This is a genomic window from Micromonospora sp. NPDC000089, from assembly GCF_042899365.1.
GTDB lineage: Bacteria > Actinomycetota > Actinomycetes > Mycobacteriales > Micromonosporaceae > Micromonospora.
Map to the genome: position 1 here is coordinate 1 of NZ_JBIAZT010000013.1, position 115,343 is coordinate 115,343.

Below are 115,343 nucleotides of genomic sequence, written 5' to 3' on the forward strand. Positions count from 1 at the left end.
AACGCCTCGAAGAACCTCACCTTCAAGCCCTCAAAACCCACGATCCCCGCAACTCCCTGAAATACAGGGTGTTGCGGGGATCGCTAGAACCCGCGGTCGCCGGGGGCCTTCGTCATGCCAACTGCCCAACTGCCTAGCGGTACGACCCGAAGTCGAAGTCGTCCAGCGGCACGGCCTGCCCGCTGGCCGGCCCGAAGCCGTAGTCGCTCTCCGGGTAGCCGGTCATCGAGTAGACCTTGGCCTTCGCCTCCTCGGTCGGCTCCACCCGGACGTTGCGGTACTTGCTGATGCCCGTACCGGCCGGGATGAGCTTACCGATGATCACGTTCTCCTTGAGGCCGACGAGCGAGTCGCTGCGCGAGTTGATCGCCGCGTCGGTCAGCACCCGGGTGGTCTCCTGGAAGGAGGCCGCCGAGAGCCAGGAGTCGGTGGCGAGCGAGGCCTTGGTGATACCCATCAGCACCGGACGACCGGCGGCGGGCTCGCCACCCTCACCGACGAGCCGACGGTTCTCCGACTCGAACAGTGCCCGGTCGACCAGCACGCCCGGCAGGAACTCGGTCGAGCCGGAGTCGATGACCGTCACCCGCTTGAGCATCTGGCGGATGATGATCTCGATGTGCTTGTCGTGGATGAGCACACCCTGCGAGCGGTAGACCTCCTGGACCTCCTGGGTCAGGTGGACCTGGACCGCGCGCGGGCCGAGGATGCGCAGCAGCTCGTGCGGGTCGATGGGACCCTCGGTGAGCTTCTCGCCGACCTCGACGTGGCCGCCGTCGTGGGTCCGCAGCCGGACCCGCTTGGAGATCTTGTCGTAGACGATCTCCTCGCTGCCGTCGTCCGGCACCACGATGATCTTCCGGGACCGCTCGCCGTCCTCGATCCGGATCCGGCCCGGGGTGTCGGCGATGGGCGCCTTGCCCTTCGGGATCCGGGCCTCGAAAATCTCCTGGACCCGGGGCAGACCCTGGGTGATGTCCTCACCCGCAGCACCACCGGTGTGGAAGGTACGCATCGTCAGCTGCGTGCCCGGCTCACCGATCGACTGGGCGGCGATGATGCCGACCGCCTCGCCGACGTCCACGGTCTTGCCGGTCGGCAGCGAACGGCCGTAGCAGGCCGCGCAGACACCCAGCTTGGACTCGCAGGTGAGCACGCTGCGCACCCGCACCGTCTCCACCCCGGCCGCGACGATCTTGTCGACCCCGATGGAGTTGATGTCCTGACCCCGCTCGGCCACCACGGTGCCGTCCGGCCCCTTGATGTCGTCGGCCAGGGTCCGGGCGTGCACGCTGGTCTCGGCGTGCGTGTGCACGACCAGCTTGCCGTCGAGCCGCTCGCCGATCTGCATCGGGATCGCCCGATCGGTGCCGCAGTCCTCCTCGCGGATGATCACGTCCTGCGAGACGTCCACCAGACGACGGGTCAGGTAACCCGAGTCGGCGGTCCGCAGGGCGGTGTCCGCGAGACCCTTACGGGCACCGTGCGTGGAGATGAAGTACTCCAGCACGGACAGACCCTCCCGGTATGAGGCCTTGATCGGCCGCGGGATGATCTCGCCCTTCGGGTTGGCCACCAGACCACGGATCGCCGCGATCTGCCGGAGCTGGAGCAGGTTACCGCGGGCCCCCGAGTTGATCATCTTCCACAGCGGGTTCTCCTGCGGCAGCGCGGTGTCCATCTCCTTGGCGACCTCGTTGGTCGCCTTGGTCCAGATCTCGATGAGCTCGCCGCGACGCTCCTCGGCGGTCATCAGACCACGCTGGTACTGCTTGTCGATCCGGTCGGCTTCCTTCTCGTACCGCTCCAGGATCTCCCGCTTGCGCGGCGGAGCGATGACGTCCTCCATGCCGATGGTGACGCCGGACCAGGTGGCCCAGTGGAAGCCGGCCTCCTTGAGACCGTCCAGGGTGGCGGCCAGGGCCACCTTCGGGAAGCGCTCGGCGAGGTCGTTGACGATCGCGGAGAGCTGGCCCTTGCGGATCTCGTAGTTCACGAAGCGGTAGCCCTGCGGCAGCGTCTCGTTGAACAGGACCCGGCCCAGCGTGGTCTCCACGGTCACCGTGTCGCCCTCGGTCCAGCCCTCCGGCGCGACCCACGGCTCGGCGCCGGCGCCGTTGTCCACGCCGACGATGCCCTGCAGCCGGACCTTGACCGTCGCGCCCAGGCTCAGCTCACCGTTGTCGAAGGCCATCCGCGCCTCGGCGTCCGAGCTGAACGCCCGGCCCTCGCCCTTCTCACCGGGGGTGAGGTGGGTGAGGTGGTAGAGGCCGATGACCATGTCCTGGGTGGGCATGGTGACCGGCTTACCGTCGGCCGGCTTGAGGATGTTGTTCGACGAGAGCATCAGGATCCGCGCCTCGGCCTGGGCCTCGGCGGACAGCGGCACGTGCACCGCCATCTGGTCACCGTCGAAGTCCGCGTTGAACGCGGTGCAGACCAGCGGGTGGATCTGGATCGCCTTGCCCTCGACCAGCTGCGGCTCGAAGGCCTGGATGCCCAGGCGGTGCAGGGTCGGCGCCCGGTTGAGCAGCACCGGGTGCTCGCCGATGACCTCTTCCAGCACGTCCCACACGACCGGGCGCTGCCGCTCGACCATCCGCTTGGCGGACTTGATGTTCTGCGCGTGGTTGAGGTCGACCAGCCGCTTCATCACGAACGGCTTGAACAGCTCCAGCGCCATCTGCTTGGGCAGGCCGCACTGGTGCAGCTTCAGCTTCGGGCCGACCACGATGACCGAACGGCCGGAGTAGTCGACGCGCTTGCCGAGCAGGTTCTGGCGGAACCGACCCTGCTTGCCCTTGAGCATGTCCGACAGCGACTTCAGCGGGCGGTTACCCGGGCCGGTGACCGGCCGGCCGCGGCGGCCGTTGTCGAACAGCGCGTCGACGGCCTCCTGCAGCATCCGCTTCTCGTTGTTGACGATGATCTCGGGCGCGCCCAGGTCGATCAGCCGCTTGAGCCGGTTGTTCCGGTTGATCACGCGGCGGTACAGGTCGTTCAGGTCGGAGGTCGCGAAGCGGCCACCGTCGAGCTGCACCATCGGGCGCAGGTCCGGCGGGATGACCGGGACGCAGTCCAGCACCATGCCGAGCGGCGAGTTGCGGGTGTTGAGGAACGCCGCGACAACCTTCAGCCGCTTGAGCGCGCGGATCTTCCGCTGGCCCTTGCCGGAGCGGATGGTCTCGCGCAGGCTCTCGGCCTCGGCGTCGAGGTCCATGTTCTGGACCAGCGCCTTGATGGCCTCGGCGCCCATTCCGCCGGTGAAGTACTCACCGAAGCGGTCGCGCAGCTCGCGGTAGAGCAGCTCGTCGGTGACCAACTGCTTGGAGTCCAGCTTGCGGAAGGTGTCGAGCACCTCGTCCAGGCGGTCGATCTCGCGCTGGGCCCGGTCGCGGATCTGGCGCATCTCGCGCTCTCCGCCCTCCTTGACCTTGCGCCGGACGTCCGCCTTGGCACCCTCGGCCTCCAGCTCGGCCAGGTCGGCCTCGAGCTTGGCGGCCCGCTTCTCGATCTCCGAGTCGCGGCTGTTCTCGGACTGCCGCTTCTCGGCGAGGATCTCGTTCTCGATGGTCGAGAGGTCACGGTGGCGCGACTCGGCGTCCACGCTCGTCACGACGTACGAGGCGAAGTAGATGATCTTTTCGAGGTCCTTGGGAGCGAGGTCCAGCAGGTAGCCCAGCCGGCTCGGCACGCCCTTGAAGTACCAGATGTGGGTCACCGGAGCGGCGAGCTCGATGTGCCCCATCCGCTCACGACGAACCTTGGAACGGGTCACCTCGACGCCGCAGCGCTCGCAGATGATGCCCTTGAAGCGGACCCGCTTGTACTTACCGCAGTAGCACTCCCAGTCCCGCTGCGGACCGAAGATCTTCTCGCAGAAGAGCCCGTCCTTTTCCGGCTTCAGGGTGCGGTAGTTGATCGTTTCAGGCTTCTTGACCTCACCGTGGGACCACTGACGGATGTCGTCGGCGGTGGCGAGGCCAATGCGCAGCTCGTCGAAGAAGTTGACGTCGAGCACTATGTCCCCTATGTCGTCGTCTGTACTGCTAGCTAGTGGGTGCGGTCGGGAGCCGGTGAACCGGCTCCCGACCGATCACCTCAGACCTCTTCGACCGAGCTCGGCTCGCGCCGGGACAGGTCGATGCCCAGCTCTTCCGCCGCCCGGAACACCTCGTCGTCGGTCTCGCGCATCTCCAGGGCCACACCGTCGCTGGAGAGCACCTCGACGTTGAGGCACAGCGACTGCAGCTCCTTGAGCAGCACCTTGAACGACTCCGGGATGCCCGGCTCGGGGATGTTCTCGCCCTTGACGATTGCCTCGTAGACCTTGACCCGGCCCAGGACGTCGTCGGACTTGATCGTCAACAGCTCCTGCAGGGCGTAGGCGGCGCCGTACGCCTGCATGGCCCAGCACTCCATCTCACCGAAGCGCTGGCCACCGAACTGCGCCTTACCACCCAGCGGCTGCTGCGTGATCATCGAGTACGGGCCGGTCGAACGGGCGTGGATCTTGTCGTCGACCAGGTGGTTGAGCTTCAGGATGTAGATGTAGCCGACCGCGATCGGGTCCGGCAGCGGCTCACCGGAACGACCGTCGAACAGCTGTGCCTTGCCGGTGGAACCGATCAGCTGCTTGCCGTCCCGGTTGGGCAGGGTCGACGCGAGCAGACCGGAGATCTCCTCCTCGCGGGCACCGTCGAAGACCGGGGTGGCCACGTTCGTGTCGCCCTCGGACTCATGCGCCTCGATCGAGCGGAGCTGGCGCTTCCAGTCGGCGTCGTCGCCCTCGACCTTCCAGCCGGTCTTGGCCACCCAGCCGAGGTGGGTCTCCAGCACCTGCCCGATGTTCATCCGGGACGGCACACCCAGCGGGTTGAGCACGATGTCGACGGGCGTGCCGTCCTCCAGGAACGGCATGTCCTCGATCGGCAGGATCTTGGAGATGACGCCCTTGTTGCCGTGCCGGCCGGCGAGCTTGTCGCCGTCCTGGATCTTGCGCTTCTGGGCGACGTAGACCCGAACCAGCTCGTTGACGCCCGGCGGCAGCTCGTCGCCGTCCTCGCGGGAGAAGGTACGCACACCGATGACCGTGCCGGTCTCGCCGTGCGGCACCTTCAGCGAGGTGTCCCGGACCTCGCGCGCCTTCTCGCCGAAGATCGCGCGAAGCAGCCGCTCCTCCGGGGTCAGCTCGGTCTCGCCCTTCGGCGTGACCTTGCCGACCAGGATGTCGCCGGGGACGACCTCGGCGCCGATCCGGATGATGCCGCGCTCGTCGAGGTCGGCGAGCATCTCCTCGCTGACGTTCGGGATGTCGCGGGTGATCTCCTCCGGACCGAGCTTGGTGTCCCGGGCGTCGACCTCGTGCTCCTCGATGTGGATCGAGGTGAGCACGTCCTGCTGCACGAGGCGCTGCGACAGGATGATCGCGTCCTCGTAGTTGTGGCCCTCCCAGCACATGAACGCCACGAGCAGGTTACGCCCGAGCGCCATCTCGCCCTCGTCGGTGCACGGCCCGTCGGCGATGACCTGGCCGGCCTCGACGCGGTCACCCTCGAAGACCACCGGCTTCTGGTTGACACAGGAGCCGGAGTTGGAGCGGCGGAACTTGTGCAGCAGGTACGTCCGACGGTGGCCGTCGTCCTGGTGGATGGTGACGTAGTCGGCGCAGAGGTCCTCGACCACACCGCCGACCTCGGCGACGACCACGTCACCGGCGTCCACGGCCGCGCGGTACTCCATGCCCGTACCGACCAGCGGGGCCTCGGCCTTGACCAGCGGCACCGCCTGACGCTGCATGTTGGCGCCCATGAGCGCGCGGTTGGCGTCGTCGTGCTCGAGGAACGGAATCATCGCGGTACCGACGGAGACCGTCTGCCGCGGCGAGATGTCCATGTAGTCCACGGCAGCCGGCGGCACGTCCTCGGTCTCACCGCCCTTGCGGCGGCACAGCACCCGCTCCTCCGCGAACGAGCCGTCCGCGGTCAGTGGCGCATTGGCCTGCGCCTTGACGAACCGGTCCTCATCGTCCGCGGTCAGGTAGTCGACCTGGTCGGTGACCCGACCGTTGACGACCTTGCGGTATGGCGTCTCGATGAAGCCGAACGGGTTGACCCGGGCGAACGTCGACAGGTTGCCGATCAGACCGATGTTCGGGCCTTCGGGCGTCTCGATCGGGCACATCCGGCCGTAGTGGGACGGGTGTACGTCCCGGACCTCGAAGCCGGCTCGCTCCCGGGACAGACCACCCGGGCCGAGCGCGTTCAGCCGCCGCCGGTGGGTCAGGCCCGCCAGCGGGTTGGTCTGGTCCATGAACTGGGACAGCTGAGACGTGCCGAAGAACTCCTTGATCGCCGCCACCACCGGGCGGATGTTGATCAGGGTCTGCGGCGTGATCGCCTCGACGTCCTGCGTCGTCATCCGCTCCCGGACGACCCGCTCCATCCGGGACAGGCCCACCCGGACCTGGTTCTGGATGAGCTCGCCCACGGTACGGATCCGACGGTTGCCGAAGTGGTCGATGTCGTCGGCCTCGTAGCCCTCCTCACCGGCGTGCAGCCGGCAGAGGTACTCGACGGTGGAGACGATGTCGTCTTCGGTGAGCGTGCCGGTGGTGATCGGCACCTCCAGCCCGAGCTTCTTGTTGAACTTGTACCGACCGACCTTGGCGACGTCGTACCGCTTCGGGTTGAAGAAGAGGTTGTCGAGCAGGGTCTGGGCGTTCTCACGGGTCGGCGGCTCGCCAGGGCGGAGCTTCCGGTAGATGTCAAGCAGGGCCTCGTCCTGGCCCGCGATGTGGTCCTTCTCGAGCGTGGTCATCATCAGCTCGGACCAGCCGAACCTCTCGCGGATCCGCTCAGCCGACCAACCAATGGCCTTGAGCACGACCGTGACGGCCTGACGGCGCTTGCGGTCGATACGGACGCCGACGGTGTCACGCTTGTCGATGTCGAACTCCAGCCAGGCACCCCGACTCGGGATGACCTTGACGCTGGTGATGTCGCGGTCGGACGTCTTGTCCGGCTGCTTGTCGAAGTACACGCCCGACGAGCGGACGAGCTGGCTGGTCACGACGCGCTCGGTGCCGTTGATGACGAAGGTGCCCTTCGGCGTCATCATCGGGAAGTCACCCATGAACACCGTCTGGCTCTTGATCTCGCCGGTGGTGTTGTTGGTGAACTCCGCGGTCACGAACAGCGGCGCGCAGTAGGTCAGGTCCTTCTCCTTGCACTCCTCGATCGAGGCCTTGACCTCGTCGAAGCGCGGAGCGGAGAAGGAGAGCGACATGGTGCCGGAGAAGTCCTCAATGGGACTGATCTCGTCGAGGATTTCCGCGAGACCCGAGCGTGCATACGGGTCGTCCGCCGACCGGCCCTGCCAAGCCTCGTTGCCGACGAGCCAGTCGAAGGACTCGTTCTGGATGGCGAGGAGGTTGGGGACCTCGAGGTGTTCGGTGATCCTGCCGAAAGAAACTCGGCGGGGAGCGAAAGCGCTCGACGTACGACTGGTCTTCGCAGGGCGGGAAGCTGCCAAGATGCGTCCTTCCGAGGACCGGTGCTGCAGAACGGCTGGTACGCGTGCACTCCAATGACCCCACCAGAATTATCCACAATCGGACATTTCCGAGCAGGGGTCAAGTCGGAAGGCAGCGCAAACTAGCAGTGTAGCCGAGAGGCTAACCGCTGTCCAGCCCACCCCGCAGATCGTCGCGGAACGCGCCTCGAGACCCTGGAAAACGGGTCTCACCGGGCCGCTCGGAACGCGTCGTCCTGCCGGGCCGCTCGGGTGTCACGGCGACGGTGCTGCCGCTGCCATTACCCGAGAGGTGGCCGTCGCAAGCGCGGAAGGTCTTGCTGATGTCAGCGTGCCTGGGAGTCGGTGCCGCGTCAAGGGCTCGTCACTCCTCGCTCGGACTCTTTCCCCCGGGAACACCCCGTCGCCACGCCGGCCAGGGCGCAGCCCGCCCTGGTCACGCCGCTGTCACCAACGCACTGCGGGCGGTGACCCGTTGCCGGATCACCGCCCGCGGCGGTGCGGTGTGCCACGGCTCACGAGAGCCGGGCGCGCGCCTGGTCGTACCTCAATTACTTGAGGGTGACCTTGGCGCCCTCGCCCTCGAGCTTGGCCTTCGCCTTCTCGGCGGTCTCCTTGTTGACCTTCTCCAGGATGGCCTTCGGCGCGGACTCGACCGCGTCCTTGGCCTCCTTGAGGCCCAGGCCGGTCAGCTCACGCACGACCTTGATGACCTGGATCTTCTTGCCACCGTCGGCGTCGAGGATGACGTCGAACTCGTCCTTCTCCTCCTCGGCCGGAGCGGCGGCGCCGCCGGCGCCACCACCGGCCGCGGCGACCGCGACCGGAGCGGCGGCGGTGACCTCGAAGGTCTCCTCGAACTGCTTCACGAACTCGGAGAGCTCGATCAGCGTCATCTCCTTGAACGCGTCGAGCAGCTCGTCGGTGCTGAGCTTCGCCATGTTAGGCGTCCTTTCTGAAAAAGTTGACTAAGAACGTGGGTGCGCCGCGGGGCCTCAGGCCGCCTCGGCGCCCTCCTGCTCGCGCTTCTTGTCCGCCAGGGCGGCCGCCGCACGGGCGGCCTTGGAGAGCGGAGCCTGGAACAGGGCCGCGGCCTTGCTCAGGTTGCCCTTCATCGCGCCGGCCAGCTTGGCCAGCAGCACCTCGCGGGACTCAAGGTCGGCGAGCTTCGTGACCTCGGCCGCGGTGATGGCCCGGCCCTCGAAGACACCGCCCTTGATGACGAGCTTCGGGTTGGCCTTCGCGAAGTCGCGAAGACCCTTCGCCGCCTCGACGACGTCGCCCGAAACGAAAGTCAGCGCGGTAGGACCGGTGAACAGCTCGTCGAGGCCGGAGATGCCCGCCTCGGACGCGGCACGCTTGGCCAGCGTGTTCTTCGCGACCGTGTAGGTGGTTTCCTTGCCCAGCGAGCGTCGCAGCTGGGTGAGCTGGGAAACCGTCAGACCGCGGTACTCGGTCAGCACCGCGGCTCCCGCGGTGCGGAAGTTCTCGGTCAGCTCCGCGACGGCCGTGGCCTTGTCGGCCCGGATCGGCTTGTCCGCCATGTCCCTCCTCTCTCGTTGCTCGAGGCTGGCCACCGTCGGCGAGCGGGATGCTCCCGGCGGCGACGAAGGGCCTGCGACAACGAGAAAGCCCCGGCGCAGGGCGCGCGGGGCGAGGGCCGGCGAATCGACGTGGTCGGGAAGACCACGGGACGAGCCGAGTTACGCTTGCCGCCCTGCGCGGGTCGCCCGTCGTAGCGGAACCTTCGACCGTGCCCAGGCACGGTGACCAGCGGTCTCTGGGTGGAACTACCGCATCAGGTTACGGGACGTGACCCCGCATCGCCAAATCGCCCCGGCAGTGCTCCCGGTCACCCCTCTCAGGGGCGGGCCGCCCGCCGCCAGGCGTACCCGGCCAGCGCCACCACCGCCCAGGCCAGCGCCCAACCGGTGAACCGCAGACCGGCCGCCGGGTCCAGCGAGCCGGCGAGCGCCCGGGCGGTGGCCATCGCGGGCGGCGCGAGCCAGGGCGCTACCGAGCCGCTGAGCCCGAGCACCAGGGTGCCGACCGCGCCGACGGTCAGCACGGCCACGCCGTACCCGGCGGAGCGGGTGACCGCCCGGCTGGCCAGCGCGCCGAGCGCCACCGCTGGCGGCAGCACGAGCAGGTGGGCCCAGAGCCCCAGCAGGACCGCCGCCGGCACCGACCGCTGGCCGGCCGCCACGGTGGCGGTCACCCCGCCGACCAGCCAGGGGAAGACCAGCGCCACGGCGACCGTGGCCAGCCCGGCCAGCACCGCCGCGAGCAGCCCGGCCGCCCGCTCCCGGGCCGGGCCGACCAGCACCAGGGCCAACCGGCGCTGCACGTCCGGCTCCACGTCCAGCAGGATCTTGCTCTGCCAGGCCAGCACCGGGAGGAGCACCACCGCGGAGACGCCGTACGCCTCGGCCGGGCGGGCCTGGCCGCCGCCGTACAGCACGCCGAGGGCGAGCAGGCCGGCCAGGACCGGCGCCAGCGCCCGGCCGGTACGCAGGAACCCGGCCAGCCGCATCCGCACCAGCGCGCTCACGGGACCGACCTTTCGTTCGCGACTGCGGGGCTCGCAAGCTCACTCCTCGCGCTCACGGGACCGACCTTTCGTTCGCGACTGCGGGGCTCGCAAGCTCACTCCTCGCGCTCACCGGACCGGCCTTTCGTTCGCGACTGCGGGGCTCGCAAGCTCACTCCTCGCGCTCACGGGACCGACCTTTCGTTCGGGGAGGCCGGCAGGGCCGGGGCGGCCGATGAGTCCGCCACCGGGGGCGGGACGGGTGGACGCGGCGCAGCCGCCGCCGGGGGTGGGACGGGGTGTTCGCGTACCCCCAGGACGTGATGGCCCTCGGCGCGCAAGCGGGCGACGGTGCCGGCCACCCGCGCGGCCGGAACCGCGACCTCGACCACGGCGACGGGCTCCGGGTCGGCGGCGGCCTCCTCGGTGACCAATTCGTCGGCGACCGCCCAGCGCCGGGCGCCCGGCAGCCGGACCGTCTCGCCGCGGTGGTCACTGACCAGGACCGCTCCCCCGCCGGCCAGCACCTCGTCGACCAGCTCCGGGACCAGCTCGCGGGCGGCCGAGTCCAGCCCCTCCCACGGCTCGTCGAGCACCAGCAGCCCGGGGGTACGCAGCATCGCCTGGGCCAGGCCGACCTTCTGCGCGGTGCCCTTGGACAGCTCCGGCAGGCGGACCGAGTGGAACGGGGTCAGGCCGAGGCGGCCCGTCCAGCGGTGGACCGCCCGGTCGGCGTCCGCCCGGTCCAGCCCGGCGGCACGCCCCATCGCGGTCAGGTAGCGGGCGACCGTGAACGGCTGGTCGGCCGGGAAGCGCTCGGGCACCCAACCGACGTGCCGCGGCCGGTCGACCACCCGGCCGCGGACCGGCCGGAGCACCCCGGCGCACAGCTGCAGCAGGGTGGACTTGCCGGCGCCGTTGCGGCCGAGCACCACGGCCACCTCGCCCGGATCGAGCCGGACGCTCGCGCCGCGCAGCACCCACGGGTCGCCTCGGTGGTACCGGAACCAGGCGTCCTCCAGTCGCATGGGAGGAGCCTGCCACATCCGGACAGACGGCAGGGGCCCCGCCACGGTGCGTGGCGGGGCCCCTGCGCGGGAGTCGGGGCTCAGCCCTCGGCGCCGGACTCCTGGAGGTTCTTGACGATCTTCGGGTCGATCGGCACGCCCGGGCCCATCGTCGTGGTCAGGGTGACCTTCTTGACGTACGTGCCCTTGGCCGCGGACGGCTTGGCGCGCAGCACCTCGTCCAGCACGGCGGCGTAGTTGTCGATCAGCTGGGTCTCGGAGAACGAGGCCTTGCCGATGATCAGGTGCAGGTTGGAGTGCTTGTCCACCCGGAAGGTGATCTTGCCGCCCTTGATGTCCGAGACGGCCTTGGTGACGTCCATGGTGACCGTGCCCGTCTTCGGGTTCGGCATCAGGCCGCGCGGGCCCAGGATCCGCGCGATCCGGCCGATCTTGGCCATCTGGTCCGGCGTGGCGATCGCCGCGTCGAAGTCCAGCCAGCCGCCCTGGATCCGGGCGACGAGCTCGTCCGTGCCCACCTCGTCCGCACCCGCCGCGGCGGCCTCCTCGGCCTTCGCGCCGGCGGCGAAGACGATCACGCGGGCGGTCTTACCGGTGCCGTGCGGCAGGTTGACCGTGCCGCGGACCATCTGGTCCGCCTTGCGGGGGTCGACGCCGAGGCGCATCGCGACCTCGACCGTGGCGTCGAACTTGGTGCTGGTGGTGTCCTTGGCCAGCTTCACGGCCTCGGCGGGGGTGTAGAGCTTCGACCGGTCGATGACGTCGGCGGCCTTGCGGTACGTCTTGCTGCGCTGCATGTCTGACTACTCCTGTGGTTGCTGGCGGGCCGCGGTGCTCGCGTGCCCTCCCACGAACTGATCGGGTGGCTGACCGACGTCAGTCGTTGACGATGATGCCCATCGACCGGGCGGTGCCGGCGATGATCTTCGCGGCCTGGTCGATGTCGTTGGCGTTGAGGTCGGACATCTTCTTCTCGGCGATCTCGCGCACCTGGGCCTGGCTCACCGAGCCGACCTTCGTGCTCTGCGGCACGCCGGAGCCCTTCTCCACGCCGGCGGCCTTGAGCAGCAGCCGGGCGGCGGGCGGGGTCTTCAGCACGAAGGTGAAGGACCGGTCCTCGTACACGCTGATCTCGGCGGGGACGATGTCGCCCCGCTGGGACTCGGTCTGCGCGTTGTAGGACTTGCAGAACTCCATGATGTTCACGCCGTGCTGACCGAGCGCGGGGCCGACCGGCGGCGCCGGCGTGGCCTGGCCCGCCTTCAGCTGAAGCGTGAACGTCTTGACGAGCTTCTTCTTCGGAGGCATGTCACTTCCTGGGGCTTGGAACTGGGATATGCGCCGGCCGCGGGCGCGCACGGTCAGCGCGATGCGACGACGGCGACGTTCAAGAGTAGCGCAGCGTTCCGCGAACCCCACCGCCGAGGTCCGGCGGGCGGCGGAACGAGTACGCCGGCGGCGGGCCGAGGCCCACCGCCGGCGACCGGAAACCGGGTCAGATCTTGGCGACCTGGTTGAAGTTCAGCTCGACCGGAGTCTCCCGGCCGAAGATCGACACCAGCACCTTGAGCTTCTGCTGGTCGGCGTTGATCTCGCTGATCGTGGCCGGCAGCGAGGCGAACGCGCCGTCGGTGACCGTGACCGAGTCGCCGACCTCGAAGTCGAGGACCTTGATCTCGGGCTTGGCCTTCTTCTGCTCGGTCTCGACCGCCGGGGCCAGCCACTTCAGCACCTCGTCGAGGCTCAGCGGCGCCGGACGGTCGGCCCGGTCGGTCGCGCCGACGAAGCCGGTCACGCCCGGGGTGTTGCGGACGCAGGAGTAGGACTCGGCGGTCAGCTCCATCCGGACCAGGATGTAGCCCGGGAAGACCTTCGCCTGGACCTGCGACCGCTTGCCGTTCTTGACCTCGACCTCTTCCCGGGTCGGCACCTCGACCTGGTAGATGAAGTCCTCCATGTCGAGGGAGGTGATCCGGGTCTCGAGGTTGGTCTTGACCTTGTTCTCGTAGCCGGCGTACGAGTGCACCACGTACCAGTCGCCCGGGGCGTAGCGCAGCTTCTGGCGCAGCTCGGCGACCGGGTCGTAGTCCTCCTCCGGCGCCGGCTCGGTGGTCGGGAACTCCGGCTCGCTGGCGGCCTCGACCGACTCGTCACCAGCCGCCGTCGCCACCGTGGACTGGTCGTCCGTGGTCTCGGCGGTCTCGTCGTACTCAGGCACGCTCGCTCACTTCCGTCACTATCGGCTCAGTCGGCCGGTCAGCTGGGGTTGCCGAAGACCCACAGCACACCCTTCGCGAACGCGAAGTCGAGAAGGCCCACGATCGTCAGCATCACCGCGACGAAGGTGACCACCACGGCCGTGTAGGTCAGCAGTTCCTTGCGGGTCGGCCAGATGACCTTACGCAGTTCGGCGACCACCTCGCGGAAGAAACGCGCGATGCGGGCGAACAGCCCCACCCGGCCGGTCTCCGACCGGGTCTTCGGCCTGCTGTCGGCCGCGCCGGCGCGGGCCCGCGACCGGGTCGCCGTGCCGCCCCGGGAGACCGGCTCGTCCGCGTCGGCGGCGTCGTCGTCGGCGGTCACCTCGTCGTCGACGATCTCGTCGCGCAGATCGTCGTCGCCGGCGTCCTCGCCGCGCCGCTTACTCTCGGCCACTTCGCCCTCCGTCGCGGGATGTCGGGTCGTACGCCGGGTGGCGCACGCGGCGTTTGGTCACGCCGGCCGGACCAACCGTCCCGCGACGGGCCGCGGCCGGCGGACCGGACGGGAGCCCCGATGCCTCGGAACCACCCCGCCGGTGCCACCACCACGGGCCGGACGCCGCCGGTTCGGCGGCGCGACCCACGGGAACGGTCAGGCCTGAGGCGCAGGGGTGACAGGACTTGAACCTGCAGCCTGCGGTTTTGGAGACCGCTGCTCTGCCAATTGAGCTACACCCCTGTGCGGGAATGCTCGCCCCACTCGACCCACGAGGGTCGGGCAGGGTTCACTTACCCCACGGCGGACCAGTGTACGGGTAGCGCCCCGACTTTCCCAACCGGTCCCGCCCCCGGGGTCTCAGCCGGTCGTCCGCACCGTCGCGCGGGCCTGCGAGAGGACCTTCACCCCCTGGCAGGTCGCGGTCAGCTCGAGCCTGGTCAGGCCGTCCTCGGTGACCTCCTTGACCACTGCGGAGATCTCGAGCTCGGTGCCCTGCTCGTCGTCCGGGACGACCACCGGCCGGGTGAACCGGACCCCGAAGTCGACCACCGCGTCCGGCCCGCCGGCCCAGGTGGTGACCGCCCGGCCGACCAGCGCCATGGTGAACATGCCGTGCGCGATCACCCCCGGCAGCCCGACCCTGGTCGCCGTCCGGTCGTTCCAGTGGATCGGGTTGAAGTCGCCCGAGGCGCCCGCGTAGCGGACCAGGTCCGCCCGGGTGATCCGGTACGTCTGCGTCGGCAGTTCCACGGCTCAGGCCTCCCCGCGTACGACGATCTTGGACCAGACGGAGACCACCGGCTCGCCGGCCACCGTGCGCACGTCGGTGCGGGTGGTCAGGAAGCCGTGCCCGCCCCGGGTGGTGACGTCCTCGATGGTGTTCACGCAGACCAGCTCGTCGCCGGCCACCACCGGGCGGGTGTACGCGAAGCGCTGGTCGCCGTGCACCACCCGGCTGTAGTCGACGCCCAGCGCCGGGTCCTCGACGATCTGCCGGCTGGCGGCCATGGTGACCACCACGGGAAAGGTCGGCGGAGCGACCACGTCGGGGTGGCCCAGGGCGCGCGCCGCCTCCGGGTCGTGGTGCGCCGGGTCGGTCAGGCCGACGGCGGTGGCGAACTCGCGGATCTTTTCTCGGCCCACCTGGTAGGGGGCGGTCGGCGGGTAGCTCCGGCCGACGAAGGACGGGTCCAGGGACATGCCGCCGAACCTACACGGAAAGCACGAACGCCGATCCGTACGGGACGGGCGGCGGAAAGCCGCGCCATCCGTACGGATCGGCGTTCGGGTGTCGCTCGGGGACCGGGCCGGCGCTGCCGGCCGCAGGTCAGCGGGTCTCGCGGTGCGTGGTGTGCTTGCCGTCCCGGGGGCAGAACTTCTTCAGCTCGATGCGGTCCGGGTCGTTACGGCGGTTCTTGCGCGTGATGTAGTTGCGCTCCTTGCACTCCACACACGCCAAAGTGATCTTCGGCCGGACATCGGTCGCCTTCGCCACGGCGGAGTGCCTTCCTCGCTACGGATAACAACTACGACGCATCAGCCTACGCGGACGATGCGCGGACATGCAAAGTGGGCGCCTGTGGCGCCCGTCCCACCGACCCAACGGGACGAAGCCCGGAGGACGAGAGTAGCGGTGGCCGGACTTGAACCGGCGACACAGCGATTATGAGCCGCTTGCTCTGCCATCTGAGCTACACCGCCGCAGGCGGGTCCAGCCGGACCCTCTGAGCCCCCTTACGGAATCGAACCGTAGACCTTCTCCTTACCATGGAGACGCTCTGCCGACTGAGCTAAGGGGGCCTACCCGATCACCCCGGAGGGCGTCGCGCAGGGGATACATTACACGGCCCCACGCAGGGGACGAAATCGGATCCCCCTACCCGGCGTTCGACCTGATCACGGCACGACGCGCAGCCGGGGCGGCTCCCCCACCGAGATCATCTCCGGGTCGAGCCGGGCGCCGTACCAGGCCTCCAACCGCTCGTACGGCAGCGGCCGGCTGAACAGGAAGCCCTGGCCGATCTCGCAGCCGATGTCCTGCAGCAGCTCGAGGGTCAGCTCGCTCTCCACGCCCTCGGCCACCACCGCCAGGCCGAACTGCTGGGAGAGCGTCACCACCGCGTTCACGATGGCGAGGTCGCCCGGGTCGGTCGCCATGCCCTGCACGAACGAGCGGTCGACCTTGACCTCGTGCACCGGCAGCCGGCGCAGGTGGGCCAGCGACGAGTCGCCGGTGCCGAAGTCGTCCACCGAGAGCCGCACCCCGAGGTCGCGCAGCCGGCGCAGGGTCGGGATCGGCCGCTCGGTGCCGTCCAGCACCCCGGCCTCCTTGATCTCCAGCGTGAGCCGCTGCGGCGGCACGCCGTACTCCTCCAGCAGCTCTCGCACGTGCACCGGGAAGTGCTGGTCGGTGAGGCTGCGGGCGGAGACGTTGACCGCGATGGCCAGCTGCTGGTCGCCGTGGCTCCAGTCCCGGCTGCGACGCAGCCCCTCGCGGAGCACGAACTCGGTGAGCCGGGCGAGCTGACCGGTGTGCTCGGCGACCGCGACGAAGTCCTCCGGCGCCACCGTGCCGTGCGCCGGGTGCTCCCAGCGGGCCAGGCACTCCACCCCCACCAGGCTGCGGTCCCGCAGGGTCACCTTCGGCTGGAAGTAGACCTCCAGGCCGCCCTCGTCGAGCGCCCGCCGCAGGTCGCCGGCGAGACCGAGCCGGCGCAGCGACCGGGATTCCAACGCCGAGTTGAACAGCTGCACGCTGCCGGGCACCGCCTTGGCCGCGGTGGCGGCCAGGTCCACCCGTTGCAGCAGGGCCGCGGCGTCGCTGCCATGATCCGGGTGTACGGCCACCCCCACCGCGGTGTCGACGTCCAGGGTGAGCGCGTCGAAGACCATCTCGTCGCGGATCTGCTCGCGCAACTGCTCGGCCAGCCCCACCGCCGCCTCGGCGCTCTCCAGCCGCAGGGTCACCAGGAACTCGTCGCCACCGACCCGGCCGACCAGGGCCGAGGAGGGGGCGCAGGCACGCAGCCGGTCGGCCACCTCGCGCAGCACCTTGTCACCGGCGGCGTGGCCGAGCGACTCGTTGACCTGGCGCAGCCGGTCGACGTCGAACAGCAGCAGCGCGACGACCTCGCCCGGCGCGCGGATCTTGACCGCCTCGGTCAGCGCGTCGCTCACCCGGCGCCGGTTGGCCAGCCTGGTCAGCGTGTCGTGGTACGCGTCGTGCTGTAGCCGGTCGACCAGCCGCGAGTTCTCCAGGGCGACCGCGGCGTGCGCGGCGACCGTCTCCAGGACCGCGACGTCCGGCGGGCTGAACTGGAGGGAGCCGCCGAGCCGGTTCGTGATCTCCAGGGTGCCGATCACCACCGGGCCCGACCGCAGCGGGACCGCCACCGTGTCCTTGACTCCCCGCTGGTCCAGCAGGGGACGGAACTCGGCGTCGACGGCGAAGTTCCGGCCGACCGTCACCGGCCGACCGGCGTCGATCACCTTCTGCCGCACCTCGGACGGGGTGACCACGGTGTCGAGCAGGCCCGGGTCGTCCACCCGGGCGGTCAGCAGGATCTCCGGGTGCCGGCCCTGGGCGGGCAGCCAGAGGGTGGCGTACTCCGCCTGCATCAGCGACCGCAACCGGCCCAGCAGCGCGTCGGCGAGGGCGCCGTTCTGGCCGCTGGCGACGATCGCCCGGCTCAGCTCGTACATGCCGGTGAGGGTGCGGTGCTGCTGGAAGAACTCGGCGTAGGACCGGTAGACCACCACGAGGCCGGTCGCCAGGGCCGCCAACGGCACCAGCGACCACCAGGTCTCCTGGATGAGGATCAGCACGATCAGACCGGCGGAGAGGTTGATCCCCGCGGTCAGCAGCACGGAGGGCACCGCGCGGATCGTCTCCCGACCGGCCTTCCAGCCCTGCAGGAGAGTGTGCACCGCGGCGACCGAGGTGATGCTGACCAGGATCACCATGCCGACGGCGAGGCTGATGCCGAGCCACGCCACCGGCCCGAGGCCATGACGTGGCAGCACGATGGTCAGCACCAGGGTGCCCAGCGACGTGCCCGCCGCGGCGCGAGCGACGTTGAACCACAGCTTCGGCGCCACCATCCGATGGCGCAGATGGGTGATCAGCGAGGCCAACGTGTAGATGACCACGACCGTCAGCGGTGGCAGGAAGTGCAATGCCAACACCAACGGAACCTCGGTCAGCGTGATGCCGAGCGACTGCCGGCGAACCACCACGCCCACCAGGGGGGATCCGGCCACCACCATGACGACCAGCAGCAGGCCGGCCGGAAGCCACTCTCCCAGGGAGGGACGGGCAACGAGCCCGGTGAGGGTGGCGCACCCGATGGCGAGCAGCACCAGGGGAGCGGTGATGATCCAGGCGTCCTCAGAGGACCTACGCTTCATTCAGTCGCGCTCGCTCATTCCGCTCCTGCCCGGATGGTCACTTCCGGTGACCCGGGTGCATCGCGTCGCGAGCGGACGACTCACGACGCGGCGACCGGTCAGAACCAGACCACGTCCACAAGGTGGACATCGCCGGCGGTGGCGCCGACGAAGGCGCTGATGGCGACGGAGAGCATGAGGAATGAGCCAAACAGTCGGCCCAACCTACGACCAGACATGATTGCTCCTGTCAGATGAAAGCGCCGGGGGTGTGGAGACTCCACGATCGTGCCACATCGCCCCTGGCCCGGGAAGCAGCGAACGGCCGCTCGGAGCCGAGCGGTGGGGAGGTTCCGCCGTTCGGTCCACCGCCTCCGGCACCCCCGGCCAGATCAGCGCCGCTGGCCCCCACGAGCCGCTCCATCCACTGCGGATTCCGACCTTCGCGGCAAACCAGCCCGCCGTGGACAAGGGCGAGCGTCGACCACACCAACCATTGGCCACCATACATGTCACGTCTTCCCGCCCCCCAGGGGCGACGGCCGGCAGTTTTCCGACAGGCGCGTCCTGCCGCCGCGCGGGCCAGTCGCCACCTACCCCTCCGACGCCTCTCGGCGGTCCCAGTGGACCACGTGTCGGTCGATGACCTCTCGTACCTGACGACGAAGGTTCGGATGGTTCAGGTCGGCCACCCCTTCGGCCACAGAGACCGCTTCAAGGAAGTCGTCCCGACGGATCTCCTCCGGCGGCAGGCAGAAACCCAGCTTGGTGCACGGCTCGTACAGGGGTCGTCGAACCTCTGAGCTCTGGTCAGCGCGTCGGCTCACCAGGGCATCGGGCCGGCGTACGCCCGGAGTCGACAATCCCGACGCCACGTCACGCCACGCCACGCCGCTCCCGCCCCGCCCGTCATCCGTGATCAACAAGTCGGCGAAGAGCCCAGCGATCACGCCGAGGTTCTCAGCGAGACTCCGACCCCTTGAACAGGAGTAACTACTGTCTGCACCTGTGGATAACTCGGGTTATCCACAGATTTGCTCGCCGCCCACCGGATCCGCCTGATGCTCCCCCATGCTTCTTCAACACATGAGGCCGCAGGGGAGAGACAGAGCATGAACGATCAGCAGGAGACACAGGTTGCGAGTCAGGGCAGGATCCGCACCGTACGCGAGGTGGTCCATGACATGGCGGGGTTGATCACGGCCCTGGCGGGACTGGTCGCAGCCATCACGAGCATGATCGTCGCCTTGACTGCTCACCGATAGGGCACACCTACCAGCCATCCGGTTTGCCTGGCTTCCGCCGATCCACGCGACCGCATCGACAAGCACGCACCGCTTCTCACGGCTGGACCGACAGCCGCGGTCTCTTCGGCTCGGTCGTCCATGGTCCGGCGGTCCACTCGAGCAACGCGCGTCCACCACAGGAGGTGCCTGCAACCCGGCGCTGGCCGATCGGCCGGGCGGCGACGGGAAGCGGCGGCGACGGCAGCAGACATGACGAAGGCCCTTGACAGGCGTTTCCGCTTGTCAAGGGCCTTGTCGCTGCCTGGTGGCGGGTAGAGGATTCGAACCTCTGTAGCTTTCGCGACGGATTTACAGTCCGCTCCCATTGGCCGCTCGGGCAACCCGCCAGGGCGTTGCCATCGCGCTCTCACGCGGCGGCGGAAGCAAGAATAGCGGTTGCCCCCGGGCCGGCCGCAAGCGGGTACCGTCAGGAGGTCGTGCGCTGGTCAGCGCGCGACGGCACAGCTTTGACCGCCGGACAGCAGGAGCATGATCATGGCAGCGAACCCGTCGTTCGACATCGTGAGCAAGGTCGACCGTCAGGAGGTCGACAACGCCCTCCGCCAGGCGGAGAAGGAGCTCTCGCAGCGGTTCGACTTCCGCGGCACGGGCGCCGAGATCTCCTGGTCGGGCGAGGAGGCGATCAGCGTCCAGGCGGAGACCGAGGAGCGGGTCAGCGCCGCGCTGGACGTCTTCAAGGAGAAGCTGATCAAGCGGAACATCTCGCTGAAGTCCCTGGACGCCGGCGACCCGCGCTCGTCGGGCAAGGTCTTCAAGATCGACGCCAAGGTGATCCAGGGCATCGACCAGGAGAAGGCCAAGGCGATCAGCAAGAAGATCCGCGACGAGGGCCCGAAGGGCGTCCAGGCGCAGATCCAGGGCGACCAGCTGCGGGTCACCGGCAAGAAGAAGGACGACCTGCAGGCCGTCATCGCCCTGCTCAAGGGCGAGGACTTCGGCATCGCCCTGCAGTTCGACAACTACCGGTAGGGGCAGCCCGCCGCGTCCTCGCGGCCCGGGCATGCATCCGGTACCTGGGTACGGGCCTGCCGTCGGAGTATGAGTGACCGACATGCCACGACGGATGGCTCCTGGGTACCGGATGCGTGCACCCTGCCGACGGCCGAGCTGCCGCCGCGACTCGCCGGCCGTGAGTCGTCCTGCTGGTCGTTCCTCAGCGCGAAAAGATGAACAGCAGTACCACGGTCAGGATCGCGCTGATCAGCAGTGATCCGAGGCAGCCGGTCCGGTTGGAGAAGAAGAGAAACACCATCGGGTTGTACCCAGCCGTCGACGCCTGATACGCCGCGGATCGGAGCAACCCGGTCACCTCGTCGAGTGGTCGGGGTCGGCATCTCGATGTTTCCGGCCCGCGATGTAACCCCCCTGGGCCGCACGGGGTGTCCTGCTGTGGAGAGTCCCGCAGGAGGAGATGCCCATGGACGGGTCCGACGACTTCGACGCTTTCTACGCGGCTACGGCGCGCCGCACGGTGCTGCATGTCTACGCGCTCTGCGGCGATCTCGGTGAGGCACAGGACGCGGCGCAGGAGGCGTACGCCCGGGCCTGGCAGCGGTGGTCGAGGCTGCGCGGGTACGACGATCCCGCGGCCTGGGTGCGCACGGTGGCCTGGCGCCTGTCGGTGAACCGGTGGCGCGGCCTGCGCCGCTGGGCGGCGGCCCGGGTCCGGCTGGGGCCGGCTCCCCCGGTGCCCGGGCCCACCCCCGACCGGGTGGCTGTGCTGGACGCGTTGGCGGCGCTGCCCGAGGCGCAACGGCGGGTCGTGGTGCTGCATCACCTGCACGGCATGTCGGTGGCGGCGATTGCCGCCAGCACCGGCATGCCGGCCGGGACCGTCAAGGTCTACCTCTCCCGGGGGCGCGCCGCGCTCGCGGTGCTGCTGTGCGACGAAGATCTGGAGGACGCCGATGTCGTCACGAATCGTTGAGGAACTTGCCGGGCTGGAACAGGACGTGGCCGCGCTGCGCCTGGCCCCGGCGGCGGCGGTCCGGGCCCGTGGGCGAGCCCGGAGCCGGCGCCGGACCGCGACCCTGACCGGGGCGGCGGCCGCGATGGCCGTCGCCGGAACCGCCCTGCCGGGGATGATCGGCAATGGGATGCCGGCCGAGCCGCCCAGCCAGGTGGCCGCCGCGCCCTCCCCCGCCTGCACCCGGGAGCCGACGCCGCTGAAGGCTCGGCGGCCCCCTGTCCCCGCGCCGGCTGTGCCCTCGGCCGGGGCGTCGAGCAGCAGTGTCGGCGGCCAGCGCCCGGCCGGGAAGCAGATCACGGCGCACGTCAACCTGACCGCGCAGGCCACCGACGAGCAGCGGATCCGGATCGAGGCGACGCTGCGCGAGTCGGGGGTGAAGGACCTGCTGGTCGCGGTCAACCACGCTGGGGTGTGCGACGACGCGGACCTGACGGCGATCCCTCCAGAGCGACTGCCGCAGGTTCTCGTGGCCTACCTCGACGACCCGGGCGACTTCGCCCGGGTCGACCGCGCGGTGCGGGACCTGCCGGGGGTGGACGAGGTGCTGCTCATCCAGGGCTGAGCACCGGGCCGACGCGGCTGACCCGGTCCGCCGGGCCGGCCGCGGCTCAGACGGCGACGAGGCGCTCGGCGCGTACCGCCGTCGCCTCGGCGCGGGCGATGGGCCCGGCGGGCAGCGCCGCGACCCCGGCCCCGACGGCCACCGCCGCCCCGGCGAAGAGGAACGCCCAGGGCACCCCGCCGTGGTCGACGATCAGGCCGGCGATCGCGCCGCCGGCCGCGCTCGCGCCGACCGAGGTGGTGACCACCCAGGTGTACGCCTCGTTCAGCATGCCGGTCGGGGCGATCCGGCCGACCAGGGTGTTCTCCAGGGTGAGCGCGGGCGCGATGGTGGCCCCGCCGACGACCAGCGCGACGCCCAGGGCCAGCGGGTGCGGCATCACCGCGAACACGGCGAAGCTGCCGGCCACGCCGCCGAGCAGCCAGGCGAACTGGCGGGTCATGGTGGGCGACGGCCGGCGTACCCCGAACCAGAACCCGCCGGCGGCGCTGCCGATCCCCCAGACGGCCAGCAGCAGCCCGGCCATGCTCTCCGGGTCGTCGGTGGGCTGGCCGCCGGCGTACGCCGGCACGATCACCCCGGCCGCGCCGAACGCGACGCCGAGCCCGCCGACGCAGACCAGCAGGGCCGGGAAGCCGCCCACCCGCAGCGGGCCGAGGCCCTTCGCGTGGTGTTCGCGGGGGTGTGGCCGCCAGCCGCGCATCACCGGGCCGAGCGCCACCGTGGCGGTGCCGACCAGGGTGACCACGGCGGCGCCGACCAGGGCGGTGGTGGCGTCGGCCAGCAGCACGAAGGCGGCGACCAGCAGCGGGCCGAGCACGAAGACGATCTCGAAGAGCGAGGTCTCCGCGGCCAGCGCGGTGTTGCGCAGGTGCTGCCGGCCGGACGCGGGGGCGGTGAGGTCGTTCCAGGCGCCGCGGATGGCCGCGGTCATCGGCGGGTACGTGCCGCCGGCGATCCCGGCGGCCAGGTAGATCAGCCCGAGGCTGGGCTCGTCGGCGCGGCTGGCCAGCAGCAGCCCGACCAGCGCCAGCGGGTGCGCGACGGCCGTCGCCAGCAGCACCGGCGCCGGCCCGACCCGGTCGGCGACCCGGCCGGAGACCGGGCTGAGCACCGCGCCGACCAGGGCGTAGATGCCGCCGGCCACGGCGGCGAGGGCGTACCGGCCGGTCACCTGCTCCACCACCAGCAGCAGCGCCAGCGGGGTCATGCCGATCCCGAGCCGGCCGATGATGCCGAAGACCAGCAGCATCGGCGCGCCGGGGATCCGCCAGACGCCCAGGTACTGGCGCAGTGCGGCCACGGTGAACCTCCGGGATGTAACGGGTCAGGGATGTTTCGACCCTAACGCCGCCCTCGGCACGACGGAACGGATTGTGCCCGCGCACACCACTCCGCCCGCGTCCGGTCCGGACGCGGGCGGAGGTGTCGCAGGGATCAGCGCTGGAACTGCACCGGGCCGGCGCTGCCGGCCATCTGCTCCAGCCGCGCGACCCGCTCCTCCATCTGCGGGTGGGTGGAGAACAGCGCCGCGATGCCGCCGCCCCGCTTGAACGGGTTGTCGATCATCAGGTGGGCGGTGCTGGTCAGGTTGCCCTGGGCCGGCAGCGGGCGCATCTGGGTGCCCATGTGGATCTTCCGCAGGGCGCTGGCCAGGGCCAGCGGGTCCCGGGTGAGCTGGGCGCCGGAGGCGTCCGCCTGGAACTCCCGGCTCCGGCTGATCGCCAGCTGGATCAGCGTGGCGGCGATCGGGCCGAGGATCAGGGTGAGCAGCAGCACGGCCGGGTTCGGGGCGTCCTCGTCGTCGCTGCCGCCCAGCGGGATGAACCAGGCCAGGTTCGCCAGCATGGTGATGATGCCGGCCAGGCCGGCCGCCACGCTGGAGATCAGGATGTCCCGGTTGTAGACGTGCGACAGCTCGTGCCCGATCACCCCGCGCAGCTCGCGGTAGTCGAGGATCTCGGTGATGCCCTGCGTGACGCAGACCGCCGCGTTCGCCGGGTTACGCCCGGTCGCGAACGCGTTGGGCTGCGAGGTCGGGCTGACGTACAGCCGGGGCATCGGTTGCCGCGCCTCGGTGGCCAGCTCGCGGACCATCCGGTACAGCTCGGGGAACTGTGCTTCGCTGACCGGTTGCGCCCGCATCGAGCGCAGCGCGAGCTTGTCGGAGAAGAAGTAGGACACACCGTTCATCAGCAACGAGATGACGACGGCGATGACGAGCCCGCCGCTGCCCCCGAACCAGTAGCCGACCGCGAGGATCAGCGAGGTCAGCAGGCCCAGCAGAGCGGCGGTCTTCAGACGGTTGTGATGCACGATCGCTCCTTCGGTGCGCGGGTCGCGCGGGACCCGCTGACCGGTCCAACGTCACCGGTACCCGTCAACCATCCTGCTCATGGCTGGGAGTTGACTGAAGAATCCTGTGCGTCGGCTGTGCCGACCGGACGCCCGGTGCGCGACGGGCACGATCACCGCAACGGGGTCGATCACCTCAGCGGGCGGCCAGGTCCAGCACCAGCTGCGGGGCGAAACCCACCAGCACGGCCAGCGCCGTCGCCACGCCCAGCGCCGCGGCCACCGACCACGCCGGTCGGGTCGCGGTCGGCAGCTCCGCGGCCGCCGGGTCCGGCGCGTACAGGGTGGCGGCCAGGCGCAGGTAGTAGGCCAGGCCGATCACCGCGTTAACCGCCACCACCAGCGCCAGCCAGCCCGACCCGCCGTCGACCAGCGCCCGCACCACGGTCACCTTGGCGAACAGGCCGGCCAGGCCGGGCGGCAACCCGGCCAGCCCGATCAGCGCCAGTGCGAAGGCGGCGCCCACCCAGCGGTGCCGGCGGGCCGCCCCGCGCAGCTCGTCCACCGTGCCGCCGTCCGCGCCGGCCGGCCGCAGCGCGACCAGCGCCGCGAAGGCGGCCAGCTCCAACAGCACGAAGAAGACCGCGTACGCCACGGCGGCGGCGACCGCGCCGGTCGCCGCCTCCCCGGTGCGCCCGGCGGCCAGCGCCAGCGCGCCCAGCGGGGCGAGGATGTAGCCGGCCTGCGCCACCGACGACCAGGCCAGCAGCCGGACCGTCCGCCGCTGCCGCAGCGCCACCAGGTTGCCGACCGTCATCGTGGCCACCGCCAGCGCGGCGAGCACCGGTCCGGTGGTGTCGGCCGGCAGCGCCCGCTGCACCACCGCGAGCAGCGCCACCACCCCGCCGAGCTTGGAGGCGGTGGACAGGTACGCGGCCACCGGCAGCGGCGCGCCGTCGTAGGTGACCGGCGCCCAGGCGTGGAACGGCACCGCGGCCACCTTGAAGGCCAGCCCCAGCACCACCAGCGCCACGGCGGCGGTGATCAACGGAAGCTCGGGCGCGGCGCCGAGCAGCTCGGGCAACCGGGCCAGGTGCAGGCCACCCGTCGCGGCGTAGAGCAGCGCGGCGCCGAGCAGGGTCACCGTGGTGGCAACCACGCTGACCACGAAGAAGGTCACCGCCGCCTCGGCGCTCGCCACGCTGCCCCGGCGCAGCCCGACCAGCACGTACAGCGGCAGGGTGAGGGTCTCCAGGGCGACGATCAGGGTGATCAGGTCACCGGCCGCGCCGAGCACCACGCCGCCGGTCATCGAGCAGGCGAGCAGGAAGCAGTACTCCCCGACCGGCGTCTCCCCGGCCCGCAGCAGTGGCCCGGAGATCGCCAGCACGCCGAGGGTGAGCAGCGCGAACACCGCAGCAACCAGGGCCGCCCGGCCGTCGAACACCCAGGAACAGTCCGCGCCGACGCAGAACGTACGCCGGGTCTCCCCGGCCCCGACCAGCGCCGAGCCCGCCGCCGTGGCGGCGGCGCCCAGGGCCGCGGTGGCGATGGTCGCGCCGGCGCGGGCCACCAGCAGGTCGGCGAGCAGCACCAGGACGGCGGTGCCGGCCGCCAGGTACGCCGGCAGCAGCGCCACGCTGTCCACGCTCTGCACCACACTCACGCCGTCACCCCGCCCCACTCGTGCCGGCCGCCTGCCACGCTCACCGGAGCACCCCCACGAGTGCCTCCACCGGCCCGTTCGCCCAGCCCAGCACCAACGCGGGGGCGAGGCCCACCGCGAGCGCGAGCAGCACCAGGGGCACCCAGGCGGTCAGCTCGACGCCGGCCACGCCGGGGGCGAGCCGGCCCACCACCGGGCTGGGCCGGCCGTGGGTGACCTGGCGCAGCAGCCGCAGGAAGTACGCGGCGGTGAGCGCCCCGCCGACCGCGGCCAGCACCGCCAGCGTGGTCCAGAGCGGCCCGCCCCGCCGGACGGCGGCGATCACCGCGAACGCCTCGCCCCAGAAGCCGGCCAGCCCGGGCAGCCCGAGCGAGGCGACCGCGGCGAAGCCGAGCAGCCCGGCGAGCCGGGGCGCGGTCTCCCGCAGCCCGGACAGCTCGGCGAGCGTCCCGGTGCCGGTGCGGTCCTTGACCGCCCCGGCCAGGAAGAACAGCAGGCCGGTGATCACCCCGTGGGCGATGTTGCCGATCAGCGCCGCCTGGATCCCGGTGGCGGTCAGCGTGGCCACCCCGAGCAGCACGAAGCCCATGTGCCCCACGCTGGAGTACGCGATCAGCCGCTTCAGCTCGGCCTGCGCCAGACACACCAGCGAGCCGATCAGGATCGCCGCGACGGCGAGCACCCCGAGCACCGGGGCGGCCCAGCGGGCACCCTCCGGCGCCACCCCGACCGCGACCCGGATCAGCCCGTACGTGCCCATCTTGAGCAGCACCCCGGCGAGGATCACGCTGCCCACGGTGGGCGCCTGGGTGTGCGCGTCGGGCAGCCAGGAGTGCAGCGGCCAGAGCGGCGCCTTCACCGCGAACGCCAGCGCCAGCAGGGTGAACGCGGCCAGCTGGGTGCCCCGGGACAGCCCCGCCCCGCCGGTCAGCGCGACCAGGTCGGCGGTGCCCGCGGCGGCCACCACCACGAAGACGCCGACCAGCAGCAGCACCGAGCCGAGCAGCGTGTAGAGGGCGAACTTGCGGGCCGCCCGGCGCCGGTCGTCGCCGCCCCAGCCGGCGATGATCGCATACATCGGCAGCAGGACGACCTCGAAGAAGGCGAAGAAGAGCACCAGGTCCAGGGCGAGGAAGGTGCCGAGGATGCCCACCTCCACCACCAGCAGCAGGGCGACCAGCGCGCGCCCGCTGCCGCCGGCCGGCGCCTTCCACACCGTGTAGCCGCAGCAGAGCAGGGTCAGCAGCGCGGTCAGCGCCACCAGCGGCCAGGAGATGCCGTCCACCCCGAGGTGCAACCGCAGGTCCAGGCCGGGCACCCAGGGCAGGTCGAGCGCGTGCCAGGGCTGCACCGCGGGCGCCGGGCCGTACCCGAACCAGCCGTGGTCGCCGAGCGCCAGCAGCGCCGCCGCCACCAGGGTCAGCGCGGCCACCGCCGTGCCGGCCAGCCGGGCCGCCCGGTCGCCGGGCAGCACCGCCACCACGGCCGCGCCGAGCGCCGGCAACGCCAGCACCGCCACCAGCAGGAACTGTCCGTACGTCACCACGCCGCTCCGATCAGCACGGCGGCCAGCCCGATCAGCACCGCGCCGGCCAGCACCGCGCCGGCCGCCCTGGGCAGCGCCGCCCGGTGCAGGGCGGCCAGCCCACCCCCGAGCCCGTACGCGCCCCGGCCGGCCGCCTCGACCAGGCCGTCCACCCCGACCTCGTCCCCGGTACGGGTGGCCTTGGCGAGTGCGGTGACGGGGCGTACCACCAGGGTTTGCTGGACGTCGTCGAGCCGGAACGCGCGGGCGAACACCGGCCGCAGCGGGCCCAGCGCGTCGGCCGGGTCGGCGGCCGGGTCCCGGCGCCAGCCGGCCCAGGCCAGCCCGGCCCCGGCCAGCAGCAGCACGATCGGCAGCAGCAGCGCCGACCCGAGGTGCACCAGCTCGGCGTCGGTCGTGCCGCGGACCCGGTCGGCGAACGGCGGCCAGAACGCGGCCAGCCCCACCCACGCGGCCGGCACCGCGAGCAGCAGCACCGGCCAGCGCATCAGCGCGGGCGGGTCGTGCGGCTGCCCGAGCGGCATCCGGGCGACGCCGAGGAAGGTGCGCAGCAGCAGCCGGGTGGCGTACCAGGCGGTGACCGCCACGCCGAGCAGCCCGGCCAGCCAGACCAGCCAGCCCACCCAGGCGGACGCCGGGCCGGTGCCGTCCAGCGCGGCGGACTCGGCGACGGCGAGCACGCCGTCCTTGCTCCAGAAGCCGGACAGCGGCGGAACCCCGGCCAGCGCGCCGAGCCCGACCACCGTGCACCAGAAGGTGACCGGCATGTCGCGGCGCAGCCCGCCCATCCGGGACATCAGGGTGGTGCCCACGGCGTGGATCACCGCGCCGGCGGCGAGGAAGAGCAGCGCCTTGAAGGCGGCGTGGGTGAGCAGGTGGAACAGCGCCGCGGCGGGCGCGCCGACCGCCAGCGCGCCGGTCATGTAGCCGATCTGGGAGACCGTCGACCAGGCCAGCACCCGCTTCAGGTCGTCCTGGGCGGTCGCCGCGAACGCGCCCAGCAGCAGGGTGATCGACGCCAGCACCCCGAGCACGGCCAGCGCGGTCGGGGCGGCGGTGAACAGCGGGTAGAGCCGGATCACCGCGTACACGCCGGCGGCGACCATGGTGGCCGCGTGGATCAGCGCGGAGATCGGCGTCGGGCCGGCCATCGCGTCCGGCAGCCAGGTGTGCAGCGGGAACTGGGCGCTCTTGCCGGCCACCCCGGCCAGCAGCAGCAGGCAGGCGGCGGTCAGCGTGCCGGCGGAGTACGGGTGGGCCAGCACGTCGGCGATCCGGAAGCTGCCCGCCGACACGCCGAGCAGCGCGATGCCGAGCAGGAAGCCGACGTCACCCACCCGGGTGACCAGAAACGCCTTCATCGCCGCGGCGGGCGCCTCGGGCAGCCGCCGGTCGTGCGCGATCAGCAGGTAGGAGCAGAGCCCCATCACCTCCCAACCGACCAGCAGCATGATCAGGTCACCGGCGACCACCACGGTGAGCATCGCGGCGGTGAAGAGGCTGATCTGCGCCGCGTACGGCGGGTAGCGGTGGTCGACCTCGACGTCGTCGTGGGGCCCCCGCCGCAGGTACGCCACCGAGTAGACCTGCACGGCCAGCGCCACCGCGGCGACCGCCACCGCGACCAGGGCGGCGGCGCCGTCCAGGCGTACCCCGAGGGTGACCCGCAGGCCGCCCAGGTCGACCCAGCTGGTGGAGGTCTCCACCGGGGCGCCGACCCGGGCCAGCAGCAGCACCGCGACCAGCAGCGCGCCGGCCGCGCCGGTGATCCCGAGCCCGATCGCCACCCGCCGGGCCCGCTCCTCGCCCGGCGACCCCGGCCCGCCGGCCCGGGCCGGCGACGGGGGCAGCAGCAGGCCGAGCAGGCCGGCGATCAGCGGTACGGCCGGCAGCGCGGCCCCGAGCAGCCCGGTCACCGACCCTCCTCCGTTCGGTGAACGTCCCGGGACGTCTCGACGGTGCCCTCGCCCGACGACGGCCCGACGGCCCCGAGCGGCTTCGTCGGGCCGGACGGTGCGGTGGCGCCGACCGGCGTCGTCGGGCCGGATCGTCCGGCGGCGCCGGCGGACGCCGGCTCGGTCAGCGGGACTTCGTCCACGGCGACGCTGGCCCGCAGCCGGTAGAGCTGGAGCACGATGGCCAGCCCGACGCCGATCTCGGCGGCGGCCAGCACGATCACGAAGAGCGCGAAGACCTGCCCGGAGTGCGGCAGCTGGGCGCGGACCGTGGTGTCCGCGGTGACCAGGATCAGGTTGACCGCGTTGAGCATCAGCTCCACGGCCATCAGCACCAGCACCGCGTTGCGGCGGCGCAGCACGCCGAAGGCTCCGAGCCCGAACAGCAGCGCGGCGGTGACGTAGGGAATGACCGGCCTCACCCGCGACCGTCCCGCTGTGTCGCGTCGGGGCGGCCGATGTCGGGGCGGGACAGGATGATCGCGCCGACCAGCGCGGCCAGCAGCAGCACCGAGAGCACCTCGAACGGCAGCACCCAGGAGCGGAACACCTGCTCGCCGAGGCGCTCGGCGGTGCCCGCCGCCGGCAGCTCCACCCGGGACCAGCGGAACGCGTCGACCAGCAGCGCGGCCAGGCCCAGCCCGGCCCCGCCGCCGATCAGCGCGGCCGGCCAGCCCGGCCGATCCAGGTCGTCGGAGGCGCCGATCGGGGCGCGGGTCAGCATCACCGCGAACAGCAGCAGCACCACCACCGCGCCCACGTAGATCAGCACCTGCACCCAGGCCACCAGCTCGGCGGTGAGCACCAGGTAGTCGCCGGCCAGCGCGCCCAGGCAGACCACCAGGTAGAGACCCGCCCGCACCAGGTGCTTCGTGGTCACCACCAGCACCCCCGACCCGACCGCCACCGCGCCCAGGGCGAGCAGCAGCACGTCCGCACCGGTCATGAAGGCGTACCCCCGTCGGGGGCGGGGTCGGGGCGTACCACGGTGGGGCGGGCGGCGGAGCTGGTCGGGGCCGCGGCCTTGCGCGCGGCGGTGGTCTCCTCCTTGGCGGGCTCGCCGTTCGGGTCGTGCGCGGGCGGCGGCGGCACGGTGGCCATCCACTCGCCCAGGTGGTCCTTGTCGTGCAGCAGATCCTTGATGTCGTACTCGGCGTACTCGAACTCGGGCGACCAGTAGAGCGCGTCGAACGGGCAGACCTCGATGCAGATGCCGCAGTACATGCAGAGCGAGAAGTCGATGTCGAACCGGTCGAGCACGTTGCGCTGGCGGGGGCGGGCGGCGCCGGGCACCGCCACCTCCTCCTTGTGCGAGTCGATGTAGATGCACCAGTCCGGGCACTCGCGCGCGCAGAGCATGCAGACCGTGCAGTTCTCCTCGGACAGCGCGATCACGCCGCGCGAGCGGGGCGGCAGCTCGGGGGCGACATCCGGGTACTGCTGAGTGGTGGTGCGCTTCGTCATCGTCTTGAGCGTGACGGCGAGCCCCTTCACCAGACCCTCACCGGGCAGACCGCTGCGCTCGCTCACGACGTCGCCTCGCTTCGCTCACCGACGCCGTGCGGCTCGGTCGCACTGAGCTGGCTGATTCGCTCGCTGCGCTCGCTCATGCCGCTCATCCTGCCCTGTGGCCCCGGCGCGCGCGACCACCACCCGTCAGTTGCCGGCGGTATCGTGAGCGTGGGGAGAACGACACACCGGGAAGGGCTCACCGATGACCGCCGCGCTGGAGAGCGACCACCCGCAGGAGCGCGAGTGGACGACCGACGATCTGGACGCGCTGCCGGATGACGGTCGCCGCCGCGAACTGCTCGATGGAGTGCTGCTCATGTCCCCCTCTCCCACCCGGATGCACCAGAGCATCGCCGGCCTGCTCATGGTCGCGCTCGACGATGACTGCCCCGACGGGTACGACGTGACCCAGGCGGTCGGGGTGCGGATCAACCGCACCCGCTCCTTCATCCCGGACGTGCTGGTGACTACCGCGGCCGCCGCCGCGCGCGAGCCGTCCCGGTACGAGCCGCACGAGGTGGTGCTCGCGGTGGAGATCGCCTCGCCCAGCACCCGGTCGATCGACCGGGTGCTCAAGCCGGCGCTCTACGCCCAGGCCGGCATCCCGTTCTACTGGCGGATCGAGATCGAGGACGAGGGCATCGTCGTCTACACCTACAAGATCGACCCCGTGCACGAGGTGTACACGGAGACCGGCCGGTGGACGAAGTACGTCGACACCGGCGAGCCGTTCCCGGTGAACCTGCCGATCAGCCGGATCACGCCCCGGGCGGTGTGAGCGGGGGCAGCATCTCCACCCCCAACTGCTGGAGCAGCTGGAACAGCTCGTTGACGCTCCACGCGTCGACGATCCGCCCGTCGGCGTCGAAGCGCAGGAACGTCGCCCCCGAGTAGCTGACCACCTGGCCGGTGGCCGGCACCGGCCCGAACCGCCCGGCCTGGGTGCCGGCGGCCCGCCAGCGCAGCGCCACCCGGTCGCCGGTGGCCACCACGTCGACCAGCTTGTAGCGCAGGTCGGGGAAGGCGGCACGCCGCTCCCGGTGCCAGGCGAGCATCGCCTCCGGGCCGGTTCCGCCCAGCCCCGGGCAGTCCGCGCCGACCAGCTCGTACGCGGTCTCCTCCCGGCCGCCGTTCCACACGTCCGCCACGAACCGCCGGGCCACCGCCTCCACGTCGATCACGCCGGCAGCCTAGCCAGCCGGGCGGCACCGGTCATCGCGGCGGCACCGGTCGTCGCGGCGGCACCGGTCGTCGCGGCGGCACCGGCCGGCCGGGAGCCCGGCGGGGTGGCGGCGGATCGGTCAGGATGGGGGCGGAGACGACGGACGAGCGGGAGGCGCGACGTGGCCGACGAAACGGGCACCAGCAGCGGCGGGAAGTACGTCGAGCCGGGTGGCGAGTTCACCCGGGACCAGCGCTACATCGCCACCCGAATCACCGCGGACGCCCGCGACGGCTGGCCGGTCGAGCCGGGGCGGTACCGGTTGGCGGTCAGCCGGGCCTGCCCGTGGGCCAACCGGTTGATCATCGTACGCCGGTTGCTCGGGCTGGAGGACGTCATCTCGATGGCGGTGGCCGGCCCCACCCACGACGCCCGGAGCTGGACGTTCGACCTCGACCCGGACGGCCGCGACCCGGTGCTCGGGATCGAGCGGCTGCAGGAGGCGTACTTCACGCGGTTTCCTGGCTACGAGCGCGGTATCACCGTGCCGGCCATGGTGGACGTGCCGACCGGGCAGGTGGTCACCAACGACTACGCCCAGATGAGCCTGGACCTGTCCACCGAGTGGACGCCGTACCACCGGGCGGGCGCGCCGCAGCTGTACCCCGAGGCGCTGCGGGCGGAGATCGACGAGGTCAACGACGTGGTGTTCCGGGACGTCAACAACGGCGTCTACCGGTGCGGCTTCGCCGGCAGCCAGGAGGCGTACGAGAAGGCGTACCACCGGCTGTTCGACCGGCTGGACTGGCTGAGCGAGCGGCTGGCCGGAAAGCGGTACCTGGTCGGGGACGCGATCACCGAGGCGGACGTGCGGCTGTTCACCACGCTGGTCCGTTTCGACCCGGTCTACCACGGTCACTTCAAGTGCAACCGGCAGAAGTTGAGCGAGATGCCGGTGCTGTGGGCGTACGCCCGGGACCTGTTCCAGACCCCGGGCTTCGGCGACACGATCGACTTCGACCACATCAAGCGGCACTACTACGAGGTGCACCGGGACATCAACCCCACCGGCGTCGTCCCCCTCGGCCCCGACCTGTCCACCTGGCTGGAGCCGCACGGCCGCGCGTCCCTCCCCGGCCTCCCCTTCGGCACCGGCACCCCGCCGGAGCCGCCGACGGAGCGCGTCGATCCCACCCACACCCCGCTGCGCTGAGCGGGGCTCAGAGGGCGAGGCGGACGGCGGCGGTCAGGACCAGCTGGGCGAGGGAGAGGGGGACGAGGATGAGCCAGCAGAGGCGTTGCAGCTGGTCCTCGCGGAGGCGGGGGTAGCTGACCCGGAACCAGATGATCACGAAGGCGACGGCGAAGATCTTGACCAGGGTCCACAGCCAGCCGAGCTGGTCGTCGGCGAACGGCCCCTGCCAGCCGCCGAGGAACAGCACCGTGGTCAGCGCGGCGATCACCACGATGCCGACGTACTCGGCGAGCAGGAAGAACGCGAACCGCAGCCCGGTGTACTCGGTCATGTACCCGAACACCAGCTCCGAGTCGGCCACCGGCATGTCGAACGGCGGCCGGCGGATCTCCGCCAGCCCGGCCAGGAAGAACACGATCATCGCGGGCGCCTGCCAGAGCAGCCACCACGGCCGCCACGCCTCCACGATGCCGGAGAGGCTGAGCGTGCCGGCCGCCATCGCCACCGAGGCGGCGGCGAGCACCAGCGGAAGCTCGTACCCGAGCAGCTGGGCCGCGCCGCGCAGGCCGCCGAGCAGGCTGTACTTGTTGGCCGACGCCCAGGCCGACATGAGCACCGCGACCACGCCGACCCCGACCACGGCCAGCACGAAGAACAGCCCGATGTCCAGCGGCTGCCCGACCAGGTCACCCGGCCCGAGCGGGATGACCAGCAGCACCAGCAGGTAGGGCAACAGCGCCACCACCGGCGCCAGCCGGAACACCGCCCGGTCCGCCTCGCGCGGGGTGATGTCCTCCTTCTGCACGAACTTCACCCCGTCGGCGATCAGCTGCGCCCAACCGTGGAAGCCGCCCGCGTACATCGGGCCGAGCCGGCCCTGCATGTGCGCCATCACCTTGTGCTCGGCCTGGCCGACGATCAGCGGCAGGGTGAGGAAGGCGACCAGCACGCCACCGACCCGGATCACCAGCTCCAACCAGGTCGGCATCAGGCCGTACCCCCCTCGTCGCCGTCGCGGTCGTCGCGCGCCGGCCGGTCGCCGCCCGGACCCGCGCCGGGCGCCGGGCGGTCGGGTGTCGCCGGGACGGGACCCGCGTCGGACGCCGGCCGATCAGCCGCCGCCGGGCCGTCGTCGGTGCCGGCAGCCCGGGGGGTACGCCCCGGACGTGCCCCCGGGGCCGGTCGGGCGGGTCGCTCCCGGGCCGGTCGGGCCGGGGTGCCGCCGCGCGGTCCCTCGCCCACGCCCGCCGCGCCGGCCGGGGTGGGCACGGTGCCCCACTCCCCCGGCGCGGGCACCCCCGGCGGGCGGATCGGGCGACGCCCGCCGCCCGCCTCCGACTCGCCCGGTTCCTTCGCCCCCGGCCACGGCTTGGCGACCCGGGAGGCCAGCACGAACTCCTTGCGCAGCGGGTGCCCCTCGAACTCCGGCGGCAGCAGCAGCGGCAGCAGGCCATCGTGGCCGGCGAAGTCGATGCCGAACATCTCGTGGGTCTCCCGCTCGTGCCACGCCGCGCCGGGGAAGACGTCGACCACCGACGCCACGGTCGGCGACTCGCGGGGCACCCGGGTGCGCAGCAGCACCCCGTGCCGGTGCCGGGTCGACCAGAGGTGGACCACCACGTCGAAGCCGCCGGCCAGCTCATCGACGGCGGAGAGCCAGTCGAAGAAGTCGCACCTCAGCTCGGCGTCGTCGCGCACCGCGCGCAGCGCGTCCGCCCAGCTCGCCAGGGGTACGTCGACGGTGGCGCGGGCGTACGACTGACCGCCGGACACCGACGCGGTGGTCTCGGTCGGCGCGAGCAGCGCGACCACCCGCTCGCCGATCTGATCCGGAGTCATGCCGCTGATCCTATGGCCGTCGCCCCCGGCCCGTGCCGGCCCGCCCGGCCCCGGCGTCCCGGGATCTGCCCGCTTACCCGGCGGACGGGGCCCCGGCGGGGAAAGATGAGGACCGTGCGCGCTGTCACCGTGAACCCCGGAGTGCCCGATTCGCTGCGACTGACCGAGGACTGGCCGGAACCGGCCGCCGAGGAGGGCGCGATCCTGGTCGAGGCGCTGGCCGTCGGCATCTGCGGCACCGACCAGGAGATCATCTCCGGCCAGTACGGCGAGGCGCCGCCCGGCCAGGAGCGGCTGGTGCTCGGGCACGAGTCGCTGGGCCGGGTGCTGGAGGACCCGACCGGCACCCTGCAGCCGGGCGACCTGGTGGCCGGGGTGGTCCGCCGCCCCGACCCGGTGCCCTGCCCGAACTGCGCGGTGGGCGAGTGGGACATGTGCCGCAACGGGCAGTACACCGAGCACGGCATCAAGGGGCTGTCCGGCTTCGCCCGGGACCGGTGGCGGGTGCAGCCGAAGTTCGCCGTCGGGCTGGACCCGGTGCTCGCCCCGGTCGGCATGCTGCTGGAGCCGACCAGCGTGGTGGCCAAGGCGTGGGACCACATCGAGCGGATCGGCTCCCGCGCCGAGTGGCAGCCGCAGACCGTGCTGATCACCGGTGCCGGGCCGATCGGCCTGCTCGCCGCGCTGCTGGCCACCCAGCGGGAGTTCTCCGTGCACGTGCTCGACCGGGCCACCAGCGGGCCCAAGCCGGGCCTGGTCAAGGCGCTCGGCGCGACGTACCACACGGTGCCGGTGAACGAGCTGGACCTCGCGCCGGACGTGGTGGTGGAGTGCACCGGCGCGCCGACGGTGGTGCTCGACGTGATGTGCAAGGCCGCGCCGACCGGCATCGTCTGCCTCACCGGGGTGTCCAGCGGCGGTCGGACGCTGAACTTCGACGCCGGAGCGCTCAACCGCGAACTGGTGCTGGAGAACAACGTGGTGTTCGGCTCGGTGAACGCCGGCCGCCAGCACTGGGACCAGGCCGCGGCGGCGCTCGCCCGGGCCGACCAGTCCTGGCTGAACTCGCTGATCACCCGCCGGGTGCCGGTGTCGGAGTACGCCGCCGCGTACACCCCGAGCGGCGAGGACATCAAGGTGGTGCTGGAGTTCGCCTCCTGAGCCGGCCCGTGGGCCGGCTCAGATGCCGGGCAGCCGGCCGTTGCGGAACAGGTCCACGAAGAGCTGGTGGTCCTCCCGGGCCCGGACGCCGTACGCGTGGGCGAACGCCACCAGGTACGCCCGGAAGCCGTCCCCGTCGTCGCCGATCGCCGCCACTATCGACTCCTCGGTGGAGTAGTCGACCAGGTCGTGGCTGGACTCGTCGTCGGCCACCGAGTGCATCCGGGCGACCGCCCGACCCAGGTCGGTGAGCACCCCGGCGAGGTCCTCCGGCTCGTTGACGTCGGCCCAGTCCAGGTCGGCGGCGTACGGGGAGACCTCGGCGACCAGCTGGCCCACCCCGTCCAGCTCGGTGAAGCCCAGCCACGGGTCCGCGTACGCCTGGAGGGCCCGCTGGGACTCGGCCGTGCGGTGCCCCTGGTGGCGGAAGTAGCCGCGGACCCGCTCGTCGTCGACGTGCCGGGCGACGGCCGGCACCTGGGCCTGCTTCATGTAGAGCAGCACGTCGTTCTCCAGCGCCTGGGTGTGCCCCTCCAGCAGGAGGTTGTACGACGGCAGGCCGGCCGAGCCGATGCCCACGCCCTTGCGCAGCACCACGTCCTTGATGGTCGACGCCACCGAGCGGCGCCTGCCGGCCGAGTCGGGCAGCGTCTCCAGGTACGCCTGGTACGCCGCGCAGACCCGCTCCCGGGTCTGGTCGTCGATCTCGAAGACGCCGTCGCCGAGCGAGAACCGGCGGTCGTAGTTGTCGACGGTGGTCTGGTTGGCCAGCAGCTCCACCCGGGTGTTCAGCCGGGCCTCCTGGAGCACCCGGCGCAGCACCCCGTCCGCGTTGTCCAGGGTGATCGAGCCGATCGCGTCGTCCCCGCCGGCCGCGATGGCCCGCAGCTCGGTCAGGTACGACCCGGCGAACCGGCCGACCAGGTCGCTGATCACCTCGTCGGAGAGCGCCTTGGCGTAGCCGAGCAGGGCCACGCTGGCGGCGAACCGCTTCAGGTCCCAGGAGAACGGCCCGACGTACGCCTCGTCGAAGTCGTTGACGTTGAACACCAGCTGGCCGGAGGCGTTCATGTAGGTGCCGAAGTTCTCCGCGTGCAGGTCGCCGTGGATCCACACCCGGCTGGTCCGCTCGTCGAGGAAGGTGTCGTCGGCGAAGTCGCCGCGCAGGTCGGCGTAGAACAGCGCCGCGCTGCCCCGGTAGAAGGCGAACGGGGTGGCGGCCATCTTGCGGAACTTGCGGCGGAACGCCGCCGGGTCGAGCGCCATCGACTCGCCGAACTCCGTGGTCAGCACGTCGACGATGAAGGCGGAACGCTGGTCGGCGAAGTCGGTCATGGACCGCAGGCTAGCGCCCGGCCGCCAGCGGGGAACTCAGCCGACCGGCGGACGCACCGGCGGGGCGGTCAGCGACTCCACCGGGCGGGGCGGGGCGTCGGCGGGCGAGGCCAGCTGATCCGTCCGGTCGACCCCGCCGATGCCGGACTGCTCGGCGGCGATCTTCTCCTGGAGGCGGAGGATGCCGTGCAGCAGAGCCTCGGGCCGGGGCGGGCAGCCGGGCACGTAGACGTCGACCGGGATGAGCTGGTCGACGCCCTTGGTGACCGAGTAGGAGTCCCAGTACGGGCCGCCGCAGTTGGAGCAGGCGCCGAAGGAGATGACGTACTTCGGCTCGGGCATCTGGTCGTACAGCCGCTTGATCGCCGGAGCCATCTTGTCGGTGACCGTGCCGGAGACGACCATCAGGTCGGCCTGGCGCGGCCCGTGCGCGAAGGGGATCACGCCCAACCTGATGAAGTCGTGCCGGCCCATGCTGGTCGCGATGAACTCGATGGCGCAGCAGGCCAGACCGAAGTTGAAGACCCAGAGCGAGTAGCGGCGCCCCCAGTTCAGCACGAACCGGATCGGCTCGCCGAGCACACCCGGCAGCTGCACGACCGCCCCCTTCCCGTCCCCCGTCCGACAGTCAACCACAGCGCCGGGCGCGGCCCGCCGGGGTGGCGGCGCCCGACCGGGCACCGGACTGTCACCGGTACGACATCGGTTGGCCGCCGAAACGACGCAACCTTCATGGCTGTCGAATTGTGTTTCGGGTCGAGGCGGGTGGCCGCCGGCCGTAACGGGGAGGACATGTGAGCGTGGCGCGAGAGGTGAGGGTCGGCGGTCCACCGCCGGACCCGGTTACGGTCGGCGGTTCGGACTCGCGGGAACTGGTCTTCGACGACTTCTACCATGCCCACTTCCGTGGCCTGGTCGTACAGATCGCCGCCTACACCGGTGACCGGGGGCAGGCGCAGGACCTGGTCCAGGACGCCTTCTGCCAGGCCTTCACCCGTTGGGACCGGGTGGCCGGTTACGACGACCCGGTCGCCTGGGTGCGCCGGGTGGCCTGGAACCTCGCCCACAACCGCTGGCGGCGGTTGCGCACCGCGCAGGCGTACCTGCGGCGGCAGCGGGAGACCCACGTGGCCGGGCCGACGCCCGACCGGGTGGCACTGGACGTCGCCCTGGCCACGCTGCCGCCGAAGCAGCGCCGGGCGGTGATCCTGCACTACCTCGCCGATCTCTCGATCGCCGAGATCGCCGACCAGGAACAGGTCGCCGAGGGCACGGTCAAGTCCTGGTTGCACCGGGGCCGGGCCGCGCTGGCCGCGCAGCTGCGCGAGAGCACGCAGGAGGTGCGCGATGTCTGACCAGGAGAACCACGTCCTGCTCACCGAGGAGTTCGGCCGGTACCGGCCGACCGCGATCATGCAGGTCGAGGTGCCCGGACCGGCCGCGGTCCGGCGCAGCGTGCGGGCGCGTCGACGGCGGACGGTCAGCGGCGGAATCGTCGCCGCGATCGCCCTGCTGACCGGCCCCGCCGTGGGCTACGCGGTGGCCGGCCACAATCCGGCGCCCCCGCCCGGGCCGGTGCAGCCGACCGGATCGGCGACGCCGACGCCCACGCCGAGCCTGTCGGCCAGCCCGACCCCGACGGCCCCGGCCACCAGCGCGGCCGCCGCGCCACCCCCGCCGGACGGCTACCTCACCCGGTCGCAGCTCATGGCCGGGCCGCTGACGGTGCCTTCCTTCCGCTCGTCCTCGCCGAAGTGCCCGTCCGGACGGATCCGCCTCGACACGAGCGGCACGGGACTGAACGTGTTCCCGGTGTCGGTCGACCACGCCGACGTCGACCGGGACGGCGCCGCCGAGACGGTGGTCCGGCTGCGCTGCCTGGTCGAAGGGGCCGGTCCCGAGCAGGTGGTCGTCTACGACCGGGACGCCGCAGGGGGGATCGTCGCCCTCGGCCAGGTGATCGCGGTGCCGGGCACCACCGAGGCGGGGTCCCTGGAGACGCTCGAGGTGCGGTCGGACGGACAGATCCGGCTGCAGCTGACCGACCTGGCCAGCGACACGGGTTGGCCACCGCAGTGGGCGCAGCACCAGTGGCGTACGTTCCGGTGGAACGGCAGCGGCTTCGAGCAGGTCGCCGGAGAGTCGTCCTTCCCCACCAACCCGTACTCGGTGGATCTGTCGGTCACCACCACCCCGGTGCACATGACGAAGAACACCGACGGTAGCGGTACCTACTCCGGCTCGATCGACGTGCGGATCCGGCACCTGGGTGGCCGGGACGCCACCGGGGTCGAGCTCCGGTTGAACCTGCAGATGGGGCTGTTCCCGGTGGACAACAGCTGGACCTCGTGCCGGCCCGGCTACCGCACCTCGCGGGACCCGACGGTGTGCCGGCTCGGGGCGTTGCGCTCCGGCGACGAGATCACGCTGCGACTGCCCCTGCAGGTGCCGCAGGGCACCCCGTACCGCGGCGAGAAGGGGTTGGTCGCGGTCACCGCCCTCGGACCGCAGGACCAGGCGCTCATCGAGCGCGACCAGGACAACAACCAGGTCAACACCTGGTTCGGCTGAACACCGCCGGCGCGGCCCGGCCGGGATCCGTCCCGGCCGGGCCGTCGTCATGACCCGGCGAGCGCGGTCGAGAGGTGGTCAGGCCGGCTCGTCCGGCCACCAACTGGCCGCCGCCATGTCCACCCCGTCCCCGCGCAGCGGGCAGCCCTCGGCGCGCAGCCGGGCCCGCGCCTCGATCTCGTGCCCGGGCGGCAGTCGGCCGGCCGAGTTCACCACCCGGTGCCACGGCACGCCGCCGCCGTGCCGGGCCATGATCGAGCCGACCAGCCGGGCCGAGGCCCGCCCCGAGCGGTCGGCGAGCGCGTCGGCGATCGCCCCGTACGACATCACCCGGCCCGGCGGGATTCGCTCGACCAGGGCGAGCACCGCCTCGACGTACTCCTCGGGCGTCATGACAGGCCACGATATGGGAACGCGGACGGCCGTCGTGGGACCGGGCGCGCAGAATGAGCGGGTGCGCGAAGCAGTCACCTCGGCCCGGCGGATCGTCGTCAAGATCGGTTCGTCCTCGCTGACCACCGCGACCGGTGGGCTGCACGACGCCCGGGTCGACGCGCTGGTCGACACGCTGGCCGCGCTGGCCGGCGCGGGCCACGAGGTGGTGCTGGTCTCCTCCGGCGCGATCGCCGCCGGGCTGGCCCCGCTCGGGCTGGCCCGCCGCCCCCGCGACCTGGCCACCCAGCAGGCCGCGGCGAGCGTCGGGCAGGGCCTGCTGATCGGCCGGTACGCGGCCGGCTTCGCCCGGCACCGGCTCACCGTCGGGCAGGTGCTGCTGACCGTCGACGACGTGACCCGACGGGCGCACTACCGCAACGCGTACCGGACCCTGCGCAAGCTGCTCGACCTGCGGGCCGTGCCGATCGTCAACGAGAACGACACGGTGGCCACCGAGGAGATCCGGTTCGGCGACAACGACCGGCTGGCCGCGCTGGTCGCCGCGCTGGTCGACGCCGACCTGCTGCTGCTGCTGTCCGACGTGGACGCGCTCTGGACGGGCGATCCGGCCCAGCCGGGCAGCGCCCGGATCACCGAGGTACGCGACGAGTCCGACCTGGCCGGGGTGGACATCGGTGGCGCCGGCCGGGCCGGAGTCGGCACCGGCGGGATGGTCACCAAGGTCGAGGCGGCCCGGATCGCCACCGGCTTCGGCATCCCGGTGGTGCTCACCGCCGCGCCGCTGGCCGCCCCGGCACTGGCCGGCGAGCCGGTCGGGACGTACTTCCACCCGGCGCAGCGGCGGCCGGCCGCCCGGCTGTTCTGGCTGGCGCACGCCACCGCCCCCCGGGGTCGGCTGCACCTCGACCCGGGCGCGGTGCAGGCCGTGGTGGGCCGGCGCAAGTCGCTGCTGCCCGCCGGCATCACCGCCGTGGACGGCACCTTCACCGCCGGGGACCCGGTGGACCTGGTGGACGGCGCGGGCGCCCCGGTGGCCCGTGGGCTGGTCAACTACGACGCGGTGGAGCTGCCCGGGCTGCTGGGCCGCTCCACCGGTGAGCTCGCCGCGGCGCTCGGCCCGGCGTACGAACGGGAGGTCGTCCACCGCGACGACCTCGTCCTGCTGTGAGGAGCCGATCCATGAGCGAGCGTCAGCGAGTGAATCATCAGCTCAGCGTCGAGGTGCCTCATGGCGGCACGGAGCGCAGCGGAGTGCCGGCATGAGCGTGGTGGAGCAGGCGCGGCGGGCGCGGGACGCGGCGGAGGCGCTGGCGGCGGCCACCCGTACCGCCAAGGACGCCGCGCTGCACGCGATGGCCGACGCGCTGGTGGCCCGTACCCCCGAGATCCTGGCCGCGAACGAGGCGGACCTGGCGGCCGGGCGGGAGGCCGGGCTGAGCGCGGCCGTGCGGGACCGGCTGGCCCTCGACGCGGGCCGGGTGACGGCCATCGCGGACGCGTTGCGGCAGATGGCCGCGCTGCCCGACCCGGTGGGCGAGGTGGTCCGCGGCTCGACCCTGCCCAACGGGCTGGAGCTGCGGCAGGTCCGGGTGCCGTTCGGGGTGGTCGGGATCATCTACGAGGCGCGGCCGAACGTGACCGTGGACGCCGCCGGGATCTGCCTGAAGTCCGGCAACGCGGCGCTGCTGCGTGGCTCGTCGTCGGCGGCGCGCTCCAACGCGGCGCTGGTGGCGGTGCTGCGGGACGCGGTGGCCGGGGTGGGCCTGCCGGCGGACGCGGTGCAGCTGCTCGACGCCGGCTCGCGCGACTCGGTCAAGGAGCTGATGCGCGCCCGCGGCCTGGTCGACGTGCTGATCCCGCGCGGTGGCGCGTCGTTGATCCGGACGGTTGTCGAGGAGTCGACCGTGCCGGTGATCGAAACCGGGGTGGGCAACTGCCACGTCTACGTGGACGCCGCCGCCGACCTGGGCCGGGCGGTGGCGATCACGCTGAACTCGAAGACCCAGCGGCTGAGCACCTGCAACACCGCCGAGTCGCTGCTGGTGCACGCGGCGGTGGCCGACGAGTTCCTGCCCGCCGTGCTGGCCGCGTTCGCCGAGGCCGGGGTGACCGTGCACGGCTCCCCCGAGGTCGCCGCGCACTCCCCCGCCGTGCTGCCGGCCACCGACGAGGACTTCGCCACCGAGTACCTCTCGGCGGACATCTCGGTCGCCGTGGTCGACTCGCTGGACGCGGCGGTCGCGCACATCCGCCGGTACGGCACCGGGCACACCGAGGCGATCGTCACCGACTCGCAGGCCGCCGCCCGGGAGTTCGTGGCCCGGGTCGACGCGGCGGCGGTGATGGTGAACGCCTCCACCCGGTTCACCGACGGCGGCGAGTTCGGTTTCGGCGCGGAGATCGGTATCTCCACCCAGAAGCTGCACGCCCGCGGCCCGATGGGGCTGCCCGAGCTGACCAGCACCAAGTACGTGGTGACCGGCGACGGTCACCTCCGCTGACGGTCGCGGCCGCCCGGGTCAGCCGATGGCCGGGCGGCCCTGCCCGGCGGTACGCGGGGACGGGGGCGTCCAGGCCGGATCGCCAGGCGCCGGGCGGCAGGCCCGGATCGCGGTCAGCGTGGTGTGCACGTCGAACTGGTGGCCGTCGTCGCTGTCCCAGCCGCCGTCGCTGCGCTGCGTCTCGGTGAGCCGCCGACGGGCCGACACCAGCAGCCACTGCTCGTCGCCCACCTCCACCCGGCGCAGCGTCCCGGCCAGCCAGGCCACGTCGGCCGGCGACATGCCCGGGATGCGGTCGGCGAGCACCGCCTGGATCCGCGCGGACTCGTAGTACATCTCCTGTCGGTGCAGCACCGCCGCGCCCAGCCAGCCGGCCGCCAGGAAGGACGGCCAACTGCCGTCCTGGGCGAGCTGCCCGGCGATGGCCTGGGCCGCCGCCTGCACCACCCCGGCGTACGCCCCACCGACCCGGTGGTCCAGCGGGCCGGCCGCGCGGGCGTCCCGCCCGCCGACGGTCAACCAGAAGGCGGCGTTGGCGGTGAGGTAGAGGCGGGCCTCCGGGTCGCCCGGGCGGGCCCACTCCGGGGCACTGCCGGCGAGCCGGGGGTCCTCGTCCCAGCCGCCGTCGCGCAGTTGCCGGGCGGCCAGCCAGTCGAGCGCGTGCCGGGCCGCCGGTCGGCCGAGCGCGCCGAGGTCGTCCAGCTCGGCCAGGCGGAAGCAGGTCGCGTCGACGGACGGCACGTCGGCGCCCAGGGTGGCCGGCCAGCCGCCGTCGGCCGTCTGCCCCACCTCGGCGGCGTCCAGCACCGGCGGCGGCACGGGCGCGCCGGTGCGCAACCGCGAGAGCCGGGCGCGGTCCACCGCGTCACCGTGAGCCACGACGAATCCGATCGCGGCGTCGATATCGACCACGGCGGACACGGTACCCGGGCCGAACGGGATCACGCCTCGGCGGATCGGCCGAGGTCGGGGCGGGCGGCCGGCGGGCCACCCGCCCCGGTCGGCCGTCAGTACGCGGGCAGCGAGGGATCGACCTGCTTGATCCAGGACAGCACACCGCCCTGGACGTGCACGGCGTCGCGGAAGCCGGCCGCCTTGAGCGCGGCGAGCGCCTCGGCCGACCGGACACCGGACTTGCAGTGCAGCACGATCTGCCTGTCCTGCGGGAGCTTCGCCAGCGCCTCGCCGGAGATGATCTCGCCCTTGGGGATCAGCGTCGAGCCGGGGATCCGGACGATCTCGTACTCGGCCGGCTCGCGGACGTCGACCAGGAAGATGTCCTTGCCGGCGTCCTGCCACTCCTTGAGCTCACCGGCGGTGATGGTCGCGTCGACGACCGCCTCCTGGGCCTCGGTGGAGACCGCGCCGCAGAAGTCCTCGTAGTCCTCCAGCAGGTCGGTGACCGTCGGGTTCTCCCCGCAGAGCACGCAGGCCGGGTCCTTCCGGACCTTGATCTTGCGATACTCCATCTCCAGGGCGTCGTAGACCATCAGCCGGCCGACCAGCGGCTCGCCGATGCCGGTGAGCAGCTTGATCGCCTCGTTGACCTGGATCGACCCGATGGAGGCGCAGAGCACGCCGAGCACGCCGCCCTCGGCGCAGGAGGGGACCATGCCGGGCGGCGGGGGCTCCGGGTAGAGGCAGCGGTAGCACGGGCCGTGCTCGGCCCAGAAGACCGATGCCTGGCCGTCGAAGCGGTAGATCGAACCCCAGACGTACGGCTTGCCGAGCAGCACCGCGGCGTCGTTGACCAGGTACCGGGTGGCGAAATTGTCGGTGCCGTCGACGATCAGGTCGTACCGGGAGAAGATGTCCCGGACGTTGTCCCGGTCCAGCGCGGTGTTGTGGATCTCCACATTGACCAGCGGATTGATCTCGCGGATCGACGCGGCGGCCGACTCGGCCTTGGACCGGCCCACGTCGGAGACGCCGTGAATGATCTGGCGCTGGAGGTTCGACTCGTCGACGGTGTCGAAGTCGATGATGCCCAGCGTGCCCACGCCGGCGGCGGCGAGGTACATCAGCGCCGGCGAGCCGAGGCCACCGGCGCCCACGCAGAGCACCCGGGCGTTCTTCAGCCGCTTCTGCCCCTCCACCCCCACGTCGGGGATGATCAGGTGGCGCGAGTAGCGGCGGATCTCGTCGACGGTCAGCTCGGCGGCGGGTTCGACGAGCGGGGGCAGCGACACGGTGGACTCCCCGGGATCGGCTGTGGTGAACCGCGCCATTGTCGCTCGTACCCGGGTCGGTCGGCCATGAGCAGCGCCACGTAGCCCGGCATCCGGGACCGGGAATATCTCAGATCCCGTCGACCGGCTCGCCCTCGTACCGGACCCCCGCCAGGTACGGCCAGGCGTTGGCCACGCAGCCGGCCAGGCCGTACGTCTGCTGCTGCATCACCGGCGCCGGCTCGCCCGGCCCCGGGCAGGCCTGGTGCAGCTCGCCCAGCTCGTGACCGACCTCGTGGTTGATCACGTACGTCCGGTACGTGGCCACCGGCGCGCCGTAGTCCGGCACCGCCTCCATCCACCGGGCCAGATTGATGATCACCTGGCCGGGCAGCCGGCACGAGGTGTAGCCGTCGGTGCTCAGCCCGCCCTGCGCGCACATCCGTTCCGAGGTGGCCGGGGTGGCCAGGTAGACGGTGAAGTCGGCGGCCGCCGCCTCGGCCACCCGCTGCAGCCGCAGCCGCCCGGAGGCGATCCAGCTGCGCTCGTCGCCCATCGTCTCGTCGACGGCGGCGGCGAAGGCGTCCGCGTCCTGCCCGGTGCCCTGCTCCACCGCCACCCGGTAGCGGCGCAACGGGCCGTCCGCACCCTGGACCGGAGACTCGCCGGCCGCGGCGGTGAATCGTCCAGGGCCGCTCGACGGGTACGTCGCGACGCGGTGACCGGCACCGCCGCCGCCCGGCGCGGTGACCGAGGCGGGCGGCGGGCGCTCGGGCGTGCCGACCAGTACGACGGTGGCCGTCCCGGCGAGTAGGACCAGCCCGATCAGGGCGGCGCGTCGTCGGCGTCGGCGCAGCCGGACCCGGACGGGACGGCGGGCGTCGGTACGCGGGGCGGCGGAATCGGCGGCGCCTCCCGGAGGGACGAAACGGTCCGGATCGGGGACGGCGGGGTCGACGGGGTCCACGAATCCAGCATCGCAGACCTTTCGGGCATTACGCCGTCAAAGCCGCAGGAAGCGCGAACATGTTTCACGCTTGATCGGCGAGCCGAATCGCCGGCTCAGATGGCCGGGCCGACGTACCGCTTCCCGGCGACGTACGGCCAGGGGTTGGGTCGGCAACCGTCCAGGAACAGCGTCTGCTGCTGCATCACCGGCGCCGGCCGCCCGGCGCCCGGGCAGGCCTCGTGATGGTGGCCCAGCTGATGCCCCACCTCGTGGTTCACCACGTACGTCCGGTAGAGCGACAGCGGCACCCCGGCCTGGACGAAGTGCGGCACCGAGGCACGCCACCGGTCGAGGTTGATGATCACCTGGCCGGGCGCCCGGCAGGACGTGTAGGGCCGGCCGGCCATCCGGATGTCCACGCCGCCGGCCAGGCACATCCGCCCGGCCGTGGTCGCGGTGGCCAGGTAGACGGTGAACTCGGCCGGTGCGTTGCCCGGCACCCGGCGCAGCCGCAACCGGCCGCTGTCCACCCAGCTGCCCGGCCCGGCCAGCGCCGTCTGCACCTGGTCGGAGAAGGACCGCACGTCCTCACCCGAGCCCTGCTCCACCGCCACCCGGTACCGCTGCACCGTCCCGGCCCGGCCGAGCGTGGCGCCGGCCCGGACGTCGTACCCGAAGCGGCCCGACCCGACGGCAGGCACCACGCCGGGCAGCTGCAGGACCGGCGGCGCCGAGCTGGACGGGGACGGGCTCGGGGTGTCGGCCGGGGCCACGAACGGCGACGGGGTGACCGCCGCCGCGAGCGGCGAGGCGGCCGGATCGGCGGCCAGCGCCTCACCGCCGGGCCGCGACCGGTCGACGCTGGCCCCGACCGCGGCCAGGGCGGCCGACAGCAGCACCGCCAGCACCAGGGCCGGACGGAGTCGCCCGCCCGCGCGGCCGGGGCGTCGCCGGGAATCGGCGGGGCACGGCGCCGAGCCGGCGGGGCTCTGCGACCGGGGCGTGACGGGGCTCAGCGACCGCGGCGAGGCGCGGCGAGGGAACGCGGGCATCGCCGTCAGCCTGCCATGTTCCGCGGAGCCGCGGCGTCCTCCCCCTCGGCGAGCAGGCCCACCACCGCTCGGGCGACCGTGCGCGGCACCTCCATCTGGGCGACGTGGCCGACCCCGTGCAGCATCAGCAGTCGACTGTCGGGGATCACCCGGGCGGTCTGCGGCGCGACCCGCACGTCCACCAGCCGGTCCTGCATGCCCCCCACCACCAGGGTCGGGGCGGTGATCGAGGCGGCGATCCGCCACATCGAACCCGAGCCGGGCAGGTAGGACCGCAGGAAGCTGGAGACCAGCCCGCGGAAGGTCCGCACGTACGCGGCGGCGTAGTGGGTGGCCTCGTAGCGGATCCGGATCTCCTCCAACGCCTCCCGGCGGCGCTGCTCGCTGATCCGGCTGAGATCCGCGACGCACGCCTCCATCGCCTGCTGGGCCATCACCTCCGGCGCCACCTGGGCCAGCCGCCAGGCGGCCAGCCGCTCGCCGCGCGGGATGGCCAGCAGCGGCAGCATCCGTCCCTGCACCGACCGGTGGAAGGCCAGGAACGGCAGCGCCGGGGAGATCAGGGTGAGGGTGCGGACCAGGTCCGGCCGCAGGCCGGCCACCTGCACCGAGATCGCCCCGCCCAGCGAGTTGCCGAACAGGTGCACCGGCCCCCGGTCGGAGTGCTCGATCCACCGGATCACCCGCTGCGCGAAGGACGGGATGGTGTACCGCAGCCCCGGTTCGCTGCGACCAAAGCCGGGCAGGTCGATGGCCTGACCGTCCAGCCGGTCGGCGAGCAGGCCGGCGAGGTCCGTCCAGTTCTGCGACGAGCCACCCAGCCCGTGGACGTAGAGGGCCGGCTCGGCGTCCGGGGAGGTGGCCGGGGTCTCCCGGACGTAGGTGATGGTGCCGTCGAGGCGTACCGGCCGGCCGGGCCAGGGCGGGGGGAGGTCGGGGGCGGGCAGCAGATGGTCGGGCCAGAGGGCGGCGCGCTTCATTCCCCCAGTCTTCCCGCCGCGGCCACCTTCGACACCGGGTCCACCTCAGGCCAGCAGGGCCTCCAGCCGGCGGTTCACCGCGGCCAGGGTGGCGCGTACCACGGCCTGACGCGGATCGCCGGCTACCAGCGCCGAACCGGCCAACTGCTCCACCCACCCGTCGCAGACCAGCAGCACCACCACGGTCGCCACCTCACAGTTGCCGAACGGCACCACCGCGGCGTGCTCGACGAAGCACCGGCCCTTGTCGACGGCCCGGTCGGGGCCGCGCAACAGTCGGTCGACGGCGGCCGCGGCGGCCACCGCGCAGAGCCGCAGCACGTAACCGTCGACGGCCGGCCCGGTGGCGTGCCCGGCCGAGGTCTCCTCGTCGGCGATCAGGCGTACCTCGACGTTCGCGTCCAACCCGAACGTGCTCACCTGCACGTGGTCGATCACCACCCGCGGCCCCGGCACGCCGCCGGTGTCCAGCGGGCGCGACGGCGCGGTCTCCGTCGTGGTCATCTGCCCACCGGAGTACGACGTACCGGCCGTGACCGGGCTGCCGGTCGGCGGGGCGGAGGTGAGGACGGCGTCCTCGACACTGGCCCGCCCGCGGTGCACCGGGGCCTGGCGTCGGCGGCGCGGCACACCGGCGACCGTCTCGATCGGCTCGTCGCCCCGGGCGGAGCCGGCGTACCGCGGGCCGGCGGCCGGCGCGGCGCCATCCGCCGGGTCAGCGGGCTCCGCCGGCCACCGGCCGTCGGGCCGGGGCTCCCCGGTCACCACCGCGCGGGCAGCCGGCTCGGCCTGCGACCGGCGGGCCGGCGGGGTGGACCCGGCGCGGAGAGCCGGATCGACAGGGTCCTCGTCACCGGCCACCGGAGGCGGGTCGGCCGGGGCCAGGAGGCCCGGGCCGGAGGTCGGCGCCGTCGGCGCCGTCGGCGTGGTCTCGGCGACGCGGCGACGCGGCGGCGGTGGCGGCGCGACCGGCGCGCCGGGCAGATTCTGCGGAGCCGCGGCCAGGCCCATCCGCTCCTGGAGCAGACGGGCCACCATCCGGCTCACCTCGGCCGGGTCGGCCCCGTCGGACAGGTCCAGCCGCAGGCTGTGCGCGCCGGCCGGGGTGCGGCGCAGCGCGGCGTCGCGTACACCGGCCACCTCCCGTACGGCGTCCAGGATCGCGTTCACGTCGAAGCCCTCGGGCCGCTCCCGCAGCGGCGCGGGCTCGTCGTCGCGCCGCAGGTGGGTGGCGATCCGGGCAAGTTCCGGGGTCTCGGCGGGGGGCTCCACGGCTGGCGGCTCCGGCACGACGGGCACGTCCGGTTCGGCGGGGACGCGCTGCGGCAGCACCGCCGCGCCGGTGCCCGCTCCCGCGTCGTCCCCGGCCGTCCCGGTCGGGGGCTGGGGATCGGGCTCGGGCGCGGATCGGCGGCCCGTGTAGGTGGGTGCGGTTCTCGGGGCGGGCGCGGCCGGCGACCGGTCGAGTCGGCGCGGCCCGGTCCCCGCACCGGTCCCGACGCCGGCACCGGTGCCGGTCGACGGACGGTCCCCGGCACTCTCGTCGGACACCGACCGGAGTCGGAACGGCCGATCGACGTCACGAGGGCCGGACGCCGTCGTGGTGCGGTCCCCGGCCGACCCGGCGGCGCGGTCGCTGGTCCGGTGATCCGCCGACGCCGGCGGGCGATCGGTGGTCGGTCGTTCTGCCGCCACCAGTGGGCGGTCGGTGCTCCGGTGAGCCGTGGCGCCCACGACCGGATCGACGGTGCGGTGCTCGGTCGAAGCGACGACACGATCGGTGGTGCCGTGATCGGCCGGCCCTGCGGCGCGGGCATCGTTCGATGCGGCGTCCAGGTCGGCGAGGGGGTCGGCGGCTGAACCCGTGGCGGGCGGCCCACTTGTCGGCCCGGCACCGGTCGGCGGCGCACTCGGCGACGCGGTGCCGGTGGGTGGCGTACCCGTCGATGCGGCGCCGGTCGGCGGCCCGGCCGGCGATGCGGCGCCGGTGGGCGCCGCGCTGGTCGGTCGGCCGGCCCAGGCCGGCGGCGACGGGGGCGGCAGCTCGTCGGGGCGCTGGGCGGGCGGCGGCACGAAACCGGCCCGATCACCACCGGCCAGCCCCACCGGGCCGCCGGATCCGGGCCGGTCGAAGCGCGACCGCTCGATCCCCGCCCGTTGGTCACCCGAGCGGTCGACATTCGCCCGCTGGTCCCCGGAGCGCTCGACACTCGCCCACTGGTCACCCGAGCGGTCGACACTCGCTCGCTGGTCGCCCGAGTCGTCCCAGCCGGACTGCCGCGTCCGGGCCGGTCGGTCACCGTCCGGTTGCTGGTGGCCGGGCCGGTCACCGCGCTCGGGCCGGCCGGCGTCCAGCGGATCGGCGGCCCCGGATCGGTCGGCGGGGTCGGGCGCCGACCTATCGAGGCGCGACCGGCGATCGGCGGCGGGTCGGCTCGGTGCGGCCGGGCCGCTCGGGGCGGCCCAACGGTCGGCGATCGGGTCGTCCGCCGGACCGTCGGGCGTCGGCGGAAGCGGCCGGGTGGCCGGCTCCGGCACGACCGGCTCCGGGCGGGTCAGCTCGTACGGGCGCGACCGCGCCGAGCGCACCGGCTCGTACGGGCGGGCCGGCTCGGCACGTACCGGCTCGTACGGCCGGCCGGGCTCGGCGCGCAGCGGCTCGTACGGCCGGTTCGGTTCCGCGGCCCACTCGGTGCCCCGGTCGGCCCGGGCCCGGCGACCGGTCGGCCGCTCCTCGCCCGACCAGGGTGTCGCCCAGCCCCCGCCCCAGCTGGGGCGGTTCCAGTTCGGCCCGGACCAGTCCGGCTCGTCGGCCGTCGGGCCGGCCCCGCCCTCCGCGCCACGCCGGTCGGCGTCGCTGTCGGCGGACGCCTCGTCGCGGCTCGGCACCCCGCCCCCGACCGCCGCTGCACCTTCGGCCGGCGTACCGCTCCCGGGCGGCTGCTCCGCGTCGAACCGGTCGGCCCAGGACGGCGCGTCGGTCCGGGCCGCCGACCCGCGGTCGGCCGGCTCGCCCGGCCGGTCGGCCCAGGACGGCGCTCCGGCCACCGCGGACGCGCGCTCGCTGGGGGCCTCGACCCGGTCGCCACGTCCCCGGGGGAACACGTCCGACGGGTCGTCGCCGTCCGGGGCCCGGAGCGGGTAGTCGCCCGCGGCCCGGAACGGGCGGTCGCCCTGCGGGGCGTGGAAACCGGGCGGGACCTCGAAGCCGGAGGGGGCCGTGCCGACCGGCGGAACCTGGACGGCGGGTGGCCCGGACGCCGGGAACATCCCCTCGGCCCAAGGGCTCACCCGCCCGGCGGACGGGTCCGGGCCGGCCTGCTGCTCGGCCGCGGGCGCCGGCCGTTGGGCCGGCACGACGAGCCGGTCGCCACCGGCGTCGCGGCGCACCTCCGGCGGGTAGCGGCCCGGCTCCCCGGGAGGCCCGCTGACCGGCGTCGAGCGAGCCTGCTCCTCCGGGTGGGCGAAACCGTTGCGCCGGGCCCACCCGTTGCGCGGCGCGCGATCCTCGTCGGCCGGCTCGGGCAGGGGTGCCGGCAGGTCGCCGTGCCGGGGCGATGCGGCGGCCCAGCCGGCCGCCGGCTCGGGGTCGCGCCAGGGGTCGGTCTCCCGCTGGTCGGGCCCGCCGGACCAGCCGGCCGCCGGAGGCGCCCACCCGCTCCGGGAACGGGCCTGGCCGTCCTGCCGGCTCGTCCCGTCGCCGTGCTCTCCCGGGGTGGCGGCTCCGGGTTGCCCTGTTTCAGTCACCGCGCGCTCCTTGGTCGCCCTCGCTGAGGCTACCGTGTGGTGACAGTGGCGATAGGTTACGGCGGCGGGCCAATTCCGGGACCGGGGTGGACGCCCGACCGGTACGGGGTAAAAGTTCCGGCTCGTACGAAGAAACTCGGAGGTTCCCATGACCGCTGCGGGGAACGGTGCCCAGACCGCCGGCCGGCCCACCCGGCTGCCCCGTTCGGCGCGCCGGAAGCAGCTGCTCGCGGCGGCTCAGCAGGTGTTCGTCGCGCAGGGCTACCACGCCGCCGCGATGGACGACATCGCCGAGCGGGCGGGTGTCTCCAAGCCGGTGCTTTACCAGCACTTCCCCGGCAAGATGGAGCTGTACCTGGCCCTGCTGGACACGCACTGTGACGCCATCGTCGCCAAGGTGCACGACGCCATGCGCGGGACGACCGACAACAAGGAGCGGGTCGGCGCCTCGGTGCGCGCGTACTTCGACTTCGTGGACCACGAGAGCGAGGCGTTCCGGCTCGTCTTCGAGTCGGACCTGCGCAACGACCCGGCGGTCCGGCAGCGGGTGGAACGGGTCGAACAGGGCTGCATCGCGGCGATAACGGACACCATCATCTCGGACACCGGCGTCAGCCGGGCGCACGCCGAGCTGCTGGCATCCGGCCTGGTGGGCGCCGCCGAGACGGCCGCCCAGTTCTGGCTGGCCGGTGGCCGGCAGATGCCGAAGGCCGAGGCGGAGGCGCTGGTCGGCGCGTTGTCCTGGCGGGGCATCGCGAGCTTCCCGCTGCAAGGTGAGTCAGCCGGACCATCCGATCCTGAGATCGGATAGCCTTCCCAACGGCGGCTCTTTCGCCCACCTGGAGGAGGCACAGTGGAGGTCAAGATCGGCGTGCAGTACGCGCCGCGTGAGCTGGTTCTGGAGAGCGCGCAGTCGCCGGCCGAGATCGAGCAGCTCGTGACCGACGCCTTCGGCAAGTCCGAGGGGACGCTGTCCCTGACCGACGAGAAGGGCCGGCGGGTCATCGTGCCGGTCAGCAAGGTCGCCTACGTGGAGATCGCCGAGGCGTCGCCGCGGTCGGTCGGCTTCACCGTTCGCTGAACCACACCGACTGGTGCCGACGGGCCGGTCTCCGCGGTGGTCCGACCGCCGCGGTGGCCGGTCCGTCCGGTTTCCCGCATCGTCCCCACCGTCACCTTTCCACCCTTTCTGGGTGATGCAGGTCACAGTTGCCGGCCCCGCCGAACGGCCGGTCCACGCGCCTGGGGACGTCCCGCCGCCCGCTCAGGTATTATGGAGCAGTTGCCGCGGGCGCCGATCTGATCGAAGTCCTGCCTGCGGAGCGCGTGCGGCCCGGTCCGGCTCGGCGATCTTCCGCCGCCGACCGCGTGGCCCGCGCCAAACCGATCGCGCCCTGAGGACAAGACGGGGCGCACCACGAGAGGGCACCCCCAGATCCAGATGAGCGAACAGATTCTCGAAGAGCTGGACGGCCACGAGCTGGCCCCCACCGCCCCGGTCCGTCCGGAGGCTCCCACCTTCGCCGCGCTCGGCGCGCGGCCCGAGACCGTCGAGGCCCTGGCCGCGGCGGGCATCACCCGCGCCTTCGCGATCCAGGAGTACGCGATCCCGATCGCGATGCGCGGCACCGACATGATCGGCCAGGCGCCGACCGGCACCGGCAAGACCCTCGGCTTCGGCGTACCGCTGCTGGAGCGGGTCTTCGCCCCGGGTGAGGGCAGCGACGGCGTGCCGCAGGCCCTGGTCGTCGTGCCCACCCGCGAGCTGGGCATCCAGGTCGCCAAGGACCTCGCCGCCGCGGGCCGCACCCGGGGCGTCCGGGTGCTGCCGATCTACGGCGGCGTGGCGTACGAGCCGCAGATCGACGCGCTGCGCAAGGGCGTGGAGATCCTGGTCGGCACGCCCGGCCGGCTGATGGACCTGCAGAAGCAGAAGCACCTGCGCCTCGACCGGGTGCGCGCGCTGGTCCTCGACGAGGCCGACCGGATGCTCGACCTGGGCTTCCTCGACGACGTCGAGAAGATTCTCGCGATGCTGCCGGAGGACCGGCAGACCATGCTCTTCTCGGCCACCATGCCGGACCCGATCGTCACGCTGTCCCGGCGGTTCCTGCGCCGGCCGATGACGATCCACGCCGGGCACACCGCCGAAACCGGCCCGTCGCCGCAGACCAAGCAGCTGGCGTACCGCACCCACTCGATGAACAAGATCGAGATCGTGGCGCGAATCCTGCAGGCCGAGGGTCGCGGGCTGACCATGATCTTCACCCGGACCAAGCGGGCCGCCGACCGGGTCGCCGAGGACCTCGACTTCCGCGGCTTCGCGGTCGCCGCCGTCCACGGCGATCTGGGCCAGGGCGCCCGGGAGCGGGCGCTGCGCGCGTTCCGCGCCGGCAAGATCGACACCCTGGTCGCGACCGACGTGGCCGCCCGCGGCATCGACGTCACCGGCGTCACCCACGTGATCAACTACGACTGCCCCGAGGACCAGGACACCTACACCCACCGGATCGGCCGCACCGGCCGGGCCGGGGCGACCGGTGTCGCGGTGACCTTCGTCGACTGGGACGACATGCCCCGCTGGCGGATCATCGACAAGACCCTCGGGCTGGACATGCCCGAGCCGCCGGAGACGTACCACACCTCCCCGCACCTCTACACCGACCTGGACATCTCCCGCGAGATCAGCGGCACCCTGCCGACCGCCGAGCGGACCCGGGCGGGGCTCTCCGCCGAGGTCGAGGAGGATCTGGGCGGCCGGCCGCCGCGCGGTGAGGGCGGCGGACGCGGGTCCCGGCGCGGCGAGAGCCGCGGTCGGGGCGAGGGTCGCGGTCGCGGCGAGCGCCGCGGCGGCCGCTCCGACGCGGGCACCCCGGCCGAGGCGCCGACGACCGAGATGGCCTCCACCGAGGAGGGCACCCGCACCCCGCGCCGCCGGCGTCGCCGCCGGGCGGGCGAGCCGGTCGCGGGCGAGACGGCCGCGGTGATCACCGCCGACGCCGGCCCCGACGAGCCGGCCGCCCCGGCCGCCGAGGGCGACCCGACCAAGCCGCGCCGCCGCCGGCGCCGTCGTGGTGGCGGTTCCGCCGCCGGTACGCCGGCCGAGGCGACCGCCGACTGACGAGGCACCACCCGACGTCCCCCGCACCGCCGCCCGCGGTCCGGGGGACGTCCCCTTTTGCGCCCGCCGCCCGCGGACGTCTGCCCGCGACCCAGGGACGCCCCCTTCGCGCCCGCCGCCTCACGAGGATGATGGAACGATGCCCGAACCGCTCGACGCCGCCCTGACCGAGGTCCGGGCGCTGCTGCTCGACCCCGCGCTGACCCGGGCGGTGGCCGCCGGCCGACGCAAGGGGCAGCGCCCCTCGATGGTCCGCGCGGAGCTCCGCCCGGTGGCCCTCAAGGCCGGCCCCCGCCTGCAGATCCAGACCTCCGACGGCGCCCGGCCGTACACCCGGAACGTGGCGCCCGGCGCGGAGGCCGGCGCGGCGGTCGACGCGCTGCTGGCCGAGCCCTTCGGCAACTGGCACGTGGAGACCGCCGAGGCGACCCTGCAGCTGCGGGTGACCAAGTCCGGCGAGGCGCAGGTGCACCGGGCCGCGGCCGCCCGACCGCCGGCCCCCGCCGAGACCCACGACCGGGCCAAGGATTACCTGCTGGACCCGGGCGACCCGATCTTCGCGGAGATCGGCGGGTCGGCGGCCAAGCGCCGCCAGGTCGACGCGTTCCTGCGGGCGCTGGCCGCCACCCTGCCGGACGACCTCACCGGTCCGCTGCGCGTGGTGGACCTGGGCTGCGGCAACGCGTATCTGACCTTCGCCGCGTACCGCTACCTCGCCCAGCGTGGGCTCGCGGTGGAGTTGGTCGGCGTGGACGTCCGCGAGGACCAGCGGCGGCGCAACACCGAGCTGGCCCAGCGGCTGGGCTGGGGCGACCGGGTCTCGTTCGTGGCCGGCACGATCGCCGAGGCGGTCGTCGAGCCGGCCCCGGACCTGGTGCTGGCGCTGCACGCCTGCGACACCGCGACCGACGAGGCGCTCGCCCGGGCGGTGCGCTGGGGCGCCCGCTGGGTGCTCGCCGCGCCGTGCTGCCACCACGACCTCGCCGCTCAGCTGCGCGCCCGGCCGGCCCCCGGCCCGTACGAGCTGCTGACCCGGCAGGGCATCCTGCGGGAGCGCTTCGCCGACGTGCTGACCGACGCGCTGCGCGCCGGGCTGCTCCGGTTGCACGGCTACCGGGCCGAGGTGGTGGAGTTCGTCGACTCCCAGCACACCCCGCGCAACCTGCTGATCCGGGCCCGGCGCACCGGCTCGGCCCCCACCGGGCAGCAGCGCACCGACTATCGCGAGCTGGTCGAGCAGTGGCAGGTCACGCCCCGGCTGGAGACCCTGCTGGCCGAGGAGACGCCGGCCTGAGCGGGGTCAACGGCGGCGCTCCGACGGGGCCCCGCCGCGCTCCCGGCCCGGCCGCTCGGCGCCGCGCTCGAAGAGGCTGACCCGCTCGCCGTGCTCCCGGTGCGGCGCCCGCTCGTCGTTCAGCGGCATGGTCGGGAACGGCACGACCGTGCCGGGCGTCTCGGCGTTGCCGGCGGCGGTGAACGCGTTCCAGGAGATGTCCACCAGCAGCCGCTTGAGCTCGGCGTGCCGGGCGGCCGCGCTGCGCTGGAGGGCGAGCCGGACGCCGAGCACCACCCCGACCAGGGTGGTGGTGACCGCCCCGGCGGCGGCCAACACGTGCGCCCCGCCGGCCTCGTCGCCGGTGAGCACCAGCACCAGCAGCCACACCCAGAAGGCCAGCGCGAACACCCCGGCCTTGACCACGAAGAAGAGGCTGACCGCACCCGGTCGGTGCGGCGCCGGACGGACGCTGTCGGCCATGCTGCTCCTCATCGATCTGGTGCGGACCCGCGGCGGCGTGCACCGGCCGACGCGGGGCCTCCGAGCTTAGTTGATGCCGGGCAATCGTCGCAGGCCACGGACCCGGGCGCAGACCGGGGACATCGGGTCCCGTCAACGGGACGTACGGGCGATTCTTTCCACGATCCGTCGTACTACCCTCAAAGGGCGCACGGACACCGCGCCTGGTTCAAGAAAGGGACCAACCCATCGGCATGGGCTACGCAGAGGGATCACCGCAGATGGCCTTCGCCCGCTTCGTGCGGCGGGCCATCGACGACGCCCGTGAGGAGCGCGGCTGGACGGTGAGCGACCTGGCGGGCCACACCGGCGTCGGCCGGTCCACCGTCTTCCGCTGGCTCGCCGGCGACTGGCAGGACTACCCCGAACTGGCCAAGGTGCGCGGCTTCTGCGCCGCCCTCGACCTGCCGGTGGCCGCCGCGTTCCGCGCCCTCGGGCTGCCCGACGCCGGCCAGGCGCCCCGCCGCCGCGGCGACGACGCACCGGTCGAGGCCGACATCCGGGTGATCCTGGACAGGCTGGCCGACCCGACGGTGCCGGCCGAGGAGAAGCACCACATCCGCGACCTGCTGCGCTACCTGGCCCGCCGCCCGGTCCGCCGCGCCGGCTGACCCGGCCGGGTGTGCTCAGGGCACGTCGAGGGTGAACTCGGCGGTCCGCACCTCGCCCGCCACCTGGAAGTCCAGGTACATCCGGTAGCGGCCCGGGCCCGGCACGGTCGCCCAGAACGTCACCGTGTCGCCGGCCGGCGCCGGCTCGGGGTGCACGTGCAGGTAGGCCAGGTCACCCTCACGCAGCGCCACCAGGTGACCGTACGCGCCGAGGTAGCGCTCCAGCGCGGCCGGAGCGTCGCCGGAGCGGATCCGGAACCGCAGCGGGACCGACGTGCCGACCTGCGGGGTGCCCTCGTACCCGACGTCGAACCCGCCGACGGTGGCGCCGGTGGCGGGCGCGGGCAGCGGCGTCGGCTGGTAGGCGCCGGGCGCCACCAGGTCGGTGCCGAGGGTGACCGCCGTCTGGGTGCCGTCCGCGGCCAGCGCGGTGAAGTCGGCGTACGCCCGCCAGACGCCCGGCCGGGGCAGGGTGAGCGGCACCGACCAGGTGCCGTCGGGCGCCATCGTCGGGTGCAGGTGCTGGTAGCCGGTGAGGTCGCGGCGCACCACGATCAGGTGCATCGGCTTGTCGTGCACCACCGCGAACCGGGTCACCGGGCGGCGCTGCGCGTCGCGTACCTGGAAGCGCAGCTCGCCGGCCCGACCCGCGGTGAACTCCCGACCGGTCGGGGCGAGGGTGTAGCCGGCGGCGGTGACCGACAGCCCGCCGGCGTCACCCGCCGCCTGGTCGGTCGCGGCGCCGTGGACGTGCGCGCCGGTGCCGGGCGCGTGCGTGTGGTCGGTGCTGGCCCCCGCCTCCACGCCCGCCGAGCCCGGGGCGGCCAGCGGCGGATTCGCCCGACCGAGTCCGAAACCGAGCAGTACGGCCAGCACCAGGCCGCCGACGGTCAGCGCCAGCCGCAGCGTGGCCCGGTCCGGCCCGACCGGAATGCCGGGGTCGGTCGGCAGGGAGCCCAGGGCGGCCGGCCCAGCGCCGGAACCGTCGGCCGGGAAGCCGGTGTCGGCTGGGAAGCCGGGACCGTCGGCCGGGGGGCCGGTGTCGACCGGTGGGAGGCCGGTATCCGTCCTGGTGACGGGTCGCTGGTCGGCCATGTCGACCACGGTACCGCCGGACGGGGCGGGGGCCGGCCGACGGCTCGGTACCGTGGCGACGGTCCCATTCCGGCCGGCCCGGGAACTTTCCGGCGCCGGCCGGATCAGCGGGCGGCCGCCCAGTGCGCCTCGACGGCCGCGACCTGCCCGGCGACCGTCAGCCCGTCGGCGGGCAGGTGGTGGTCCGCGTCCGGCGGGTCGTCGCCGTTCCGGTCGTGCAGCAGCTCGAACTCCTCCGGCGTCAGCCAGACCCGCCGGGTGGCCGCCCGCCGGTGCGCCTCGGCCCGACCGACGTGCAGCCGGACGATGAGGCAGCCCGCAAGTCGCGCGCGGTAGACCGCCGCCGTGGCCGGGGTGAGCACGTCCGCGATCACCACGTCGAAGCCGGCCGACCGGAACCGGACGGCCAGGTCGCAGGCGTTGTGTGCGCCGAGCAGAGCCTGCGCTTCACCCTCCGCCCCCTGCCAGGGGGACGCGCCGCCGGCCACCACCAGCTGGCGTACGTCGTCCACGTCGACGAACGCGGCGCGGGCCCGGGCGGTGGCCAGGGCTCGGGCGGTGGCCAGGGCTCGGGCGGTGGTGCTCTTGCCGACGGCGGGGCCGCCGGTGAGCACCAGCACGGGCCGGGTCACCGGTCAGCCCGCGACGGCCAGGGCGAGCGGCAACACGTCCGGCGCGCCGGCCCGGCGCAACAGCCGGGCCACCATGGTCATCGTCCAGCCGGAGTCGACCAGGTCGTCGACCAGCAGCACCGGCCCGTCCAGCGCGGCCAGGGCGTCGGCCAGCTCGGCGGGGACGGTGAAGGCGTCGTGCAGGGCGCGTACCCGTTGGGCGCTGTTGCCGCGCGGGCCGGCGGCGCCGGACGGGCCGACAGGGTCGACCCGGCCGAGCAGCGGCAGCCGGCCGACCGTGGCGATCCGCTCGGCGAGCGAGCCCACCAGCGCCGGGTGGGTCCGGGAGCCGACCGCGACCACGCCGGCCGGTCGACGCGGCCACGGGTCGTCGCCGTGCGCCCACGCCTTGAGCACCTCGACCACGGCCGCGACCACGTCGTCGGGGACCGGCCCGTCGGGCGCGTCCGGCCCGACCAGGCCGCGCAGCCGGCCGCCCCAGCCGAGATCGGACAGCCGGCCCACCGCGCGCCCCGGCAGCGCCTGCTCCGCGGGGGCGATCTTGCCCTTCACCGGTACGCCCACCGCCTCCAACCCGGTCGGCCAGAGCTTCTTCGGCGGGATCTGCACGCCGGGCCGGCCGAGGAAGGTCTGCGCGGCGCTCAGCGCGGGGGCGGAAACGTCTGCCGAAAAGAGCGGGCCGGCGCAGCGGTCGCACCGGCCACAGTCGGCGGCCTCCGTGTCGTCCAGGCATTCCCGCAGGTAGCGCAGTCGGCACTCGGTCGTGGTCGCGTACTCGCGCATGGCCTGCTGCTCGGCGGTGCGCGCCTCGGCGACGCGGCGCAACCGGGCCTCGTCGTAGTCCCAGGGCTCGCCGGTGGCGAGCCACCCGCCCCGGACCCGGCGGACCGCGCCGTCCACGTCGAGGACCTTCAGCATCAGCTCCAGCCGGGCCCGGCGCAGGTCGACCAGCGGCTCCAGCGCCTGGGTGGAGAGCGGCCGGTCGGTGTGCAGGGCGGCGAGCACCGCCCGGACCTGCTGCTCGGGCGGGAAGGCCAGCGAGGCGAAGTACCGCCAGATGGCGGCGTCCTCGACGCCGGGCAGCAGCAGCACCTCGGCGTGCTCGACGGCGCGACCGGCGCGACCGACCTGCTGGTAGTACGCGATCGGGGACGGCGGGGCGCCGAGGTGCACCACGAAGCCGAGATCTGGCTTGTCGAAGCCCATGCCCAGCGCGCTGGTGGCGACCAGCGCCTTGATCTTGTTGTCGAGCAGGTCCTGCTCGGCGGCGCGGCGGTCGGCGTCCTCGGCCTGACCGGTGTACGAGGCGACCGACCAGCCCCGGGCGCGGAGGAACTCGGCGGTTTCCCCCGCCGCGGCGACGGTCAACGTGTAGATGATCCCGGAGCCGGGCAGCCGGTCGAGGTGGTCGGCGAGCCAGCCCAGCCGGTGCGCGGGATCGGGCAGGTCGACCACGCCGAGTCGCAGCGACTCGCGGTCCAGCGTGCCGCGCAGCACCAGGGCGTCACCCAGCTGCTCGGCCACGTCCTGCGTCACCCGGGCGTTCGCCGTGGCGGTGGTGGCCAGCACCGGAGTGCGCTCGGGCAGATCGCCGAGGAAGGTACGCAGCCGGCGGTAGTCGGGCCGGAAGTCGTGCCCCCAGTCGGAGACGCAGTGCGCCTCGTCCACCACCAGCAGGCCGGTGGTGGCGGCCAGCTTCGGCAGCACAGTGTCCCGGAAGTCGGGGTTGTTGAGCCGCTCGGGGCTGATCAGCAGCACGTCCACCGCGCCGGAGTGGATCTCGGCGGTGATCACGTCCCACTCGTCGAGGTTGGCCGAGTTGATCGTGCGGGCCCGGATGCCGGCCCGGGCCGCCGCCTCGACCTGGTTGCGCATCAACGCCAGCAGCGGCGAGACGATCACCGTCGGCCCGGCGGCGTCGGGGCGCTCGCGCAGCAGCGCGGTGGCGACGAAGTAGACCGCCGACTTGCCCCAGCCGGTGCGCTGCACGCAGAGCACCCGACGCCGGTCCACCACCAGCGCCTCGATCGCCCGCCACTGGTCCTCGCGCAGCCGGGCGTGCTCGCCGGCCAACCGGCGCAGCACCGCCTCGGCCCTCTCCCGTACCGCCACCCGATCCTGACTCACCCGCCATGTCTACCAGCCCGGGCCGACGTCTCCGTCGATCATGAGGTTGCCGGTGAAGTCGATCCGGATCCGGCCGGCAACCTCATGATCGACGGGCGGTGAGGAGGTCAGCGGCCGAGGACTCGGGCTGCCCTCTGTTGATCAAGGAGTTTGCGTCGCCCAGCGGCCCGATTCGCGCGCAAACTCCTTGATCAACGCGCCGGGCGGTCGGGGTCGGGCGGGGCGGCCGGGCGGGACGGGCGGGCGGGGCGGAGGGCGCGGGTCAGGGGGGTCAGGCGAGACTTGAGGCTGGTCAGGCCGCCGGGGAAGAAGTAGACGGCGAGGATGAAGATGGCGCCTAGGACGAAGAGGGGTTGGCTCAGGGGGCGGGCCAGGACGGCGGGCAGGGCGTTCACCGCGTCGCTGGTGCCGAAGGCGGTCAGGCGGTGGTCCAGGTACATGTAGAGGATGCCGCCGAGCACCGGGCCCCACCGGGTGCCGGGGCCGCCGAGCACCACCATGACCAGCAGCGACAGGGTCAGCTCGCTGGAGGTGACGTGCGGGCTGGCGCCGCCGGCGATCAGGCAGTAGACCACCCCGCCGGCCGCGGCCAGGCCGCCGGCCAGCACGAACGCGACCAGCTTGAACCGGTACGGGTCGAGCCCGAGCACCCCGATCCGCCGCTCGTCGTCGCGCAGCCCGGCGAGCACCCGCCCGGTGGGCGAGCCGGAGACCCGGTGCACCACCAGCACGACCAGCGCCAGGTATGCCAGCGCCAGCCAGTACAGGTTGACCGTGTTCGCGACCCCGACCAGGGCCGACGGCAGACCGGAGACGTCCAGCGGCAGCCCCTCCTCGCCCCCGGTGACACGCCAGAAGTCCCGAGTCACCAGGATCGCCCCGACCTGGGCGAAGGCGAGCGTCACCATGGCGAACGCGATCCCCACCGTGCGCAGCGCGATCGCGCCGAGCAGCCCGGCGAGGATCACCGCCCCGGCGACGGTGAGCAGCGCCGCCTGCCACAGCGGCAGCCCGGCCCGGGTGACCAGCACGTCGGTGCCGTACACCCCGGCGGCGAAGTAGAGCGCGTGCCCGAAGGAGAGCATCCCGGTCCGCCCGAAGAGCAGGTCGTACCCGGCGGCCAACCCGCCGAAGACCAGACAGATGGCGAGCAGCTGCAGGGTGCCGGGCGAGTTCAGCGGCCCCTCGAAGACGCCCGGCAGGTTCACCGTCGAGTACGGCAGCACCGCCGCCACCGCCAGCGCCACCAGCGGCAGGAACGGCCGCAGCCGGTGCCAGCGCGGGCGGTCCGGCGTCAGCTCGTCGGGCACCGCTGCCGGCGGTATGTCCACCATGGAGTCGGTCATGCCGTTTGAACCTTCCCGGCCAGGCCCTGCGGGCGCAGCAGGAGCACCACGGCGAGCAGCCCGACCACGCAGATGTCGCCCAGCCCGGAGGTGCCGTAGTAGTTGACGAACTGTTGCACCAGCCCCACCGCCACGGCCGCGTACGCGGACCCGACCACCGAGCCCATTCCGCCGATCACCACCACGATGAACGCGAAGATCAGCAACGAGCCGCCCTGCCCCGGCGAGACGGTGCCGAAGTAGACCCCGCCCAGCGCGCCGGCGAGCGCGGCGGCCGCCCCGCCGATCGCGAAGACGAGCGTGAACGCCTTGCGCACGTCGATGCCGAGCGCGGTGACCATCTCCCGGTTCTCCACCCCGGCCCGGATGATCAGGCCGTACCGGGTCCAGCGCAGGAACGCCAGCAGGCCGCCGAGCACCAGCAGCGCGGTGACGATCAGTAGCAGACCGCCGTTGGGCACGTTGGCGCCGAGGATCGCCGTGGTGTCCCGGGTCCAGTCGGGGCGCGGGAACGGCCGGGCGTCGGCGCCCCAGGTGGCCTGCAGCAGCGCCACTCCGGCCAGCGACAGGCCGACCGTGACCAGCACCTGCTCGATGGTCCGCGAGTAGAGCGGCCGGATCAGCACCAGCTCCACCAGCACCGCGACCAGCACCCCGGCGGCCACCCCGAAGGCCACCGCCAGCACGAAGCCGAGGCCGCCCGCGCCGGCGCCGGGCAGGTGCCCGGCGGCCCACCAGGTGGCGTACGCGCCGACGCCGAGGAACAGCCCGTGCGCGAAGTTCAGCACGTCGGCCAGGCCGAACACCAGCGACAGCCCGGACGCGACCAGGAAGTAGAGCGCGGCCAGCCCCAGCCCGGTCAGCGTCAACAGCACGATCCCACTCATGAACTGACCTCCGCCGCGCCGACGCCCAGCAGCGACCTCGTCAGGCCGGTCTCCCGCAGTAGGTCCCGCGCGTCGCCGGCCCAGGCCACCTTGCCGGCGGCGAGCACCACCGCGTCGTTCGCCAGCCGTCGGACCACCGCCAGGTTCTGCTCCACCAGCAGCACCGGCACCGACTCGGCCACCCGCTCCAGCACCTCGGCCACCTCGGTCACCACCTTCGGCGCCAACCCCTTGGTCGGCTCGTCGACCAGCAGCAGCCGGTTGTCGTTGAGCAGCACCCGCCCGATCGCGAGCATCTGCTGCTGCCCGCCGGAGAGCGAGCCGGCCCGTTGCCGTCCGCGCCGGTCCAGCTCCGGAAAGAGCGCGAACACCCGGTCGTACGCCGGGACCACGCCGCGCCGTTCGGCGAGCCGCAGGTTCTCCGCGACGGTGAGCCCGGCGAACACGCACCGGTCCTCGGGCACGTAGCCGAGCCCACCGCGGACCAGCCGGTGGGTGGGGCGGGCGAGCAGGCTCCGCGCGCCCATCCGGATCGCGCCGCGCACCTCGCCGCCGCGCGGGGTCAGGCCGACGATCGCGCGCAGCGTGGTGGTCTTGCCGACGCCGTTGCGGCCGAGCAGCACGGTCACCCCGGTCGGCGCGACGTCGAACGACACCCCCTGCAGGATGTGCAGCCCGGCGATCCGCACCGACAGGTCCACCACGCTCAGGACAGGTTCCGTCATTAGAGGGACTCCCCCAGGTAGGCCTCCTGGACGGTGGCGTTGGCCATCACCGTGTCCGGGGTGTCGCAGGCCAGCAGCGCGCCGTGGTGCATCACGGCGATCCGGTCGGCCAGCTCCAGGATCACGTCCATGTGGTGCTCCACCATCAGCACCGACCGGCCGCCGTCGGCGGTCAGCGACCTGATCACGTCGACCAGCTCGGGCACGTCCTCGGCGCTCACCCCGGCCATCGGCTCGTCCAGCAGCATCACCCGGGGCTCCCCGGCGAGCAGCAGGGCGATCTCCAGCTTGCGCTTCTCGCCGTGGGCGAGGGTGCCGGCCAGCGCCGTACCCCGGTGGTGCAGGCCGACCCGGTCGAGCGCCGCGTCGGCGGCGGCGGCCACCTCCCGGTCGGCCGCCGCCCGCCGCCACAGCTTCATCGAGCCACCCCGGTGCGCCTGTACGGCCAACCGCACGTTCTCCCGCACGGTGAGCGACCCGAAGACCGAGGACGCCTGGAAGGTACGCCCCAGCCCGAGCCGAGCCCGCCGGTGCGGCGGAAGGGCGGTGACGTCCGTCCCGTCCAGCGTGATCCGACCCTCGGTGGGCCGGCGCAGGCCGGTGATCAGGTTGAACAGCGAGGTCTTGCCGGCGCCGTTGGGCCCGATCACGCCGAGAAACTCCCCCGGCGCCAGGTCCAGGTGGACGGAGTCGACGATCGGGACCTCGCCGATCCGCCAGGTCAGGCCGCGGGTGGCGAGCATGCTCAGCCCTTCATCTGGGCGACCGGCGGCGCGGTCTCGTCACCGGTCAGGCTCTTCTGCGCGGTGGCGGTGAAGGCGGTGCCGCTGCCGGAGAGCTTGGCCTGGTACATCGGCTGGAGCAGCGCGTGGTCCTCGGCGCGGATGGTCATCGGGCCCTTGACCGACTCGAACGACCAGCCCTCCAGGGCCTTGACCATCTTGTCGACGTCGTCGCCGCCCTCCTGCGCGGCGCGGACCACCATCTGCGCGGCGGCGAAGCCGTCCGGGTGGAACAGGTCGATGGTGTTCACCTTGGCCTTCAACGCCTTGCTGGCCTCGGTGTCGCTGGCCCCGTCGAAGTAGTGCGACAGGAACGAGATCTTCGCGCCGGCCGCGCCGAAGGTCGGCCAGGAGGCCCGGATGTCCAGGCCGGTGACGACGGTGGTGGAGGCGAGGACGCCCTGCTGGTCGAGGGTCTGCCACATGGCCGGGGCGGTGGTGCCGGCCCAGGCGACGAAGAGCAGGTCCGGCTTGGCGGCCTTGATCTGGCTGGCGAACGGGGTGAACTCGCTGGCGCTGGCCGGGGCGCGGACGCTGCTCACCGCGGCGCCGGCCCCGCCGATCACCTTCTTGACGGCCGCCTCGTTGGCGTCGCCGAACGCGCCGTCCTGGGCGAAGACCACCACCTTCTTGCCGGCCGGGTCGCCGATGAACGACTTCGCGGTCACCACGTCCTGCCAGGACTGCCGGCCGGAGCGGAAGGTGTACCGGTTGGCGCCGGTGACCGCGTCGGTGGCGGCCGGGCCGGAGATGAACAGCGCCTTGTTCTGGGCGGCGATCGGGGCGACCTGCAACGCCACCCCGGACGCCGTCGACCCAGCGATGATCTTCGTGCCCTTGCCGATCAGGTCCTTCGCCGCGGAGACCGCCTTGGCCGGGTCGCCCGCGTCGTCGACCTCGGTGACCTCGATGGCCCGGTCGCCGACCTTGTTGCTGCCCTTGGTGGCGTAGTCGAGGCCGGCCTTGAACCCCTCGATGTACTGCTTTCCGTAGCTGGCCAGCGGGCCGGACTGGGAGTACACCAGGCCGACCTTCACCGGGGCGGAGCTGTCGCCGCCACCGCTGGCGGTGTCCTGCGGGCTGCCGCAGGCCGTGGCGGCGAGCGCCGCGGCCATCATCGTGGCGGCGGAGAGGAGAACCCGCCGCGTGTGCCGGACCGTCATCGCGACTCCAGGTGAGGACAGGATGCTGTGTTGTCGGCTCACGCTAGAAGTGACGTCACGCACGGGCTATGTGGCGGCAACACACAAGTAACCCGGGTGGGGTGGCCGGCCGTACCAAGCCGTGGGTCGGGTGACGGCCCGCCGGGTCGCGCGATGGGCGCGGCAACCACCGCGCCGACCGGCGCTGTGTCGCGCCCCGCCACGACGACGGCCCGGCGGGGCCGGGGGTCGGGGAGCTTCCGCTCCGCCGGCCCCCGGCGTCCGCCGGGCCGTGCCTACCTCAGGTGTCGGATCAGCCGATCAGCGCCGTCCGGCGCCGCCAGGTGACCACCAGCAGCATCGCCCCGACCAGCACGGCCAGCGCGCCGCCGCCGATGATCCCGGTCAGCTTGAGACCGGTGACCGGCAGCTTGCCCTTCCGCTTGTTGGTGAAGGTGCAGGTGATGTCCTGGCCCCGCTCGGGGGTGACCACCCGGTCGACCACCGGCACGGTGGTCTGCGTACCGGTCAGCACGCAGGTCGGCGGGCCGGCCTCCACGTACCCCTTCGGGCCGCCCGACTCGGTGAGCCGGTAACCCACGCCGACCTGGACCCGGACGTTGGTGACCGCCGGGCTGCCGGTCCGGCCGCTGATCGGGGTCGCGGCGTTGAGCGGGGTCGCGGTGAGGATCCAGTCGGTGGGCTTGGCCTTGCCACCCCAGTCGCCCTCTCCGCCACCGCCGCCGCCGAACCAGCCGCCACCGGGCCAGCCGCCGCCACCGGGCCAGCCGTCCTTACCGCCGTCGACCAGCTTCTTGACCAGGGTCAGGTGTGCCGCGCCCGGGTCGAGCTGACCGTTGCGCCAGGTGCAGGTGTAGCTGATCCCCGGCAGTGGCGTGAAGACGTTGTCCGGCGTCGGGATCGGCGCCTGCGTCTCGTTGTTGACGCAGCTCACCGGGCCCAGCTGTTCGTACCCGGCCGGGCCGCCGGTCTCGGTCAGCGTGTAGCCGACGCCCGGCGTGGCCGCCGCGTCGGTGACCGCGGCCTGGCCGCTGCGACCGCTGATCGGCGTCGCGCCGGAGCCCGGCGGCGGGGTCGCGTTCAGCAACCAGTCCTGCGGCTTGGCGGTGCCGCCGAAGTCGTTCGTCACCTGCTTGACCAGCGTCAGCTTGGCCGGCGTGGGCGGCGGGACGGGCTGGTTGCGGAACGTGCAGGTGATGTCCTGCCCGAACGTCGGGGTGAGCCGGTTGTTCGGCGTCGGGATCACCTCTGAGGTGCCGGTCAACACGCACTGTGGTGTGCCGACCTGCTGGTAGTCGGCCGGGCCGTCCCGCTCCGCGAGCGCGTACGTGACGTTCGGGAACGCCTCGGCGCCGGTCACCGCGGGGGTGCCGCTGCGTCCGCTGATCGGCACCGGCACCGGCACGTCGTTGCGGGCCACCGGCAACGCCTCCAGGATCCAGTCCTGGGGCTGTGCGGTGCCGCCGTCGACCTGCTTGACCAGGGTCAGTTTGGCCGCCTGCGCGGTGTTGATGGTGGTGCAGACCGCCGTCTCGCCGAGCGGCACGCTGGCCACCCCGTTGGCGCCGGTGTAGACCGGGCCGAGCGAGCCGTCCGCCAGGCGCAGCGAGCAGTTCCAGCTGCCCGTGGCGGGCGGGGTGATCATCGCGCCGGTCGTCACGAACTGCGTGAAGCCCGGCACGTCGGTCTCGTTCAGCGAGTAGAACACGCCGGGATTGACGTCACCGGTCACCCCGTTGGTGCCCTCGATGACCGTGGAGCCGCCGAGGATCGCCCGCAGTGTCCAGGCGTTCAGCGACGGTTCCGGTGCGCCGTACGGGTTGTCCAGCTGCTTGGCCAGGGTCAGGTGGGTGGTGCAGTTGACCGTGTTGGTCACCCGGAACGCGTTCAGGCCGGGCTGGGTCAGCACGACCGGGCCGAGGTCACCGCTGGCCACCACGGGGCCGCAGTTGGTCGGCAGCAGGTCCTGGTTGATCGTCTCGCCGATGGTCACCGTGGTGCCGGTGGCGAAGCTGTCGTACGGGGTGTTCCACGCCGGGTCCGGGATGCCGCTGATGGACAGGTCGGACTGGAACTCGGTGGGCTGGTCCGGGTTCTCGAACGGCACGCCGTTGATCACCCAGGTCTTGTGCACCACGATGGAGGACCGCTGCTGCTCCGCCTCCCGGTTCAGGATGGTGCAGCTGACGATGGCGGTGGCCTGGGCGTCCACGGTGAAGCCGTTGGGGCCGCTGTTGGTGACCGGCGCCGCCGTGCCGTTCGCGGTGCAGGCGGCGTTGTTGCCGGCCTGCTGCTCGAGGGTGAAGCCGGCCTGTGGGGTTTCGGCGAGGGTGACCGGCTTGCTGGTCACCCCGGTCAGGTCGACGTCGAAGTTGACCGAGCCGGTGTTGGTGTCGGTGACCGCGCTGCCCGGCGTGACACCGGGGGTGCTGGTCGAGATCGTCCAACCGCCGGCGGGTATCGCGTCCGCCGCGGTGCCGCCCGGTGGGATCACCTTCTTGACCACGCTGATCGTGCCGGCGCACGCCTCCAGGGCGAGCTGCCGGAAGACCGCGGCCAGTTCGGCGTACCCGGTCTGGATGTAGTCGGAGCCGGCGACCGGGCCGGAGATGGCGGCCAGGTTGTTCGCCGAGCCGCTGACCCCGGCGCCGACGCCGACGGCGACGACGCGGGTGCCCTCGGCCTTGACGGCGTTGGCGGAGAAGACCCCGTTCTCCACCTCCTTGAACCGGGTGAAGTTGCCCGGCCCCTGCACCGGCGGCGGCCCGTACACGGTGGGGTTGCCGTCGGTCAGGATGATCACGGCGTCGTACGTGTTGGGCGCGGCGGCGACCTGGAACAGGCCGGCGTCCCAGTTGGTGTTGCCACCGGCGGTGAGTCCGTTGATCGCGGTCTTCACGGTGTTGGCGCCGGCCGTGTCGGAGACCGGGACGGGGTTGAGCACGGTCGCCGCGTTGGTGGCGAACGTGTAGAGCCCGATCTCGGACGGGGTGCCGGTCAGCGCGTCGACGAAGCCATTCGCGGCGGCCTTGACGTCGTTGAGGTTGGGCGCGATCGAGCCGGAGACGTCGATCAGCAGCGCGATGCTGAGGCCGCACTGGGCGGGCAGCGGCGGGTTGGCCCGGGCGTCGGCCCAGATGCCGCCGCGCGCCTGACGGTTGGTGTTGCCGGTGGTGTTGACCGGGAACGTGTAGGACACGTTGTTGGAGACCGCACCGGTGAACACGCCGTTGTAGACGGTCGGCGTGGTGGTGCCGCCGCCGGTGTCCAGGGTCTGGAGCAGCTGCCAGCCCGTCGGCGCGCTGCGCTCGATGATCCAGTAGCCCTCGTTGGTGCCGGTGCGCCCGGGAACGTCCACGCTGCACGTGCCGTCGGCGCCGGTGGTGCAGGACGCGTCCGGCGTGTCACCGGGCCCGGGTCGGGTGCCGGAGAGGCCGGCGTAGAAGTCGAATACCGCACCGGGCAGCGGACCGACGATGTCCTCGGACTGCCGGTCACCGCCCTTGGTGATGGTGAGTGTGGCGGTGGTCGGACTCGCCGCGTGCGCGGGCTGGGCCGCGTGCGGCCCCACCAGCGGCAACAGGCCGACGACCAGCGCCAACGCGGCGGTGGCACTCCAGCGCCGCCGCGCCCGTGTCGTTCTCAGCATGGACATTCACAAACCCCCGTGACGCCGTACGGGACGGCGCGACCCTGGCCTGTCCCCTGTACGCAGGCCACGACGGTGAGTATTGAGGCAATTGTCCGTCTTTGCTGTGAGTTTCCTGATGAAGAGGATCTCTCGCCTACCGATGCGGCGCCGTCGACCCGCACGGTCCGTCATGGTCGGCCGGTCGCGGGCACCGCCGACCCGCGCCGCACAACCGGTCACAGAACACCCAGTGGCGTACGGACTGCGCGTCCTCCGCCGACACCGTGGTGCCGGCGCGGTCCACATCGGCCAGGAAGGCCAGCGACCGGGTGACTGCCCGGGCAAACCGCAGCGCCGCCGGCAGGTCGGTGGCCACCACCGGCAGGTGTACGACGAACCGCTGCCGATCCGTCACCGCGCGCCCGACGACTGGCGGGACTGCCAGGCGCGCAGCGCCCGCTTGATCCGCAGGTTCTCCTCGGCGGTGATCGCCACCTCCCGCCGGGCCAGGGCCAGCTCGCCGGCCACGCGATACAGGAACCCGTGCACCTCGATCGGGTCGAGCCCCCGCTTGACCTGGCGGAACCGCCGGTCTCGCACCTGCCCGGCGGAGAGTGGCCGGCACGATTCAGAGCGGTACCAGCCGACGTTCGGCGGACGCTCCGGCCGACGCCGGACACCCCGACGGAACAGCGAGAACACGTTGCGCATCTGCCACCCCTCCGCACCACTCCTGGGCGCCCCGCCGCCCGGGCGGGCGCTCACCCCTGGAGGGCGGCCCGACCCGCCGATAGGGGACGCGGACCGGACCGCCCGGCCACGCGACCGCAGCCCGATCGGCGGTACGGCCCCGCAGCCAACCTTGGTGTCCGCCCCCGAGGGTTTGCCGAACCAACCGGAGCCGGACTCTCAGCAACATACCCAAAATGCTTGTGTAGGTCGACCCCTTGTCGCGACGACACGACGGCTTGTTGCAGATATTGGTGCAGGGCCGGCATGATCGGAGACGCCGAACCAACCGGAGTCTCCCCATGCCCACCGCTGAAGCCCCGTACCGCCAGATCGCCAACGAGTTCGCCGCGAAGATCAAGAGCGGCGAGCTCAAGCCCGGCGACAAGCTGCCGTCCACCCGTGAGATCGCCGAGACGTACCGGGTGCACATGAACACCGCGTCCCGGGCGCTCTCCCTGCTACACGACCGCGAACTGATCACCGGCCAGCCAGGACGCGGCACCTACGTCGCCGAGCGATCGGAGTAGGCCTCCAGACGCTATGGACCTGATGACGTACACGCATCAGCCATGGCCGGTCAGGGCGCCCGCCGAGCCGACCCACTGGAGTTCCCGCATGCCCACCGCACAGCCCGAATTCCGCCGCATCATCGACGACATCGTCGCGAAGATCAAGAGCGGTGAGCTAAAGCCCGGCGACAAGCTGCCGTCGACCAGCCAGCTCGCCAACGCCTACGGGGTCAGCAACAACACGGCCTACCGGGCGCTCGCCATCCTGCACGACCGGGAACTCATCATCGGCATACAGGGACGCGGCACCTACGTCGCTGAGCGCCCCCGGTAACTCCTCCAGACGCTACGAACTTGATGGCGTAGCCGGATCAGGCGCCCCGAACGGCGATCGAGTAGTGCGACCAGGCGGCGGGGTTGAGCACCGCCGCGGCGCCCTCGTCGGCCGCCTCGTGCAGTCAGCCGGGTAGCTCACCGCCCGAGTCCGGCCAGGCCAGCCGCCGTGATTCGTTTACGTCATCAGGTCCACAGCGAGCCGACATGGCACCCGGCCTCCGGCCTCCGGCCGAGACACCGGGCTCGCCGTCGCCACGGCACCGACGGGCCCCGCGATTTGTTCACGCCATCAAGTTCGTAGCGACCGCACCCGGCGTCCGGCCCCTGCTCGCGGCCGGCGGCACCGCCCGGCACGACCGGCCCGCCCAGCACGACCGGCACGACCGGCACGACCGGCACGACCGGCACGACCGGGCAAAGCCTGAACGGTCCCAGCGGACGAACTCAAGGGATGCGGGGAGACCGCGAGGCCGGCACGGGCACCGAGCCCGTGCCGGCCGACGGGGACAACCGACGTCAGTGGCGGGGCAGGCCGGCGCGGGCGGCGACGGCGGTGTCCGGCTGGTCGGCGAAGACGCCGTCCAGGCCGAGGCCGAGGAACAGCTCGTACTCGGCGGTGATGTCGCCGCGGGCGTTCGGGTCCGCGCCGATCCGGAAGTCGACCGGGAGGAACTGGTTCTCGGCGCGGAACGTCCAGGCGTGCACCAGCAGCTTCTCGCGGTGCGCGTCCCGGATCACCGTGGTCGGGGCGAGCAGCTTGCCGGCCGCGTCCCGGGGCACGATCAGGTTCTTGTTGAGGCCGACGCCGTCGGCGTACTCCGCCACCTCGGCCAGGCCGGCCGGGGTGACCAGGTCGGCGTAGGTACGGGTGTCACCGGCGGCGGTGAAGTCGTACGGGCGGCCGGTGGCCTCGATCAGCTGCACCAGCGGTACGTCGATCATCCGGTCCAGCTTGCGCAGGTTGGCCGTCTCGAAGGACTGGATGAAGACCGCGTCGCCCCGGTGGGTCAGCCGGTTCTTCCGCAGCGTCGCCACCAGCGGCTCCTCCAGCGCCAGCCCGATCGAGGCGAAGTAGCTGGGGTGCTTGGTCTCCGGGTAGATGCCGATCGTCCGGCCACGCGCCTTCGACTCGCGTCGGGCCAGGTCGATGACCTCCTGGAAGGTGGGCACCTCGAGCCTGCCGTCGAACGCCGTGTTCGCCGGCCGCACCTGCGGCAGTCGCTCCTTGGCCCGCAGCGTCTTCAGCTCGGCGAGCGTGAAGTCCTCGGTGAACCAGCCGGTCACCGCCACGCCGTCGATGGTCTTCGTCGCCTTGCGGGCGGCGAACTCCGCGTGGGCGGCCACGTCGGTCGTACCGGAGATCTCGTTCTCGTGCCGGGCGACCAGCACACCGTCCCTGGTCGACACCAGGTCCGGCTCGATGTAGTCGGCGCCCAGCCGGATCGCCAACCGGTACGACTCCAGGGTGTGCTCGGGGCGGTAACCGCTCGCGCCCCGGTGACCGATCACCACGATCCGCTGGCCGGCCCGGTCCGCGTGGCCGGCCCGGTCCGCGTCGTCGTCCCGGGCGGACGCCGAGCCGGGGACGGCGACCGCCACCGCGAGCAGGGCGCCGGCCACGCCGAGGACAGAAAGGGTACGTCGCAACGCCGTCTCCTTCATCGATGGGTGTGACCTCAGCAGATCGGCTCCGCCTGGCCGGCAGTTGGTCGGGGGCTGACGGTCAGGTGAACCTCCGGGATGGTGGATTCGGCCACCCGCCCGCGCCCGGAACCGGAAGATTGTCTGGTGCGCCGATTCCTCCGGCACCCCGTCCGCCTGGTGCCGATCGGCTTCCTGGTGGCGATCGCGCTCGGCACCGGCGTACTCATGCTGCCCTGGGCGACCAGCGAGCACCGCTACACGCCGCTGGTCACCGCGGCCTTCACCGCCACCTCCGCGGTGTCGGTCACCGGCATGGCGGTGAACGACACGCCGAACTACTGGAACACCTTCGGCCTGGTCACGATCACCGTGCTGACCCAGGTCGGTGGGCTGGGCATCCTCACCGGCGCCGCGCTGGTCAGCCTCGCGGTGACCCGCCAGCTCGGCCTGAGCAACCGGCTGCTGGTGCAGGCCGAGACCGCCGAGTACGGCATCGGCGACGTCCGCCGGCTGCTGATGCGGATCGCCACCACGGTGCTCGTCTCCGAGGCGCTGATCACCCTGATCATCGGCGGCCGGCTCTGGTTCGGCTACGGCTACCCGCCCGGGCGAGCCCTCTGGTACGCCCTCTTCCACGCGGTGCAGGCCTTCAACAACGGCGGCTTCGCCCTCTACACCGACGGCCTGCTGGCCTTCTCCCGTGACCCGTGGGTGGCGCTGCCGCTCGCCTTCGGCGCGATCGTCGGCGGGCTCGGCTTTCCCGCGCTGTTCGAGGCGGTCCGGCGCTGGCGGCGGCCGGTGCGCTGGGCGATCGCCACCAAGCTCACCATCTGGGGCAGCGTGCTGCTGCTGACCGGCGGCTTCATCCTGCTGCTGGCGGCGGAGTGGGCCAACCCGGCCACCATCGGCACCTACGACGTGCCCGGCAAGGTGCTCGCCTCGTTCACCCAGATCGCGCTGAGCCGCACCGGCGGCTTTGACGTGATCCGGGTCGGCTCGTTGAGCGAGGAGAGCTATCCGCTGCTGATCGTGCTGATGTTCATCGGCGGCGGCGCGGCCAGCACCGCCGGTGGCATCAAGGTCTCCACCTTCTTCCTGCTCGCCTTCGCGATCCGGGCCGAGCTGCGCGGCGACCCGGACGTCACGGTGGGCCGCCGCCGGGTCGCCGTGGAGAGCATGCGCCAGGCGCTGACCGTGGCCCTGCTCAGCGTGGCCCTGGTGACGGTGGGGACCATCGGGCTGACCGTGCTGACCAACGGCGTCCAGTACTACGAGTCGCTGTTCGAGGTGACCTCGGCGTTCAGCACCACCGGGCTGTCGGTGGACCTGGCCCAGCGGCTGCCCGAGGCCGGCCAGTGGGTGCTGACCGCGCTGATGTACATCGGCCGGGTCGGCCCGCTCACCCTCGGCTCGGCGATCGCGTTGAACACCCGACGCCGGCTCTACCGATACCCGAAGGAGCAACCCATTGTCGGCTAGACGCGACGGCGACGACGACGTCACGGTGATCGGCCTCGGCCGATTCGGCTGCCACCTGGCCAGCTCGCTCGCCCGGCTGGGCCACCACGTGCTCGCCGTCGACCGGGACCTGGGTCAGGTGCAACGCTGGTCGGGCACGCTGGACCGGGTGGTGCAGGCGGACTCCACCGAGGAGGCCGCCCTGCGCCAGCTCGGGGTGGGCGACTTCCGCCGGGTGGTGGTCGCCATCGGCGCCTCGGTGGAGGCCAGCGTGCTCACCGTGCTGGCGCTGACCGAGGTCGGCGTGCCGCAGATCTGGGCCCGCGCCACCTCGGAGAAGCACGCGAAGATCCTGAGCTCCGTCGGCGCCCACCATGTGGTGTTCCCGGAGGCGGAGACCGGCGAGCGGGTCGCCCACCTGATCGTCAGCCGGATGCTCGACTTCATCGAGTTCGACGACGACTTCGCCATCGCGAAGGTGCCGGTGCCGCCGGAGCTGGTCGGCCGGCGGCTGCGGGAGCTGTCGGTCACCGAACGGCACGGCGTCCGGGTGATCGGCGCCAAGCTGCCCGGGGAACGCTTCCGCTACGCGGAGCCGGAGACCGTGCTCGCCGCCGACGGGGTGCTGATCGTGGAGGGCGCCATCGGCCAGGTGCAGCGGTTCGCCGCCGCGCGCTGAGCCGTCAGTGCTTGCCCTTGCTCTTGCCCTTGCCCTTGCCGCCTCCCTTCCCCGCTACTTCCCGCCTTTTCCCTTGTCCTCGCCCTTGCCCTTCTTGCCCTTGTCGGCGGCTTTCGGCTTCGGCTTCGGCTTCGGCTGGGCCTTGGCCGGCGCCGACCGGTTGGTGCTCGACCCGCCCGCCCCGGAGGCCGGCCTGGCCGGCGCCTTCACCGCGGGTGCCTTGGCCACCGGCGCCTTGGCCACCGGCGCCTTCGGCGTCGTGCCGGCCACCCCGGAGACCCGTACCCCGCAGTCGGCGTCGCCGACGCTGAACTCCACCGGCAGCGGGTTGCTCCCGGTGTACCGGCCGGTCAGGTCGACCTTCTCCGAGGCGCCCGGCGCCAGCGCGCCGCGACCGGTGGCCGGGCCGACCTGGACGGTGCGACCGCTCTGCCGGACCGTCGGGGTGGCCCGGGTGACCGCCTGCTGCCCGGGGAAGGTGAAGTGCATCGTCCAGTCCCGCAGCTCCCGGGTGCTGGTGTTGGTCAGGGTGAGCTGGGCGGCGAACTCCTTGCCGGAGTCGCTGCGCAACGCGTACTCGACCTCGCACGGCGTCGGTCCGGGCGGCCCCATCCGGGCCTCGGTGGTCTCCACCCCGCCGCTGGCCGAGCTGCCCGAGGTCAACCCCCACACCGTCGCGGTCACCGCGATCAGGCCGGCCGCCGCCACCCCGGCCTCCACCTTGCGTCGGCGGGAGGCGGCCCGGCGCTCGCGGGTACGGCCCGAGAAGGGCAGCGCGTCGGTGTCGGCGGACCAGGGCAGGAACGTGGTGCCGGCATTGGCCAGCAGCGCCGGGTCGAGCGTGCCCGGTGCCGGCGACACCGGCACGGCCGAAATCATCCCGGCCGCCTCGGCGAGGGTACGGGCCAGCTCGGCGGTGTCCGGCCGGTCCTGCGGGCGCTTCGCCAGGCACCGGGAGACCAGCTCGGCCACCTCGTCGGGCAGGCCGGGCACCTCCGCCATCGGCTCGGGATCGCTGTACATGTGCGCGCGCAGCATCTCGGTGGTGGTGCTCGCCCGCCAGGGCAGCCGGCCGGTGAGCATCCGGTAGAGCAGCAGGCCGACCGCGTACACGTCGGTGGCCGGGGAGACCTGGCCGTTGTCCAGCCGCTCCGGGGCGAGGTAGGCGGGGGTGCCGAGCAGGTGGCCGTCCGACCCCTTCTCGCTCTCGCCGACCAGGGCCGAGATGCCGAAGTCGACGACCTTCACCCCGGTCGCGGTGAGCATCACGTTGCCCGGGGTGACGTCCCGGTGCACCACGCCGCGGGCGTGCGCGGTGGCCAGCGCCGAGGTGACCTCCGCGCCGATCGTCACCGCCTCCCGCCAGGGCAGCCGCCCGTCCCGGCCGAGCCGCGCGGTCAGCGGGCCGCCGTCCACCAGCTCCATCACCACGTACGGCACGGTCAGCCCGACCTGCACGGACTCGCCGTAGTCGTACACGTTGGTGATGTTGGGGTGGCAGAGCCGGGCGGCGGCCTGGGCCTCGACCCGGATCCGGTGCCGGAACGCCTTGTCGGCGGCCAGCCGGGACGCCAGGACCTTGATCGCGACCTGTCGGCCGAGCACCTCGTCGTAGCCGCGCCAGACCACGGACATCCCGCCGGCCCCGAGCTGTTCGACCAGTCGGTAGCGGTCGCCGAGGAGTTGCGCGCCGTTACGTACGACTACACCCATGGTCAGAGATGTTGCCCGACTCGGGCCGCGCTACACCTAAGCGATGGTGATCGGGTGGTTAAGTCACCCGATCAGGCGGTCGCCAGCAGCTGGTCCACGGGGGCGTAGTCGTCGGTCAGCACCAGCGCGTCGTCCACGAAGCTGGGTAGCCGGTCGCCCAGCAGCAGGTCCGGCGGGGCCTTCAGGGCGCTCAGCCGGTCCAGCAGCGGCTCCGACGGCAGCGGCGCGTCCGAGGCGACGATGAGGAAGTTCGAGCCCACCTCGGCGGCCACGGCGTCCGGCGGAGCGATCAGCGCGACGTTGCGGAACTCGGTGGCCACCGTCGCCAGCTCGGCCCGGATGAACCGGTCCGGCGGGTAGTCGATCACGTTCTGCACGTAGATGCCGCCCGGCCGCAGCACCCGGTTCACCTCGGCCGCCATCTCCCGGGTGGCCAGGTGCCAGGGCACCACCAGGTGCCCGAACGCGTCCCCGACGACGAGGTCCCGGCTGTCCGCCGGTTCGCCGCCGACCAGCATCCGCGCGTCGCCCACCTCCGCGCGCAGCTGCGGGCCGGTGCGTACGCCCAGCTCCCGCCGGTCCAGATCGACCAGTTCCCCGTCGATCTCGAAGACCAGGTTGTCGGTGCCGGGCCGGGTGGCGGCCAGGTAGCGCGGGATGGTGAAACCGCCGCCGCCCAGGTGCAGCGCGTCCAGCCGCCGCCCCTTCGGCGCCAGCACGTCCACCACCGCCCCGATCCACTGGCTGTACTCGTACTCCAGGTGGGTGGGGTCGTTCAGGTCGACGTACGAGTGCCGGGCCGAGTTGAGATAGAGCGTCCGCCCCGACGGCCGACTCGGGTCGGCGGCCACCCGGGCGCAGTGGTACGCCGTCTCCACGTCGCACGGGTTCGGGGCGACCGCGCTCAGCCCCGCCGCGACCAGCCCGAGCACGGCCAGGGTGGCCTTCGTCCGCGCCGGCCCGGGCAGCCCCGCCCCCGCCCGACGGCGCAACCACGCGGCGAGCGCCAGCCCGGTCACCCCGAGGGTCACCGCCAGCGCGATCAGGATGACCGTGGTGGGCAGCGCGGCCACCAGCACGAAGCCGGTGACCAGGGTGGCGGTGATGCCGCCCAGCGTGCCGATGCCGGACAGCCGCCCGACCACCTGACCGGTCCGGCGCAGGTCGGCCAGCTGCAGCTTCACCACCAGCGGGGTGACCGCGGCGAGCAGCGCCGCCGGCACGAACACGGCCAGCGCGGTGAGCAGCAGGATCGCGCCGGCCGCGCCACCGCGCAACACCTCACCGGCGTACCGGACCACCGGCAGGGTGATCGCGGTGGTGATGCCGGCCAGCACCAGCGCCGGGGCCAGCAGCCCGCGCGGGTCCCGCCGGTCGGCCAGCCAGCCGCCCGTCCAGGCGCCGTACGCGATCGCGGCCAGCGCGATGCCGATCACCGAGCTGGTCACCTGGAGGGTCACCCCGACGTACGGGCCGACCAGCCGGAGCGAGACCGTCTCCAGCACCAGCACCGCGCCGCTGGAGAGGAAGACCAGGAACGCGGCGAGCCCGTTGGGCAGCGCGCGGGACGGGGCGGGCGTGACGGCCGGCGGAGCGGCGACGTCGGAGGATGAGCTGCTCACCGTCGCGATGCTACGTCCCGTACCCGGCCGCCCGGGTCAATAGATCGAAACATGAACATGGTTTGTGTGGTCGGCGGCCGGGCTGCCACCGCCGCTGTACGACCGCCAGCCGGTGTTCGGCATCCAGATCTGCCGGTACCAGATCACGTACATCACCCCGAGCCGCCCAGCGTTGTTCTTGAACCAGCTCGCCAGGCTGTCCCCGTACGCCTTGTCGCCGCCGGTCGCCGAGCGGTCCTCGAAGCCGCCGGTGGCGGCGGCGAAGTCGCAGGCCCGGCCCTTCGGGTGCTCGCCGTCGCCGCCGTTGCGGTGACAGGACACGTACCGCTTGTAGCCGGCCGCCTGGGCCTGCTGCAGGGCGTGCAGGGTGCGTGGGGTGATGCAGCTGTCCGTGGTCGGGTCGTTGATCGAGCACGACTCGGACGGCCAGGACCCGTCGGAGTTGCGCGGCGCCGGGCTGGCCGAGCGGGAGCCGCCACTGAAGCCGGTGCTGACACCGGAGCTGACCGTGGCCAGCGCCCGCTCGGCGTCCTTCTTCTTGCGGGCCAGCACGGCCAGCTGCTTCTGCTGCTCGCCGACCTCGACGTCGATGGCCGCCTTGGCCTTCACCGCCGCCTGCCGGGTCTCGCTGAGCGAGCGGAGCCGGGCGCTGTCCCGCTGGGCCATCACGTCGAGCACGGCGGCGCGCTGGAGCAGGCTCTCCGGGTCGGAGCTCTTGAGCAGCATGGCCGTCGGGGTCATCCTCCCCAGCCGGTACGACTGGGCGGCCACCTCGCCCACCTGGGCGGTCAGCTCGCCGAGCCGCCCCTCGACCGTGCGCAGCTGGGCCGACAGAGCGGTCTGCCGGCGCTTGGAGTTGTCCAGCTTGGCCTTGGCCTCGATGTGGCCGCGGGCGGCCGCGTCCAGCGCCTCGCGCAGCTGCTTCGTACCGCCCTCGCCGGGCTCGGCGGCGGCCGGACCGACCCCGGCGCCGAGCACCAGCGCCGTCGCGACGAGCAGCACGGTCAACGACCGGCGGGCGCGGCTGAAGCGGATCCTGGGCACGACGGCATCCTCCCTCTGCGGCCGGCCCCCGGCGGCGGCCGTCCCGGGGGCCCCGGGCGGCGACCTCGGAGGCGGAGACCGCCGGTCACGATAACCGGACCCCGCGGCGGTTGACCAGCACGGCGACTGCTTAGGCATCGATCGTCGACGCAGCGTCGCGGCAGCGTCGCACAGCGCTCAGCGGCGGGAGTCGCGCAGCGCTCAGCGGCGGTCGCCCAGCAGGGCCTGCCGGGCCTCGGCCCAGGTGTCCTCGTCGGCGGCGACGAGCAGGCCGGTCCCCTCGTCCGCCGGATGGTACTCGGCGCCGTCGAACCGACGGGCCACCCCGCCGGCCTCCCGGACCAACAGCACCCCGGGGACGTGGTCCCAGGGCAGGGTGTGCCAGAACAGCACGAACTGCTGGTCGCCGGTGAGCAGGTCAAGGTACTCCCGGCCGGCGCAGTGCTGCCCGGGCAGCAGCTCGCCGATCCGGTCCGCGCCCGCCTCGGCGCTGCGCCGGGCGTCCGGCGGCAGGAACTTCGTCACCGCCGTGCCGCGCAGCGAGCCCACCGCCGGCACCCGCTCGGCGGTACGCACCGGACGGCCGTCCAGCTCGGTGCCCTCGCCGGCAACGCTCGTGGCGAGCATGTCGGCCAGCGGGTCGAGCACCCAGGCGGCTGCCGGCTCACCGTCGGTGAGCAGCGCGGCCATCAGCGCGAACGGCCGCCGGCCGGCGGCGAAGTTCGAGGTGCCGTCGACCGGGTCGACCAGCCAGACGTCCCCGGCGTCGCGCAGGTGGCGCAGCAGCCCCGGGTCGTCCGCGACGGCCTCCTCGCCCACCACCACCGAGCCGGGACGCAGCCGGAGCAGCCCCTCGGTGATCCGCTCCTCGGCCCGCCGATCGGCGACGGTGACCAGGTCGCCGGGGGCCTTCTCGGCGACCTGGGAGTCGTCCAGCCGGCGGAACAGCGGGAGCACGACCTCCGCCGCGGTCTCCCGCAGCAGCTCGCCGACCTGCTCCCGCAACTGCTCAGCCACGCGGCGGCAGCTTGACCACGCTGACGAAGAACTCGTCGATCTGGCGGACCACCGAGATGAAGCGCTCGAAGTCCACCGGCTTGGTCACGTAGGCGTTGGCGTGCAGCTGGTAGCTGCGCAGGATGTCCTCGTCGGCCTGGCTGGTGGTGAGCACCACGACCGGGATGCGGCGCAGGTTCTCGTCGTTCTTGATCTCCTCCAGCACCTCCCGGCCGTCCCGGCGGGGCAGGTTCAGGTCGAGCAGGATCAGGTCGGGCACCACCGCGTCCGCGTACGGGTCCTCCCGGCGCAGGTAGGCGAGCGCCTCGGCGCCGTCGGAGACGACGGTGAGCCGGTTGCGGAGCTTGTGCTCCTCGAACGCCTCCTGGGTCATCAGAACGTCGCCCGGGTCGTCCTCGACCAGCAGGACCTCGATCGGGCTCTTGCCGTCCGCCGGCGCGGTCATCCCACCGTCTCCTTCATGCCACCCGTTGTACCGTGCTCCGGCGTACCGCCGGGCGTGGTCTGGTCCGTCCGGTCGTCCCGCTGGGCGCCGACCGCGGCCGGTCGGGCCTCCGCCGGCTCGGTGTCCGCCGGGCCCGGCCCGCCGTCCCGCTCCGCCGGGGTGCCGTCGGTCCGCTCCGCCGCCGTGCCGTCCGCCGGGTCCGCCGCCTCGGCGGCCTTCGCCGCCTCAACGTCCGCCGGAAGCGCCGGCAGGGTGAACCGGATCGCGGTGCCCTCGTCCAGGTCGGTGTCCACCCAGACCCGACCGCCGTGGTACTCGACGATCTTCTTGACGATGGCCAGGCCGATGCCGGTGCCCGGGTACGCGTCCTTGGAGTGCAGCCGCTGGAAGATCACGAAGATCTTGTCGGCGAACTCCGGCTCGATCCCGATGCCGTTGTCCCGGCAGGAGATCTCCCACTCGTCGTCGACCAGCCGGGCCGAGAGGTGCACCTTCGGCGGCACGTCTGGCCGGCGGAACTTGATCGAGTTGCTGACCAGGTTCGCCAGCAGGTTGGTCAGCAACGGCTCCTCGCCGCGGATCACCGGCATGTCGTCCCAGGTGAGTTCCGCGTCGGCGTACTGCCGGGCGGCCTCGGTCTGGCCGGCCACCAGGCCCATCACCTTGTCCAGGTCGACCTCGGTGAAGCCGGTGGTGAGCCGGCCGATCCGGGAGAACGCCAGCAGGTCGTTGATCAGGCGCTGCATCCGCTGCGCGCCGTCCACGGCGAAGGCGATGTACTGGTCGGCCCGCTCGTCGAGCTGCCCGGCGTAGCGGCGCTGCAGCAGCTGGCAGAAGCTCGCCACCTTGCGCAGCGGCTCCTGCAGGTCGTGCGAGGCAACGTACGCGAACTGCTCCAGGTCACGGTTGGAGCGGGTCAGCTCCTCGGCCTGCTTCTGCAGCTGGCTGTTGACCCACTCGATGTTCTCCCGGGCCTTGCGCACCTCGTCGAGGTCCTTGGCGATCTTCTGCCGCATCACGTCGACGTCGTCGGCGAGCCGGACGAACTCCGGCGGCCCGGAGCCGTCGATGTGGTGCTGGTAGTCGCCCTCGGCCACCTCGCGCACCTGCTGGGCCAGCCCGGTGAGCGGCCGGATCACCATCCGGTCCAGCGAGAGCAGCAGCACCACCCCGGCGATCACCACCACCACGGCGGCGACGATCAGCAGCAGCACCAGCACGTTGCCGGTCCGCTCGATCGCGTTCGCGTTCAGCTGCCGCTCGGTCAGGATCTGCGCCTGCAACTCGCCCACGGCCGCCCGGACCTGGTCGAACCGCTGCCGGGAGCCGTTGTTGACCAGGGCCTGGCCGGCCTGCGTGCCGCTGCGCGCGGTGGTGTCGATCACCGGCTGCGCCACCAGCCGTCGCCAGTCGTCCGCCTGCTGCTGCGCGGCGCGCAGGTCGGCCATGATCGCCGGGTAGCCTGCGCCGAGGCTCGCGATCTGCGCGGTGGTCTCCCGCTCCTGCTGCAACCCCTTCTCGTACGGGGCCAGGTCGGCCCGGTTGCCGCTGACCGCGTACCCCCGGACGCCGGTCTCCTGGTCGAGCAGCGCGTTGAGCAGCTCCTGCCCCTGCACCCGCATCGGGCCGGTCCGGGTCAGGACGGCGTTGGTCTCCTGCCGGTTCTTCGCCGCCACCACCGCTTCGGCCACGGCCAGCCCGATCAGCAGCACGCCGACCACGGTGAGCAGCGCCAGCACCCGATGCCGCAGCGTCCACGCCCGCTGATCCACCTTCATCGGGCCGGCTCCGTTCGCGACTGCGGGGCTCGCAAACCCGACTCACTCCTCGCGCTCACCGGGCCACCTTCGTTCGCGACTGCGGGGCTCGCAAACCCGGCTCACTCCTCGCGCTCACCGGCCACCACCTCGGGTGACCAGCAGCATGGCGACGTCGTCGGCGAGCGGGCCGCCGTTGATCTGCTCCGCGCGACCGACCAGCCAGGCCGGCAGCTCGGCCAACGGCACGGCCCGGTTGGCCCGCTCCTCCAGCAGCCCGGTGAGCCCGGAGACGTCCAGCCGCTCGTCGCCGGCGCCCACCCGCCCCTCGATCAGGCCGTCGGTGTACATCAACAGAGACCAGTCATCGGTGTCGAACTCCAGATCGAACGCAATCGGTCGGCGGGGGCGTACGCCGAGCAGCAGGCCACCCGGAGCCGGAACGGGGGCGACCTTACCCCCGCTGAGCAGCAGCGGCGGCGGGTGCCCGGCCAGCCGGACGGTGGCCCGGTTGGCGTCCAGGTCGAGCCGGGCGGTGGCGACGGTCGCGAAGATCTCCTGCAACCGGCGCTCGCTCATCAGCACCTGCTCCAGGGCCGGCAGCACCTCGTCGTCGGGCACACCGGCCAGGATCAGCGCCCGCCAGGCGACCCGCAGCTCCACCCCGAGGGCGGCCTCGTCCACCCCGTGCCCGCAGACATCCCCGACGATCAGGTCGACCCGGTCCGGGCGGGTCTGCACCACGTCGAAGAAGTCCCCGCCGATCAGGGCGGCGTGCCGGCCCGGACGGTAGAAGGTGTGCACCGCCACCTCATCGGTGGTCATCAGCGGCTGCGGCAGCAGGCCGCGCTCCAGGCGGGCCGACTCGGCCTGGCGCAGCTCCACCTCGCGCAGCCGGCGGGCGTTCTCGTCGGCGCGCTTGCGCTCCACCGCGTAGCGCAGGGCCCGGGTCAGCAGCACCCCGTCGACCTGCCCCTTGACCAGGTAGTCCTGGGCGCCCTCGGCGACCGCGACGATGCCCAGGTGCTCATCCGAGCGGCCGGTCAGCACGCAGACCGCGGCGCCGCTGGACATCTCCAGCACCCGCCGCAGGCCGTCCAGGCCCTGGGCGTCGGGCAGGCCCAGATCGAGCAGGACGCAGTCGACGCCGGCCACCCGCTGCCGCGCCTCGCTGAGGCTGGTGGCGACGAGCAGGTCGATCATCGAGTTGGTCTCGGCGAGCAGCTCGCTCACCAGGAAGGCGTCGCCCTCGTCGTCCTCGACCAGCAGGACCCGCAGCCGCTCACCGGGCGGCAGGTTGGGATGGCGCCCGAGGCCGCCGTGCGGGTACGGCTCGCCGGAGGGCCCGGTCATGCCGGACCCCCGGTACGGCCGGGTCACCGCCGCGAGACGCGGAAGATCGCTGGTGATGTCGGGCTCCTTCCGAGTGCCCTGCTGATCCTGTATTAGACAACGGTCGCACACAACACGGCCCCGCCGGCCCGGGCGTAGCGGGCAAGGCCGTCACCAGGTGAGCGTCGCGGCGCCCGCGAGCGTCACGGTTCGGCCCCGGGGCACCCGTGGGCGGCGTTCCCGGTGCAGGATGATGCCCCATCCCCCGTACCTTCGCCGAGGAGTCCGCCGTGGGCGCACCCCCCACCTCCGCCGCCGATCCCGGGCCGGTCGAGCCGGCCGCCGATCCTGTGCCGGTCGAGCCGGCCGCCGATCCTGTGCCGGTTGAGCCGGCCGCCGACCGGGCGCTGGCCCGACCCGGGCGCCGCCTGCCGGCCGCCCTGCTCGCCCTGGTCGCGCTGCTCGCGGTGGGCGCCGCGATGCTGGTGACGCTGGCCACTCCCGCGCCGCTGCCGGCGGACGCCCCGGCGGACGAGTTCAGCGCCGGCCGGGCGTACCGGACGGTACAGACCATCGCCACCCGGCCGCACCCCGCCGGCAGCGCCGCCAACGACCAGGTACGCGAGCAGCTGGTCGGCGCGCTGCGCGGCCTCGGCCTGGAGACCGAGGTGCAGGACACCGTCGCGCCGGAGGCCGGCCAGCTCAGCGGGGCGGCCGGCGGGGCGACGCTGGCCCGGGTCCGCAACGTGGTGGCCCGGCTGCCCGGGTCGGCCTCGACCGGGCGGGTCTTCCTGGTGGCGCACTACGACTCGGTTCAGTCCGGGCCGGGCGGCAACGACGACGCGGCCGGCACCTCCACCATCCTGGAGGTGGCCCGCGCGCTGGCGGCCGGCCCGCGACCGCGCAACGACATCGTCTTCGTGCTCACGGACGCGGAGGAGGCCTGCCTCTGCGGGGCGTCCGGGTTCGCGGCCGACCATCCGCTCGCCAAGGGCGGCGGGGTGGTGCTCAACCTGGAGGCGCGCGGCGCAGGCGGCCCGGTGATCATGTTCGAGACGTCCCGGAACAACGCGAAGCTGGTGGACGTCTTCGGCCGGGCCGCGAAGCACCCGGTGGGCACCTCGTTCGCGGTGGAGATCTACCGGGCGCTGCCCAACGACACCGACTTCACCGCCTTCCTCGACCACGGCTTCGTCGGGCTGAACTCCGCCTACATCGACGGCGGCGCGATCTACCACACCCCGCTGGACACTCCGGCGGCGATGGACCGGGGCAGCCTCCAGATGCACGGCGACAACGCGCTGGGGCTGGCCCGCGAGTTCGGCCGTACCGACCTTGCGGACCTGTCCTCCGGGCACGACGACACGTACTTCCCGGTGCCCGGCGCCCTGGTCCACTACCCGGGCTGGCTGACCTGGCCGCTGGCGGCCGTGGCGCTGCTCGCGGTGCTGGCCCTGGGCTGGCTGCTCCGCCGTGCCGGCCGGGCCACCGCCGGTCGGCTGGCCGCCGGGTTCGGGTTGGCGCTGGTGCCGGTGCTGCTCGCCCCGCTCGCCGCACAGCTGCTCTGGGCCGGGATCACCGCGCTGCGCCCCGGCTACGCCGAGCTGCTCGACCCGTACCGGCCGACCTGGTTCCGGCTCGCCGTGGTGGCGCTCGCCGCCGCGATCCTGCTCGGCTGGTACGCGCTGACCCGCCGCTGGATCGGCCCTGCCGCGCTGGCCTTCGGCGCGCTGGCCTGGCTGGCCGTGTTCGGGGTGGTGCTGGCGGCGCTGGTGCCCGGCGGGGCGTACCTGGCGGTCCTGCCGGCGCTGGTCGGCGCGGTCGCCGGCCTGGTGGCGCTGCGCACCCGGATCGACGGCCCGTGGCCGGTGGTCGCGGTGGCCTTGGCCGGCGCGGTCGCCGTGGTGATCCTGCTGCCCACCGTGGTGCTGCTCTTCCCCGCGCTGGGGATGGCGATGGGCGGGGTCGGCGCACTGTTCACGGTGCTGCTCGGGCTGGCCGTGCTGCCGGTGCTCGACCTGCTGCACCCGGCCGCCGGCGGGCCGCGCCGCCCGGTCCCGGCGCGCGCCCGCCGGCTCGGCGCGCTGCCGACCGTCGCGGCCGCGCTCGCTGCGGTGGCGCTCGCCGGGGTCGGGCTGGTCGTCGACCGCTTCGACGCCGCCCACCCGGTGCCCACCCAGCTGATGTACGCCCTGGACACCGATCCCGGGCCCGACGCCCCGGCCTGGTGGATCACCCGGGAGAAGGACCCGCAGCCCTGGACGCTGCAGTACGTCGACACGCACGATCCCTCGTCGCCCAACTGGTGGTGGCCGGCCCTCGGCGACGAGCCGCTGTTCGTCGGGGACGCGCCGAGGGCGAACCTGCCGGCCCCGGCCGTCCAGGTGCTGGCCGACACCACCTCGGGCGGCGAACGCACCCTGCGGCTCCGGCTCACCCCGCAGCGGACCGTACGCCTCGTCTCGCTGCACGTGGACACCGACACCGCCACGGTGACCCGCGCCGAGGTGGCCGGACGGACGGTGCCGGGGGGCAGCCAGCAGAATTCCGAGGAGACGGGCAACCGGTGGGGCTTCGGGATCGTCTTCCACGCCCCGCCGCCGGAGGGCATCGAGATCACCCTGACCGTGACGCCGAGGAAGCCGAAGGTGGTCGTGCGGGCGATGGACGCCAGCGACGGGCTGGACGGGCTGCCCGGCTTCCGGCCCCGGCCGGCGGACGTGGGCGTGGTCGGCTCGCACACCTCGGAGATGCTCGCGGTAGCCCGGACGTACCCGCTCTGACGTCGCGTACCCGCTCCTCGTCACGCCGGACGGCGACCCGCACGACCGCGGCGGGTCGTCCCGGCAGGCGGAGCGCGCCGCCTCCGTCGGCGCGCGCTCCGCATCCGGTGGGCGCGGTACCCGGCGGCCCGGACGCCGGGGCACGGCGCGCGGCGCGGCGGAGCGCGGGACGCGGCGCGGGACGCGTGGCCCGCGGAGCGCGGGACGCGGCGCCGCCGAGCGGGACGAAGAGGGGTGCGGCGACGCTACGAACTTGATGGCGTTGGCGAATCGGCCCCGGTGCCGGGTCGGGAGCGGCCCCGGCATGGACGCGGCCCAGGGCAGCTGATTCGTTGTCGTCATCAAGTTCGTAGCGTCCGTCGGCCGACCCCGGCCCACCGACCACCGCCGCTCTCGGCGGTCCACCTTCCCGGCCGCCACGCCGACCGGCCAGCCGGCGGCCGCGGTGATCGGAATTGCGTTGCCAGCGGGTGCGGCCGGGTTCCAAGCTCTGCGGGTGGCCATGCACACCGATCAGCTGACCGTGACCGTCGACCTCGTCCGCCGGCTGGTCGCCGAGCAGTTCCCCGAGTGGGCCGGGCTGCCGGTGGTGGCCGGGCCGACCCACGGGACGGTGAACGCGCTGTTCCGGGTTGGCGACGGGCTGGCGGCCCGGTTCCCGCTGCGCGCCGAGGACCCGGACGCGGTCAATCGCTGGCTGACGGCCGAGGCGGACGCCGCCCGCGAGCTGCTCGGGCGTACCCCGTTCCGCACGCCCGAGCCGGTCGCCATGGGCGAGCCGGGGCACGGGTACCCGCTGGCCTGGTCGGTGCAGACCTGGCTGCCCGGGACGGTGGCCACCGACGACGACCCCGGTGGGTCGGTCGCCTTCGCCCGCGACCTGGCCGATTTCGTCCGCGCCGTCCGGGCCATCGACACCCAGGGCCGGACGTTCTCCGGGTCGGGGCGCGGCGGGGAGCTGCGCTCCCAGGACGACTGGATGGAGACCTGCTTCCGGCACACCGCACCGCTGATGGACGTGGCGCCGCTGCGCCAGCTCTGGGCCGCGATGCGGGAGCTGCCGAGGGACGGCGGGGACGTGATGACCCACGGTGACCTCATTCCGGGCAACGTGCTCGTCGCCGACGGTCGCCTGGCCGGGGTGATCGACGTCGGTGGTGCCGGCCCCGCCGACCCCGCGCTGGACCTGATCTGCGCCTGGCACCTGCTGGAGGCCGGCCCCCGCCAGGTGCTGCGGGACGCGCTGGGCTGCGACGACCTGACCTGGGCGCGCGGCCGGGCCTGGGCCTTCGCCCAGTCGATGGGCCTGGTCTGGTACTACGTCGAGACCAACCCGATGATGTATCGGACGGGTCGGCGCACGCTGGAACGGATCCTCGCCGACGAGGAGGCCGGCGTAGCCTGCGACGCATGATCACCTGCGTCGTCGACTACGTCATCGACCCGGCCAAGACGGCCGACTTCGAGCGGTTCGCCCGCCGCTGGATGGAGCTGGTGGACCGGCACGGCGGCACCCACCACGGCTACTTCCTGCCCGCCGAGGGGGCCAGCGACCGGGCCCTGGCGCTGTTCAGCTTCCCCAGCCTGGCGGCGTACGAGCAGTACCGGACGCTGTTCGGCAGCGACCCGGAGTTCGTGGAGGCCGACCGGATCCGCGACGACAGCGGCTGCGTGCTGCGCTACGACCGCACCTTCATGCGCCCCCTCCTGCCGCCCGGCGCACCGCAGTGATCCACGTCGACGGGAACTGACACCGTGCCATCGCGCGGGCCGTGGACCGGCGAGGACGCCCCCGCCTCTCGCTTCGACGGACGGGTCCGCTTCGAGCACGACGGATGCGCCGCCTTCGGTGTACGCGAGGATGGCTCCTTCGGCTGACCCGCCGAGGCCGCGCAGCCGGGGCTTCGCACCGGAGCCGGTGCCGCTCACGCCGGGAGGTCCACTGAGGAGCCGCGCTTCACCGGGCCGCGGTGGCACGCCTGGGTACGTAGGGTGGAGGCACCATCACGGCGGGGGCGACATGGCGAACGCGCAGTTGTACGACACCATCGGGGCCACGTACACCGTGACGCGGCGCACCGAGCCGCGGATCGCGGCGCAGGTCTGGGCCGCGCTCGGTGACGCCCGGACGGTGCTGAACGTCGGCGCGGGCACCGGCTCGTACGAGCCCACCGACCGGGACGTCACCGCGGTGGAACCGTCGGCGCTGATGCGGGCCCAGCGGCCGGCCGGCGCGGCGCCCTGCATCGCGGCGACCGCGGAGAGTCTGCCGTTCGCCGACGAGTCCTTCGACGCGGCGATGGCCTTCGCCACCGTCCACCACTGGCCGGACCCGGTCGCCGGCCTGCGCGAGCTGCGGCGGGTCGCCCGGCGGGTGGTGGTGTTCACGGCGGACACCACCGACGAGGCGTGGCTCCGGCGGTTCTGGCTCACCCGCGACTACCTGCCCGAGGCCGCCCAACTGCTCGTCGGCCGGCCCTCGCTGACCGACCTGGCGGAGGCGATCGGGGCGCGGGCGGAGCCGGTGCCGATCCCGTGGGACTGCGTGGACGGCTTCTTCGAGGCCCACTGGCGGCGGCCCGAGGCGTACCTGGACGAGAGCGTTCGTCGCGGGGTCTCGGTGTGGACGAAGGTCGGGCCGGACGCCGAGCGGCGGGCGGTCCGCGCGCTCCGCGCCGACCTGGCGTCGGGCCGGTGGGCGGAGCGCAACCGGGAGCTGGTCGACCTCGACGCGGCGGAACTCGGCCTGCGCCTACTCGTCGCCTGAGCCCCGGATCGGCGGGGCGAGCACCGGGTCGATCATTGCCTGCATCGACTGGAGCGGGTACGGGACCGCGGGCGTCGTCCGGCGGTAGCTTCCCAGCTTGCCGATGTCGGAGAACGCCCGCTCGACGAGTTCCGCGTAGCCCCTGCGGACGTTGAGCGGGCGACCACGTTCCATCGCCTCGGAAACCCGCCGCTTCGCCGACTCGATCGGCACGTAGGTGAAGACCGTGCAGTTGTTCGGCTTACCGGCCCAGGACACCTGCGCGGTGACGTCCCGGCGCTCGTAGTTGCGTTCCCTGACGTCGAGCAGTGACAGGTCGCTCCCGGTGACCGAGAAGACCGACCCGTTGCACCGCCTGCCGTCCCGCGCCTCGATGCCCAGCACCACGGTCACCCCGTCGTAGACCGTGTCGTCCGCCAGGACGAAGGTCCGTTCCGGGTGGGAGCTCCGATCCGAGCCGACGTTCCACGCCCGTTCCCAGTCGTCCAGAATCGCGTGGCTGAACGTCGAGCGGTCCACCTCGTGGCCGAGGGTCGCCTCGACCGAGCCCGGGCTGACCAGCGAACCGTAGCCGAAGACGTACGGCTGCGGGGTGGTCACTTCCAGCGGAAGTGCACGAAGAGGCGGCCGAAGTTCTTCGAGTCCTTCTCCACCCGGTGGTAGAGCTGCTTGACGTCCTTCTGGTCGAGGAAGCGCAGCACTTTCTTCTTCAGGGCGCCGGATCCCTTGCCGGGAATGATCTCCACCAGGGTGGCCTTCTTGGCGACCGCCTCGTCCATGATCCCGCGCAGCGCCCGGTCGATGTCATGGCCCTTGTTGTAGATGTCGTGGAGATCGAGCTTGAGTTTCACCAGACCATCCTAGGTACGACGAAGGGCAGCCCGGGTGGGCTGCCCTTCGCTCCGTCAGCGACCGCCGACCCGGCTCTCCACCCGGCGCAGCGCGGTCGTGTAGTCCTCGTTGGTGGAGTACATGGCCGCCGCGATGCGCAGGTGCCGCAGCGCGTCGGGGTACCGGTTCATCCGCTCCAGGGTGCGGCCCAGCACGTGGTGCGCGTAGTGGTCGCTCGGGTCCCGGTCGACCAGCTCGCGCAGCTGCTCCTCGGCCCGGTTGAGCTGGGCCGACTGGAAGTAGCAGCGGGCCAGCAGCTGCCGCACGGAGGAGTTGGTGGGCTCGGCCGCGACGATGGGCTCGAGCAGCCGGGCCGCTCCGGCCGGGTCACCCGTCTCGAAGAACATGGTCGCCCGCCGGTAGTCCGCCAGAAGATCCATCTCACCCACCTCCTCGTCTCGTTGCCGGCCACTTCATCCGACGCTGGCACAACATCAGCCGTACCGCGAGTGTTCCCCGGCGGTCAGCCGGAACGGCCGGCGGCGGAGCGGCCGGCGGTCAGCTCCCAGGCGCGGACACCGCCCACGATTCCGGCCGTGTTCGGGACGACCACGACGTCGTCCCCCATCCGGGCCACCTGGTCGGCCCGGATCAGCCGGGAGTTCCCGCCGCCGAGGTAGAGCCGGTCCCAGTGGAAGACCGGCCGCAGCCCCTCCACCACCTGCCGGATCCGCCGGGACCAGAACGCGTCGCCGAGCCGCCGCCGCTCCGGCTCCCCCACGTACGTGTCGTACGTGGTGCCCCAGCGCACCGGAGCGTGCGACAGCTCCAGGTGCGGGGCGAGCACCCCGCCGTCGAAGAGCGCGCTGCCCAGCCCGGTCCCCAGGGTCAGCACCAGCTCGCATCCGGTGCCGGCGACCACCCCGGCGCCGTGCACCTCAGCGTCGTTGAGCACCAGTGCCGGCACCCCGAACGCCTCGGCCAGGGCGCTGCGCGCGTCGTACCCGGACCACTCCGCGACCAGGTCGGGGTCGACCCGGCTGCGCGGCCCGGAGCGGGTGACGTAGTGCGGGGTGGCCACCACCACGCCGTGCCGGATCATGCCGGGCATCCCGACGGTCACCCGGTCGGCCGCCGGCAGCCGGCCGCCGAGCTCCAGCAGGGTCTTCACGAACAGCGCGGGCGGCAGCGGGTACGGCGTGGGCACCCGCAACGGACGGGCCCGCATGGTCCCCGCCTCGTCCAGCACGGACCCCTTGATCCCCCCGCCCCCACAATCGATCGCCAGAGTGGTCACCACCCCCAGCAGTCTGCCCCCTCCGCCCCCCACCGTCTCCGCGATCTTGCACTTTCGGCCCTCGACATGGGCTGCTTGCGGCTTTTGTCGGGGCAGAAACTGCAAGATCGCGGGAGAGTCGGGGCGGTAGGGTCGGGGCTCGTGAGCGCTACGTTGATCGTCAAGGGGTTGGCCGCGGGGCACGGAGAGCGGGTGCTGTTCAGCGACCTCGATCTCGTGGTCGCGCCGGGGGACGTGGTGGGGCTGGTCGGGGTGAACGGGGCCGGCAAGTCGACGCTGCTGCGTACCCTCGCCGGGCTGCAGCCGGTCGAGCTGGGCAGCCTCTCGCTCAGCCCGCCCACGGCGAGCGTAGGTTACCTGCCGCAGGAGCCGGAGCGGCGGCCGGGCGAGACGGTCCGCGACTTCCTGGCCCGGCGTACCGGCGTCACCGCCGCCCAGGCGGCGCTGGACGCCGCGGGCGAGGCGCTCGGCGCGGGCACGGCCGGCGCCGACGACGCGTACGCCGAGGCGTTGGAGCGCTGGCTCGACCTCGGCGGCGCCGACCTGGAGGAGCGCGCCGAGCAGGTCTCCGCCGAGCTGGGGCTGACCGTCGACCTGGACCACCCGATGACCGGGCTCTCCGGCGGCCAGGCGGCCCGCGCCGGGCTCGCCTCGCTGCTGCTCAGCCGGTACGACGTCTTCCTGCTCGACGAGCCCACCAACGACCTGGACCTGGCCGGCCTGGACCGGCTGGAGCGGTTCGTCACCGGGCTGCGCGCCGGCACCGTGCTGGTCAGCCACGACCGCGAGTTCCTCACCCGCACGGTCACCCGGGTGCTGGAGCTGGACCTGGCCCAGCAGCAGGTCAAGCACTACGGCGGCGGCTACGCCGCGTACCTGGAGGAGCGCGAGGTCGCGCGCCGGCACGCCCGCGCCGACTTCGAGGAGTACGCGGACACCCGCGCCGCGCTGGAGGCCCGCGCCCGCACCCAGCGCGCCTGGATGGAGAAGGGCGTGAAGAACGCCCGCCGCAAGGCCACCGACAACGACAAGATCGGCCGCAAGTTCCGCGCCGAGTCGACCGAGAAGCAGGCGGCCAAGGCCAAGCAGACCGAGCGGCTGATCGAACGCCTCGACGTGGTCGAGGAGCCGCGCAAGGAGTGGGAGCTGCGGATGGAGATCGCCGCCGCGCCCCGGGCCGGCGCGATCGTGGCCTCGCTGCGCGGCGCGGTGGTCCGCCGGGGCGGCTTCACCCTCGGCCCGGTGGACCTGCAGATCGACTGGGCCGACCGGGTGGCGATCACCGGGGCGAACGGCTCCGGCAAGACCACCCTGCTCGGCGCGCTGCTCGGTCGGCTTCCCTTGAGCGAGGGGCACGCCGCCCTCGGCCCGGGCGTGGTGGTCGGTGAGGTCGACCAGGCCCGCGGGCTGTTCCTCGGCGACCAGCCGCTGATCGACGCGTTCGGCGCCGCCGTACCCGAGCTGAGCCCGGCGGACGCGCGGACGCTGCTGGCCAAGTTCGGCCTGCGCGCGGCGCACGTGCTGCGGCCGGCCGCGACGCTGTCGCCGGGCGAGCGGACCCGGGCGGCGCTGGCGCTGCTGCAGGGGCGCGGGGTCAACCTGCTGGTGCTGGACGAGCCGACCAACCACCTGGACCTGGCGGCGATCGAGCAGCTGGAGTCGGCCCTGTCGACGTACCCGGGCACCCTGCTGCTGGTCACCCACGACCGGCGGATGCTGGACGCGGTGAGCGTGAAACGGCGGCTGCGGGTCGACGGCGGGCGGATCGCCGAGGATTGATCCGTGCCGGGCCGGCCGCTCGGGGTCAGAATGTTCCCATGCTCAAGTGGGAGTACGCGCTGCTCGTCCGCCGGCGCCAGGCGGCCACCACCGACGTCGGCTGGGAGATCCACTTCAGCTGGTACGGCCCGGACGGCTCGATGGTCGACGTGACGCCGTACGGCGACACCGCGCTGGCGCACCTGAACCGGGCCGGTGACCAGGGCTGGGAGCTGGTGGCGATGAGCGAGGACCCGTCGCTGCCGGGCAACAACGAGCTGCACCGCTACCACCTCAAGCGGCCGAAGGCGGTGACCCCGCAGCCCCGGCAGCGGATCCGCGGCGCCGGCCGACCGAGCCGGCGCACCATCTCCGGCTGACCCGCCCCCGCTCCCCCGGGCCGCGCCGGGCGTGGGGTCGCCCGTGATCCCCGCATACCGGGCGAAAATGCGGGTAACGGGCGGCCGGAGGTGGTCATGGTCGCGCTGGCACAGACGCCGCCCTCGGCCGACCGGCTGCGGGCGATCGACGGGTTCCTCGCCGAGGCCTGGGCGGAGCAGGCCCGGCACGACGAGCGACTGCGTGGGCTCGCCGTACAGGTGCGGTTCGACCGCGGCGTCGCGCACCTGACCGGCGAGGTGGCCGACCCGGGCCAGCTGCGTCTGGTCCGCGACCTGGTCGGGCGGCTCGCCGGGGTGTACGGGGTGTGGAGCCGGGTGCGGGTGGCCGGCCGCGACCCGGTGGTGGTGGACCTGGGCTGCGGCCCGCAGAAGCAGTACCCGACGAACCTGGGGCTGGACATCTACCCGGCGACCGGGGTGGACGCACTGGCCGACCTGTCCGGCTCGCTGCCGCTGGCCGACGACTCGGTCGACGTGCTGTTCGCGGTGCACATCCTGGAGCACCTGCCCGACTTCCTGCCGCTGGTGGACGAGTGCCACCGGGTGCTCCGGCCGGGGGGCGTGCTGCACGTGATGAGCCCCTGGTGGGGGCACGTGAACGCGGTGGCCGACCCGACCCACGTCCGACTGCTCGACGTGCAGACCATCAAGGGCATCTGCCTCGGCCGCCCGCCGACCAAGCCCCGCTGGCACCCCCTGCACGCCGGCTGCGACGGCGCCAGCATCTTCGCCGACCTCACCCCGCAACCCCCCGACGAGCCCCCACCCACCCCCACCCACCTCTCCCGCTTCTTCGACTGACCCAGCCCTGCCCCCAGCGCGTTGATCAAGGAGTTTGCGTCGAGAATCGCGCCGATGCTGACGCAAACTCCTTGATCAACGCGGGCGAGCGGGTGGGGTGGGTGGGGTGGGGGGTGGGGGGTGGGGTCAGCGGGGGTGGGTGGATTCTCGGGGGGTTAGGCGGTAGGGGGCCTGGAGTTCCTGGGGTGGGGGCGCGGGGTCGGCGCTGAGGCGGGCGGCGAGGAGGTCGACCGCGAGGTGGGCTATCCGCTCCTTGTCGGGGGCGATGGTGGTCAGGGTGGGGACGCTGAAGCGGCCGTCCTCGATGTCGTCGAAGCCGGCCACCGCCACGTCGTCAGGCACCCGCAGACCGGCCTCGTGCAGGGCGCGTAGGGCGCCGAGGGCCAGGGTGTCGTTGAAGCAGAAGACGGCGTCGGGGCGTACCCCCGAGGTGAGCAGGTGGCGCATGGCGGCGGCGCCGTCCGCGCGGTGCCAGGCCGGCGCGGGCGCCACCAGGGTCTCGTCGTAGGCCAGGCCGGCGTCGGCGAGCGCGGCGGCGTAGCCGGCGAGCCGGAGCCGGGCGCTGGCCCCCTCGGGGGTGCGCTGGGAACCGATCGCGGCGACCCGGCGTCGACCGAGGCCGATCAGGTGCGCGGTCATCTCCCGGGCGGCGGTCACGTTGTCGATCGCCACGTGGTCGGCCGGGCCGTGGTCCACCCGCTCGCCGAGCAGCACCATCGGCATGCCGTCCAGGCCCGCCAGGTCGTCGGCGGTGAGCGCCAGCGGGCTGAAGATCAGCCCGTCGATCATGTGGTCGCCGATCCCGGCGGCCGCCACCCGCTCCTGCTCGGGGCCGCCGCCGGTCTGATCGATCAGCACCGTCCAGCCGTGCGCGGCGGCGGCGTCGACCACGTGCCGGGCCAGCTCGGCGAAGTACGGGATGTCCAGCTCGGGCACGGCCAGGGCGATCACCCCGGTCCGCCCCTTGCGCAGGTTACGGGCGGAGAGGTTGGGCCGGTAGTTGAGCTCGACGATCGCCTCCTCGACCCGGGCCCTGGTGTCCGGCCGGACGTGCACGTACCCGTTGACCACGTTCGACACCGTCTTGACCGAGACTCCGGCCCGTTCGGCGACGTCCTTCAGCCTGTGCCGCACGCCGTCGTCCCTTCTGCGGGTTACCGCCTCGGACTCTATCGTGTAACGAATGCTTTACAACGTTGCTTACAACGTTGTAGAAACGCTGGTACGGCGTGACCGCAGTCACCCGGGTACGGCAACGAAAGGTGACACACCGTGGTGAGAGCGCAGCTGACGATCGATCCGGCCTTCGCGATCGGGCCCGCCGACCGGCGGCTGTTCGGCTCCTTCGTCGAACACATGGGGCGATGCGTCTACGGCGGCGTCTTCGAGCCCGGGCACCCGAGCGCCGACGCCCGCGGGCTGCGCGGCGACGTGCTCGACCTGACCCGCGAGCTGGGCGTCTCGGTGGTCCGGTATCCCGGCGGCAACTTCGTCTCGAACTACCGCTGGGAGGACGGCGTCGGCCCGGTCGGCGACCGGCCCCGGCGGCTCGACCTCGCCTGGAAGACGATCGAGACCAACGCCTTCGGCCTGGACGAGTTCATGACCTGGGCCGCCGAGGCCGGCGTCGAGCCGATGATGGCGGTCAACCTGGGCAGCCGCGGCGTGCAGGAGGCCTGCGACCTGCTGGAGTACGCCAACCACCCGGGCGGCACCCAGCTGTCCGACCTGCGCCGCAAGAACGGCGCCGAGGACCCGTACGGGGTGAAGCTCTGGTGCCTCGGCAACGAGCTGGACGGCCCGTGGCAGGTCGGCCACAAGACCGCCCACGAGTACGGCCGGCTCGCCGCCGAGACCGCCCGGGCGATGAAGATGATCGACCCCTCGATCAGCCTGGTGGCCTGCGGCAGCTCGAACAGCCGGATGCCCACCTTCGCCTCCTGGGAGGCGACCGTGCTGGAGCACACCTACGAGCACGTCGACTACATCTCCGCGCACACCTACTACGACCCGTCCGACGGCGACCGGGCCAGCATCCTCGCCTCCGCCGTGGACATGGACGCCTTCATCACCGACGTGGTGGCCACCGCCGACCACGTGGCCGCCAAGCTGCGACAGAAGCGCAAGCTCAAGGTCTCCTTCGACGAGTGGAACATCTGGTACGAGTCGCGCCTGCAGGCCGACCTGGACCGGCGCGGCTGGGTCGAGGCGCCGGCGCTGATCGAGGACGACTTCACCGCGGTCGACGCGGTGGTGGTCGGCGACCTGCTGATCACCCTGCTCCGGCACGCCGACCGGGTGGGCGTGGCCGCCCAGGCGCAGCTGGCCAACGTGATCGCCCCGATCCGCACCCGCACCGGCGGGCCGGCCTGGCGGCAGAGCATCTTCCACCCGTTCGCGCTGACCGCCCGGTACGCCCGGGGCACCGTGCTGCGCACCGAGCCGGTCTCGCCGACGTACGAGACGAAGCGCTACGGCGACGTCCCGGTGCTGGACACCGTCGCGCTGCACGACGAGGAGTCCGGCGACCTGACCGTGTTCGCGGTCAACCGCGGGTCGACCGACCTGCCGCTGGAGCTCGACCTGCGCGGGCTGCCCGCCCTGCGCGGAGTGGAACACCTGACCGTCGCCGCCGGGGACGACCCGGAGGCGATCAACACCGAGGCCGACCCCGACCGGGTGACGCCTCGGGAACTGCCCACCCCCACCCCCGACGGCGGCCGGTGCTCGGTGCGCCTGCCGGCGGTCTCCTGGAACGTGCTGCGCTTCACGACCCGGCCCTGACCAGGTAATACTCCACCCGTCCCCCAAGGAGAGACCCCATGATGCAGAACGAAATGAGCCGGCGGCGCCTGCTCGGGCTCGGCGTCGGCCTCGGCGCGGCCGCCTCGCTGACCCTGGCCGGCTGCGGCGGCGGCAGCGCCAGCCAGTCCGGCGGCGCCGCCGCGGGCAACGGTGGCAAGGACTACACCGGCCCCAAGGTCGACCTGAAGCTGTGGAACGGTTTCACCGGCGGTGACGGCGACATCTTCAAGAAGCTCGTCGACCAGTTCAACTCCGAGCACCAGAACATCGCGGTCGGGGTGAACACGTACCGCTGGGAGGACTACTACAGCAAGCTCCCCGGCGCGGCCTCCAGCGGCTCGGGGCCGGACATCGCGGTCATGCACATGGACCAGCTGGCCACCTTCGCCGCCCGCGGCGTGATCACCGAGCTGGACGACGTGGCCAAGACGCTGGAGCTGAACGAGGGCGACTTCGCGCCGACCGTCTGGAAGGGCGGCATCTACAACTCCAAGCGGTACGGCATCCCGCTGGACATGCACCCGCTGGGCTTCTACTACAACAAGGCCGTCATGCAGAAGGCCGGCCTCGACCCGAACAAGCCGCCGACCACCAAGGACGAGTACACCGCGGCGCTGACCGAGCTGAAGAAGTCCGGTGTGCAGGGCTTCTGGATCAGCCCGTTCCAGTTCACCGGCGGGATGACCTTCTACTCGCTGCTGCACCAGTGGGGCGGCACCCTGTTCGACGCCGAGGTGGCCAAGGCGACCTTCAACTCCGACCAGGCCGTCGAGGCGTGCACCTGGCTGGTGGACCTGATCAAGCAGGGTCACTCCCCGGCCAACGTCGGCCAGGACGCCGACTACCTGGCGCTCAAGAGCGGCAAGAACGCGTTCAACTGGAACGGCATCTGGCAGATCAACGACATCGCCAAGGACCCGAACGCGCAGATCGGCGTGGCGCAGCTGCCGCAGATCGGCACCCAGAAGGCCGCCTGGGCGAACTCGCACAACTTCACCATCGTCAAGCAGCGCGCCGCCGACAACAACAAGATCTCCGGCGCCAAGGTGTTCATCAACTGGCTCAGCCAGCACTCGCTGGACTGGGCCAAGGGCGGCCAGATCCCGGCCCGCAAGGAGGTCCGGGAGAGCGCCGAGTTCAAGGGCCTGAAGGACATCTCGACGCTGGCGCCGGAGCTGGAGTACGCCGCCTTCCCGCCCGCCGCGCCGGGGCTCGGTGAGGTGATCACCACCTTCTACACCTCGTTCAACGAGGCGGCGCTGGGCAAGAAGTCGCCGAAGCAGGCCCTCGACGACGGCGTGGCCAAGGCCAACAAGCAGCTCGAGGACAACCGCAAGAAGTACGGGAACTGAGTCCGCCGTGGCGGACGTGATCGAGGCGGGGGCGGCGCGCAAGGACGCGCCGCCCTCGGCGGGCGGGAAGAACCGCCGAGGCGCGACACAGCGGGGCAACCGCGCGACCCCGTACCTCTTCCTCGCGCCGTACCTGGTCCTGTTCCTGGCGTTCGGGCTGCTGCCGATCCTGTTCGGGGTCTGGCTCAGCGTGCACCAGTGGGACCTGCAACTGCCCAACCGGCCCTTCGTCGGGCTGGACAACTACCAGGATCTGTTCGACAGCGAGTCGGCCATCTACGGCGACTGGTGGTCGAGCGTCAAGGCCACCGCGATCTTCACCGTCTTCTCGGTGCCGCTGCTGGTGGTCATCCCGCTCGGGCTGGCGCTGCTGCTGAACAGGTCGTTCCCGGGCCGGACGTTCTTCCGGGCCGTCTACTTCGCCCCGTACGTCCTCGGGGTGGCGGTGATCGGCCTGCTCTGGCGCTTCCTGCTGGACGCCAACCTGGGCCTGGTCAACCGGCTGCTCGGCGCGGTCGGCCTGCCGTCGGACACCCCCTGGGTGACCGACGTGCCGTGGGCCTGGGTGTCCCTGATCGGGGTGACCGTCTGGTGGACGTCGGGATTCAACGCGGTGATCTACCTGGCCGGCCTGCAGGACATCTCGCCGGAGCTGTACGAGGCGGCCCGGATGGACGGCGCGAACGGCTGGCAGCGATTCCGCAACGTGACCCTGCCCGGGCTGCGCCCGGTGATGCTCTTCGTGCTGACCACCACGATCCTCGCCTCGGCGAACGTCTTCGGGCAGTCGTTCCTGATCACCCAGGGGGCGCCCGGCGAGCAGACCCGGACGGTGGTCTGGCGGATCGTCGACGAGGGGCTGCGGGACAACGACGCGGGCCGGGCGGCCGCGATGAGCATCGTCTTCGCGCTGGCGCTGACCGTGATCAGCATCGTCAACTTCCGGTTCTTCCGGTTCCGGGAAGACTGAGGAGACGACCATGACCGCACTCCGCCGATCCGGCCGCTACGCCATCCTGGTGCTGCTGGCCCTGGTGTTCCTCACCCCGCTGGTCTGGATGGTCATCACCTCGGTGAAGACCTACGGCGACGCGCAGAAGATCCCGCCGAGCTTCCTGCCCAACCCGTTATCCACGTACGGCTTCCAGCAGATCCTCGGCAGCACCGCCAACCCGGTGCTGCGCTGGTTCGTCAACAGCATGCTGGCCGCCACGCTGCACGCGCTGCTGGTGCTGACGACCGCCTCGATGGCCGCGTACGCGCTGGCCCGGATGCGGTTCCGCGGCCGGGGGCTGCTGTTCGCGTTGATCGTGGGCACGCTGTTCATCCCGCCCACCTCACTGATCATCCCGAACTTCGTGATCGCCGACCGGCTGAACTGGCTGGACACCATCACGGTGATCATCGTGCCGGGCGCGGCCAGCGCGTTCGGGGTGTTCTTCCTGCGGCAGTTCTTCATCTCCATCCCGCGCGAGCTGGAGGAGGCCGCGGTGCTGGACGGGGCGAACCACTGGCAGATCTTCAGCCGGGTGCTGCTGCCGCTGTCGAAGCCGGCCCTGGCCACCCTGGCGGTGCTGTCGTTCCTGACCAACTGGAACGACTTCCTCTGGCCGATCTACGTGCTGTTCAGCCCCGAGCGGCTGACCCTGCCCGCCGGGCTGGGCCTGCTGCAGGGCGCCTACGTCAGCGACTACCCGGTGATCATGGCCGGCGCGGTGCTGGCGAGCGTACCGGTGCTGATCCTGTTCGTGGCCGCCCAGCGGCACATCATCCAGGGCGTCTCCCGCAGCGGTCTGAAGGGATGACGGCCGGTTCTCCCCGGCGACGCGGTGCGGCGGCGATCCTCGCCGCCGCACTGCTCGTCGCCGGCTGCGCCGACGGCCCGAGCGACACCTTCACGAGTACGGGAGACGAGATGTTCACCAACCCGGTGGTCCGCGCCGACGCACCGGACCCGTTCGCCGTCCGGGTCGGCGACGAGTGGTTCCTGTTCCACACCAACGCCGGCGGCCAGAACGTGCCGGTGCGGCGCTCGGCCGACCTGGTCGACTGGTCGGAGTCGACCGAGGCGCTGCCCGAGCTGCCGAGCTGGGCGGACGCCGGAAAGACCTGGGCGCCGGAGGTGATCCAGCTCGCCGAGGACCGCTTCGGGCTCTACTACACGGTGGCGGGCCGGGCCGCCGGCCGGCAGTGCGTCGGCCGGGCGGTGGCCGCCGCGCCGCAGGGTCCGTACCGGGACGACAGCACCGGCCCGCTGATCTGCCAGGACGAGCTGGGCGGGTCGATCGACGCCAGCCCGTTCCGGGACGCCGACGGCAGCCTCTGGCTGCTGTGGAAGAACGACGGCAACGCGATCGGCGTGGACACCTGGCTCTGGTCGCAGCGGCTCGCCGACGACGGGCTCACCCTGGTCGGCCAGCCGACGAAGCTGCTGAAGCAGACCGAGCCGTGGGAGGGCGCCCTGATCGAGGGCCCGTTCTTCCACCGCCGGGACGGCCGGCTGTACCTGTTCTTCGCCGCGAACGCGTACGACAAGGACACCTACGCGGAGGGCTACGCGGTCTGCGAGAGCCCGACCGGCCCGTGCGTCAAGGCGCCGGAGAACCCGATCCTGAAGACCAACGAGGTGGCCTCCGGCCCCGGCCACGCCTCGATGGTGGAGAAGGACGGCCGCACCTGGCTGGTCTACCACGCCTGGCCACCCGGCCAGGAGGGCAGCACCGACCCCGGCCGCCAGGTCTGGCTCGACGAAGTCACCTGGCCCAACGGCAACCCGGTGGTCAACGGCCCCACGACCACTCCCCACCCCCGCCCCTAACCCCCTCCCACCCCTCGGCGCGCAGTTTCACGGAAAGAGTGGCTATTCCAGCCGGAATAGCCACTCTTTCCGTGAACGAGGGCCGATGGAGGCGTGCGGGGTCAGCTGTCCGTGGACGGGTTGCGGGGGGCGGGGGCGACGGCGGGCTCGTGTTGGGCCAGGCGGTTGCGGCGGTAGCCGTAGCCGAAGTAGATGATCCCGCCGAGCAGCATCCAGATCAGGAACCGGATCCAGGTCTCCACCGACAGGTTGAGCATCAGGTAGAAGCAGGCCAGCGCGGAGACGATCGGCAGCACCGGGGAGAACGGCACCTTGAACGGCCGCTCCAGGTCGGGCCGCCGGCGGCGCAGGATCGGCACCGCGATCGACACGATCACGAAGGCGCAGAGCGCGCCGATGCTGACCAGGTCGGCCAGCGCGGACAGCGGCAGGAAGCCGGCCAGCAGCGCCACCGCGACCGTCATCACGATCGTGATCCGGTACGGGGTGCCCCAGCGCGGGTGCACCTTCGCGACCGCCGGCGGGATCAGCCCGTCCCGGGAGATGGCGAAGCCGATCCGGCCCATGGCCACCAGGTCGACCAGGATGACGCTGGTCAGGCCGGCCACCGCGGCGATGGAGACCAGCACCCCGGCCCAGCCGGCGCCGACGGCGTTGAAGGCGGAGGCGATCGGGGCACCGCGGTCGATCTCGCCGTACGGCACCATGCCGACCACGACCAGCGAGACGCCGATGTAGAGGATGGTGGAGATCAGCAGGGTGCCGAGCAGGCCCAGGGTGAGGTCCCGCTTCGGGCGCTTGGTCTCCTCGCCGAGGTTTGCCACCGCCTCGAAGCCGGTGTACGCGAAGAACACCACCGCGGCGGCGCTGAGCACGCCGGCGAAGCCGAAGACCGACGGCTCCAGCCCGAAGATCGCCTGGGTGACCGGCTGCTTGATGCCGTCGTCGCCGGCGCCCGCGGGCTGGGCCGGCGGGATGAACGGGCTGAGGTTGGCGGCCTTGACGAAGAACAGGCCGGCGATCACCACGAAGGCGCAGATGGCGACCTTGACCAGCACCAGCACATTGGTCACCCGGGCGGACTCGCGGATGCCCACGGTGGCGATGACGCCGAGCAGCAGCACGATCGCGATCGCGCCGATGTTGACGATGCTGCCCTCCTCACCGAACCAGGCGGTGGGCAGGCCGAACAGCTCGGCCAGGTAGCCGGACCAGCCTCGGGCGACCACCGCCGCGCCGAGCGCGAACTCCAGCAGCAGGTCCCAGCCGATGATCCAGGCGACGATCTCGCCCATCGTCGCGTACGCGTAGGTGTAGGCGCTGCCGGCGGTCGGCACGCTGGAGGCCAGCTCCGCGTAGCAGAGCGCGGCGAGCAGGGCGACCACGCCGGCGATGCCGAACGAGATCACCACGCCCGGCCCGGCGGTGTCCCGCGCCTCGATGCCGGTGAGGGTGAAGATGCCGGTACCGATCACGATGCCGATGCCGAAGCCGGTCAGGTCCTTGGCCCCGAGGTGCCGCTTCAGACCGAGCCGCCCGTCGGTGCCGTCGACCTCACCCTGGGCGATCACGTCCTTGATGGGTTTCGTCCGCAACACGGACACCGCGCCCACCTCCTCCCGCCGTGCGGCCGCCCCGTCGGCAGCCGGCGATCGGCGATGCTACCCAGCGGGGACCTTCGTCAACCGCCACTTCTCTCCCCAATCGGGCGCTGACCGGACGTGTGGGTGCGGTCACCCGGTGCGGTGTGACCCGGATCGCCACGACGGCCGCCCGCAGCACGGACCAGACACCCAGTTCAGAACCCTTGCGCCCGATCCGGACGATGTGAAACTTTCCTTCCATCGAAGAATCGCTGTCGACGAATGTTATCGACCTTTGCGCACGATGCGACGGAAGGGACACCACCGCAGATGAGGGCAATCCGACTCGGCGCCGCCGGGCTGGTCGTGGCGCTGCTCGGCGCGCCGGCTCCCGCCGCCGCGCACGCCGCGCCGCAACCGCCCGGCGCCACCTGCGTCACCGACCCGGCCACCCCGAAGCGGCAGTTCCGGGCCATGTGGATCTCGTCGGTGGTCAACATCGACTGGCCGAGCAGGGCCTCGCAGACCGCGCCCGACCGGGTGGCCGCCCAGCAGGCCGAGTACCGCAGCTGGCTGGACCTGGCGCAGCGGCTGCACCACAACGCCGTCGTGGTGCAGGTCCGGCCGACCGCCGACGTGTTCTGGCCGTCGCCGTACGAGCCGTGGTCGGAGTACCTGACCGGGGTGCGCGGGCAGGACCCGGGCTGGGACCCGCTGGCCTTCCTGGTCACCGAGTCGCACCGGCGGAACCTGGAGTTCCATGCATGGTTCAACCCGTACCGCGTCTCCATGCCGGCCCCCGGCGGGGCCGGCGCCGACCTGGCGAAGCTCGCCCCCGACCACCCGGCCCGGGCACACCCGGACTGGGTCTTCGCCTACCCGCCGGCCGGGGTCGCCGGCAGCCGGCTCTACTACGACCCCGGGGTCCCCGAGGTCCGCGAGTTCGTGCAGACCGCGATGCTCGACGCGGTCCGCCGGTACGACATCGACGGTGTGCACTTCGACGACTACTTCTACCCGTACCCGAGCGGCACGTACCAGGTGCCCGACGACGCCACCTTCGCCGCGTACGGCCGGGGCTTCACCGACCGGGCGGACTGGCGACGGGACAACATCGACCTGCTGGTCCGGGAGATGGGCGAGAAGATCAAGGCGGCCAAGCCGTGGGTGAGGTTCGGGGTCAGCCCGTTCGGCATCTGGCGCAACGCCTCCGCCGACCCGAACGGCTCGGACACCACCGGCAGCCAGTCGTACGACACCATCTCCGCCGACACCCGCAAGTGGATCAGGAACGAGTGGATCGACTACGTGGTGCCGCAGCTCTACTGGTACATCGGCCAGTACCCGGCCGCCGACTACGCCCGGCTGGTGCCGTGGTGGGCCGAGCAGGTGCGCGGCACCCACGTCCAGCTCTACGTCGGCCAGGCCGACTACAAGAGCGGCGACCCGGCGTACGGGCCGGACTGGCAGGACCCGGACGAGCTGTCCGACCACCTCACGCTCAACCGGTCGTACCCGGAGGTGCTCGGCAACGTGCACTTCTCGGCCACCCAGGTACGCGCGAACCGGCTCGGCGCCACCGACCGGTACGCCGCCGCGCACTACTCCCGCCCCGCGCTCGTCCCGGCCATGCCGCACCTGCCGGCGAAGCCGCTGCTGCCCCCGGTGGTCACCGGCGGGCGGCGGACCACCGACGGGGTACGCCTGAGCTGGCGGCAGCCCGCCGACGGTCGCGGCCCGTTCGGCGCCGCCACCTCGTACGCGGTCTACCGCTTCGACGGCTCGGGCCCGGTCGACCGGTGCGGCCTCGCCGACGCCGCCCACCTGGTCGGCACGGTGCGCGCCGACGGGAACGGCGGCGTGCGGTCCTGGCGGGACGACACCGCCCGGCCCGGCGCCGCGTACACCTATCTGGTGACGGCGCTGGACCGGACCTGGAACGAGAGCCCGGCCGGGCGGGGGCGGGTGATCCGGTGAGGCCCGGCCGCACTGCGCGGCTGACCCCCCGCCGCCCGTCGCGCGCGGCAGCCACCCCGTGGCGCGCGGCGGGCCGCCCGGGCAGGCACCGAGCGGGTCAGGGCCGGCCGCGGCGGTCCAGCGCCGACCGCCGGGACAGGTCGACCGTGCGCTCCGGGTCGACCGGCTCCGGGGTGCCCGCCGGCTGCCGGGGGGCCGCCGGGACGGCGTCGCCGAACCGGGCCGAGCCGGCGGCCAGATCCGGGTGCTCCACGGCCAGGGCCAGCGCGGCGGCCTCCTCCAGACCCAGCTCGCTCCCCTCGCCGTACGCCCGGTCGAAGGCCGCGTCGCCGAGCACGCCGCGCAGCCGGGCCTGCTGCTCCACCCAGTAGCTGCCGTAGATGCCCGGCGCGGCCCGTAGCTTCGTCCGGGTCGCCTGGGCGGCGCCGAAGAGGCGGGCGGCGGTCACCAGGTCACCGCCGGCCGCGCAGCGCACCGCGACCGCGCTGACCGTGTCGCAGGCCCGGCCGTGGTAGCCGTGGCTCATCCGGGACCGCAGCGCCACCAGCAGGTGCTCGTGCGCCGCCACCAGGTCACCGCGGGCCAGCGCCACCATGCCGAGCAGCATGTCCACTGAGCGGCGCCCGCGCTCGACCGGGCGGGCCGCCTCCACCGGCCGGGACGCGCCGAGCAGCTCGGCCGCCTCGTCCAGCGCCCCACGCCGCCACAGCAGCTCGGCCAGGTTGTAGCCGGCGAACAGCGCGTCCTCGACGACCTGTTGCTCACGCGCCCAGTCGATGACCTCCCGGCAGATCCGTTCCGCCTCGGCGAACTGCCCCATGTCGATCAGCGGCGCGGCCCGGCCGGCGAGCACCCGGGCGAGCAGCCCGGCGTCGCCGGCCTGCCGAGCCGCCGCCTCGGCCCGCTGGGAGAACCGCAGCTCCTCGGCGAACTCGCCGTCCGCGCCGGCGTGCAGCGAGTGCAGGTGGTACGCCGCCGCCCAGTCCGCCTCCGGGATCGACTCACCGCTCTCGGCGATCCGGCCGTACAGCCGGAACAGCCACAGCCGCGCCTCGCGGGACAGGCCGCGCTCCCGCCACCACTGGTCCAGCCCACCGGCCAGCCGCAGCCCGGCCCGGGCGCTGCCCCCGTTGGCGCACCAGCGCAGCGCCGCGCGCAACTCACCGGCGAGCGGGTCCAGTGCGTACAGCGACAGGGTGACCGGGCGCCCGTCCGGGCCCAGGCCCGCCCGCTCCAACGCGTGCGCCGCCCAGGCCACGTGCCGGTCCCGGGCGACCCGCTCCTCGCCCGCCTCGACCAGCCGGCGGGCGGCGTACGCCCGGATCGGGTCGAGCATCCGGTACGTGCTGCCCGACGCGCGCGGCTCGGCCAGCACCATCGACTTGTCCACCAGCACCGACAGCGGGTCGAGCGGGTCGTCGTCGAGCAGCCACTCCACCGTGGCCAGGTCGACCGGGCCGGCGAAGACCGACAGCCAGCGCAGCAGCCGGGCCGCGCGCGGCCCCAACGTGCGGTACGACCAGGTGACGGTGGCCTGGATGGTCAGGTGCCGCTCCACCGCGGAGCGTTGCACCGCCCGGTGCGCCGGGCTGGGCGGGGTCGCCCCGGCGGCCGCCGCGACCAGGTCCACGGTGTCCTGCTGGTTACCGCTCCAGGCCCGGTCGGTGGGCGGCTCCGGCTCGACGCGCCCGGCGTCCAGGGTGCCCAGCACGTCGTCCAGCCGGGCCACGAGCTGCCCGGCGGAGAGCACCCGCAGCCGGGCGGCGGCCAGCTCGATGGCGAGCGGGAGCCCGTCCAGCCGCTGCACCACCCGGCGCAGGTCGACCATCTCCGCCCAGTCCGGCGGCCGGCCGCCCCGGGCCGCCGCCATCCGGTCCATCAGCAGCGCCACCGCGTCGCTCTCCCGGCCGGACCGGGGCTCGACCGACAGCGGCGGAATACGCCAGATCACCTCACCGGCCAGCCCGAGGCTCTCCCGGCTGGTGGCCAGCACCCGCGCCCCGCCACCGCCGGCGAGCAGCCGGGTGGCCACCTCGGCGCAGGCCCCCGGCTGGGCGTCGCAGGTGTCCAGCACGATCAGCGTCCGGCGGGAGGCGGCGTACTCCACCAGGGTGTCCAGCACCGGGCGGCCCGGCTCCGGACGCAGCCCGAGCACCGCGGCCACCGCGAACGCCACCAACCCCGGGTCGGTCACGGTGGCGATGTCGACGAACCACACCCCGTCCGGGTACGCCTCGACCAGGCCGGCGGCCAGCTCCACCGCCAGCCGGGTCTTGCCACCGCCTCCGGCGCCGAGCACGGTGACCAGCCGGTGCTGGCGGACCAGCAGGCCCAACTCGGCCCGCTCGGTTTCCCGGCCGACGAACGAGGTGGCCTGGGTGGGCAGGTTGTGCGCCACCGCGTCGGCGGTACGCGGCCGGGGGAACTCCCGCTCCAGGCCCGGCGCCACCAGCTGGAAGAGCCGCTCCCGGTCGTCGAAGCCGCGCAGCCGGTGCAGCCCGAGGTCCAGCAGGGAGGCCCCGGGCGGCAGCGGCTCGGCGTCCCGCGCGGTGGAGGCGGAGCAGAGCACCTGGCCGCCGTGCGCCGCCGCGGCCACCCGGGCCGCCCGGTGCACCTCCGGGCTGGCGTACTCGCCGTCGCGCGGCTCGGCGTGCCCGGTGTGCAGCCCCATGCGTACCCGCGGAACGGCGTCCGGATTCGGCCAGTCGTGGGTGGACAGTGCCCGCTGCGCGGTCAGGCAGGCGGTCAGCGCGGCGGCGGCGTCGGGAAAGGCCAGGAAGAACGAGTCACCCTCGGTCAGCAGCTCGGCCCCACGGGTGCTGGCCAGCGTGTCGCGCAGCAGCCGCCGGTGCTCGCGCAGCACCGGCCGGTACTCCGGGCCGAGCAGCCGGGCCAACCGGGTCGAGCCCTCGATGTCGGTGAACACGAAGGTCACCCACCCGGTGGGGAGCTGGATCCCTGGCGCCATGCGTGGAACCTCCGCCCCTGACGTGTGGTCCATCCTGCCCTATGGTCGCTCCGTCACGCATCGTGAGAACGGCCCGGGCAACCTCCGACCCACGGTGCCACCCGACCCTCCCGGGGACAAGGTCGGTGTGCGTCGACGGCGCGGTGATGCGCCGCGCGGTGGCAGCTCGGCGGGTCGGCGGTCGCTCAGCAGCCGCAGCCACCGCCGCAGCAGCCGCCCGCCGGGGGCGCGGGGGCGGCAGACGGGCCGGTGCCCCGGCCGGTTACCGCGACGGCGGAGAGCAACTTCACCGTGTCGGCGTGTCCCCGCGGGCAGGACGCCGGCGCGGCCGCCTCGGCCATCGGGCGGTTGACCTCGAACGTGTCGCCGCAGGCGCGGCAACGGAACTCGTAGCGGGGCATGTCGCCAGGGTACGGCCGGGCCTGACCCGGGCACCGGCATGGGTGATACTCGACCCGTGGCGAGCGGCGAGGACAGATCGACGGTGCGGCCCCTGCGTCCGGCGACCCCGCTCGGCGGGCCGCTGGGCAGTTCCGGAGCCGCCCCCGAGCCCGGCGGGACGACCGCGCCCGCCGCGATCCCCCGCCCCCGCCGACCGGTCCCCCCGGCCGACACCCCGACGGCGGTCCCTGCCGGCGGCACCGCCGGGCCGACGGGTGCCGGCGACGAGGTGTCGGCCTCGACCGTCCCGGCCCAGCCCCGCGAGCGGGACGACGACACCGCGACGGCCGCTCCCGAGGACCGGGCCGCACCGCTCGCACCGACGGCCGGCGACACCGCGAAGGCGGAGCCGGACGACACCGCGAAGACCGAGCCGGACGGCGATCCCGCGAGGGTGGAGCCGGACGGTGGTGCTGAGGCGGGTGGGTCCACGCCGCCCACCACCGGTGCGGCGGGCCGGCGGCGACGGGTGCCGTTCGCGCACGCGGTGCGGCTGCCCCCGCCCCGGCGGGCGGTGGTCGGCGCGGCGCGGGCCACCCGGGCCTGGTCGCGGCGGCCCAGCGGACGGGTGACCGTACCCGCGCTGTTCCTGTTCCTGCTGATCGCGACCACCGCGGCGGCCGGCGCGCTGGTGGTGCCCGCGGCCGTGCGGACGGCCGACACAGCCGCGCCGGAGGCCGCCGCGAGCGCCGGGCTCGGGGTGCCGTCGGGGCAGCCGACCGCGGCGCCGGCGGTGCCCGGCGCGCCGGTCGTACCGGGCGCCACCGCGCTGCCCAGCCTGCCGGCCGGCACCGCGCTGCCCGGCGGCGCGCTGCCGACCGGTTCCGCCGCGGGCGGGACGCCCGGCCCGGCCCGGCCCGCCGCCGCCCTCGCCGGCTGGGCCCGGACCACCGGGGCGAAGGTGGGCATCCCCCCGGTGGCCATGCAGGCGTACGGCTACGCCGAGCTGGTGCTCGCCCAGACCAACCGCAGCTGCCAGCTGAGCTGGACCACGCTGGCCGCGATCGGGTACGTCGAGTCCCGGCACGGAACGGCCAACGGCGCCCGACTGAACGCCGACGCGCGGGCCGAGCCGGAGATCATCGGTGACCCGCTGGACGGCCAGGGCGGCCGCTCGCTGATCAGGGACACCGACCGCGGCCTGTTCGACCGGGACACCGTCTACGACCGGGCGATCGGCCCGATGCAGTTCATCCCCACCACCTGGCAGCAGATCGGGGCGGACGCCGACAACGACGGCCGGAAGGACCCGCACGACCTGGACGACGCGGCGCTGGCCGCGGCCCGCTACCTGTGCGCCGGCGGGCGGAACATGACCATCCCCGGCGACTGGTGGGGGGCCATCCTCTCCTACAACGACGTGCGCCGGTACGCCCAGGACGTGTTCGACACCGCGAACCGCTACGGACAGGCCAGCCGCACGTGACGTGATCGGCCGCGTACTTTGCCGGACCGGACACTTCCCCCGGGCGGCCGTTGCCGGCAAGCTGGACAGGTGATGGTGCGCGAGTGGGATCCTCGGACCGCGTCGTCCGACGAGGTCACGTCGCTGCTGGACACGCTGAACGCGGTCCTGGCGGCGGACCTTCCGCAGGATCCCCCCTGGCGGGAGAGCTCGCTGCGGGAGTACCTCTCCGAGGTGATGCCGGGCGAGCGGCGGATCTCCTGGGTGGCGCAGGCCGGCCCGGCCGACGATCCCGGCCCGATCGTCGGCCACGTGCACGTGCTGCTGCTGGGCGACATCGGCGTGCTGGAAGTGCTGGTGCACCCCTCGGCGCGGCGCTCCGGGCTGGGCCGTGACCTGGTCCTGCTGGCCGCCCGCCGGGTCTACCAGGAGGGCTTCCAGTCGATCGGGGTCGAGGTGGTCGGCGACACGCCGGCAGTCGGCTTCTACGAGTCGCTGGGCTTCACCAGGGAGTACGTCGAGACCCGCAGCGTGCTGGACCTGGACGCGGTGGACTGGCCGGCGCTGGCCGTGATGTCCACCGGCGTCGGCGCCGGCTACCACCTGGAGTTCTGCCCGGGCGGCCCGCCGGACGAGCTGATCGAGGCGTACGCGCGGGCCAAGGCCGAGGTGCGCGACGTCGACGACCTGGAGCTGCGGCCCAGCTCGTACGACCCGCAGCGGCTGCGCGACAGCCTGGACACGCTGCACCGGCGGGGCATGAAGCCGTACATCGTGCTGGCCATCCACGAGCACTCCGGCGAGGTGGCCGGGCTGACCGAGGTGGTGGTGCCGGCCCAGCACCCGACCCGGGCCGACCAGTACGACACCATCGTCGCCCAGGACCACCGCGGCTACGGCATCGACCGGGCGATCAAGGCCCGGATGCTGCTGGAGCTGCGCTCGGCCGAGCCGGAGCTGAGCGAGGTGCAGACCTGGAACGCCCAGGCCAACGAGGCGATGCTCAAGGTGAACGCCGAGCTCGGCTACCGCCCCGACCGGGACTGGTGCGAGTACAGCGTGGACGTGGCCGAGCTGGTGCACCGGCTCGACCCCGCGCGCTGATCGGTCGTTAACCCCGCCGCCGTCCGACCGATGGACGGCGGACAGCATCGACGCTTAACGTGCATGGGTTCCCATCCACCCATCGTGGAGGCCCCATGCGCACGCGCCGCAGATTCGCCGCGCTCGCGACCGCCGCCGTCGTCACCATTCCGGTCCTCGGCATCGCTCCCACCGCGGCCATCGCCGCGCCCACCGACCTGTTCATCTCCGAGTACGTCGAAGGCTCGTCGAACAACAAGGCGATCGAGCTGTTCAACGGCACCGGAGCGCCCGTCGACCTGACCGCCGGCGGCTACCAGCTCCAGCTCTACTTCAACGGCGCGACCACGTCGACGAACATCGCGCTCACCGGCACCGTCGCGGCCGGCGACACCTTCGTCTTCGCCGCCAGCTCGGCCGCGCCGGCGATCCTCGCGCAGGCCGACCAGACGTACGGGTCCAGCCTGTTCAACGGCGACGACGCGATCGTGCTGCGCAAGGGCGGCACGGTGCTCGACTCGATCGGCCAGGTCGGCGTCGACCCGGGCACCGAGTGGGGCACCGGCCTCACCAGCACCGCCGACAACACCCTGCGCCGGCTGCCGTCGGTGACCGCCGGCGACACCGACCCGTCGGACGCGTTCGACCCGGCCGCCCAGTGGGCCGGCTTCCCGACCGACACCTTCGACGGCCTCGGCGCCCACGCCGTGGACGGCGGCGGCCCGGTCGACCAGCCGGCCACGCTCAACTGCGGCGGAGCGCTGACCACCGCGGCCGGCACCGCGGCCACCCGCGAGGTGACCGCGACCGACCCCGACGACACGGTCGTGGACCTGGCCGTCACCGGGGTCACCCCGGCGCCGACCGCCGGCGGGATCACCCGTACGGCGTTCACCCCGGCCGACGCGGTCGGCGGCACCGCCCGGGCCACCGTGACGGTGGGCGCCGAGGTGCCCGCCGGCTCGTACACGGTGACGCTGACCGCGACCGACGCCGACGGCGGCACCGCCCGCTGCACGCTGGCGGTCCAGGTGACCCGCGAGCTGACCGTCGGCGAGGTGCAGGGCCCGACCACCGACGCCGAGTCCGGCGACGCCGACCGGTCCCCGCTCGCGCCGGCCTCCGGCACCGGCACCAGCACCGCCCTGTACGACGTACGCGGTGTGGTCACCCAGCTGGCGCTGTCCAAGACGTCCTCGGGCGCCGACCAGCGCGGCTTCTTCCTGCAGAGCCGCAAGGGCGCCACCGACGGCGACCCGACCAGCTCGGACGGCATCTTCGTCTTCATGGGGTCGTTCACCTCGCTGATCGGCGGCTACGTGCCGACCGTCGGCGACGAGGTGGTGATCCGGGCCCGGGTGTCCGAGTACTTCAACCTGACCCAGCTCTCCGGCGCCTCGCTGGTCCGCAAGATCACCTCTGGCCTGGACGTGAACACCGACGTCGAGGTCACCGACGCGGTGCCGCCGGCGGAGCTGACCGACGCGCGTCGCTTCTGGGAGCGGCACGAGGGCGCCCGGCTGCGGGTGCGTGCCGGCAGCGGCGCGGTCAGCGGGCGGGACGTCTTCTCGTCCACCGCCGACTCGGAGATCTGGGTGGTCGACCGGGACGACCCGCTGCTGCACCGCGCCGACCCGTACGCCCGTCGGGTGTTCCGGGACTCGCACCCGCTGGACAACGACCCCCGGCGGTTCGACGACGGCAACGGCCAGCGCGTCATGCTGGGCACGATGGGCGTCAAGGCCACCACCGGGGACAGCACCGCTCTGCTGCCGCCGGCGCACACCTTCGACACCCTGAGCGCCGACGCGTACGGCGCGGTCTACTACTCCTTCTCGAAGTACGGCGTGCAGGTCGAGCAGGCCGAGTTCACCGCCGGGGCCGACCCGTCGAAGAACAACCCCCCGCAGGCCGCCGACCGGGCGCGGGAGGTCGCCGTCGCGACCTACAACGTGGAGAACCTGTACGACTTCCGGGACGACCCGTTCGACGGCTGTGACTTCACCGGCAACTCCGGTTGCCCCGGGGTCAGCCCGCCGTTCGACTACGTGCCGGCGAACGAGGCCGACTACCGCGAGCACCTGAACTCGCTCGCCGACCAGATCACCAAGGACCTGCACGCGCCGGACCTGATCCTGGTGCAGGAGGCCGAGGACCAGGACATCTGCACGGTCTCCGGCAGCGAGCTGGTCTGCGGTGACACCGACAACGCCGACGGCGCGCCGGACACCATCCAGGAGCTGGCGCTGGCCATCGCGGCCGACGGCGGCCCGGCGTACGCGGCCACGTACGACCGGACCGGCGCGGACGCGCGCGGCATCACCGCCGCGTTCCTGTACCGGACGGACCGGCTGTCGCTGGCCCAGGCCACCGCCACGGACCCGCTGCTCGGCACCGCGCCGACGGTGGACTACCGGGCGGCGGGCCTGGCGTCCAACGCGGACGTGCAGAACCCGAAGGCGCTCAACGCGGTGCTGCCCGCCGACACCGACACGTCGACCGGCAAGGACGGCAACAACGTCTTCACCCGGGCGCCGCAGCTGGGCAAGTTCGTGGTGAAGGCGGTGCCGGGTCGCAGCGAGTCCTACACCCTGTACGCGCTGAGCAACCACTACTCATCCGGGCCGGACAGCCGGGTCGGGCAGCGCACCGAGCAGGCCCGGTACGGTGCGGCGATCGTCACCGCGATCGAGAAGTCCGACCCGAACGCCCGGGTGATCTACGGCGGGGACCTGAACGTCTTCCCCCGCCCGGACGACCCGATCGCGACGGCCGCGAACCCGACCCCGTCGGACCAGCTGGCGCCGCTCTACGAGGCCGGACTGCACAACCTCTGGGACGACCTGGTCGCCGACGTGCCGGCGTCCGCCTACTCCTACAGCTTCCAGGGGCAGGCGCAGACGCTGGACAACCTGTTCGTCAACGACCGGCTGCACGACGACCTGGTGCAGGTGCGGGCGGCGCACGTCAACGCCGACTGGCCGGCCGAGTTCACCGGGGACGGGTCGCGCGGTTCCAGCGACCACGACCCGCAGGTGGCCCGGTTCCGCAGCCAGGCGTCGCTGCGGGTGGCCGACGCGTCGGTGGTCGAGGGCGACCGGGGCACCACCCAGCTGACGTTCAACGTCACGGTTTCCCGGCCGCTGTCCGAGCCGGCGCTGATCTGCGCCGCCACTGCGGGGCTGACCGCCCAGGCCGGTTCGGACTTCGACCCGTACCTGGGCTGCCGGACGCTGGCCGCCGGGCAGACCAGCCTGGCCTTCCCGATCACCGTCCGCGGTGACCGGCGGGTCGAGGCGAACGAGAAGCTCACCATCGCGGTCGCCGGGGTGCCCAACCTGCGGCTCGCCGACCCGCTGGCGATCGGCACCATCACGAACGACGACTGACGTTCGGGCGTATTGATGACGGCCCGTCGGCCCGGGGAACCTCCCGGCCGACGGGCCGTCGCTCGTCACGGGTGGTTCGGCCCGTCACCAGGCCGGTCGGGCCTGGGGCGGGGGCGGTTCGGCCCGTCGCCAGGCCGGGCGGACCGAAGGCGGCGGCGGATCGCTGCGGTACTTCGCCACCCGCACCTCCCACTGGCTGCGTCGGCGCATCGCGTCCCGGACGGCCCGGTCGCGGTAGAACGTCTCGGGCGGTCGGGCCAGGCCGTAGACGTCCGCCCACCACTCGCCCGGCTCCGGGTCGAGGATGGTGTCCAGGTGCGAGGGGTAGCGGCGCTCCGCGCCGTCCCGGATGTCCTCCCGGTCGCCCATCGGGATCAGCACCCGCCCGGCCTCATCGACCACCGCCAACCGCTGGCCGGCTACCGCGATGATGCGGCACAGCACCGTAATGCTCGGCGTCAACGAACCGCTCTCGATCCTGCCGATCGTGCCCGGATGCAGCCCCGCCTTCCGGGCGAGCTCCCGCTGGCTGGCGTCGGCCCGGCGGCGGATCGCGCGCACCACGCCCGCGACCGGCCAGGGCGGTTCACCGTCCCGCGCGCCGGACTCCGCGGACTCCCGGGTGGTCGGATCGGC

Annotated in this window: 97 protein-coding genes, 4 tRNA genes and 4 pseudogenes (1 of these 105 running past the window's edge); 36 read left to right on the plus strand and 69 right to left on the minus strand. The window is 73.0% G+C overall.

From position 1 onward, the window contains the following. Positions 1–133 precede the first annotated feature (133 nt). The 17 genes from ACFY3U_RS21645 to ACFY3U_RS21725 form a co-directional block, all read right to left on the minus strand. Complete coding sequence (locus tag ACFY3U_RS21645) at positions 134–4,021, minus strand: DNA-directed RNA polymerase subunit beta' (protein WP_387204486.1); 3,888 nt, start codon at positions 4,019–4,021, stop codon at positions 134–136. A gap of 80 nt (positions 4,022–4,101) precedes the next feature. Beyond that, positions 4,102–7,533, minus strand: a complete 3,432-nt coding sequence (locus tag ACFY3U_RS21650) for a DNA-directed RNA polymerase subunit beta (RefSeq protein ID WP_387204488.1) — start codon at positions 7,531–7,533, stop codon at positions 4,102–4,104. 551 nt (positions 7,534–8,084) lie between these two features. Continuing rightward, on the minus strand, positions 8,085–8,474 hold the full coding sequence (gene rplL, locus ACFY3U_RS21655) for a 50S ribosomal protein L7/L12 (protein ID WP_387204491.1): 390 nt from the start codon (positions 8,472–8,474) through the stop codon (positions 8,085–8,087). Positions 8,475–8,528: 54 nt separating this feature from the next. Continuing rightward, positions 8,529–9,077, minus strand: coding sequence for a 50S ribosomal protein L10 (rplJ, locus tag ACFY3U_RS21660; RefSeq protein ID WP_387204859.1), 549 nt, complete (start codon positions 9,075–9,077; stop codon positions 8,529–8,531). 317 nt (positions 9,078–9,394) lie between these two features. Then, positions 9,395–10,084, minus strand: a complete 690-nt coding sequence (locus ACFY3U_RS21665) for a hypothetical protein (RefSeq protein ID WP_387204494.1) — start codon at positions 10,082–10,084, stop codon at positions 9,395–9,397. A gap of 164 nt (positions 10,085–10,248) precedes the next feature. Continuing rightward, complete coding sequence (locus ACFY3U_RS21670; RefSeq protein ID WP_387204497.1) at positions 10,249–11,091, minus strand: ATP-binding cassette domain-containing protein; 843 nt, start codon at positions 11,089–11,091, stop codon at positions 10,249–10,251. An 80-nt stretch (positions 11,092–11,171) separates the two neighbouring features. Then, positions 11,172–11,888 carry a 50S ribosomal protein L1 gene (gene rplA / locus ACFY3U_RS21675; RefSeq protein WP_387204500.1) on the minus strand — a complete coding sequence of 239 codons (717 nt, stop codon included), beginning with the start codon at positions 11,886–11,888 and terminating at the stop codon, positions 11,172–11,174. Between the two features lie 79 nt (positions 11,889–11,967). Continuing rightward, on the minus strand, positions 11,968–12,399 hold the full coding sequence (gene rplK, locus ACFY3U_RS21680; protein WP_387204503.1) for a 50S ribosomal protein L11: 432 nt from the start codon (positions 12,397–12,399) through the stop codon (positions 11,968–11,970). Positions 12,400–12,586: 187 nt separating this feature from the next. Next, on the minus strand, positions 12,587–13,309 hold the full coding sequence (nusG, locus tag ACFY3U_RS21685) for a transcription termination/antitermination protein NusG (protein WP_387204506.1): 723 nt from the start codon (positions 13,307–13,309) through the stop codon (positions 12,587–12,589). A 38-nt stretch (positions 13,310–13,347) separates the two neighbouring features. Next, positions 13,348–13,746, minus strand: coding sequence for a preprotein translocase subunit SecE (secE, locus tag ACFY3U_RS21690; protein ID WP_387204509.1), 399 nt, complete (start codon positions 13,744–13,746; stop codon positions 13,348–13,350). A 212-nt stretch (positions 13,747–13,958) separates the two neighbouring features. After that, a tRNA-Trp gene (locus tag ACFY3U_RS21695) sits at positions 13,959–14,031 on the minus strand. A 117-nt stretch (positions 14,032–14,148) separates the two neighbouring features. After that, complete coding sequence (locus ACFY3U_RS21700; RefSeq protein WP_387204512.1) at positions 14,149–14,541, minus strand: MaoC family dehydratase; 393 nt, start codon at positions 14,539–14,541, stop codon at positions 14,149–14,151. A 3-nt stretch (positions 14,542–14,544) separates the two neighbouring features. Next, positions 14,545–14,991 (minus strand): MaoC family dehydratase N-terminal domain-containing protein, encoded by a 447-nt coding sequence (locus tag ACFY3U_RS21705; protein ID WP_387204515.1) that lies wholly within the window; start codon positions 14,989–14,991, stop codon positions 14,545–14,547. Between the two features lie 127 nt (positions 14,992–15,118). Continuing rightward, positions 15,119–15,286, minus strand: coding sequence for a 50S ribosomal protein L33 (rpmG, locus tag ACFY3U_RS21710; protein ID WP_387204518.1), 168 nt, complete (start codon positions 15,284–15,286; stop codon positions 15,119–15,121). Between the two features lie 133 nt (positions 15,287–15,419). Next, positions 15,420–15,492, minus strand: a tRNA-Met gene (locus tag ACFY3U_RS21715). A 26-nt stretch (positions 15,493–15,518) separates the two neighbouring features. Continuing rightward, positions 15,519–15,591: transfer RNA gene (locus ACFY3U_RS21720), tRNA-Thr, on the minus strand. Between the two features lie 96 nt (positions 15,592–15,687). Continuing rightward, complete coding sequence (locus ACFY3U_RS21725) at positions 15,688–18,198, minus strand: putative bifunctional diguanylate cyclase/phosphodiesterase (protein WP_387204521.1); 2,511 nt, start codon at positions 18,196–18,198, stop codon at positions 15,688–15,690. Positions 18,199–18,809: 611 nt separating this feature from the next. On the opposite strand from ACFY3U_RS21725, the gene ACFY3U_RS21730 reads away from it, so the two are divergent. Further along, on the plus strand, positions 18,810–18,980 hold the full coding sequence (locus tag ACFY3U_RS21730; protein WP_387204524.1) for a hypothetical protein: 171 nt from the start codon (positions 18,810–18,812) through the stop codon (positions 18,978–18,980). Between the two features lie 746 nt (positions 18,981–19,726). Here the strand turns inward: ACFY3U_RS21730 and ACFY3U_RS21735 are convergent. Further along, a tRNA-Tyr gene (locus ACFY3U_RS21735) sits at positions 19,727–19,810 on the minus strand. 148 nt (positions 19,811–19,958) lie between these two features. Here ACFY3U_RS21735 and ACFY3U_RS21740 point away from each other — a divergent pair. Continuing rightward, positions 19,959–20,453, plus strand: a complete 495-nt coding sequence (locus ACFY3U_RS21740) for a YajQ family cyclic di-GMP-binding protein (protein WP_387204527.1) — start codon at positions 19,959–19,961, stop codon at positions 20,451–20,453. Positions 20,454–20,637: 184 nt separating this feature from the next. On the opposite strand, the gene ACFY3U_RS21745 is transcribed toward ACFY3U_RS21740, so the two are convergent. Next, complete coding sequence (locus ACFY3U_RS21745; RefSeq protein ID WP_387204529.1) at positions 20,638–20,793, minus strand: hypothetical protein; 156 nt, start codon at positions 20,791–20,793, stop codon at positions 20,638–20,640. Between the two features lie 108 nt (positions 20,794–20,901). Between ACFY3U_RS21745 and ACFY3U_RS21750 the strand changes: the two genes are divergently transcribed. Further along, on the plus strand, positions 20,902–21,411 hold the full coding sequence (locus ACFY3U_RS21750; protein WP_387204532.1) for a SigE family RNA polymerase sigma factor: 510 nt from the start codon (positions 20,902–20,904) through the stop codon (positions 21,409–21,411). Then, entirely contained in the window at positions 21,392–22,015 is a 624-nt protein-coding gene (locus ACFY3U_RS21755; RefSeq protein ID WP_387204535.1) for a hypothetical protein, read from the plus strand. The genes ACFY3U_RS21750 and ACFY3U_RS21755 overlap by 20 nt, the downstream gene beginning before the upstream one ends. A 46-nt stretch (positions 22,016–22,061) precedes the next feature. Here the strand turns inward: ACFY3U_RS21755 and ACFY3U_RS21760 are convergent, their stop codons facing one another. From ACFY3U_RS21760 to ACFY3U_RS21795, 8 genes are all read right to left on the minus strand, one after another. Then, positions 22,062–23,318, minus strand: coding sequence for an MFS transporter (locus ACFY3U_RS21760; protein WP_387204538.1), 1,257 nt, complete (start codon positions 23,316–23,318; stop codon positions 22,062–22,064). Between the two features lie 134 nt (positions 23,319–23,452). Next, on the minus strand, positions 23,453–24,331 hold the full coding sequence (gene htpX, locus ACFY3U_RS21765; protein ID WP_387204541.1) for a zinc metalloprotease HtpX: 879 nt from the start codon (positions 24,329–24,331) through the stop codon (positions 23,453–23,455). 175 nt (positions 24,332–24,506) lie between these two features. Beyond that, positions 24,507–25,976: an NADH-quinone oxidoreductase subunit N gene (locus tag ACFY3U_RS21770; RefSeq protein WP_387204544.1), complete on the minus strand. Its 1,470-nt coding sequence runs from the start codon at positions 25,974–25,976 to the stop codon at positions 24,507–24,509. Between the two features lie 40 nt (positions 25,977–26,016). Then, positions 26,017–27,519, minus strand: a complete 1,503-nt coding sequence (locus ACFY3U_RS21775) for a NuoM family protein (protein ID WP_387204547.1) — start codon at positions 27,517–27,519, stop codon at positions 26,017–26,019. Then, complete coding sequence (locus ACFY3U_RS21780) at positions 27,516–29,438, minus strand: NADH-quinone oxidoreductase subunit L (RefSeq protein ID WP_387204550.1); 1,923 nt, start codon at positions 29,436–29,438, stop codon at positions 27,516–27,518. The genes ACFY3U_RS21775 and ACFY3U_RS21780 overlap by 4 nt, the downstream gene beginning before the upstream one ends. Continuing rightward, the gene (gene nuoK / locus ACFY3U_RS21785) at positions 29,435–29,899 is read right to left on the minus strand and encodes an NADH-quinone oxidoreductase subunit NuoK (protein ID WP_387204553.1); all 465 of its coding nucleotides are present in this window, start codon (positions 29,897–29,899) and stop codon (positions 29,435–29,437) included. The genes ACFY3U_RS21780 and nuoK overlap by 4 nt, the downstream gene beginning before the upstream one ends. Further along, positions 29,896–30,423, minus strand: a complete 528-nt coding sequence (locus ACFY3U_RS21790) for an NADH-quinone oxidoreductase subunit J (protein WP_387204556.1) — start codon at positions 30,421–30,423, stop codon at positions 29,896–29,898. The genes nuoK and ACFY3U_RS21790 overlap by 4 nt, the downstream gene beginning before the upstream one ends. Further along, complete coding sequence (locus ACFY3U_RS21795) at positions 30,420–31,007, minus strand: NuoI/complex I 23 kDa subunit family protein (RefSeq protein ID WP_387204559.1); 588 nt, start codon at positions 31,005–31,007, stop codon at positions 30,420–30,422. Before ACFY3U_RS21795 ends, ACFY3U_RS21790 begins: the two co-directional genes overlap by 4 nt. A gap of 184 nt (positions 31,008–31,191) precedes the next feature. On the opposite strand from ACFY3U_RS21795, the gene ACFY3U_RS21800 reads away from it, so the two are divergent. Continuing rightward, positions 31,192–31,767, plus strand: a complete 576-nt coding sequence (locus tag ACFY3U_RS21800) for a Uma2 family endonuclease (RefSeq protein ID WP_387204561.1) — start codon at positions 31,192–31,194, stop codon at positions 31,765–31,767. On the opposite strand, the gene ACFY3U_RS21805 is transcribed toward ACFY3U_RS21800, so the two are convergent. Further along, positions 31,748–32,170, minus strand: coding sequence for an ester cyclase (locus ACFY3U_RS21805; RefSeq protein WP_387204564.1), 423 nt, complete (start codon positions 32,168–32,170; stop codon positions 31,748–31,750). The two genes, ACFY3U_RS21800 and ACFY3U_RS21805, sit on opposite strands and share 20 nt — an antisense overlap. A gap of 162 nt (positions 32,171–32,332) precedes the next feature. On the opposite strand from ACFY3U_RS21805, the gene ACFY3U_RS21810 reads away from it, so the two are divergent. Next, positions 32,333–33,364, plus strand: coding sequence for a glutathione S-transferase family protein (locus ACFY3U_RS21810; protein ID WP_387204567.1), 1,032 nt, complete (start codon positions 32,333–32,335; stop codon positions 33,362–33,364). A 7-nt stretch (positions 33,365–33,371) separates the two neighbouring features. On the opposite strand, the gene ACFY3U_RS21815 is transcribed toward ACFY3U_RS21810, so the two are convergent. Together ACFY3U_RS21815 and ACFY3U_RS21820 are read right to left on the minus strand one after the other, a co-directional pair. Beyond that, positions 33,372–34,334, minus strand: coding sequence for an NADH-quinone oxidoreductase subunit H (locus ACFY3U_RS21815; RefSeq protein WP_387204570.1), 963 nt, complete (start codon positions 34,332–34,334; stop codon positions 33,372–33,374). Positions 34,335–34,588: 254 nt separating this feature from the next. After that, positions 34,589–35,185 (minus strand): annotated as a pseudogene (locus ACFY3U_RS21820) (NADH-quinone oxidoreductase subunit C); the annotation flags it as partial. Between the two features lie 114 nt (positions 35,186–35,299). Between ACFY3U_RS21820 and ACFY3U_RS21825 the strand changes: the two are divergent. Further along, on the plus strand, positions 35,300–36,346 hold the full coding sequence (locus tag ACFY3U_RS21825) for a glucose 1-dehydrogenase (RefSeq protein ID WP_387204573.1): 1,047 nt from the start codon (positions 35,300–35,302) through the stop codon (positions 36,344–36,346). Positions 36,347–36,364: 18 nt separating this feature from the next. Here ACFY3U_RS21825 and ACFY3U_RS21830 read toward each other — a convergent pair whose 3' ends face one another. Together ACFY3U_RS21830 and ACFY3U_RS21835 are read right to left on the minus strand one after the other, a co-directional pair. Next, positions 36,365–37,681 (minus strand): DUF2252 domain-containing protein, encoded by a 1,317-nt coding sequence (locus ACFY3U_RS21830; RefSeq protein WP_387204576.1) that lies wholly within the window; start codon positions 37,679–37,681, stop codon positions 36,365–36,367. A gap of 36 nt (positions 37,682–37,717) precedes the next feature. Further along, on the minus strand, positions 37,718–38,278 hold the full coding sequence (locus ACFY3U_RS21835) for an NADH-quinone oxidoreductase subunit B (protein WP_387204579.1): 561 nt from the start codon (positions 38,276–38,278) through the stop codon (positions 37,718–37,720). A 197-nt stretch (positions 38,279–38,475) separates the two neighbouring features. Here ACFY3U_RS21835 and ACFY3U_RS21840 point away from each other — a divergent pair, with 197 nt between their 5' ends. Together ACFY3U_RS21840 and ACFY3U_RS21845 are read left to right on the plus strand one after the other, a co-directional pair. Then, positions 38,476–39,036 (plus strand): RNA polymerase sigma factor, encoded by a 561-nt coding sequence (locus tag ACFY3U_RS21840; RefSeq protein ID WP_387204582.1) that lies wholly within the window; start codon positions 38,476–38,478, stop codon positions 39,034–39,036. Continuing rightward, positions 39,029–40,252 (plus strand): hypothetical protein, encoded by a 1,224-nt coding sequence (locus ACFY3U_RS21845; protein ID WP_387204585.1) that lies wholly within the window; start codon positions 39,029–39,031, stop codon positions 40,250–40,252. The genes ACFY3U_RS21840 and ACFY3U_RS21845 overlap by 8 nt, the downstream gene beginning before the upstream one ends. Positions 40,253–40,330: 78 nt before the next feature. Here ACFY3U_RS21845 and ACFY3U_RS21850 read toward each other — a convergent pair whose 3' ends face one another. Continuing rightward, complete coding sequence (locus ACFY3U_RS21850; RefSeq protein WP_387204588.1) at positions 40,331–40,645, minus strand: MGMT family protein; 315 nt, start codon at positions 40,643–40,645, stop codon at positions 40,331–40,333. A gap of 13 nt (positions 40,646–40,658) precedes the next feature. Here ACFY3U_RS21850 and proB point away from each other — a divergent pair, with 13 nt between their 5' ends. Both proB and ACFY3U_RS21860 read left to right on the plus strand, forming a co-directional pair. Further along, complete coding sequence (gene proB / locus ACFY3U_RS21855) at positions 40,659–41,816, plus strand: glutamate 5-kinase (protein ID WP_387204591.1); 1,158 nt, start codon at positions 40,659–40,661, stop codon at positions 41,814–41,816. Between the two features lie 91 nt (positions 41,817–41,907). Next, positions 41,908–43,149, plus strand: coding sequence for a glutamate-5-semialdehyde dehydrogenase (locus tag ACFY3U_RS21860; RefSeq protein WP_387204594.1), 1,242 nt, complete (start codon positions 41,908–41,910; stop codon positions 43,147–43,149). Between the two features lie 18 nt (positions 43,150–43,167). On the opposite strand, the gene ACFY3U_RS21865 is transcribed toward ACFY3U_RS21860, so the two are convergent. The 6 genes from ACFY3U_RS21865 to ACFY3U_RS21890 all read right to left on the minus strand — a co-directional run bounded on the left by ACFY3U_RS21865 (position 43,168) and on the right by ACFY3U_RS21890 (position 52,045). Beyond that, positions 43,168–44,070, minus strand: a complete 903-nt coding sequence (locus ACFY3U_RS21865) for a squalene--hopene cyclase (RefSeq protein ID WP_387204597.1) — start codon at positions 44,068–44,070, stop codon at positions 43,168–43,170. Positions 44,071–44,156: 86 nt separating this feature from the next. After that, complete coding sequence (moeZ, locus tag ACFY3U_RS21870) at positions 44,157–45,377, minus strand: adenylyltransferase/sulfurtransferase MoeZ (RefSeq protein ID WP_387204600.1); 1,221 nt, start codon at positions 45,375–45,377, stop codon at positions 44,157–44,159. Between the two features lie 70 nt (positions 45,378–45,447). Next, positions 45,448–46,284, minus strand: coding sequence for a DUF3152 domain-containing protein (locus ACFY3U_RS21875; protein WP_387204603.1), 837 nt, complete (start codon positions 46,282–46,284; stop codon positions 45,448–45,450). A 95-nt stretch (positions 46,285–46,379) separates the two neighbouring features. Then, complete coding sequence (locus tag ACFY3U_RS21880) at positions 46,380–47,165, minus strand: DUF3152 domain-containing protein (protein WP_387204606.1); 786 nt, start codon at positions 47,163–47,165, stop codon at positions 46,380–46,382. A gap of 158 nt (positions 47,166–47,323) precedes the next feature. Continuing rightward, positions 47,324–48,298, minus strand: coding sequence for an alpha/beta fold hydrolase (locus ACFY3U_RS21885; protein WP_387204609.1), 975 nt, complete (start codon positions 48,296–48,298; stop codon positions 47,324–47,326). Positions 48,299–48,343: 45 nt separating this feature from the next. Further along, positions 48,344–52,045 (minus strand): hypothetical protein, encoded by a 3,702-nt coding sequence (locus tag ACFY3U_RS21890; protein WP_387204612.1) that lies wholly within the window; start codon positions 52,043–52,045, stop codon positions 48,344–48,346. A gap of 148 nt (positions 52,046–52,193) precedes the next feature. Here ACFY3U_RS21890 and ACFY3U_RS21895 point away from each other — a divergent pair, with 148 nt between their 5' ends. From ACFY3U_RS21895 to ACFY3U_RS21910, 4 genes are all read left to right on the plus strand, one after another. Beyond that, positions 52,194–52,856, plus strand: a complete 663-nt coding sequence (locus ACFY3U_RS21895; RefSeq protein ID WP_387204614.1) for a TetR/AcrR family transcriptional regulator — start codon at positions 52,194–52,196, stop codon at positions 52,854–52,856. 42 nt (positions 52,857–52,898) lie between these two features. Further along, positions 52,899–53,126 carry a DUF3107 domain-containing protein gene (locus ACFY3U_RS21900; protein ID WP_387204617.1) on the plus strand — a complete coding sequence of 76 codons (228 nt, stop codon included), beginning with the start codon at positions 52,899–52,901 and terminating at the stop codon, positions 53,124–53,126. Positions 53,127–53,486: 360 nt separating this feature from the next. Continuing rightward, a complete protein-coding gene (locus tag ACFY3U_RS21905; protein ID WP_387204620.1) occupies positions 53,487–55,166 on the plus strand; it encodes a DEAD/DEAH box helicase in 1,680 nt (559 codons plus the stop codon). Between the two features lie 139 nt (positions 55,167–55,305). After that, positions 55,306–56,460, plus strand: a complete 1,155-nt coding sequence (locus tag ACFY3U_RS21910) for a class I SAM-dependent methyltransferase (protein WP_387204623.1) — start codon at positions 55,306–55,308, stop codon at positions 56,458–56,460. Between the two features lie 6 nt (positions 56,461–56,466). Here ACFY3U_RS21910 and ACFY3U_RS21915 read toward each other — a convergent pair whose 3' ends face one another. Next, positions 56,467–56,922 carry a hypothetical protein gene (locus tag ACFY3U_RS21915; protein ID WP_387204626.1) on the minus strand — a complete coding sequence of 152 codons (456 nt, stop codon included), beginning with the start codon at positions 56,920–56,922 and terminating at the stop codon, positions 56,467–56,469. 233 nt (positions 56,923–57,155) lie between these two features. Between ACFY3U_RS21915 and ACFY3U_RS21920 the strand changes: the two genes are divergently transcribed. Next, positions 57,156–57,572, plus strand: a complete 417-nt coding sequence (locus ACFY3U_RS21920; RefSeq protein ID WP_387204629.1) for a helix-turn-helix domain-containing protein — start codon at positions 57,156–57,158, stop codon at positions 57,570–57,572. A gap of 15 nt (positions 57,573–57,587) precedes the next feature. Here ACFY3U_RS21920 and ACFY3U_RS21925 read toward each other — a convergent pair whose 3' ends face one another. The 11 genes from ACFY3U_RS21925 to ACFY3U_RS21975 form a co-directional block, all read right to left on the minus strand. Beyond that, on the minus strand, positions 57,588–58,667 hold the full coding sequence (locus ACFY3U_RS21925; protein WP_387204632.1) for a hypothetical protein: 1,080 nt from the start codon (positions 58,665–58,667) through the stop codon (positions 57,588–57,590). A 104-nt stretch (positions 58,668–58,771) separates the two neighbouring features. Beyond that, positions 58,772–59,299 (minus strand): hypothetical protein, encoded by a 528-nt coding sequence (locus ACFY3U_RS21930; RefSeq protein WP_387204635.1) that lies wholly within the window; start codon positions 59,297–59,299, stop codon positions 58,772–58,774. A gap of 3 nt (positions 59,300–59,302) precedes the next feature. Beyond that, the gene (locus ACFY3U_RS21935; protein ID WP_387204638.1) at positions 59,303–61,426 is read right to left on the minus strand and encodes a DEAD/DEAH box helicase; all 2,124 of its coding nucleotides are present in this window, start codon (positions 61,424–61,426) and stop codon (positions 59,303–59,305) included. A 191-nt stretch (positions 61,427–61,617) separates the two neighbouring features. Next, a complete protein-coding gene (locus ACFY3U_RS21940) occupies positions 61,618–62,772 on the minus strand; it encodes a branched-chain amino acid ABC transporter permease (protein WP_387204641.1) in 1,155 nt (384 codons plus the stop codon). Beyond that, positions 62,769–63,659, minus strand: coding sequence for a branched-chain amino acid ABC transporter permease (locus ACFY3U_RS21945; RefSeq protein WP_387204644.1), 891 nt, complete (start codon positions 63,657–63,659; stop codon positions 62,769–62,771). Before ACFY3U_RS21945 ends, ACFY3U_RS21940 begins: the two co-directional genes overlap by 4 nt. Beyond that, entirely contained in the window at positions 63,656–64,384 is a 729-nt protein-coding gene (locus tag ACFY3U_RS21950; protein ID WP_387204647.1) for an ABC transporter ATP-binding protein, read from the minus strand. Before ACFY3U_RS21950 ends, ACFY3U_RS21945 begins: the two co-directional genes overlap by 4 nt. Further along, the gene (locus ACFY3U_RS21955) at positions 64,384–65,127 is read right to left on the minus strand and encodes an ABC transporter ATP-binding protein (RefSeq protein WP_387204651.1); all 744 of its coding nucleotides are present in this window, start codon (positions 65,125–65,127) and stop codon (positions 64,384–64,386) included. The genes ACFY3U_RS21950 and ACFY3U_RS21955 overlap by 1 nt, the downstream gene beginning before the upstream one ends. A gap of 2 nt (positions 65,128–65,129) precedes the next feature. After that, a complete protein-coding gene (locus tag ACFY3U_RS21960) occupies positions 65,130–66,329 on the minus strand; it encodes a substrate-binding domain-containing protein (protein ID WP_387204654.1) in 1,200 nt (399 codons plus the stop codon). Positions 66,330–66,621: 292 nt separating this feature from the next. Next, positions 66,622–69,978: a VWA domain-containing protein gene (locus ACFY3U_RS21965; RefSeq protein WP_387204657.1), complete on the minus strand. Its 3,357-nt coding sequence runs from the start codon at positions 69,976–69,978 to the stop codon at positions 66,622–66,624. 136 nt (positions 69,979–70,114) lie between these two features. After that, positions 70,115–70,375 carry a hypothetical protein gene (locus ACFY3U_RS21970; protein WP_387204660.1) on the minus strand — a complete coding sequence of 87 codons (261 nt, stop codon included), beginning with the start codon at positions 70,373–70,375 and terminating at the stop codon, positions 70,115–70,117. Further along, the gene (locus ACFY3U_RS21975) at positions 70,372–70,671 is read right to left on the minus strand and encodes a DivIVA domain-containing protein (protein WP_387204663.1); all 300 of its coding nucleotides are present in this window, start codon (positions 70,669–70,671) and stop codon (positions 70,372–70,374) included. The genes ACFY3U_RS21970 and ACFY3U_RS21975 overlap by 4 nt, the downstream gene beginning before the upstream one ends. A 320-nt stretch (positions 70,672–70,991) precedes the next feature. Here ACFY3U_RS21975 and ACFY3U_RS21980 point away from each other — a divergent pair, with 320 nt between their 5' ends. Then, a complete protein-coding gene (locus ACFY3U_RS21980) occupies positions 70,992–71,219 on the plus strand; it encodes a GntR family transcriptional regulator (protein ID WP_387204666.1) in 228 nt (75 codons plus the stop codon). A gap of 22 nt (positions 71,220–71,241) precedes the next feature. Then, the gene (locus ACFY3U_RS21985; protein WP_387204669.1) at positions 71,242–71,535 is read left to right on the plus strand and encodes a GntR family transcriptional regulator; all 294 of its coding nucleotides are present in this window, start codon (positions 71,242–71,244) and stop codon (positions 71,533–71,535) included. Positions 71,536–71,575: 40 nt separating this feature from the next. On the opposite strand, the pseudogene ACFY3U_RS21990 reads toward ACFY3U_RS21985, so the two are convergent. Both ACFY3U_RS21990 and ACFY3U_RS21995 read right to left on the minus strand, forming a co-directional pair. Next, positions 71,576–71,659 (minus strand): annotated as a pseudogene (locus tag ACFY3U_RS21990) (type II 3-dehydroquinate dehydratase); the annotation flags it as partial. A gap of 394 nt (positions 71,660–72,053) precedes the next feature. Continuing rightward, positions 72,054–73,184 (minus strand): glycerophosphodiester phosphodiesterase, encoded by a 1,131-nt coding sequence (locus tag ACFY3U_RS21995; RefSeq protein WP_387204672.1) that lies wholly within the window; start codon positions 73,182–73,184, stop codon positions 72,054–72,056. A gap of 93 nt (positions 73,185–73,277) precedes the next feature. Here ACFY3U_RS21995 and ACFY3U_RS22000 point away from each other — a divergent pair, with 93 nt between their 5' ends. Both ACFY3U_RS22000 and ACFY3U_RS22005 read left to right on the plus strand, forming a co-directional pair. Beyond that, positions 73,278–74,660: a TrkH family potassium uptake protein gene (locus tag ACFY3U_RS22000; protein ID WP_387204675.1), complete on the plus strand. Its 1,383-nt coding sequence runs from the start codon at positions 73,278–73,280 to the stop codon at positions 74,658–74,660. Next, positions 74,650–75,318, plus strand: a complete 669-nt coding sequence (locus tag ACFY3U_RS22005) for a potassium channel family protein (RefSeq protein WP_387204677.1) — start codon at positions 74,650–74,652, stop codon at positions 75,316–75,318. The genes ACFY3U_RS22000 and ACFY3U_RS22005 overlap by 11 nt, the downstream gene beginning before the upstream one ends. Before the next feature lie 54 nt (positions 75,319–75,372). Here the strand turns inward: ACFY3U_RS22005 and ACFY3U_RS22010 are convergent, their stop codons facing one another. From ACFY3U_RS22010 to ACFY3U_RS22040, 7 genes are all read right to left on the minus strand, one after another. Further along, positions 75,373–77,031 (minus strand): serine/threonine-protein kinase, encoded by a 1,659-nt coding sequence (locus ACFY3U_RS22010; RefSeq protein ID WP_387204680.1) that lies wholly within the window; start codon positions 77,029–77,031, stop codon positions 75,373–75,375. A gap of 71 nt (positions 77,032–77,102) precedes the next feature. Next, positions 77,103–78,653 (minus strand): fused MFS/spermidine synthase, encoded by a 1,551-nt coding sequence (locus tag ACFY3U_RS22015; protein WP_387204682.1) that lies wholly within the window; start codon positions 78,651–78,653, stop codon positions 77,103–77,105. Positions 78,654–78,689: 36 nt separating this feature from the next. Beyond that, positions 78,690–79,697 (minus strand): coiled-coil domain-containing protein, encoded by a 1,008-nt coding sequence (locus ACFY3U_RS22020; RefSeq protein WP_387204685.1) that lies wholly within the window; start codon positions 79,695–79,697, stop codon positions 78,690–78,692. Between the two features lie 201 nt (positions 79,698–79,898). Beyond that, a complete protein-coding gene (locus tag ACFY3U_RS22025) occupies positions 79,899–80,714 on the minus strand; it encodes an inositol monophosphatase family protein (protein ID WP_387204688.1) in 816 nt (271 codons plus the stop codon). Next, a complete protein-coding gene (locus tag ACFY3U_RS22030) occupies positions 80,707–81,159 on the minus strand; it encodes a response regulator (RefSeq protein WP_387204691.1) in 453 nt (150 codons plus the stop codon). Before ACFY3U_RS22030 ends, ACFY3U_RS22025 begins: the two co-directional genes overlap by 8 nt. Beyond that, the gene (locus ACFY3U_RS22035; protein ID WP_387204694.1) at positions 81,156–82,937 is read right to left on the minus strand and encodes an ATP-binding protein; all 1,782 of its coding nucleotides are present in this window, start codon (positions 82,935–82,937) and stop codon (positions 81,156–81,158) included. The genes ACFY3U_RS22030 and ACFY3U_RS22035 overlap by 4 nt, the downstream gene beginning before the upstream one ends. 114 nt (positions 82,938–83,051) lie before the next feature. After that, entirely contained in the window at positions 83,052–84,269 is a 1,218-nt protein-coding gene (locus ACFY3U_RS22040) for a PP2C family protein-serine/threonine phosphatase (RefSeq protein WP_387204697.1), read from the minus strand. Between the two features lie 356 nt (positions 84,270–84,625). Here ACFY3U_RS22040 and ACFY3U_RS22045 point away from each other — a divergent pair, with 356 nt between their 5' ends. The 4 genes and pseudogenes from ACFY3U_RS22045 to ACFY3U_RS22060 all read left to right on the plus strand — a co-directional run. Then, entirely contained in the window at positions 84,626–87,031 is a 2,406-nt protein-coding gene (locus tag ACFY3U_RS22045; protein WP_387204862.1) for a M28 family peptidase, read from the plus strand. A gap of 502 nt (positions 87,032–87,533) precedes the next feature. Continuing rightward, complete coding sequence (locus ACFY3U_RS22050; protein WP_387204865.1) at positions 87,534–88,445, plus strand: aminoglycoside phosphotransferase family protein; 912 nt, start codon at positions 87,534–87,536, stop codon at positions 88,443–88,445. Next, positions 88,442–88,762: an NIPSNAP family protein gene (locus ACFY3U_RS22055; protein WP_387204700.1), complete on the plus strand. Its 321-nt coding sequence runs from the start codon at positions 88,442–88,444 to the stop codon at positions 88,760–88,762. Before ACFY3U_RS22050 ends, ACFY3U_RS22055 begins: the two co-directional genes overlap by 4 nt. A gap of 298 nt (positions 88,763–89,060) precedes the next feature. Continuing rightward, a pseudogene (locus ACFY3U_RS22060) lies at positions 89,061–89,798 on the plus strand (class I SAM-dependent methyltransferase); the annotation flags it as partial. Here the strand turns inward: ACFY3U_RS22060 and ACFY3U_RS22065 are convergent. From ACFY3U_RS22065 to ACFY3U_RS22080, 4 genes are all read right to left on the minus strand, one after another. After that, a complete protein-coding gene (locus ACFY3U_RS22065) occupies positions 89,784–90,398 on the minus strand; it encodes a gamma-glutamylcyclotransferase family protein (protein WP_387204703.1) in 615 nt (204 codons plus the stop codon). The pseudogene ACFY3U_RS22060 and the gene ACFY3U_RS22065 sit on opposite strands and share 15 nt — an antisense overlap. Beyond that, positions 90,395–90,649, minus strand: a complete 255-nt coding sequence (locus ACFY3U_RS22070; RefSeq protein ID WP_013288724.1) for a Smr/MutS family protein — start codon at positions 90,647–90,649, stop codon at positions 90,395–90,397. The genes ACFY3U_RS22065 and ACFY3U_RS22070 overlap by 4 nt, the downstream gene beginning before the upstream one ends. 54 nt (positions 90,650–90,703) lie before the next feature. Continuing rightward, a complete protein-coding gene (locus tag ACFY3U_RS22075) occupies positions 90,704–91,069 on the minus strand; it encodes a tetratricopeptide repeat protein (protein ID WP_387204706.1) in 366 nt (121 codons plus the stop codon). Positions 91,070–91,152: 83 nt separating this feature from the next. Continuing rightward, positions 91,153–91,929 carry an ROK family protein gene (locus tag ACFY3U_RS22080; RefSeq protein WP_387204709.1) on the minus strand — a complete coding sequence of 259 codons (777 nt, stop codon included), beginning with the start codon at positions 91,927–91,929 and terminating at the stop codon, positions 91,153–91,155. A gap of 138 nt (positions 91,930–92,067) precedes the next feature. Here ACFY3U_RS22080 and ACFY3U_RS22085 point away from each other — a divergent pair, with 138 nt between their 5' ends. The 3 genes and pseudogenes from ACFY3U_RS22085 (at position 92,068) to ACFY3U_RS22095 (ending at position 94,886) form a co-directional block, all read left to right on the plus strand. Further along, complete coding sequence (locus ACFY3U_RS22085) at positions 92,068–93,705, plus strand: ABC-F family ATP-binding cassette domain-containing protein (RefSeq protein ID WP_387204712.1); 1,638 nt, start codon at positions 92,068–92,070, stop codon at positions 93,703–93,705. A gap of 38 nt (positions 93,706–93,743) precedes the next feature. Beyond that, a pseudogene (locus ACFY3U_RS22090) lies at positions 93,744–93,989 on the plus strand (hypothetical protein); the annotation flags it as partial. Positions 93,990–94,160: 171 nt separating this feature from the next. Then, positions 94,161–94,886, plus strand: a complete 726-nt coding sequence (locus ACFY3U_RS22095) for a methyltransferase domain-containing protein (RefSeq protein WP_387204715.1) — start codon at positions 94,161–94,163, stop codon at positions 94,884–94,886. 126 nt (positions 94,887–95,012) lie between these two features. Here ACFY3U_RS22095 and ACFY3U_RS22100 read toward each other — a convergent pair whose 3' ends face one another. Beyond that, positions 95,013–96,020, minus strand: a complete 1,008-nt coding sequence (locus ACFY3U_RS22100) for a LacI family DNA-binding transcriptional regulator (protein WP_387204718.1) — start codon at positions 96,018–96,020, stop codon at positions 95,013–95,015. A 138-nt stretch (positions 96,021–96,158) separates the two neighbouring features. Here ACFY3U_RS22100 and ACFY3U_RS22105 point away from each other — a divergent pair, with 138 nt between their 5' ends. The 5 genes from ACFY3U_RS22105 to ACFY3U_RS22125 are packed head-to-tail and all read left to right on the plus strand — an operon-like array spanning position 96,159 to position 101,861. Beyond that, a complete protein-coding gene (locus tag ACFY3U_RS22105; protein ID WP_387204720.1) occupies positions 96,159–97,670 on the plus strand; it encodes an alpha-N-arabinofuranosidase in 1,512 nt (503 codons plus the stop codon). Between the two features lie 38 nt (positions 97,671–97,708). After that, the gene (locus tag ACFY3U_RS22110; protein WP_387204723.1) at positions 97,709–99,043 is read left to right on the plus strand and encodes an ABC transporter substrate-binding protein; all 1,335 of its coding nucleotides are present in this window, start codon (positions 97,709–97,711) and stop codon (positions 99,041–99,043) included. A 7-nt stretch (positions 99,044–99,050) separates the two neighbouring features. Then, entirely contained in the window at positions 99,051–100,013 is a 963-nt protein-coding gene (locus tag ACFY3U_RS22115; RefSeq protein ID WP_387204726.1) for a carbohydrate ABC transporter permease, read from the plus strand. Positions 100,014–100,023: 10 nt separating this feature from the next. Next, the gene (locus ACFY3U_RS22120) at positions 100,024–100,848 is read left to right on the plus strand and encodes a carbohydrate ABC transporter permease (protein WP_387204729.1); all 825 of its coding nucleotides are present in this window, start codon (positions 100,024–100,026) and stop codon (positions 100,846–100,848) included. Further along, the gene (locus ACFY3U_RS22125; protein WP_387204731.1) at positions 100,845–101,861 is read left to right on the plus strand and encodes a glycoside hydrolase family 43 protein; all 1,017 of its coding nucleotides are present in this window, start codon (positions 100,845–100,847) and stop codon (positions 101,859–101,861) included. The genes ACFY3U_RS22120 and ACFY3U_RS22125 overlap by 4 nt, the downstream gene beginning before the upstream one ends. Before the next feature lie 101 nt (positions 101,862–101,962). Here ACFY3U_RS22125 and ACFY3U_RS22130 read toward each other — a convergent pair whose 3' ends face one another. Beyond that, the gene (locus tag ACFY3U_RS22130) at positions 101,963–103,465 is read right to left on the minus strand and encodes an amino acid permease (RefSeq protein WP_387204734.1); all 1,503 of its coding nucleotides are present in this window, start codon (positions 103,463–103,465) and stop codon (positions 101,963–101,965) included. 309 nt (positions 103,466–103,774) lie between these two features. Between ACFY3U_RS22130 and ACFY3U_RS22135 the strand changes: the two genes are divergently transcribed. Then, complete coding sequence (locus ACFY3U_RS22135; protein ID WP_387204737.1) at positions 103,775–105,421, plus strand: glycoside hydrolase family 10 protein; 1,647 nt, start codon at positions 103,775–103,777, stop codon at positions 105,419–105,421. Positions 105,422–105,518: 97 nt separating this feature from the next. On the opposite strand, the gene ACFY3U_RS22140 is transcribed toward ACFY3U_RS22135, so the two are convergent. Further along, positions 105,519–108,389: an ATP-binding protein gene (locus tag ACFY3U_RS22140; protein WP_387204740.1), complete on the minus strand. Its 2,871-nt coding sequence runs from the start codon at positions 108,387–108,389 to the stop codon at positions 105,519–105,521. A gap of 185 nt (positions 108,390–108,574) precedes the next feature. After that, positions 108,575–108,790, minus strand: a complete 216-nt coding sequence (locus ACFY3U_RS22145; protein WP_387204743.1) for a zinc ribbon domain-containing protein — start codon at positions 108,788–108,790, stop codon at positions 108,575–108,577. Positions 108,791–108,846: 56 nt separating this feature from the next. Between ACFY3U_RS22145 and ACFY3U_RS22150 the strand changes: the two genes are divergently transcribed. From ACFY3U_RS22150 to ACFY3U_RS22160, 3 genes are all read left to right on the plus strand, one after another. Next, positions 108,847–110,256: a lytic murein transglycosylase gene (locus ACFY3U_RS22150; RefSeq protein WP_387204746.1), complete on the plus strand. Its 1,410-nt coding sequence runs from the start codon at positions 108,847–108,849 to the stop codon at positions 110,254–110,256. A 72-nt stretch (positions 110,257–110,328) separates the two neighbouring features. Next, positions 110,329–111,339 (plus strand): GNAT family N-acetyltransferase, encoded by a 1,011-nt coding sequence (locus tag ACFY3U_RS22155; protein WP_387204868.1) that lies wholly within the window; start codon positions 110,329–110,331, stop codon positions 111,337–111,339. 95 nt (positions 111,340–111,434) lie between these two features. Further along, the gene (locus ACFY3U_RS22160; RefSeq protein ID WP_387204749.1) at positions 111,435–114,707 is read left to right on the plus strand and encodes a lamin tail domain-containing protein; all 3,273 of its coding nucleotides are present in this window, start codon (positions 111,435–111,437) and stop codon (positions 114,705–114,707) included. Between the two features lie 84 nt (positions 114,708–114,791). Here the strand turns inward: ACFY3U_RS22160 and ACFY3U_RS22165 are convergent, their stop codons facing one another. After that, positions 114,792–115,343, minus strand: the 3' portion of a protein-coding gene (locus ACFY3U_RS22165) for a helix-turn-helix domain-containing protein (RefSeq protein ID WP_387204752.1). 9 nt of this gene lie beyond the right edge of the window; only the last 552 of its 561 coding nucleotides appear in the window; its start codon lies off the right edge, out of view; it ends in the stop codon at positions 114,792–114,794.

Coding starts and splice junctions, on each gene's coding strand:
- rplL (WP_387204491.1), bottom strand. CDS start 8,474: ATGGCGAAGCTCAGCACCGACGAGCTGCTCGACGCGTTCAAGGAGATG.
- rplJ (WP_387204859.1), bottom strand. CDS start 9,077: ATGGCGGACAAGCCGATCCGGGCCGACAAGGCCACGGCCGTCGCGGAG.
- ACFY3U_RS21670 (WP_387204497.1), bottom strand. CDS start 11,091: ATGCGACTGGAGGACGCCTGGTTCCGGTACCACCGAGGCGACCCGTGG.
- rplA (WP_387204500.1), bottom strand. CDS start 11,888: ATGCAGCGCAGCAAGACGTACCGCAAGGCCGCCGACGTCATCGACCGG.
- rplK (WP_387204503.1), bottom strand. CDS start 12,399: ATGCCTCCGAAGAAGAAGCTCGTCAAGACGTTCACGCTTCAGCTGAAG.
- ACFY3U_RS21705 (WP_387204515.1), bottom strand. CDS start 14,991: ATGTCCCTGGACCCGTCCTTCGTCGGCCGGAGCTACCCGCCGACCGCC.
- ACFY3U_RS21725 (WP_387204521.1), bottom strand. CDS start 18,198: ATGAAGCGTAGGTCCTCTGAGGACGCCTGGATCATCACCGCTCCCCTG.
- ACFY3U_RS21740 (WP_387204527.1), top strand. CDS start 19,959: ATGGCAGCGAACCCGTCGTTCGACATCGTGAGCAAGGTCGACCGTCAG.
- ACFY3U_RS21750 (WP_387204532.1), top strand. CDS start 20,902: ATGGACGGGTCCGACGACTTCGACGCTTTCTACGCGGCTACGGCGCGC.
- ACFY3U_RS21755 (WP_387204535.1), top strand. CDS start 21,392: ATGTCGTCACGAATCGTTGAGGAACTTGCCGGGCTGGAACAGGACGTG.
- ACFY3U_RS21790 (WP_387204556.1), bottom strand. CDS start 30,423: ATGACCGGTGCGGACGTGCTGCTGCTCGCCCTGGGCGCGGTGGCGGTC.
- ACFY3U_RS21800 (WP_387204561.1), top strand. CDS start 31,192: ATGACCGCCGCGCTGGAGAGCGACCACCCGCAGGAGCGCGAGTGGACG.
- ACFY3U_RS21815 (WP_387204570.1), bottom strand. CDS start 34,334: ATGCCGACCTGGTTGGAGCTGGTGATCCGGGTCGGTGGCGTGCTGGTC.
- ACFY3U_RS21830 (WP_387204576.1), bottom strand. CDS start 37,681: ATGACCGACTTCGCCGACCAGCGTTCCGCCTTCATCGTCGACGTGCTG.
- ACFY3U_RS21845 (WP_387204585.1), top strand. CDS start 39,029: ATGTCTGACCAGGAGAACCACGTCCTGCTCACCGAGGAGTTCGGCCGG.
- ACFY3U_RS21850 (WP_387204588.1), bottom strand. CDS start 40,645: ATGACGCCCGAGGAGTACGTCGAGGCGGTGCTCGCCCTGGTCGAGCGA.
- proB (WP_387204591.1), top strand. CDS start 40,659: ATGGGAACGCGGACGGCCGTCGTGGGACCGGGCGCGCAGAATGAGCGG.
- ACFY3U_RS21860 (WP_387204594.1), top strand. CDS start 41,908: ATGAGCGTGGTGGAGCAGGCGCGGCGGGCGCGGGACGCGGCGGAGGCG.
- moeZ (WP_387204600.1), bottom strand. CDS start 45,377: ATGGCGCGGTTCACCACAGCCGATCCCGGGGAGTCCACCGTGTCGCTG.
- ACFY3U_RS21885 (WP_387204609.1), bottom strand. CDS start 48,298: ATGAAGCGCGCCGCCCTCTGGCCCGACCATCTGCTGCCCGCCCCCGAC.
- ACFY3U_RS21895 (WP_387204614.1), top strand. CDS start 52,194: ATGACCGCTGCGGGGAACGGTGCCCAGACCGCCGGCCGGCCCACCCGG.
- ACFY3U_RS21905 (WP_387204620.1), top strand. CDS start 53,487: ATGAGCGAACAGATTCTCGAAGAGCTGGACGGCCACGAGCTGGCCCCC.
- ACFY3U_RS21910 (WP_387204623.1), top strand. CDS start 55,306: ATGCCCGAACCGCTCGACGCCGCCCTGACCGAGGTCCGGGCGCTGCTG.
- ACFY3U_RS21915 (WP_387204626.1), bottom strand. CDS start 56,922: ATGGCCGACAGCGTCCGTCCGGCGCCGCACCGACCGGGTGCGGTCAGC.
- ACFY3U_RS21920 (WP_387204629.1), top strand. CDS start 57,156: ATGGGCTACGCAGAGGGATCACCGCAGATGGCCTTCGCCCGCTTCGTG.
- ACFY3U_RS21925 (WP_387204632.1), bottom strand. CDS start 58,667: ATGGCCGACCAGCGACCCGTCACCAGGACGGATACCGGCCTCCCACCG.
- ACFY3U_RS21940 (WP_387204641.1), bottom strand. CDS start 62,772: ATGACCGACTCCATGGTGGACATACCGCCGGCAGCGGTGCCCGACGAG.
- ACFY3U_RS21945 (WP_387204644.1), bottom strand. CDS start 63,659: ATGAGTGGGATCGTGCTGTTGACGCTGACCGGGCTGGGGCTGGCCGCG.
- ACFY3U_RS21950 (WP_387204647.1), bottom strand. CDS start 64,384: ATGACGGAACCTGTCCTGAGCGTGGTGGACCTGTCGGTGCGGATCGCC.
- ACFY3U_RS21955 (WP_387204651.1), bottom strand. CDS start 65,127: ATGCTCGCCACCCGCGGCCTGACCTGGCGGATCGGCGAGGTCCCGATC.
- ACFY3U_RS21960 (WP_387204654.1), bottom strand. CDS start 66,329: ATGACGGTCCGGCACACGCGGCGGGTTCTCCTCTCCGCCGCCACGATG.
- ACFY3U_RS21965 (WP_387204657.1), bottom strand. CDS start 69,978: ATGCTGAGAACGACACGGGCGCGGCGGCGCTGGAGTGCCACCGCCGCG.
- ACFY3U_RS21975 (WP_387204663.1), bottom strand. CDS start 70,671: ATGCGCAACGTGTTCTCGCTGTTCCGTCGGGGTGTCCGGCGTCGGCCG.
- ACFY3U_RS21980 (WP_387204666.1), top strand. CDS start 70,992: ATGCCCACCGCTGAAGCCCCGTACCGCCAGATCGCCAACGAGTTCGCC.
- ACFY3U_RS21985 (WP_387204669.1), top strand. CDS start 71,242: ATGACGTACACGCATCAGCCATGGCCGGTCAGGGCGCCCGCCGAGCCG.
- ACFY3U_RS22000 (WP_387204675.1), top strand. CDS start 73,278: ATGGTGGATTCGGCCACCCGCCCGCGCCCGGAACCGGAAGATTGTCTG.
- ACFY3U_RS22010 (WP_387204680.1), bottom strand. CDS start 77,031: ATGGGTGTAGTCGTACGTAACGGCGCGCAACTCCTCGGCGACCGCTAC.
- ACFY3U_RS22030 (WP_387204691.1), bottom strand. CDS start 81,159: ATGACCGCGCCGGCGGACGGCAAGAGCCCGATCGAGGTCCTGCTGGTC.
- ACFY3U_RS22035 (WP_387204694.1), bottom strand. CDS start 82,937: ATGAAGGTGGATCAGCGGGCGTGGACGCTGCGGCATCGGGTGCTGGCG.
- ACFY3U_RS22040 (WP_387204697.1), bottom strand. CDS start 84,269: ATGACCGGGCCCTCCGGCGAGCCGTACCCGCACGGCGGCCTCGGGCGC.
- ACFY3U_RS22050 (WP_387204865.1), top strand. CDS start 87,534: ATGCACACCGATCAGCTGACCGTGACCGTCGACCTCGTCCGCCGGCTG.
- ACFY3U_RS22055 (WP_387204700.1), top strand. CDS start 88,442: ATGATCACCTGCGTCGTCGACTACGTCATCGACCCGGCCAAGACGGCC.
- ACFY3U_RS22075 (WP_387204706.1), bottom strand. CDS start 91,069: ATGGATCTTCTGGCGGACTACCGGCGGGCGACCATGTTCTTCGAGACG.
- ACFY3U_RS22095 (WP_387204715.1), top strand. CDS start 94,161: ATGGTCGCGCTGGCACAGACGCCGCCCTCGGCCGACCGGCTGCGGGCG.
- ACFY3U_RS22110 (WP_387204723.1), top strand. CDS start 97,709: ATGATGCAGAACGAAATGAGCCGGCGGCGCCTGCTCGGGCTCGGCGTC.
- ACFY3U_RS22120 (WP_387204729.1), top strand. CDS start 100,024: ATGACCGCACTCCGCCGATCCGGCCGCTACGCCATCCTGGTGCTGCTG.
- ACFY3U_RS22125 (WP_387204731.1), top strand. CDS start 100,845: ATGACGGCCGGTTCTCCCCGGCGACGCGGTGCGGCGGCGATCCTCGCC.
- ACFY3U_RS22135 (WP_387204737.1), top strand. CDS start 103,775: ATGAGGGCAATCCGACTCGGCGCCGCCGGGCTGGTCGTGGCGCTGCTC.
- ACFY3U_RS22140 (WP_387204740.1), bottom strand. CDS start 108,389: ATGGCGCCAGGGATCCAGCTCCCCACCGGGTGGGTGACCTTCGTGTTC.
- ACFY3U_RS22145 (WP_387204743.1), bottom strand. CDS start 108,790: ATGCCCCGCTACGAGTTCCGTTGCCGCGCCTGCGGCGACACGTTCGAG.
- ACFY3U_RS22155 (WP_387204868.1), top strand. CDS start 110,329: ATGGTGCGCGAGTGGGATCCTCGGACCGCGTCGTCCGACGAGGTCACG.
- ACFY3U_RS22160 (WP_387204749.1), top strand. CDS start 111,435: ATGCGCACGCGCCGCAGATTCGCCGCGCTCGCGACCGCCGCCGTCGTC.